We start from the raw sequence: 96,602 nt of genomic DNA, 5'->3' as shown, positions 1-96,602 counted from the left end.
CGCGGCGTCGGCCCGCCGGCGGGCCAGCGCCGCACGGGCCGCCGGACGGCCCGCCTCGATCGCCCCCCCGTCCAGGTGGCGGCATGGCGCGGCGCGACAATGCGGCGGGGTTTTCCCCCTGCCGCGCCGCGCGATTTGCTATCCTTCGGGTCTCGGCATCACACGCTCGTCATATTCCATGCACGCCAATTCCGGCAATGTCTTCATGGTCGTCGCCCCCAGCGGGGCCGGCAAATCCAGCCTGGTCAAGGCCTTGCTGCAGCAAGACCCGTCCATCCTCCTGTCCGTCTCGTGCACCACGCGCGCGCCGCGTCCCGGCGAAGAAGACGGCCGCGAATACCGATTCATCGGCACCGACGAATTCAAGCAGATGCGCGACGAGCAGCGCCTGCTGGAATGGGCCGAGGTGCACGGCAATTTCTATGGCACGCCGCGCGACCGCATCGACGAAGCCACCCGCGAAGGCCGCGACGTGCTGCTGGAGATCGACTGGCAGGGCGCGCGCCAGGTGCGCCAGCGCTTCCCCGCCGCGATTGGCATTTTCGTGCTGCCGCCGTCCATCGAGGAACTCGAAAGCCGGCTGAAGGCGCGCGGCCAGGATGCGCCGCAGGTGATCGCGCGCCGGCTGATGGCCGCCGGCGGCGAAATCGCGCACGCGCCGGAATGCGAATATGTTATTATTAATCAAGAATTTAGCGTAGCCTTGTCGGAACTGACTCAAATCGTCAGCGCCGCGCGGCTGCGTTTTTCGTCTCAGGCCGCCCGGCACGCTGACTTGTTCGCGCAACTCGGCATCCCGGCGGCACACTGAAACGAATCCGCATTCTCCCTTTCCACCATCAGCACCAGGTGTCCTAATGGCTCGCATTACCGTCGAAGACTGTCTGAATCAGATCCCCAACCGTTTCAAGCTCACGCTGGCCGCGACCTACCGCGCCCGCGAGCTGGCGCAAGGCCATGCCCCGCGCCTGGACAGCAAAGACAAGCCCACCGTCACGGCCCTGCGCGAAATCGCGGGCGGCCTCACCGGCGCGGAAATGCTGCGTAAAGTTCCCACCTGATATTTTCCGGGGGGCGGCAAGCATGGCTTTTCCCGGGCTGAAGTACGCTTCATCAGGTCTGCTTGCCGCGCTACGTGCCGGCTCCCGTCTCGGGCGCCGCACGGGCAAGAAAGACAAGAACTCCCCCACGCCAGCCTCCGTCGCCGCCCAAGAGGCGGCGGACGCGACCGCCTCGCCGGTCGCCTCGCTGGCGCCGCTGACCGAAATCATCGGCAGCTATCTCGACAAGAAAGATGTGGAGCGCGTGCGCGAAGCCTACCGCTTCGCCGACCAGGCGCACCTGGGCCAGTTCCGCGCCAGCGGTTCGCCCTACATCTCGCACCCCATCGCCGTCACGGAAATCTGCGCGGGCTGGAAGCTCGACGCGAACGCGTTGTCCGCCGCCCTGCTGCACGACGTGATGGAAGACCAGGGCATCGCCAAGCACGAGCTGGCCGAGAAATTCGGCCCTGAAGTCGCCGAGCTGGTCGATGGCCTGTCCAAGCTGGACCGCCTGGACTTCGCCACCAAGGCCGAGCAGCAGGCCGAGAGTTTCCGCAAGATGCTGCTGGCGATGGCGCGCGACGTGCGCGTCATCCTCATCAAGCTGGCCGACCGCCTGCACAACATGCGCACGCTGGACGCGGTCAACCCTGAAAAGCGCCGCCGCATCGCCCGCGAAACGCTGGACATCTACGCGCCCATCGCTCACCGGCTGGGCCTGAACCTGCTGTTCCGCGAACTGCAGGACCTGTGCTTCGCGGCCATGTACCCGAACCGCTATCAGGTGCTGTACAAGGCCGTGCTGGCCGCGCGCGGCAACCGCCGCGAGGTGATCGGCAAGATCGCCGATTCGGTGCGCGCCGCCCTGCCGGCCGCCGGCATCGAGGCCGAGGTCACCGGCCGCGAGAAGACGCTGTTCGGCATCTACCGCAAGATGGTCGACCAGAAGAAGTCGTTCTCCGACGTGCTGGACATCTACGGTTTCCGCGTCATCGTCCACACGCTGCCGGAGTGCTACCTGGCGCTGGGCACGCTGCACCAGCTGTACCGGCCGGTGCCCGGCAAGTTCAAGGACTACATCGCGATTCCCAAGGTCAACGGCTACCAGTCGCTGCACACGACGCTGGTGGGTCCCTACGGCACGCCGGTGGAATTCCAGTTCCGCACCCGCGACATGCATCACGTGGCCGAGGAAGGCGTGGCCTCGCACTGGCTGTACAAGGGCGCCGACCTGACGCTCAACGACCTGCAGAAACGCACCCACCAGTGGCTGCAATCGCTGCTGGACATCCAGAGCCAGACCGGCGATTCGGGCGAATTCCTCGAACACGTCAAGGTCGATCTGTTCCCGGACGCCGTCTACGTTTTCACCCCGCGCGGCAAGATCATCTCGCTGCCGCGTGGCGCGACGCCGGTGGACTTCGCCTACGCCATCCATACCGACATCGGCAACCAGGCGGTGGCCGCCAAGGTCAACGGCGAGTTCGTGCCGCTGCGCACGGAGCTGAACAGCGGCGACACGGTGGAGATCGTCACCTCCCCCGCTTCGCGCCCGAACGCGCAATGGCTCAACTACGTGCGCACCGGCCGCGCCCGCTCGGAAATCCGCCACTACCTGCGCACCGTCAAGTACGAGGAATCGGTGGCCTTCGGCGAACGCCTGCTGGGCCAGGCCCTGCAGGAGCTGCACATGCCGCTGCCGGCCACCGACGATCCGGCCTGGCAGAAGCTGGCGCGCAGCACCGGCGCCAGCTCGCGCGAGGAAATCCTGGCCGACATCGGCCTGGGCAAGCGCCTGGCGGCCGTGGTGGCGCGCCGCTTCGCGCCCGAGCACCAACTGGTGGCCACCACCGCCGCGGCGGTGGACGAGCTGACCTCGGCCCGCAGCGCCCCGATCCTGATCCAGGGCAACGAAGGCCAGGCGGTGCAACTGGCGCCGTGCTGCGGGCCGCTGCCCGGCGACCCGATCATCGCCGGCATGCGCATGGGCCACGGCCTGGTGGTGCATACCGCCGACTGCCCGGTGGCCATGCGCCAGCGCCTGCGCGAACCGGAACGCTGGATCAACGTCGCGTGGGACGCCCACACCGCCAAGCACCTGGCCACGCGCCTGGACATCGTCACCCGCAACGAGCGCGGCGTGCTGGGCCGGCTGGCCGCGGAAGTCACGGCGGCCGACGCCAACATCATGCATGTGACGATGCACGATGACGCGGTCTCGACGGTGTCGCTGCACCTGACCATCCAGGTCGACAGCCGCAAGCACCTGGCGCAGGTGATCCGCGCCATCCGCCACGTGCCGCAAGTGCAGAAGATCGTGCGCGTGAAGGGCTGAGGGGAAGGCCCCACCCCCGAAGCGCTGCGCGCTTCCCCCTCAAGGGGGCATGTCTACGGACCGGCGGAGCCGGATCCGTGACATCCCGCTTGGGGGCGCTCTCATTGCGGCCTTTGAAGCGTGGAGCGATCCGTGCTCAGGCCACGTGTTGCAGGAAGTCCTTCAGGCGCTGGCTGGGCGGATTGTCCAGCAGCTCAGCCGGCGGCCCGTCATGGGCGATCTTGCCGGCGTCGATGAAGATCAGGCGGCTGCCGACCTTGCGCGCGAACTCCATTTCGTGCGTGACCACCACCATGGTCATGCCCTCCTCGGCCAGATCGCGCATCACCTTCAGCACCTCGTGGCGCAGTTCCGGGTCGAGCGCCGAGGTCGGCTCGTCGAACAGCATCAGCTTGGGCTTGATGGCCAGCGCGCGGGCGATCGCCACGCGCTGCTGCTGGCCGCCGGACAGCTCGGACGGATAGTGGTTCATGCGCTCGCCCAGCCCGACCTTGCGCAGCAGCTGCTCGGCCAGTTCGCGCGCCTCGTCGCGGCCCTGGCCGCGCGTGTGGATCGGCCCGAACATGACGTTCTGCAGCGCGGTCATCTGCGGGAACAGATTGAACTGCTGGAACACCATGCCGGCCTCGCGGCGGATCTCGCGCACCTGGGCGGCGCCGCCATGCACGCTCAGGCCGTCGACCAGCAGGTCGCCGCCGTTGATCGTTTCGAGCACGTTGATGCAGCGCAGGAAGGTGGACTTGCCGGAACCGGACGGCCCCACCACCACGACCACCTCGCCCGCGTCGATATTGAGCGAGATACCGTTCAGGACCGTGGACTCGCCGAACGTCTTGGTGACGTCATGAAATTCAACCATGCTCATAGTATGCGCATCCTCTTTTCCACCAGGTGCAGGATCAGCGCCATCGTGCCCGTCAGGATCAGGTAGACGATGGCGATGGCCGACCAGATCTCGACCGCACGGAAGTTGCTGGCCATGATCTCCTGGCCCTGGCGAGTCAGTTCCGCGACGCCGATCACGATGAACAGCGACGAATCCTTCAGGCTGATGATGCACTGGTTGCCCAGCGGCGGAATCATGCGGCGGAACGCCACCGGCCCGATGATGTGGAACAGGATCTTGTGAAACGGCAGGCCCATCGCCTGCCCGGCTTCCTTCAGGCCCTTGTGCACCGACAGCAGCGAGCCGCGCACGATCTCGGAGATATAGGCGCCCGAGTTGATGATGAGCGTGACGATGGCGGCCCACTCGGCGTCCACCCGGATGTTGGCCAGCAGCGGCAAGGCGAAATAAATGAACATCACCTGCACCACGATCGGCGTGCCGCGGATCACCGCGACGTACACCTGGGCGATGCCCGACAGGATCGGATGCCCGTAGGCCCGGGTCACCCCGGAGAGCGCGCCCAGCAGGAACCCGCCGAACAGGCCCCAAAAGGTGATCTTGATGGTCATCTGCGTGCCCACCCACAGGTTGGGCAGCGCATCCATCACTACATTCCAGTCAAAATCCACGAATTACCCCTCAATGGCGCGCCTCGCGCGCCGCATCCTGGCGGGAATGCCCGGCGCCGCAAGCGGCTCGGGGCCGCCCCGTCCCGGGCCCGGCGTCGCCGGAGCGAAGCGCCGGGGCCCCAGACTGCCGGGCGGCCCCGAAATGCAACATCAATCCGGCGGGAAGGCTCAGGGCTTCTTGCCGAACCACTTTTCGTAGATGGCGTCGTACTGGCCGTTGGACTTGAGCGTGGCCAGGGCCTTGTTGACCTGCGGCACCAGTTCGCTGCCCTTGGGGAAGGCGATGCCGTAGAAGTCGCCGCTCTTGACCGAGCCGACCACCTTGACGCGGCCCTTGCCGGCCGTGTTGGCGTAGTACTGGACGTTGGGCGTGTCGTGCACGGCGGCGTCGACCCGGCCGGTGGCCAGTTCCAGGTAGGCGTTGTCGATGTTGGGGAACAGCTTGAGCTTGGCGTCCGGCACCTGGGCCTTCAGGAAGTCCACGGTGGCCGTGCCGGTCTTGACCGCGACGGTCTTGCCGGCCAGCGACTTGGCGTCCTTGATGTCGGTGTTCTTTTCGCCCACCAGGATGGCCAGGCCGCTTTCGTAGTAGGGATCGGAGAAGTCGATCACCTTCTTGCGGTCATCGCGAATGGTGATGCCGGCCAGCGCCACGTCGATGTTCTTGGTCTGCAGGCCGGGGATGATGCCGTTGAAGTCCATCGGCTGCAGCTTGTACTTGACGTTCAGCTCCTTGGCGATGGCGGCCCACAGGTCGACGTCGAAGCCGGTGTAGGTGTTGCCCTGCTTGAACTCGAACGGCACGAACGCGGTATCGGTGGCCACCACCAATTCCTTGCCTTGGGCGTAGGCGCCGGAGGCGGCGCCGAACATGGCCATGGACAGGCCGACCAAGGCGGCGGCGACTTTACGTTTAATCATGAAACTCTCCTCTTGGGGCTGATAGCGCCCGGGGTTGCAGTTGGAACATGATGCGCGGGCCACGCCGGGATCGCCGGAGCAACTTACGGCGCATGTTAACGCATCCGTCCCCACCGCAGAGAGCTTAGAAAAATTACAATCCGCATGACACCCCGGAGAATCCCCATGCCCTACAAGTATGTACGCATCGCCGGCAACCGGCGCCAGGTGGGCGTGGCGCTGGGCAGGCTGGCCCGCCCGCTGATGGCGACCTACCTGGACCAGAGCGCCACCTGGAAGGCGCTGCGCCCCTGGCGCGGCCATCCTTACGTGACCGAACTGGGCGAGCAGGCGCGCGCCGCGCTGCCGGCGATCTGGGAGGAACTGGAGGGGCTGGCCGAAGGGCTGGGAATGCCGCTGGCGGACGTGTTGCTGTGGAATTGCCGGGGTGACTTGCTGCATAGCAGCGGCAGCGGCGACGGCTGCACCTCGGTGGCGCTGAAGGCGGCCGATGGCACCCGCTGGATCGGCCACAACGAGGACGGCGATCCGTTCCTGTACGGCCGCTGCCATCTGGTGGACGTGGCGCTGGACGACGCGCCGGGCTACCTGAGCTTCTATTACCCGGGATCCCTGCCCGGCCATACCTTCGGGGCCAATCGCGCCGGTCTGGTGCAGACCATCAACAACCTGCGCACGCGCCTGCGCCAGCGCGGCCTGCCGCGCATGCTGCTGGCGCGCGCCGTGCTCGACTGCGCCACGCTGGACGAGGCCGTGGCGCTGCTGCGCGACGCACCACGCGCGGGGGGCTTTCACCATACGCTGGGGTCGGCGGCCGACGCCCGCATCTTCAGCGTCGAGGCGACGCCGGGCGCCGCGTCAGCGCAGGAGATCGGCACCCGGTATGGCCACGCCAACCACATGGTGCATCAGGCCAGCCGGGGGCAATCGCAGATCATCACCGACTCGTCGCGCGAGCGCCAGCGCCGCATCGAGGGCATCGTCGACACCTGGTCCCCCGCCACCATTGGCGCCGACCTGCTGGCGGCGCTGCATGACACCGAGGGCGAACTGCCGATCCTGCGCACCGATCCCAAGGACCCGGACGGCGAAAACACGCTCGCCACCGCGATCTTCGAAATCGGCGATGGCGAGGTGACGCTGCGGGTCTATGACCGCAAGGCCAAGGCGGACATTGTGCTGGATGTGATGAACGACCCGGACGATCCGGCGCCCGAACCCGCCTGAACGGGCTCGGGCGCCGATGACGGGCGGCGCTTAGGCCGCCCCGTAGCCCCCGCCTCCCGGCGTTTCCACCACGAACACGTCGCCCGGATGTAACTGGGCGCTGTCCTGCGGACCAAGCTCCTCGACCGTGCCGTCCAGCCTTTCGACATAGTTGCGGCCCATCGCGCCCGGCTCGCCACCGGCCAGGCCGAACGGCGCATAGCGGCGGTTGTTGGACAGGATCGCGGCGGTCATGTCTTCCAGGAAGCGGATGCGGCGCACGCCGCCGTTGCCGCCCGGATAGCGCCCCGCCCCGCCCGAACCGTGGCGGATCTCGTACGACTCCAGCCGCACCGGGAAGCGGAACTCCAGCACTTCGGGGTCGGTGAGGCGCGAGTTGGTCATGTGCGCCTGCACCACCGAAGTGCCGGGGAAGCCTTCGTCGTGGGGACCGGCGGCGTCGATGCGCACGGGACCGGCGCCGGTGCCGCCCGAGATGGTCTCGTAGTACTGGTGACGCGCGTTGCCGAAGGTGAAGTTGTTCATGGTGCCCTGGCTGGCGGCCAGCACGCCGAGCGCGCCATAGAGCGCGTTGACGATGCACATGGACGTTTCGACGTTGCCCGCCACCACCGAGGCCGGCGGGTTCGGGCGCAGCATCGAGCCTTCCGGCAGGATGATCGACAGCGGCACCAGGCAGCCGTCGTTCAGCGGGATGTCGTCGTTGACCAGGGTGCGGAACACGTACAGCACCGCGGCCACGGCGATGGCGCCCGGGGCGTTGAAGTTGTTGTCCAGCTGGTCCGAGGTGCCGGTGAAGTCGACCACGGCGCTGCGCGCCTGGTTGTCCACCCGCACCGCGACGCGGATGACCGCGCCGTTGTCCAGCGGATACTCGTAGCTGCCGTCCTTGAGCACCGAGATCACGCGGCGCACTGCTTCTTCGGCGTTGTCCTGCACGTGGCCCATGTAGGCCCGCACCACGTCCAGGCCGAAGTGATCGCACATGCGCAGCAGTTCCTGCACGCCCTTTTCGTTGGCGGCGATCTGCGCGTGCATGTCGGCGATGTTCTGGTCCGGATTGCGCGCCGGCCAGCGGCCGGAGCCGAGGATGTCGCGCGCGGCCTGTTCGCGGAACTCGCCGCCCTTGACCAGCTGGAAGTTGGTGAACAGCACGCCTTCGTCTTCGACCGTCTTCGAATCCGGCGGCATCGAGCCCGGCGTGGTGCCGCCGATGTCGGCGTGGTGGCCGCGCGAGCCGACGTAGAACAGGATCTCGCTGCCGTTGCGGTCGAACACCGGCGTGATCACCGTGACGTCCGGCAGGTGGGTGCCGCCGTGGTACGGGTCGTTGACCACGTAGGCGTCGCCCGGCTGCATGCGGCCGGCGTTGGCGTTCATGACGGTGCGCACCGATTCGCCCATGGAGCCCAGGTGCACCGGCATGTGCGGCGCGTTGGCGATCAGGCGGGCCTGGGCGTCGAAGATGGCGCAGGAGAAGTCCAGGCGTTCCTTGATGTTGACCGAGTACGCCGTGTTCTGCAGGCGGTAGCCCATCTGTTCGGCGATCGACATGAACAGGTTGTTGAACACCTCCAGCATTACCGGGTCGGCCTGGGTGCCGACGGCGCGGCGCTCGGGGCGGGCCTCGACGCGACGGATCACGAAGTGGTCCTGTTGCGTCAGCTCGGCCTGCCAGCCGGGCTCGACCACGGTGGTCTGGTTCGGCTCGGAGATGATGGCGGGGCCCGCCACCACGTCGCCGCCGGCCATGTCTTCACGCACGTACAACGGCGTGTCGCGCCAGGCGCCGCCGCTGTACATGCGCACCGCGCGGCGCGGCGCCAGCGCGCCATCGCGGCTGCGCGAGGCGGGCGTCTCGGTGACGCGCTCGCCGCCGCCGGTGGCTTCCACCGAGATGGTCTCCACCACCAGTTCGCGGTTGGGCATGAGGAAGGAATAGCGCTGGCGATAGGCCGCCTCGAAGTCCTTGCGAGCCTGGTCCAGGTCCGAATACGGCACTTCGAGCGCGGTGTCGGTGCCGCGGTACTTCAGGTGCAGGCGGCGCTGCACCTGGATGTCGCTGTCGGCCACATGCTGGCGGCGCAGTTCGCCCACGGCCTGCTCGGCCAGCGCGTCCAGTTCGCCTTGCAGCTCGGCCATCAGCGCGGCGTCAAGCGTTTTTTCGACGGTCTTCTGGCGCATGTCGGTCTGGTCGGCCAGGCCCATGCCGTAGGCCGACAGCACGCCGCCCAGCGGGTGCGCGAACACGGTGGTCATGCCAAGCGCGTCGGCCACCAGGCAGGCGTGCTGGCCGCCGGCGCCGCCGAACACGGTCAGCGCGTATTCGGTGACGTCGTGGCCGCGCTGCACCGAGATGCGCTTGATGGCTTCGGCCATGTTGCCGACGGCGATTTCCAGGAAGCCTTCGGCCAGTTGTTCCGGCGTCATGTCGCGGCCGGTGGCGGCGCGGACCTCGTCGGCCATGGCCTGGAAGCGCTGCACGACGGCGTCGCGGTCCAGCGGCTCGTTGGCGTCGGGGCCGAAGACCTTGGGGAAGAAATCGGGCTGGATCTTGCCGAGCAGCACGTTGCAGTCGGTCACGGCCAGCGGGCCGCCGCGACGGTAGCAGGCGGGGCCAGGGTTGGCGCCGGCCGAATCCGGGCCGACGCGCAGGCGCGCGCCGTCGAAATGCAGGATCGAGCCGCCGCCGGCCGCGACCGTGTGGATGCTCATCATCGGTGCGCGCATGCGCACGCCGGCCACCAGGGTCTCGAACTCGCGCTCGAATTCGCCGGCGTAGTGCGACACATCGGTGGAAGTGCCACCCATGTCGAAGCCGATGATCTTGTCAAAACCCGCTTGTTCGCTGGTGCGCACCATGCCGACGATGCCGCCGGCCGGGCCGGACAGGATGGCGTCCTTGCCGCGGAAGCGGTGCGCGTCGGTCAGGCCGCCGCTCGATTGCATGAACATCAGGCGGATGCCGGGCAGCTCGCTGGCCACCTGGTCGACGTAGCGCTTGAGGATGGGCGACAGGTAGGCATCGACCACCGTGGTATCGCCGCGCGAGACGTACTTGATCAGCGGGCTGACCTCGTGCGAGGCCGATACCTGGGTGAAACCGATCTCGCGCGCGATGCGGGCGGCGCGCTGCTCGTGGCCGGTGGCGTGCCAGGCGTGCATGAAGACGATGGCGACGGTGCGGATGCCGCTGTCGTACGCCGCCTGCATGTCGCGGCGCAGCGCCGCTTCGTCCAGGTCGCGGATCACTTCGCCATCGGCGGCGACGCGCTCGTCGGCCTCGACCACGGCCTCGTAGAGCATTTCCGGCAGCAGCACGTTGCGGTCGAACAGGCGCGGACGGTTCTGGTAGGCAATGCGCAGGCCATCGCGGAAGCCGCGGGTGGTGACCAGCAGCGTGCGTTCGCCCTTGCGTTCGAGCAGCGCGTTGGTGGCGACCGTGGTGCCCATCTTGACGCATTCGACCTGCTCGGCCGGCACCGGCTGGCCGGGCGCGATGCCCAGCAGCTTGCGGATGCCCGCCACCGCCGCGTCGCGGTACTGCTCGGGGTTCTCCGACAGCATCTTCGCGGTGGTGGTGGTGCCGTCGGGACGGCGCGCCACGATGTCGGTGAAGGTGCCCCCACGATCAATCCAGAATTGCCACTTCATATTCATCCTCGGGTACAAGAAGCCGCCACGGCGCTGCCGGCCGCGGCGTGCGGGTGGTGGTACGGGAAGGATCCCGCGTATCGGTTACAGGGAGGTCGCGGCGCGCGCGGCCTGGTCGTACAGGCCGGACAGGGCGCGCAGCGTGTGCGCCAGCTGGCGGCTGAATTCCAGGCCGCCCCCGCCCGGCGCGTCGAGGCCGGCGGTGAGGCATTGTTCGCGGATTTCGCCGTAGCGCTTGATGATGGCCGCGCCCTCGGGCGTGACGCTGTAGAACACTTCCTTGCTGGCGCGCTCGCCCTTGACCACGCCCAGGCGGTCGAGCTTTTTCAGCGCGTAATTGACGATGTGCGTGTCTTCGACATTGAGCGTGAAGCAGATGTCGGCCAGCTTCTTGGGGCGCTGGCGATGGAACACGTGGTGGAACACCATGACGTCGGTGGGCGTCAGGTCAGGCAGGCCCGCCGCCGCCATGCAGCGCACGGTCCAGCGGTCAAAGGCGTGGCTGGCGATCATCAGGCCGAATTCGACTTCGGACAGATCGGGCGCGCTGCCCCCGGCCAGGTGGGCCGACGAGGCGATCAACGTGGAGGTCATAACGGCCGCGCAACAAGTTTATCTGCGCGAAATACTAATAATTTATCTATATTTCATCAATAAAAAATAAATCAGGGACACAAAAAAACCCTCGTTTCGAGGGAATACCCTAGCTCCTGGCCTCCGCCGACAGGACCGTCCGGTCCGCGCCAGGGCGTTCGCGGCAGAGGCCCACCGCGGCGCCTGCCCTCAACAAAAGACTACGGCGCGTCCCAGCCCGCCGGCAGATTCGCGCGGATCAGCGACCCCGCGATGGAGATGCGTGGCGCGATCTCGGGCATCGGGTCGCCCGGGCCGAACCAGCGCGCATCGGCGATCTCGTCCTCCTGCACGCGGATGTCGCCGGACACGTACTCGGCCGTGTAGGCCACCATCAGCGAATGCGGGAACGGCCAGGACTGGCTGCCGAAGTACTTGAGGTTGCCGACCTTCAGGCCGACCTCTTCCAGCACCTCGCGGTGCACCGTCTGTTCGATGCTCTCGCCCGGTTCGACGAAGCCGGCCAGCGCCGTGTAGCGCCCGGCGGCGTTGGCGGTGTGGCGCGCCAGCAGGATGCTGTCGCCCTTGCGGATCAGCACCATCATGGCCGGCGAAATGCGCGGATAGGCCGAGAAACCGCAGGCCGGGCAGCGCTGGCAGAACTCGCCGCTGACGCGCGTGGTGGGCGTGCCGCAGGCGCCGCAGAAACGGTGGGTGCGGGCCCATTCCGCGATCTGGTAGGCGCGCCCCGCGAGCGCCATGCGTTCCTCGTCCAGCACCCCGAACAGGGACCGCAGCTTCTTGAACGCGTAGCCATGCGGCGCTTCGATGCCCGGCTCGACATGCGCGGCGCGGGCCGGCGATTCCGGCGCGGCCCAGACCGGCTGCAAGGCATCGGCCCCAAGCCCGGCGCGCACACAGGCGTCCAGGTCCGGCAACACGCTGGTGGCTTCCTCGACCAGCAACTCGTCACGACGAAAAACGAAATTCACACGATCCTCTGCGGCACGACTGCGATGACGAGATCTTAGAAGAAAAAAGCCCCGCCGCAAGACTTCGTCCGGCCCGTGGGCACACTAGTTCAATCTTCAAGCAATCCGCGCGCGCCAGCCTAGGAATTACCCGTAAACGCGCATTTACAGGCACTTTGTGACCAATTGGCAACATAGAATGGCACGGCTTTTCAGCCTGGCGTCATGCCACGCCGCGCGCTCTTTTCGTAATGCCTAACCGGGCCAAGACGTCCCGCACTCCTCATTCGCAAAGAAGGACCATCATGTTCAAGAAGCTCTCGCTGTTGACCGGCAGCCTCATCGTGGCGTTCAGCGCCGGCGCCCAGGCCCAGACCAAGTGGGACCTGCCCAGCGCCTATCCCGCCAGCAACTTCCACGTCGAAAACCTGACGACCTTCATCAAGGACGTGGACACGCTGTCCGAAGGCAAGCTCAAGATCACGCTGCACAACAACGCCTCGCTGTACAAGGCGCCCGAGATCAAGCGCGCGGTGCAAGGCAACCAGGCCCAGATCGGCGAGATCCTGCTGACCAACTTCGCCAACGAAGATCCGATCTACGAACTGGACGGCCTGCCCTTCCTGGCCACCGGCTACGACGCCTCGTTCAAGCTGTACCAGGCGCAGAAGCCGTTCCTGGAAAAGAAGCTGAACTCGCAAGGCATGACGCTGCTGTACGCGGTGGCCTGGCCGCCCCAGGGCATCTTCGCCAACAAGGACATCAAGCAGATCAGCGACATGAAGGGCCTGAAGTGGCGCGCCTATAGCCCGGTGACGGCCAAGATCGCCGAGCTGGTCGGCGCCCAGCCGGTGACGGTGCAGCAGGCCGAACTGTCGCAGGCCCTGGCCACCGGCGTGATAGACTCGTACATGTCGTCGGCCTCCACCGGCTACGACACCAAGACCTACGAGTACATCAAGAAGTTCTACGACACCCAGGCCTGGCTGCCCAAGAACGCCGTGATCGTCAACAAGAAGGCGTTCGACGCGCTTGATCCGGCCACGCAGGAAGCCTTGAAAAAGGCCGGCGCGCAGGCCGAGGAACGCGGCTGGAAGCTGTCGCAGGAAAAGAACAAGTGGTACCAGGAAGAACTGGCCAAGAACGGCATGGAGACCATCAAGCCGACCGTCGAGCTCAAGGAAGGCCTGTCGGTGATCGGCAAGCGCATGCTGGATGACTGGCTCAAGAAGGCCGGCGCCGACGGCCAGGCCATGATCGACGCCTACCGGAAGCAGTGATACGACCATGCGCCGCTTTCTGGATGGACTTTACGGCGCGGCCGGCCTGCTGGCCGGCCTGTGCACGATCGGCGTGCTGGTGGCGGTGCTGGCCGCCATCATCGCCCGACAACTCGGCCTGAACATTCCCGGCACCGACGCCTACGCCGGGTATTTCATGGCCGCCGCGGGTTTCCTGGCGCTGGCCAGCACCTTCAAGCATGGCGAGCACATTCGCGTGACGCTGCTCCTGAACGCGCTGTCGCCGGCCGCCAGCCGCCGCCTGGATATCTTCGCGCTGGGCATCGGCTGCCTGATGGCTGCCTCTTTCGCCTTCTTCAGCGTCAAGCTGGCCTACGATTCCTGGCAGTTCAACGACATGTCCACGTCCAACGACGCCACGCCGCTGTGGATTCCGCAGCTGAGCATGGCCGTGGGCACGGTCCTGTTCCTGGTCGCCCTGCTCGATGAGCTGGTTCGCCGTTCACGCGGCCTGGCCGCCGCCACCTCGCAGCAAACCCATGAATGAACTTCTCGTCATTACCCTGCTGGTCGTCTCGATCTTCGCGTTCCTGGGATGCGGTGTCTGGGTCGGCCTGACGCTGGCGGGCACCGCCTGGATCGGCATGGAGATCTTCTCCAGCCGCCCCGCCGGCGATGCCATGGCCGTCACCATCTGGGGCGCCTCGTCGAGCTGGACGCTGACCGCCCTGCCCCTGTTCCTGTGGATGGGTGAAATCCTGTTCCGCACGCGCCTGTCGGAGGATCTGTTCAAGGGCCTGGCGCCGTGGCTCAACCGGCTGCCTGGCCGGCTGCTGCACACCAACGTGATCGGCTGCGCCATCTTCGCGGCGGTGTCGGGCTCGTCGGCGGCCACCTGCGCCACGGTCGGCAAGATGACCATCCCCGAGCTGACGCGCCGCGGCTACCCCGAATCGAAGATCCTGGGCACGCTGTCGGGCGCCGGCACGCTGGGGCTGCTGATCCCGCCGTCGATCATCATGATCGTCTATGGGGTGGCGGCGGACGTGTCGATCGCCAAGCTGTTCATCGCCGGCATCGTGCCGGGCATCCTGCTGGCGCTGCTGTTCATGGGCTACATCGCCTGGTGGGCGATCCGCAATCCGGACGAAGTGCCGGCCGCCGATCCCGGCCTGACGTTCATGCAAAAGCTGTCGCGTTCGCGCCACCTGATTCCGGTGATGCTGCTGATCGGCGCGGTGCTCGGCTCGATCTACACCGGCCTGGCCACGGCCACCGAAGCGGCGGCGGTGGGCGTGGTCGGGGCGTTGATCCTGTCGGGACTGCAAGGCTCGCTGAACCGTTCCACCTTCATGCAGTCGCTGCTGGGCGCCACCCGGCTGTACTGCATGATCGCGCTGATCCTGGCCGGCGCGCAGTTCCTGACGCTGGCAATGGGCTACATCGGCCTGCCGCGGGCGCTGGCCGAATGGATCGGCGGGCTGGGTCTGTCGCAGTTCGGGCTGATCATGGCGCTGATGGTGTTCTTCATCGTGCTGGGCTGCTTCCTGGACGGCATTTCCATCGTGGTGCTGACCATGGGCGTGCTGCTGCCGACCGTGCAGGCGGCCGGCATCGACCTGATCTGGTTCGGCATCTTCATCGTTTTCGTTGTGGAAATGGCACAGATCACGCCGCCGGTGGGCTTCAACCTGTTCGTGCTGTCAGGCATGAGCGGGCGCGAATTGCCCTACATCGCGCGCGCCTCGCTGCCGATGTTCTTCCTGATGATCCTGGCGGTGCTGCTGCTGTACCTGATCCCGGGCATCGCCACGTGGCTGCCGCTGCATATGACGCTCTGACCGGCCCAGGCCAATCCGAAACCCCGTTCCTGGAACGGGGTTTTTTTTGGAACAATCCAGGCATTGTTTCAACAATCGCCTTTTTTGCCATTCTGTAAACCCAGGGAAAACGCGAAAAAGATAAACGCACTACACAAGCCGTAACTTTTTTAGAATCCCCGTGGCGTTCCAGTGCGCACCAACATGGCGCATAGGACGCAACCAGGGTCAACGCTCCGGACCCGCGCCAACCCCAGGCGTCGGTGCAGCGGCCCCGCTCCAGGCGAACCGCCAGGCGCATCCAGCCGAGCCAAAAGCCCGGTTCATGCCAAGAACAGAAACATTAGGAGAAGCCTTCGTGAAACGCATCACCCTCTCGCTCGCCGCAGCCGGTCTCGGCCTGGCCGCCGGCGCCGCCTCGGCGGAAACCAGCGTCACCCTCTACGGTATCGCCGACGTCAGCATCCGCTACGTCAACACCAGCGACGGCGCCACCGGCCAGGACGGCAGCCGCATCTCCATGGCCAACGGCGCCATCTCCAACAGCCGCTGGGGCCTGCGCGGCTCGGAAGACCTGGGCGACGGCAACCGCGCCTTCTTCCGCCTGGAGCAAGGCTTCAACGTGCAGAACGGCAAGGCTTCCGACACCAGCAAGACCTTCAACCGCCTGGCCTACGTCGGCCTGGATGGCGGCAAGATCGGCGCGCTGACCCTGGGCCTGCAGAACACGGTGATCCAGGACCTGATGGCCGACTACTTCGACCCGCTGACGGTCGGTAACTACAACGAAAACTCGTGGCTGCCCGCCGCCATGGGCCGCGTGCGCAACAACAACTCGTTCCGCTACTCGAACACGCTGGGCGACCTGAACGTGATCGCGCAGTGGGCCAACGGCGACAAGTGGTCTGACCGCAAGGCCGGTCAGCAGATGGGTGTGAGCCTGCGCTACACCGTCGGTCAACTGGGTCTGGGCGCCGCGTACCAGAACACCTACGAAGGCAACGATTCCGACCTGCGCCAGCGCGTCTGGAACTTCAGCGCCTCGTACCAGTTCGAAAGCGCCAAGATCTTCGCGGGCTACTTCAACGGCCGCGACCAGACCGGCTGGGTCAACGCCGTCATGGGCGGCACCACCACCGCCCAGCTCGACCGCAAGGACAACGGCTACTTCGCCGGCGTGACCTGGCAGGCCACCCCGCGCTGGGCCATCACCGGCGCCGCCTACTACGACCAGAGCAAGAACGTGGTCGAGGACGGCGACAAGGGCAAGCGCTACGCCCTGGTGGCCGTGGCCGAGTACTCGCTGTCCAAGCGCACCCAGGTGTACGGCACCGTGGACTACAACAAGGTCCGCGACGCCGCCACCGGCGAAATCGCCGGCCGCACCAGCCAGGTCGGCGCCGGCGTGGGCATCCGCCACATCTTCTAAGTCCTTCGAGACTGTCGGCCCGCCCCCGGCCGCCTATCAAGAAAAAGCCCGTCGCCTCGCGCGACGGGCTTTTTTTCGCCTGGCGGAAAGCGGCCGACGGGCTACATCCCGAGATACGCCTTGCGCACCTCGTCCGACGCCGCCAGCTCGGCGGCATCACCCGACAGCGCAATGCGCGCGCTCTGCATCACATAGGCGCGCGCCGCCACTTCCAGCGCCTGCGCCATGTTCTGCTCGACCAGCAACACCGACAGGCCGTCATCGCGGTTCAGCGCGGCCAGGGCGTCGAACACCTGCTCGACCAGCAGCGGCGACAGGCCCAGGCTGGGTTCGTCGATCAGCAGCAGCCGTGGCCCGCTCATCAGCGCACGGCCGATGGCCAGCATCTGCCGTTCGCCGCCGGACATGGTGCCCGCCAACTGTTCGCGGCGCTCCTTCAGGCGCGGAAACAGCGTGTAGACCTTGTCCAGCCGCTCCTGGTAGACGCGTTCGTCGCGCACCGTGTAGGCCCCCAGGCGCAGGTTCTGCTCGACCGGCTGGCGCGCAAACACCCGCGCGCCTTCCGGAATCATCGCAATGCCCTGCTTGACCAGCTGGTCCGGCGGCGTTCCGGTGATGTCGCGCCCTTCGAAGACGACGCGACCTTCCCGGGGCTTGACCGAACCGATGATGGCCAGCAGCGTGCTGGACTTGCCGGCGCCGTTGGCGCCCAGCAGCGCGGCGATTTCCCCCTGGCGCACCTCCAGCGACAGGTCGCGCACGGCCTGCACGCCGCCATAGGCCACGCTCAGGTTCTCTACCTTCAACATCACGTCAGGCACGGTGCTTCCTCCCCAGATAGGCTTCGATCACGGCGGGATTGCGCACGATGTCCTGCGGCGCGCCCTCGGCGATCATCTGGCCGAAGTTCAGCACCAGCACCCGTTGCGCCAGCCGCATCACCACCTCCAGCACGTGTTCGACGATGATCAGCGTCACCCCGGCGGCGTGGATGCCGCGCAGGATCTCGGCCAGCGCGATGGCTTCGGCGGGGTTCAGGCCGCCGGCCACTTCATCCAGCAACAGCATGCGCGGCTCGGTCGCCAGCGCGCGCGCCAGCTCCACCCGCTTCTGCCCCGCCACGTTCAGCTCGGCCGCCAGCGTATCGGCCCGATCGGCCAGCCCCACCAGCTCCAGCACCCGCGCCGAGGCGCGGCGCGCGTCGGGCAGGCGCGGATGGCGCAACAGCGCGCCGACCATGGCGTTCTCCAGCACCGTCATCTGGCCGAAGCTGCGCGGGATCTGGTAGGTGCGCACCAGGCCCATGGCCGCGACCTGTTCCGGCCGCCGGCCGATCATGGACTCGCCGGCGAACGCCACCGAGCCCGAGGTCGGCTCGTGATGACCCACCAGGCCGTTGAACAGCGTGCTCTTGCCGGCGCCATTGGGGCCGATGATGGCAACGATCTCGCCCGCGTCGACCGACAGCGAGATATCCTTGTTGGCGACCAGGCCGCCGAAGCGCTTGGTCAGGTTCTTAACGTCGAGCAGAGCCACGGCGCCTCCCCAATGTCACCAGACCGCCTGGCAGGAACAGGGTGACGAGCAGGATCGCCAACCCGAAAATCAGCAAGTCCAGGCCCAGGCCCGAACTGCCCCACAGCACCCGCGTGCCTTCCGACAGCGGCAACAGCACCGCCGCGCCCAGCCACGGACCGATCAGCGTGCCGACGCCGCCCAGGATGGCCACCAGCACCACCTGCACCGACATCGTCAGGCTGAACATCGATTCGGGATCGATGAAGCCCACGTACATGGCGAAAAAGCCGCCCCAGACACCGGTCATGCCGGCCGACATCACGAACGCCAGCATCTTGTAGCGGTCCGCCGGCACCCCCAGGCTGCGCGAGGCCGCTTCGTCGCCGTTGATGGCGCGCCAGTAGAAGCCGGTCTTGGAATGCACCAGGAAGTACGTGGCGCAGAACGTCAGGAACGCCAGCCCCACCGCGATCCAGTAGTACGGCACCTTGCTGCGGAACAGCAGCATCCAGGCGGCGTCGCCGATCGGCGCCTCCAGCCCGACCGCGCCGCCGGCCCAGTCCCAGTTGATCATCAGCAGCAGCCCGATCTGCAGCAGCGCGATGGTGGCCATGGCGAAATAGTGCCCGGACAGGCGCAGCGTCGGCCCGCCCACCAGCCAGGCCAGCGCCGCGCTGATCAGCCCGCCCAGCGGAATGCCAAGCAGCGGCGTCAGTTTCAGATGATGCAGCAGCAGCAAGGTGGTGTAGCCGCCCACGCCCACGAACACCGCGTGGCCGAAAGAGATACGCCCGAGAAAGCCGCCCACCAGGTTCCAGCATGCGCCCAGCGCGCCGAACATGATGGCCAGCAGCAGCACCTGCAGGGTGAACGAGTCGGTCACCACCAGCGGCACCAGCGCCAGCAGCACCGCCGCCGCCAGGGCCACGGCCACCGGCCATTTCGGCACGCCCGATGAGGCGCCGTCGATTTTTCGTGTCGTCGTCATGTCACCACCGCCCGAACAGGCCGCGCGGCCGATACCAGAGAACCAGGATGAAAAGGATGAAGACGCTGACCGTCTTCAGCGCCGGCGCCACGAAATAGCCCGTCATGGCCTCGATGACGCCGATCAGGATGCCGGCGATGAAGGCCCCGGGCAGCGAGCCGAAGCCGCCCATGCAGACCGCCACGAAGGCCAGCAGGCCGAACACCGTGCCCACCGAGGGGAACACATAGAAGAACGTGGTCAGCAGCGCGCCGGCCAGGCCGACCGCGGCGCTGCCCAGCATCCACACCTGGGCGTTGACGCGGTCGGGCGAAATGCCCACCAGCGCCGCCACCTGGCGGTCTTCGGCCACCGCCTGCAAGGCATGGCCCCAGCGCGTGCGGTACACCAGCACGAACAGCGCGGCCACCACCACCAGCGCGATCAGGCCGGTCACCACCTGCGGACGGCCCAGCGAAATGCCGGCCACCGTGACGCTGCCGGACACCAGGGTGTCGGGCAGGCTGCGATAGTCCGGGCTGAACGCGATGAACGCCAGCTGGCGCAGCACCAGGCCCAGGCCGAAAGTGGCCAGGATCACCGCCATGGCGGGGCCTTTTTGCAGGCGCTTGATGATCAGCGCATAAGTGAGGAAACCGACGAAGGCCAGCACGATGGCGACCAGAGGGGCCGACAACGTGGGGTCGATGTGACCCAGGGTATAGAGCCAATAGGCGGCATACATGCCGAGCATCAGGAATTCGCCATGGGCGAAATTGATGACGTCGGTAATGCCCCATATCAGCGCCAGCCCCACCGCCACCGCGGCATAGATCAGGCCATTGAACAGGCCTGCCGAGAGAGCTTCGAACATGGAGTGCTCCTGTGGCGGGCCCCCGCGGCCCGCCACGGCTGATGATTACTTCCAGGAGAACGGCAGCGTGGGCAGCGACTTGTCGGTGCGGTACTTTTCCGGCCATACCGTCTGGTAGGACGAGCCCTTCAGTTCCAGGATCAGGCCGGAACCCTTGGTGTTCTGGCCCTTGTCATCGAACTTCACGCCGGCCCAGGGCATGGCCACTTGCGCCTCGCCCAGATCGGTGGCCGCCAGCGCCTTGCGGATCGCTTCCGGATCGGTGGAGCCGGCGCGGTTGATGGCGTCGGCCAGCACCAGGACGCCCTGCATCGACCGGGCGTTGTTGCCGTTCAGGTCCTTGCCGGTCTTGGCCTTGTACATGTCGTTGATCTTCTTCAGGCCGGCCTTGGCGGCGGCGACGTCGTTGCCCCAGACGTCGCGCGTCAGCACGCCCTGCACCTGCGGACCCACTTCCTGCACGAAGCGCGAGTCGATGAAGCCGGCGTCGTTGGCCAGCAGCACCGGCGGCGCGTACTTGCTTTCGCGCATGGTGCGCACGAACAGCATGGCGTCCGAGGTATAGCTGGCGAAGATCGCCACGTCGGGCTTGGCCGCGGCCAGTTTCTGCACTTCGGCGGTGACCGAGGCCGAGCCGGCGCTGTAGGCGATATTGGCCACCACCTCGCGCTTGTACTGCTTGGCGAACTTCTCGACCGCCTTGTAGGTGTTGACGCCGAAGTCGGTGTTCTCGTAGACCACCGCGATCTTGGCGGTTGGCGTGCCCTTCACGCCGTCCAGGAACTGCATCATGTTCTCGACGAAGGTGTCGTCGTTGGGCGAGGTGCGGAAGAACCACTTGTAGCCGCGCTCGGTCAGGTCCGGGCTGCTGGATTCGCCGTTCAGGTAGGGAATGCCGCGCTGCTCGGCGATGCGGCTGGCGGTCTTGGTGACGGCCGACTGGTAGGCGCCGGTCAGGGCCACCACTTTCTCCTGGTCGATCAGGCGCTGCGCGTCGGCCAGGCCCACTTCGGGCTTGCCCTGCGAATCGCCGAACACCACCTCGATCTTGGCCCCGCCCAGCGCCGGCAGGCCGGCGCCCGCGGCCAGCGGGATCCCTTCGAGTTCAGGATGCGGATTATTGATGATGTCCACCGCCAGTTCCACCGCGGCCTTGATCTCGGCGCCGGTGGACGCCAGCGCGCCGGACAAGGGATAGATCGCGCCGATCTTCACGGTCTTGACCTGCGCCTGTGCCGGCGCGGCGGTCAACAATGCCAGACTCGCGGCGACACCCGCAATGAGCTTCATCTTCATTACCAGACTCCTGGAAAAATCCCACTGTGAAAGCAATGCAAAACGCGGGGCGCACGGCCCCGGGCCCGGTGGATCCGGGCCTGCGGCGATCCGCCACCCGCCAATCGGCCGGCGGGCGGTGGACCTTGAACTTTTGTCGCCTTTTCCCCTTGTCCTTTCATGGATCGTTCTGGAGGCAAAACCAAAGCTGCTGACGCGCCCGCGTCGCGGGCGCTTTGTAAAACGGGTACGGCTACGGCATCGAGACTGGGATTTCTAGCGTTTTTCCGCTGACGGTTGACTGAGATTGCAACGCGAGGATTACAGGATGGCCATCCGGCTGTTGACGAGGTCCGTGACCAGCATGTGTCCGGGCGCGTGCGTGATGCAGAAATCGGGGCGCACCGCGGCCACCACCGATTGCGGCGTCACGCCGCAGGCCCAGAACACGGGCATTTCGCCAGGGCGGATTTCCACCGGATCACCATAATCCGGCTGGTGGATGTCGGCAATCCCGATCAACGCCGGGTCGCCGATGTGCACCGGCGCGCCATGCACCGAGGGAAAACGCGAAGTCACCTGGATGGCGCGGATGGCATCGGCGGCCTTCAGCGGCCGCATCGACACCACCAGCGGACCGCCGAACACGCCGGCGGCATGGGTCGGGATGTTGGTGCGGTACATCGGCACGTTGCAGCCCTGCTCGATGTGGCGGACGGGCAGCCCGTTGTCCAGCATCGCTTCCTCGAACGAAAACGAGCAGCCGATGAGGAACGACACCAGGTCGTCGCGCCACAGGTCGCGCACGTCGGTGGGCTCGGCCACGAGTTCGCCGTTCTGCCAGACGCGATAGCGCGGGATGTCCGTGCGGATGTCGATGTCATGGCCCAATTCGGGCAGCGCCGGGTCGCCCGGCTCCGACATCGCCAGCAGCGGACACGGCTTGGGATTGCGCTGGCAGAAGTGCAGGAAATCGGCCGCCAATGCGCGCGGCAGGATCGCCAGGTTGGCCTGCACATGGCCCGGAGCCAGGTTCGCCGTGGGGCCGGTCAGCTTGCCGCTGCGGGCATCGAGCCGCGCGCGGCGTGCCAGTTCCACGCTGCTGCGGGCCGCCGTATCCAGTGCCATGTCAATTCCCCTTGCTTCAATGTTGGAATGGGGACATTGCACAGGAAGTCGGCCGCAACGTCTAATCACATGTTGCGATAGACCCCGATCAGAATTCCTTATCAGGGTTTTGCCGGATGGCGCAGCGCCTCTTCGCGCGCGATCTGCTGCGCGGCCTCGGCCACGGTGCGCGGCACCTGGCTGTCGGGCCCCTGCATCCAGCAGGCGGTGTAGTGCAGCGGCGGCAGCGGCGGCGCCTTCACGTCGAGCAGCCGCAATTCGCCTTGCGCCAGTTCCTTATGCAGGATGACGGGCGCAATCACCGCCGTGCCGATGCCGTCCAGCGCCATCCGCACGATCACGCTCAAGGCGGAACTGCCGTACATGCGCGGCGCATCGACGCCGGCCTGCTGCAGCACCTGCCGCACCGCGCGGTGCGGATCGGTCGTGGACGAATAGGTGATCACCGGCCACTGCCCCAGCCGCTTCAGGCTGATCGGCTGGCGTCCCACCTTGAGCTTGGGGCTGGCGACCCAGCTGAGCGGGTAATTGCACAGGTACAGGTTTTCGATGCGCGGCTCTTCCATCGGCCCCAGCAGGAACGCCAGGTCGATCTGGCGCGAGGCCAGCTGGGTCTTGAGCATGGTGGTGGTGTCGACCTGGATCTCGACCATCAGCGCCGGATAGGCGTCGTGCAGATACTCCATGAGCGTCGGCAGCCAGGTGTGGACGATGGTCTCGGACACGCCGAGCCGCAGCGTGCCGCTCATCACGCTCTTGGCGCGCGCCGCCTCCTGCATGTCGCGCCGCAGCTGCAGCATGCGCTCGGCGTGCGACAGCAGCTCGCGGCCCTTGCCGGTCAACTTGATGCCGCGCACATCGCGGTCGAACAGGCGGATGCCCAGGTCGGACTCCAGCGACGCGATGCGCTGGGAAATCGCCGGCTGGGTGGCGTTGAGCTTCTCGGCCGCGGCGCGAAAACCGCCCAGCGTGGCCACCCAGAAGAACGTCTCGATATTGCGCAGATCTATCATGGCGCCCGTATCCTGCCCCGTTGCGCGGCATGTCCAGCCGCCATCTTAGCGTCGCGGGGACAAAGCGGATATGGCGGAAAACACCGCCCTGCCCGCTCGCGCGGCGCGCTGCCGGACCCGCCGGCCGGCGCCGCGACGCTGGCGGCGAACCGCCGGCCCGCCCGAGCGCGGCCCGGCGCGCCTTCAGCCGGCGAGCAATTCCTCGACCGCCAGGCCGATCGCCAGCACTCGGCGATCGGCGCCGTTGCTGGCGGCGATCATCAGCCCGACCGGCGCGCTGCCGTCGGCGTGGCACGGCAGCGACAGCGCGCAGCCGTCCAGGAAATTGATCAGGGTGGGATTGCGCAGGATCAGGCCATTGGCGGCGTAATAGGCTTCGTCCGAGGCTTGCAGGTCGGCCACCGCCGGCGCCACGATGGGCGTGGTCGGCATGATCAGCGCATCGTAGCCGGCAATGCGGCGGTCGACCGCCGCCACCCAGGCTTCGCGCGCGTCCAGCAGGTCCAGGTAGTCGGCGGCGCTCATGTCCTTGCCGCGCAGGATGCGCGACACCACGCGCGGGTCGTAGCGCTTGCCGGCGCGCGCGATCAGGTCGCGGTGCCAGGCCCAGGCCTCGGCGGCCGTGAAGCCGCCCTTGGCATTGATGTTGGCCAGCTCGGCGAATTCCGGGATGGCGATCTCGTCGACCAGGGCGCCGGCTTCCTTCAGGCGCGCCACGGCGCGGGCGAAGGTATCGGACACGTGCTTGTCCATGCCGTCCAGCGCCAGCGTCCTGGGCACCGCCAGGCGCAGGCCGCGCAGCGGCAGCGCCTCGGGCACCGGGCCGCCGTCGCCCGACAGGATGGCGTCCAGTTCGGCGCAGCAGCGCACGCTGGCGGCAATGGGGCCGATGGAGTCCAGGTTGGCCGACAGCGGCAGCACGCCTTCCATCGACACGCGCCAGGCGCTGGGCTTGAAGCCGGTCAGGCCGCACAGGGCGGCGGGAATGCGCACCGAGCCGCCGGTGTCCGAACCGATGGCGGCCACCGCCATGCCGTCGGCCACCGACACCGCCGCGCCCGACGAGGAGCCGCCGGGAATGCGGCCCGTGGCGCGGTCCCAGGGGTTCAGCGGCGTGCCGTAATGGGGGTTGATGCCCAGGCCCGAATAGGCGAATTCGGTCATGTTGGTGCGGCCGATGATGACCGCGCCGGCGGCGATCAGGCGCTGCACCACTTCGGCGTTGGCGTCGGCTGCCGGTTCACCCTCGCGCGCCACCGAGCCGGCCATGGTGGTCTCGCCTTCGATGTCGAACAGATCCTTGATGCTGATCGGCAGACCCTCGATGGCCGAGCGCACGATGCCGGCCGCGCGCAGCGTGTCCGAGGCGCGGGCCTGGGCCAGCGCCGACTCGGCGTACAGGCGGGTGAAGGCGCGGGCGCCCTCGCCGGCTGGATCGTTGGCGCGCGCCAGGGCGGCCTCGGTCAGTTCAACGGAAGTGGTGCGGCCGTCGTTCAGGGCGGCGGTCAGGTCATTCAAGGTCGAAAGCATACGGTTCCAGGGGGCCGCGGGGCGGCATGAAAAGTGTTGGACCGGCGCGCCCCGCCGGGGCGCGTCATGGCAGTCAGGGTGCCTGCCGGGCGTCAGGCCACCACCGGCAGGATCTCGACATGATACCGGTGGCGCAGGCTGCGTTGGCGGCGCGGATCGAACAGTTCCATGGAGAATTCGGCCGACGGGCGGATGCCGCCGATGGCGCCGACGGTGCCGCAGGTCATGCCGGCGCCTTCGGGCAGCGTGGCGGCGCCGCCGGTGTAGCCGGCGATCAGGTCCTGCGGCGTGCGCAGCGAGGCCAGCGGGCCTTCCTGGTACAGCACCTCGGCGCCGTTCTCGACGATGTACGAGCGGATCACCAGCTCGTCCCAGTATTCGGCCACGTCGGCCAGGCGCCAGGCCGAGGTCGCCACCGGCTTGACGCATACCTGCTTGGACATGGCCACGCTGACCGTCTCCAGCTTGCGGTCGGTGTGGTCGGACGCGATGCTGACGTACATCTCGCCGTCGGCCGCGAACACGAAGGTCTCGACCTCGCCGGACGAATCGCCGCCCACCGCCTGCACCCGTTCGGCCTGGGTCAACTGGTTGTCGGCGATGCGGTAGTACAGCGGCACGCTGGTGGGACGCGGCACGCCGATGGCGGCCAGTTCCTCGATGTGGTGCTCGATGGCGGCGATGTCGCGCCCGGCCCAGCCGGCCACGATGAGGGTATTGAAATCCACCTCGACCTGGCGGGGGGAATCGGCTTCGATCTGAAATACGGCTTTCATGAAAAGTCCTGCGGAGGTAAACGGGGAAGAATGGGCACGGCCGCGCGGCCGTGCCCGAAGGGATACCGGGGCTAGCCGAACACGCGCGGCAGCCACAGGGCCAGGTCGGGCCACCACGCCAGCAACGCCAGCATCACGAACATGGCCGCCACGAACGGCAGGCTGCCGGTGATCACGGCGCTCATCGAACCGCTCTTGCGCAGGCTCTGCACCACGAACAGGTTCAGCCCCACCGGCGGCGTAATCAGCGCGGCCTCGACCAGGATGATGATGATGATGCCCAGCCAGATCGGGTCGTAGCCCAGCGCGATCATGATGGGCGCGACGATCGGGATGGTCGTGATCATCATCGACAAGGTCTCCATGAAGCAGCCCAGCACCAGGTAGAACACGATCACGATCAGCAGCATCCAGCCCGGCGACAGGCCCAGCCCGGTAATGGACTGGGTCAGCGCGTCGGTCAGGCCGGTGGCGGACATGACGAAGTTCAGGAAGCTGGCAGCCACCACGATCAGCATGATCATGGCGGTCGAGCGCATGGTGCCTTCCATCGCCTCGCGCAGCATGGTCCAGGTCAGGCGGCGGAACCAGGCGGCCAGGATCAGCGCGCCCAGCACGCCCAGCGCGGCGGCCTCGGTGGGCGTGGCCAGGCCGGCGTAGATCGAGCCCACCACCAGCAGGAAGATGCCCATCGGCGGCGCCAGATGCACCAGGCTGGCCAAGCGCTGGCCCCAGGTGGCCTGGATCTTCTTGCCGCCCCAGGACGGCTTGACCACGCAGGCGATCATCACCGTCAGCATGAACAGCGCCGCCATGGCGAAGCCCGGGATGATGCCGGCCAGGTACAGCTTCGGCACGGACGAATTGGTCAGCACGCCATAGATCACCAGGTTGATCGACGGCGGGATCAGGATGCCGAGCGTGCCGCCCGCGGCCAGGCTGCCCAGGAACAGCGGCTCGTTGTAGCCATACTTGCGGATCTGCGGAATCGCCACCGTGCCAACGGTGGCGGCGGTGGCCACGCTGGAGCCGGACGTGGCCGAGAACAGCGTCGAGGCGCCGATGTTGGCGTGCATCAGGCCGCCCGGCAGCCACGACAGCCACAGGCTCATGGCGCCGTACATGCGTTCGGCGAAGCCGGCCCGCAGCAGCACCTCGCCCAGCATGATGAACAGCGGAATGGCGACCAGCAGGAATTCGTTGTTGGTGCTCCAGGAGATCTCGCCGATCGCGCGCGACAGCGGCAGCATCGAGAACATCGGGTCCAGGATCAGGCCCAGCACCCCCAGGGCCGCGCCCACGGGGATCGACAGGCCGATCAGGACCAGCAACAGAGTCAGGGCGGTGGCGATCATGCGGCGGCTCCCTTGACCATGCGCTCGCCGGCGGCGGCTTCCTCGTCGGCTTCTTCCTGCGCGGAACGCACGCCGCAGATTTCCTTGACCAGTTCGATGTCGCCGGTCACCAGGGCGGCCGAGGCGCGCGCCAGCATCAGGGCGACGGTAATGCACATCCAGCCCAGGCCCAGCAGCCACAGGCCTTGGGGAATCCACAACGGCGTGGCCAGCGGCGTGTTGGCGGCGGACTTCTGCGCCCACGACATCTGCACCACTTCATAGGCGTAATGGGTCAGGAACACCATGAAGACGGCCAGCGCCACCATGGAAACCCAATCGAGCACGGCCGACACGCGCACCGGCAGCTTCTGGTAGAGCACGTCCACCCGCACGTTGGCGCGCTGCAGCGTGGCGAAGGCCAGCGCCCAGGAGGTGCTGATGGCGAAGGCGTAGCTGGACAGTTCGTCGGCGCCGCCGGTGGTAAAGCCCAGGAACTTGCGGGCCAGCACGTCAAAGGAAATGAGCAGCACGCTGGCGATGGTCAGCGCGCCGCCCGCCCACACCGCGACGCGCGAGAAGGTCTCGGCGCGACGCAGCAGCCCGCCCAGCAGGCGGAAGTGTTCGGATCGGGTCATTAGGGAACCTCTGGGGCCGGCACGGCGGCCCGGATGATGAATCGCAGGCGCGCCGCCGCCGCAACGGCGGACGGCGCGCGTTCTCGCTTACTTGCTGGCGGTCACGCCCAGCGTCTTGCCGACGGTGGCATTAAAGTCCTTGACGCACTGCGCCGAGCAACGCGCGGCCCACTTGGGCAGCACGGCTTCCTGCGTCACCTTCTTGAGCAGTTCCCGGTCGGCGTCCGAAGGCTGCACCAGCACCATCTTGCCCTTGACCGGGAACGGGCAAGCCGCCGCGCCGGTGTTGCAGTCATAGCCTTCCTGGGTCTGGCGCGCCGCGGCATCCCAGATGTTGTCGACCAGCGTCTTGACGTTGGCCTGCAGGAAGGTGCGCACGTTGGGATCGAGCTTGTCCCAGGCCTTCTGGTTGACGGCGTGGATCTGCTGGTTCCAGTTGATCGGCAGCGCCACCAGGTGGGTCGACACTTCGTACCACTTGGCCGAGTAGCCCGACAGCGAGCCGGTGATGGCGCAATCGACCACCTTGTTCTGCAGCGCCGGCACCACTTCGCCGAACGCCATGGTGACGCTGGAGCCGCCCAGCGCTTCCACGAATTCGGCGGTGGTGCGGCTGCTGGTGCGGACCTTCTTGCCCTTGATGTCGGCCAGGCCCTTGATCTCGGCGTTGCAGAACAGCACCTGCGCCGGATAGGTGGAGATGCCCAGCAGCTTGACGTTGCTGCCCTCGCCGTACAGGCGCGCGTAGACCGGCTCGAAGGCGTTGGTCACCTCGCGCGCCGTCTTCACGTCCGGCGCCAGGCCGGCCAGGTCGATGGCCTCGTTGATCGGGTTGTCGCTGGCGAAGTACGACAGTGTGGCGGTGCCGAACTCGACCACGCCGGTCGACATCAGGCGCAGCAGTTCCGGGCCCTTCAGGCCCATTTCGTTGAAGCCCTTGATGTCCGCGGTGACCTGGCCCTTGGATGCTTCCGGAATGGTCTTGGTCCAGAACGGCTTTTCGTAATCGTTGTAGGCGGTCAGGTTGGACAGGCCGCCCACCACCTTCAAATGGGTCTTGGGCAGGTCTTGCGCCTGGGCGGCGCCGGCCAACAGGCTGGCGGCGATGGCGGCGAGAGCGAGCGACTTCTTCATGGACAAAACTCCTGGCTGGCGGGATGGTCTGGCGCGCGCGGGTCCCCGTTACCTTGAGCGCGCGGGTAGGAATCGGAACGTCAGAGGAGCAAAGGTTTTCCCCCGCGCCTGTGTTTCCAGGCGATCTTCTTGATGTGCCGCCATTGCAGCGTCAGGGGCGCCGAGCGTCCAATCGTATGTTGCGATGTGGGGGTATAAATATTTTTTGGGTCTCGCCGGCAAGCCGCCCGGCGCCGGCCGCAGAGCCAGCAACCATGCGGCCTGGCGCGGGATCGCGGGGTCTGGCGCAGGCGCGCCGCGAGCGCTTCGCCTGACCGCCCGCGCGCGCGGCGCTGGGGAAAACACCTAGGCGCGCGCGCCCCGGCGGATCATGATGCGCGCCGTTGCCGGCGCGGCCCGGGGTCCGTGCGCGGCTTGCTTTCGCGCGGACAGGCCCTAGGACGACGCCACGCCGTCGCCCGCCTGCGCGGCCACTTTTTGCGCCATCTGCGCGATCAGGCGCGCCGCATGGCTGTCGGGTCCCTGCACCCAGGTGGCCGTGAAACTCAATTCGGGCAGCGGGTCGGCATCGACCCGCAGGATGCGCAGTTCGCCGCGCGCCAGTTCCTTGCCCAGGAACACCGGCGCGATCACGCTGGTGCCGATGCAGTCCTGCGTCATCCGCACCACCATCGACATCGAGGCGCTGCCGTACATGCGCGGCGACACCACGCCGGCGCGCGTCAGCATGTCGCGCACCACCCGGTATGGCGCGCTGTTGGACGGATAGGTGACGATGGGCAGGCGGCCGATGCGTTCCAGCGTCAAGGGCTCGGGCCCCAGCTCCAGCAGCGGGCTGGCGACCCAGGCCAGCGGATAGGTGCACAGCGGCAGGTTCTCGACCCGCGCCTCCAGCACCGGCCCCATGAGGAAAGCCAGGTCGATCTGGCGCGACATCAGGTGCGAGCGCAGGACATGAGTGGTGTCCACCTCGATCTCCAGCACCAGCGCCGGATACGCGGCGTGCACCAGCTCGATCAGCGTCGGCAGCCAGGTCTGCACGATGGTCTCGGCCACGCCGATGCGCACCGTGCCCGTCATGACGTTCTGCTCGCGCGCCGCCTCGAACATGTCACGCCGCACCTGCAGCATGCGCTCGGCGTGCGACAGCAGTTCATGACCCTTGGCGGTCAGCTTGACGCCGCGGGCGTCGCGCTCGAACAGGCGCACGCCCAGGTCGGCCTCGAGCGAGGCGATGCGTTGCGAGACCGCGGGCTGCGTGGTGTTGAGCTTGTCGGACGCGGCGCGGAAGCTGCCCAGCGTGGCGACCCAAAAGAATGTTTCTATGTTGCGTAGTTCGATCATGAACCTTTCCCCCTGCCGCGATGAGCGTATCATGTCAGCCGCCCCGTGGCCCCTCCACGGCCCCCTAGCGCACAAGGAGCCTGTCCATGTCCCCGGCCGATACCGGTCGCCCGCGTCCCGCCCCCAGCGGCCCGCTCGTCGGGATCCTGTTGCTGGTGCTGTCGATGTGGACGCTGTCCTGCCTGGACGCCAGCGGCAAATGGGTCATGAACGCGGGGGTGCCGCTGCTGGTGCTGTCGTGGTTCCGCTACGCCGTGCACCTGGTGCTGGTGCTGGCCCTGGTGCTGCCCACGCGCGGCACAGGCATCCTGCGCAGCAAAAAGCCGCGTGAACAGCTCCTGCGCGGCGGCTCGATGTTCCTGGCCACGCTGATGTTCTTCACCACGCTCAGCTACATTCCCCAGGCCGAAGCCACCGCCATCAACTTCCTGGCGCCCTTGCTGGTGCTGTCGCTGGCGCCGTGGATCCTGAAGGAGCCGGCGCGCATGTCGCGCTTTGTCGCCGCCGGCATCGCCTTCGTCGGCGTCATCATCGTCATCCGCCCGGGCGGCGGCCTGCATCCGGTCGGCACCATTTTCGGGCTGCTCACGGCCTGTTGCTTCGCGGCCCAATTCATCGCCACGCGCCGCGTCGCGGGCGACGACCCGTTCACCTCGCTGATCTGGAGCGGCGCGGTCGGCACCGGCTGCCTGACACTGGCCCTGCCCTTCATCCTGCCGCCCGCCCTACCAGTGCTGCGGGCGCTGACGCCGCTGGACTGGACGCTGCTGATCTCCACCGGGGTCACCGGCGGCCTGGGCCACCTGTTCCAGATCGCCGCCTACCGCCGCGCGCCGGCCTCGACCCTGGCGCCCTTCATCTACCTGCAGATCATCAGCGCCACCACGGTCGGCTGGCTGGTGTGGGACCACTTTCCGGATCCCCTGACCTGGCTCGGCATCGCCATCATCTGCGCCAGCGGCGTCGGCATCGGCCTGGTGGAGTGGCGCCGCAGCCGCGCCCAGGCGGCCGCGCCGGCGGGCGCCGGCGCGCGCTGACACGCCCCGGGCGGCCAGCGGCCGCCCCGCCTCCCGTACAATGCCCGGCGCCGCCCGCCTGTGCGGGCGGTCTTCCCCGCATTTCCAGAACGAGGGCTCCATGATCATCAAACCCCGCGTGCGCGGCTTCATCTGCGTGACCACCCATCCCGTCGGCTGCGAAGCCAACGTCAAGAACCAGATCGACTACGTCCGCGCCCAGGGCCCGATCAGCGGTGGCCCCAAGCGCGTGCTGGTGATCGGCGCCTCCACCGGCTACGGCCTGGCGGCCCGCATCAGCGCCGCCTTCGCCTGTGGCGCCCAGACGCTGGGCGTGTTCTTCGAGCGCCCCGGCGAGGCCGCCAAGGCCGGCACCCCGGGCTGGTACAACAGCGCCGCCTTCGACAAGTTCGCCAGCGCCGAGGGCCTGTACGCCAGGAGCATCAACGGCGACGCCTTCTCCGATGCCATCAAGGCCCAGACCATCGCCGCCATCAGGCAGGACCTGGGCCAGGTCGACCAGGTGATCTACAGCCTGGCCGCGCCCCGCCGCACCCATCCGGTCAGCGGCACGGTGTTCAACTCGACCCTCAAGCCGGTCGGCCAGGCGGTCACGCTGCGCGGCCTGGATACCGACAAGGAAGTCATCAAGGAATCGGTGCTGGAACCGGCCACCCAGGAAGAGATCGACGCCACGGTGGCGGTCATGGGCGGCGAGGACTGGCAGATGTGGATCGACGCCCTGCTGGAGGCCGGCGTGCTGGCCGAGGGCGCCACCACCACCGCCTTCACCTACCTGGGCGAGAAGATCACCCACGACATCTACTGGAACGGGTCGATCGGCGCCGCCAAGAAAGACCTGGACCAGAAGGTGCTGGACATCCGCGCCAAGCTGGCCGCGCGCGGCGGCGACGCCCGCGTCTCGGTGCTGAAGGCGGTCGTGACCCAGGCCAGCTCGGCGATCCCGATGATGCCGCTGTACCTGTCGCTGCTGTTCAAGGTCATGAAGGAAAAAGGCACCCACGAGGGCTGCATCGAGCAGGTGTACGGCCTGTACCGCGACAGCCTGTGCGGCGCGGCGCCGATCCTGGACGACGAAGGCCGGTTGCGCGCGGATTACCTGGAACTGGACCCCGCCGTGCAGGCGCAGGTGCAGGCGCTGTGGCACCAGGTGACCGAGTCCAACCTGTATGAACTGACCGATTTCGCCGGCTACAAGCGCGAGTTCCTGCGCCTGTTCGGGTTCGAGATCGATGGGGTGGATTACAACGCCGATGTCGACCCGGACGTGAAGATCCCCGGCCTGATCAGCGCCTGAGGCGAGTTCGGGTCCGCAGGGGGCCGCGTTCGCGCCTCGCTCGCGCCTCTTTCACGCCCCCTCGCGCCTCGTTCGCGCCGCGGTGGCGGCCCGTCAGCCCCGCGCCTGCGCCTTGCCGGCGCTGAACAGGCGCAGCAGCTGGTCCAGCCCGCCCTGGTCGATCGCCACCTTGGCCTCGCGCCGCACCGCCGGCTTGGCGTGATACGCCACCGATAGCCCGGCGGTTCGCAGCATCGGCAGGTCGTTGGCGCCGTCGCCCACCGCGATGGCGCGCTCCGGTCCGACGCCCAGCGCCGCGCACACCTCCAGCAACTTGCGGCGCTTTTCCTCGCCGTCGCACAGGTCGCCCCACGCTTGCGGCAGCAGCCGCCCAGTCAGGCGGCCATCGACGATCTCCAGCACGTTGGCGCGCACGTCGTCCAGCCCCAGGCGCGCGCGCAGCCGGTCGGTGAAGCAGGTGAAGCCGCCCGTCACCAGCAGGCAGAACAGGCCGGCGGCCTTGCAAGCCGCGATCAGCGTTTCCACACCCGGGTTGAGCGCCAGGCGGTGTTCATACACCTCGTCCAGCGCCACCGCCGGCATGCCGGCCAGCAGCGCCACGCGCTGCCGCAGGCTCTGCTTGTAGTCGACGATCTCTCCCTGCATCGCCGCCTCGGTCAGCGCGGCCACCTCGGCCTTTTTCCCCATCAGGTCGGCCATCTCGTCCAGCGTCTCGATGGCGATCAGCGTCGAATCCATGTCGAAGGCGATGACCTTGTAGTCCGACAGTGTCAGCGGCGGCGCGATACCGCGCCAATGCAGGCCGGCGTCGCTCTGGAACTCTTGCATGGGCAATCCTTCTATTGCTCGGGTGGCGGATGGCCGGCCTCGCGGCCCAGCCAGTCGATGAAATGGCGCGCCGCGGCCGCGGCCGGCGCGTCCGGGCGGAACAGCGCATGCACGCCGGCGTTGGGCAGGCGCGGCTGCAGGAACAGCGGCCGCAGCCGGTCGGCGCGCAGGTCGTCCTGCAGCAGGCACCACGGCGCCAGGGCGATGCCCAGGTCGTTCATGGCGGCCTGCATGCACAGGAATTGATGGTCGAACACCGGCCCGGGCAGTTGCGCCGGCACGTCCACCCTGGCCAGCGCGAACCAGCGCGGCCAGTGGTCCATGCCGCCCGCGACCTTCAGCAAGGGGTGCCCCAGACAGTCGGCCGGCGTGGCCAGGCGGTTGCGCTCGATGAAGCGCGGCGACGCCACCGGCACGTGGAAGTCGTCCAGGCAGTGCACGCAGCTCATTTCGGCGTGCGCCACGAAGCCATGGCGGATCAGCACGTCGCCGCCGGCCTCGTCGCCGCGATCCAGGAACGAGCGCCCCTGCGTGGTCAGTTGCACGTCGATGCCCGGATGCAACGCCTGGAACGCCGACAGCCGGGGAATCAGCCATTTCATGGTCAGCGACGGCGTGGCGCTGACGCGCAGCACGCCGCCATGGCCAGGCGAGCGCAGCTTGGCGGTGGCCGCCGCGATGCGCTCCAGGCTGGCCTGGACCTCGGGAAAATACGCCTGCGCGCACGGCAGCAGCGTGACGCCGCGGGCCTCGCGCGCGAACAGCGGCTGGCCGACATAGTCTTCCAGGATGCGGATCTGCTGGCTGACCGCGCTGTGCGTGATGCTCAGTTCGTCGGCCGCCGCCGTGAAACTGCGCAGGCGCGCCGCGGCCTCGAATACCCGCAAGGCTTTCAGCGGCGGCAGGCTCGGGCCCGCCATCTCAGGCGCCGTCCGCCCGCGCGCGCCCCTGGCGCAAGGCTTTGCTGCGTGTTCCCACGATTTCCCTTGTCATCTGTTCTTGCCGGCACGGGGCTTGAACCGCGCCGTTGCTATGAGCCGCATTCTAGGGGATTGCGGCGCCGCCGACCTCTTAGAAAAACTAACGCCAGCCCTTAAAAAACACCGCTGGTGGCGGCGCGGCCGGGTTCCTATGATGCGTCCAATCCCAGGCAGGAACCTTTCATGGCATCGATCACCGTAGACGGCATCATCAAGACATTCGGCGGCCAGCAGGTGCTGCGCGACCTGTCGCTGCACATTCCCGACGGCGCGTTCTACACGCTGCTGGGCCCCAGCGGCTGCGGCAAGACCACCCTGCTGCGCTGCATCGCCGGCTTCTACGCGCCCGACGGCGGCCGCCTGCTGTTCGACCAGGACGACGTGACGCACGTGTCGGCGCACCGCCGCGACATCGGCATGGTGTTCCAGGACTACGCGCTGTTTCCCGACAAGACCGCCTTCGACAACGTCGCCTACGGCCTGCGCGCCCGGGGCGTGGCCCGCGCCGAAATCAAGCGCCGCGTCGACGAGGCGCTGGACAAGGTCGGCCTGGCGGCGCTGGCCGACCGCTACCCGGCGCAGATGAGCGGCGGCCAGCGCCAGCGCGTGGCGCTGGCGCGCGCCCTGGTGATCCGGCCGCGCGTGTTGCTGATGGACGAGCCGCTGTCTAACCTGGACGCCAAGATGCGCCTGCAGATGCGCGACGTCATCCTCGACCTGGTGCGCGAGGCCGGCATCACCACCGTATTCGTCACCCATGACCAGGAGGAAGCCCTGGCCATGTCCGACCGCATCGCCATCATGGACCACGGCCGCATCGCCCAACTGGGCACGCCCGAGGAACTGTACGGCACGCCGGTCAACGCCTATGTGGCCGACTTCATCGGTTCGGCCAACGTGATCCCGGTGCCGGCGCGCGGCGGGCTGCCCGGCGCGCCGGCCGGCCACGTGCGCTACGAGCTGTGCGGCCTGGGTTTTGACGGCACGCTCGGCAGCGCCACGCTGGCCGAGCGCGCGGTGCTGATCGCGCGCCCCGAGGAACTGGCCCTGATGGCGCCGGCGCCCTACGTGCCCAACACGCTGCCCGGCAAGGTGCTGCGGCGCCAATACCTGGGCTTCAAGACCGCCTATCGCATCGCGCTGCAGGACGGCTCGGAGATCCGCGTGGAGCTGCACGCGGGCAACATGGTGGCGCAGTTCCAGCCCGGCGAGGCCGTGCAGGTGCTGATTCCCGCCGACAGCCGCGTCGTCAACGCCTGAGGACCGCCACGCCATGAAAATCAAACGGTGGCCCTGGGGCATCCTGACGGCGATCAGCCTGGCGCTGCTGCTGTTCTTCGTGCTGTATCCGCTGGCGGTGCTGTTCAGCAACAGCGTCACCGGCCAGGACGGCGGTTTCTCGCTGGAGGGGTTCCGCGCCCTGCTGGCCGACTCGCAATACCTGGAGGCCTTCGGCAACACGCTGGTGCTGGGGCTGGTGGTGACCGCCTGCACCATCCTGGTGGGCGTACCGTTCGCCTACATGGTGGCGCGCTACGACTTCCCGCTCAAGAACCTGGTGGCGATCCTGCCGGTGCTGACCATCGTCATTCCCGAGATCATCGTCGGCCAGTCGTGGCTGCTGGTGCTGGGCAACAACGGCATCCTGACCAACCTGCTGGGCGACGCGGGCATCTCGCTGCCGTCGTTCTACGGCTGGACCGGCATGGTGTTCTCGATGACGCTGGTCTACTACACCTACATCTACCTGGGCGTGCTGGCCGCGTTGCGCGGCTTCGACGGCCAGCTGGAGGAAGCCGGCCTGAGCCTGGGCACGCCGCCGCTGCTGACCCAACTGCGGGTGCTGGTGCCGGTGCTGCTGCCGGCGGTGCTGGTGAACGCGCTGGTGGTGTTCACGCTGGTGGTCGGCAACTTCGCGCTGGCGATGCTGCTGGGCAGCCGCGTGCCGCTGCTGTCGGTGATGACCTACAACACCTTCGTCAGCGAAATGGGCGGCAGCCCGACGCTGCAGAGCGCCATGTCGGTGGTGTCGATCGCCATCGTCGCCATCGTGCTGTTCGTGCAGAAGCGCGTGGTCGAGCGCAAGGTCTACACCATGACCCAGGGCCGCGCGCCGGCGGCGCGCCGGGTGCGTTCATGGCAGGCCATCCTGTACACCGGCGGCGTCGGCCTGGTGATCCTGCTGTCGCTGCTGCCGCTGATCGTGGTGTTCATCGCCGCCTTCACCAAGACCAGCGGGCCGGTGATGCACTGGGGCTCCTGGTCGCTGGCCAGCATGCAGCGCGCCCTGCACGGCGCGCCCGAGCCGATCCTGAATTCGCTCAAGTTCGCCTCGCTGGCCACGGTGACGGGCGTGGCCTTCGCGGTGCTGGTGAGTTACCTGACCATCAAGAAGCGCAGCGCCTTCACCCAGGTGCTGGACTACATCGTGGTACTGCCGCTGACCATCTCCGGCACGGTGCTGGGCATCGCGCTGGTGCAGACCTTCAACACCGGCTGGCTGGTGCTGGCCGGCACCTCCGGCATCATGGTGCTGTGCTACGCGGTGCGGCGCCTGCCCTTCGCGGTGCGCAACGCCTCGTCGGTGCTGTTCAACATTCCCGACTCGATCGAGGAAGCCTCGATCAGCCTGGGCGTATCGCCGCTGATGACCTTCTTCAAGGTGATTCTGCCGGCCATGAAGGCCTCGATCATCTCGGCCGCCATCCTGATGTGGCTGACCACGATTTCCGAGCTGTCGGCCTCGATCGTGGCCTACAGCGGCGGCCTCGAAACCATGCCGATCGCCATCTTCCGCCAGGTCGACGGCGGCCGCCTGGGCATGGCCTCGGCCTATGGCGCGGCGCTGGTCACGGTGATCGTGCTGCCCATCATCGTGTCGGTCAAGGCATTCCGCATCAAGCTGTTCTCCGGCAAATAACCCGCATCCACAAAGGCTCACCATGCACCTCAAACACTTCCTGCAAACCGGCCTGCTGGCCGCCACCCTGGCCGCGGGCGCCGCGCAGGCACAGAACGTGGTCCTGTACTCGTCCAACAACACCGAGACCATCGAGACCGCGCTGGACGCCGTCAAGAAGCAGTCGCCCAAGCTGAACGTGCAGCCGGTCACCGGCGGCACCGGCACCATGATGAAGCGTATCGAGGCCGAGGCCCAGAACCCGCGCGGCGACCTGTTCTGGAGCGGCGGCTTCGGCACGCTGGGCGCCTACCGCCAGCACCTGCAGCCCTACCGCCCGGCCGATATCGACAAGATCCCGGCCGAGTTCCGCGGACCGGACGATCTGTGGGTCGGCACCAACGTCCACATCATGGTGCTGATGGTCAACGAACGGCAGTTGAAGGGCCTGGCCGCGCCGGCCACCTGGTCCGACCTGATGCAACCGCAGTGGAAGGGCAAGTTCGCCATCACCGATCCGTCCAAGAGCGGCACCGCCTACATGCTGGTCTACGGCCTGTACAAGCAGTTCGGCCAGGAAGGCCTGGACAAGATCGCCGCCAACGCCGTGGTCACGGCCTCGTCCGGCACCACCTACAAGGGCGTGGCGGCCGGCGAATACGCGGTCGGCATGACGCTGGAATACGCCGCCCAGGAATACGTGGCCGGCGGCCAGAAGGAAATCAAGCTGGTCTACCCGACCGAGGGCAGCTACCTGGCGCCGGAAGGCATGTTCATCATCAAGGGCGCCAAGAACCTGGAGGCCGCCAAGGCGCTGTACGACGGCCTGCTCAGCAAGGAGGCCCAGGAAGCGCAACTGGTGAAGAACTTCCGCCGTCCGACCCGCAGCGACATCGCGGTGGCCAGCCTGACCACCCTGCCCGACTTCAACAGCATCAAGATCTTCCCGGTGAGCCAGGACGCGGCCGCCAAGGAGTACGAAGCCGTCGTCGCCGCGTGGAACCAGGCCGTGGCCAAGGCCAAGTAAGGTCCGCGCCAGAGGTTTGCGCCAAGCGAAAACGCCACCTTCGGGTGGCGTTTTCGTTTCAGGCTTGCGCCGCTGGCGCGGGCCGCAGCGGCCGGTCGCATCCCGACTACGCGGCCATGCGCCCGGCCGCCAGCACCACCTGGCGGCTGCAACGCGCCGCCAGCTGCGGGTCGTGCGTCACCAGCACCAGGGTGGTGCCGTGCTCGCGGTGCAGGTCGAACATCAGGTCGATGACCGTGACGCCGGTGGCGGCATCCAGGCTGCCGGTGGGTTCGTCGGCGAACAGCAGGTCCGGCTGCACCACGAAGGCGCGCGCCAGCGACACGCGCTGCTGCTCGCCGCCGGACAGGGTGCGCGGATAGTGATGCAGGCGCGCCCCCAGCCCGACGCGCTCGAGCATGGCCTGGGCCGCCTCGCGCGCCGGCTGGCCCGCCAGTTCCAGCGGCAGCATCACGTTTTCCAGCGCGGTCAGGTTCGGCAGCAACTGGAATGACTGGAACACAAACCCCACGTGATTGGCCCGCAGGCGCGCGCGGCCGTCCTCGTCCAGGGCGAACAGGTCCTGCCCGGCCAGGCGCACGCTGCCCGCGCTGGGAACATCCAGCCCGGCCAGCAGTCCCAACAGGGTGGACTTGCCCGACCCGGAGCTGCCGGTGATGGCCACGGCGCTGCCCGCCGCCACCGTAAAATCGATGTCTTCCAGGATAGACAGCGTCCCGCCGGCATCAGCCACCCGCTTGCCCAGCCCTTTCACCTCGATCGAATTCTTGCTATCCATGCGCCTGATTCCCCTGATTCGCCGTTCACTACTGATATCCACGCTGGCCACGGCCACCCTGATGGCGCCCGCCCACGCTCAGACCGCCCCGGCGGCCCAGGGTTCCGCGCAACGCACCGTGCTGGTGGTGGGCGACAGCCTGGCCGCCGAATACGGCATCAAGCGCGGCACCGGCTGGGTGCCGCTGCTGTCCGCGCGGCTTTCCGAACAATACCCGAAGTACAAGGTCGTCAACGCCAGCATCAGCGGCGACACCACCAGCGGCGGCGTCGCGCGCCTGCCGGCGCTGCTGCGCCAGCATGAACCGGCGGTGGTGGTGCTGGAGCTGGGCTCGAACGACGCCCTGCGCGGGCTGCCGCTGAACATGACGGAGCAGAACCTGCGCACCATGGCGCAGGCGGCGCGCAAGGCCGAGGCCGAGGTGGTCATCGTCGGCATGCAGATCCCGCCCAACTACGGCCGCGACTACACCCAACGCTTCGCCCAGGTGTTTCCCACCGTCGCCAAAGACGAAAACGCCCGGCTCGTGCCCTTCCTGATGGAAGGTATCGCAACGAACCGGGCGATGTTCCAGGCCGACGGCATCCATCCCAACGAGGATGCCCAGGCCCAACTGCTGGACAATGTCTGGCCGGCGCTGCGACCCTTGCTGCAGTGACTTGACGCGGGCCTGGGCGGCCCGCGATCCGCCTCGCGGAAGATCAGCCCGCCGCCTGCTGCGAGGCGTCGCCGCCGCGGATGGCGTCGGCGGCCGCCGGCAGCACCTGCACCTTGTATTCCTCGCGCAGCATGCGCACCAGCGCTTCGTTCTCGGCCTGGCCCCAGGCGCCCGCCAATTGCTGCGCCAGGCGTTCCTTGTCGGCGGCCTCGACCGTGCCGGCCTCGACCTTTTCCAGGCGCACCAGCGTGTAATCGGCGCCCGACTGCACGCCGGTGTAGGCCGGCAGCTTGGCGGCCGGCAGGCGCATCACGGCGTCCAGCACCGAGCGCGGCAGGTTCTTGGGATCCTGGCGCGACACCACCAGCGGACCACCGAAGCCTTCCGGCGCCGCGGCCGGGTTGGCCTGATCGGCCGCCAGCGCGGCTTCGCCGGCTTTCTTGGCGGCTTCGGCCGAACGCTCGTCCAGCAGCTTGGCGCGGATCGAATCGCTGACCTTCTCCAGCGCCGGCACATGGGCCGGTTCCACGGCGGCCACGCGCACCGCCAGCATGGTGTCGGGCGACAGCTCGATCACGCCGGAGTTCTGCTTTTCACGCAGCACGTCGGGCGAGAACAGCACCTGGCGCACGCGCGGGTTGTCCAGCAACGCCGCGTCCGGGCTGTCCACGGCGGACCCGGGGCCCGCCTGGTCGGCCGGCAACAGGCCTTCGCGCGTCACGCCCGAGGCGGTGCGCAGCTTCAGGCCCACCGCGTCGGCGGCCGGCTGCAGGCTGTCGCGCTGGTCGTAGACCTGCTTGTTCAGCTGGCTGGCCATCTCCGAAAAACGCACGGCGGCCAGTTGCTTGCGCACTTCGGCGGTGATCTGGTCCTTCACCTCGGCCAGCGGCTTGATCGCGGCGGGCTGGATCTCGGTGACCTTGACCACGTGGAAACCCGACGGGCTTTCGACCACGCCCGACACCTGGTCCTTGGACTGGCTGAAGATCGCCTTTTCCAGCGGGCCGGACAGCATGCCCGGCGCCAGCCAGCCCAGGTCGCCGCCATTGGCGGCCGAACCGGCGTCCTGCGAATTCTTGCGGGCCAGCTCGGCGAATTGCGCCGGGTTGGCGGCGGCCTGCGTGGCCAGGGCCTCGGCCTTGGCGCGGGCGGCCTTGCGCGCATCTTCCGAGGCGCCGGCGGGCACTTCGATCATGATGTGGCTGGCGCGGCGGCGCTCGGGCTGGCCGAAGCGGTTCTTGTTCTGTTCGTAATACGAAGCCAGGTCCTCGTCCTTGACCTGCACGCCCTCGGTGGCGGCGGCTTCGTTCAGCACCAGGTACTGCACCTGGACCTGCTCGGGAATCTGCAACTGCTGCTTGTTGGCGTCGTACCAGGCCTGGATGTCGGCCGGGGTGACGGTGACTTGCGAGCGGAAATCGGCGGCGGCGAAGCGGCGCAGTTGCACCGTGCGCTGCTGCGTCAGGGCGGTTTCCAGCGACGCCACCACTTCGGCGGGCGCGCGGGCCGACTGCCCGACGGGTTCCAGCACGCGGGCCACGGCCAGGTCACGGCGCAGGCCGGCCTCGAACGAGGTGGGCGACATGCCCTGCGCCGCCAGCACCTGGCGATAGCGCTCGGGCGAGAAGCGGCCGTTGTCCTGCACTTCCGGAATCGCGGCGATGGTGTTGCGCAGCGTTTCGTCGGACACCGAGAAACGGTTGTCCACGGCCACGTTCGCCAGCAGGCGCTGGTTGATCAGCTGGTTCAGCAGCGCTTCGCGCAACTGCGGCGTGTCGATCACGGCCGGGTCGAACTGCGCGCCCAGGCGCTGGCGGTATTGCTCCAGCTGGTTGCGGTGCGCCTGGTCGAACTCCGCGCGGGAAATCGGCTGGCCGGCGACCGTCGCCAGTTCCGGCTCCTTGCGCATGAAGCTCTCATAGCCCTGGATCCCGACGAGGAAGAAGGACGGCACAATCAGAAGCAGCAGGATGAACTGCATCCAGCGCCGGTGGCTGCGAATAAATTCGAACATGGAATCCCTGTTGCCGCACTCGGGAGGAAACTTCCGCCCGGGGCGCACGAAAACGCATAAAAAAAGGCGAATCTCATTCGCCCTATTCCCATACCGGTCAAACCGGGTCAGCGGGCGGATTTTAGCATTTCTCATTCGTCCCGCAGCGTCTGCTTACATCGGCCCGCCCGTCGCCTGCGGCGAGGGCTTTTCCCCGCATGGAAGCGGGCCCCGGTCAACCGGGGAAACCCCGGTTCCCGCCTTCCGTCCCCGCTCGTATCGTCAAAACCGGATCCGACGCCGCGCCGCCGGCTCCCTCCTTCCCCCCCTTCCATGCAGAGGTGACTTTCGATGCCGTTCCCGCTCCCACGTCCGCTTGTCCTGCGTGCCGCGCTCGCCCTGGCCTTCCTGGGCGGCGCCTCCTGCGCCGCGCTGGCCGCCCCGGTCGCCGCCGTGCACGACGCCGCCGAGCAACAGAAGCAGGCCATGCTCGACACCATGCGCGACCTGGTCAATATCGAATCGGGCAGCCGGGACGTGGAAGGCGTGGAACGCATTGCCGCCCTCATCGGCGAGCGTCTCAAGGCCCTGGGCGGCAAGGTCGAAATCCTGCAGCCCACCGACATCTCCCGCCTGGACGACACCCCCGAGCGCGTCGGTCCCATGGTGCACGCCGAATTCAAGGGCAGCGGGCAGAAAAAGATCATGCTGATCGCGCACATGGACACCGTCTACCGCAACGGCATGCTCAAGGACCAGCCTTTCCGCATCGACGGCGACCGCGCCTATGGCCTGGGCATCGCCGATGACAAGCACGGCGTCGCCATCATCCTGCACACCGTGGCCCTGCTGCAAAAACTGGACTTCAAGGATTACGGCACCCTGACCGTGCTGATCAACGGCGACGAGGAAATCAGCTCGCCGGGCGCCCGCGCCACCATCACCCGCCTGGGCGCCGACCAGGACGCCGTCTTCTCCTTTGAAGGCGGCGGCGCCGAGGGCCGCCTGACCCTGGCCACCAGCGGCATCGGCGCCGCCTACCTGACCGTGCAGGGCAAGACCTCGCACGCCGGCGCCCGTCCCGAGGGCGGCGTCAACGCCCTGACCGAGCTGTCCCACCAGATCCTGCAACTGAAAGACCTGTCCAAACCCGAGGAAGGCCTGAAACTGAACTGGACCGTGGCCCAGGCCGGCACCAACCGCAACGTCATTCCCGGCCAGGCCACCGCCCAGGCCGACGCCCGCGCCCTCAAGGTGTCCGACTTCGACGCCCTTGAACGCACCCTGCAGGAACGCATCCAGAAGAAACTGCTGCCCGAGGCCAAGGTCAGCGTCAAATTCGAAGTGCGCCGCCCACCGCTGGAAGCCACCCCCGCCTCGCGCGCCCTCGCCAACCACGGCGTCGCCATCTACCAGGAACTCGGCCTGCCCATGAAAGTCATCGACCGCGCCAGCGGCGGCGGCACCGACGCCGCCTTCGCCGCCCTCAAGGCCCGCGGCCCCGTCATCGAAGGCATGGGCCTGAGCGGCTTCGGCGCCCACTCCAACGACGCCGAGTACATCCAGATCCCCTCCATCGTCCCCCGCCTCTACCTGGCCGCCCGCATGATCATGGACGTCTCCCAGGACAAGGCCCCGATGAAATAAGCGCCGGGCGCCTGCGGCGGCCCCCGCCCTCCCAACCCGCGGGCGCCGGACAGACGGCCCCAGCAAGCAGTCCCTCCGCCATCAACTCCCCACCTCCCCCAGGAGGATGCGCCCACCGCAAGCAACCACCACGTATGTCCGGCAAGGCCGCGCAGGGCGGCCTGGCCGGACGGGCGCCAGCAAATCTTTCAGCCCCCCAACCCTTCCCACAAAGCCCAAGCACACCGCCCGCCCCAGCGACGCCCCGAACTTTCCCCACCGCGCCAAAAGAACCGAACCCGCGACACAGGCACGAAGCAAGCCCCCCGCACGACAGGAAAGGAACCCCCAGAACAGAGTATCCTTCCACCCTGTCCCAAAGAACCCCAAAAGCATCAAAGAAATGACCGCATCCCTCCCCACCTGGCCCTATTCCCGCCACATCGCCCACCGCGGCGGCGGCCGCCTGGCCCCGGAGAACACCCTCGCCGCCATGCGCGTCGGCGCCGAACACGGCTTCACCATGTTCGAATACGACGTCAAGCTCAGCCGCGACAACGTCCTCGTCCTGATGCATGACGACGACGTCGACCGCACCTCCAACGGCCACGGTCCCGCCGCCGCCAAGACCTTCAGCGAACTGGCGCAACTGGACTTCGGCAGCTGGCACTCCGCCGCCTACGCCGGCGAACCCCTGCCCACCTTCGCCGCCGTGGCCCGCTACACCGTCGCCAACGGCATCGCCAGCAACGTCGAGATCAAGCCCTGCCCCGGCCGCGAGGCCGAGACCGGCGCCGCCGTCGCCCTGGCCGCCCGTGAACTCTGGAAAGGCGCCGCCGTGGCCCCGCTGCTGTCCTCCTTCGCCGAGGAAGCCCTGCAGGCCGCCAAGGACGCCGCGCCCGAACTGCCGCGCGCCCTGCTGGTCGAAAAGGTGCCCACCGACTGGCTCGACCGCCTGGTCAAATACGACTGCGTCGCCCTGAACATCAACCAGAAGGACGCCACGCGCGAACTGATCGACGCCGTGCACGCCGCCGGCTACCGCATTGCCGCCTGGACCGTCAACGACCCCGAGCGCGCCCGCCTGCTGCTGGACTGGGGCATCGACGGCATCTTCACCGACGAACTGGCCGCCATCCGGCCGGCCGCCTGAGGCCCCCGCCCCGTGTTCAGCTATCGCCACGCCTTCCACGCCGGCAACCATGCCGACGTGCTCAAGCACGCCATCCTGGTCCACACCCTGGACTACTTCAACCGCAAGGACGCGCCCTACTGGGTCATCGACACCCACGCCGGCGCCGGCCTCTACAGCCTGGACAGCGACTGGGCCGCCAAGACCTCGGAATTCGCCGACGGCATCGGCCGCCTGTGGGAACGCGACGACCTGCCGCCCCTGCTGGCCGACTACGTCGCCCGCATCCGCGCCTTCAACACCAACGGCCGCCTCAAGCGCTACCCCGGCTCGCCCTGGCTGACGCTGGACGCGCTGCGCCCGTCCGACCGCCTGCGCCTGTTCGAAATGCACCCGACTGAAATCGACACCCTGGTCGGCAACCTCGAACACATGGACCGCACCGCGCAGCGCCAGACCACCATCTACGGCGACGACGGCTTCGAGGGCGTCAAGGCCCTGCTGCCGCCGCCGACGCGCCGCGGCATGGTGCTGATCGACCCGTCCTACGAGGACAAGAACGACTACCGCCGCACGCTGATCACCGTCAAGGAATGCGTCAAGCGCTTCGCCACCGGCACCATCGCCGTCTGGTACCCGCTGGTGCAGCGGCGCGAGGCCAGCGAAATGGCGCGCCACTTCGAGAACCTCAAGGTCAAGAGCTGGCTGCACGCCACGTTGACGGTCAAGAAGGCCACCATCGACGGCTACGGCCTGCACGGCAGCGGCATGTTCCTGATCAACCCGCCGTGGACGCTGCACGAGGCCCTCAAGCAGACCATGCCCTACCTGGCGCGTGAGCTGGGCCAGGACGAACGCGCCGGCTTCACGCTGCAATTCCGCGAGAATCCGTTTCCCGCGCCCAAGAAGCAGTCCGACGACTGATTCCAGGCTGGAACGAAAAAAAGGGCTGCCCCTCGGGGCAGCCCTTTTTGCTTGGCAACCGCGTTCAGGCCGCGGCGTCTTCCGCCTCCACCTGGCGCAGCGCCTCCTGCGCCCGCGCCAGCTTGGCTGCCGCGTCGCGCAGCGCCGTGCGCAGGCCTTCCTCGATGACCGGATGGTAGAACGGCATTTCCAGCATGCGCGCCACGGTCAGCTCCTGCTGCACGGCCCAGGCCAGCAGATGACCGATGTGCTCGGCGCTGGGGCCGACCATCTCCGCGCCCAGGAAGCGGCCGCTGGCGATATCGGCGTACACGTGCAGCAGGCCGCGATTCTTCAGCATCACCCGCGAACGGCCCTGGTCGCCGAAGTCGACCTCGCCCGTCACGAAGGTGCCCGGCGTCAGGCGGGCGTGGCCCTGCCCGGCCAGCGCGATCTGCGGATCCGAGAACACCACCGCCAGCGGCGCGCGGCGCAGGCCCTGGCGCACCTCGGGGTAGCGCGCCGCGTTCTCGCCGGCGATGCGGCCTTCGTCGGCCGCCTCGTGCAGCAAGGGCGCGTCGGCGTTGGCGTCGCCGGCGATGAAGATCGCCGAATCGCCCGCCTGCATGGTGTCGCGGTCGAACAGTGGTACGCCCTGCGCGTTCAGTTGCAGGGAGGTGTTCTCCAGGCCCAGGCCGTCCACGTTGGGGCGGCGGCCGGTGGCCACCAGCGCGTAGTCGAAACGCTCGGTGCGTTCGGTGTTGTCCAGCGCCACGTAGCGCACCTCGACCTCGTCGCCCACTCGCTGGGTTTCCAGCACGCGCGCATCCGGGTCCAGGTAGAACTCCTGCTGGAAGATCTTGCGGGCGCTGTGGCGCACCTGCGGGTCGCTGATGCCGCCCAGGCTGCCGCTGACGCCGAACACGCGCACCTCGACGCCCAGCCGCGCCAGCGCCTGACCCAGTTCCAGCCCGATCACGCCGGGGCCGAACACCGCCACCCGGCGCGGCAGGTCATCCCAGGCGAACACATCGTCGTTGAGCACCAGGCGGTCGCCCAGCCCCCGGAACGGCGGCGGCACCGACGGCCGCGAGCCGGTCGCGATCACCACGCGGGACGCATGGATCTCGGTGTGGTCATCGACCCGCAGCACCGTGTCCGATTCAAAGCGGGCATAGCCGCGGATCTTGTCTTCCGCCGGGATGTTCTCCACGCCCTCCAGCACGAAGCCGACGAAACGGTCGCGCTCGCGCTTGACGCGGTCCATCACCTCTTCGCCGTTGACCGTGACCTCGCCCTCGACGTGCACGCCGAACGGCGCGGTATGCGCCGCCTGATGGGCGGCTTCGGCGGCCGCGATCAGCAGCTTGGACGGCATGCAGCCGACGCGGGCGCAGGTGGTGCCATAAGGACCGCCTTCAATCAGCAGCGCGCGCTTGCCCGCGGCCTTGGCGGCGCGATAAGCGGCCAGGCCGGCGGTGCCGGCGCCCAGGACGGCGATATCGGTGTGCAGAGTCTTCATGAGTGGGATCCCCCGGTGTAGCGTGGAGCAAACATTGTCAAAGGCGGATTCCGCCTTGTTGCGCATCCTCCGGACGAAGCCCGTCCCGCGGCGCCCGTCGGGGCCGCGCGAAGATGCGGAAAAAGGGAAACCGGCGCGCCGGACCGCTCCTTGCGGGAGCGGCCGCGGCAAGGAAAAGGGAACCTGTCCCCTTCCCGCCAGCATCAGGCGAAGTGCGCCTTCAGGTCGTCCAGGCCGCCGATCAGCGAACCGTTGATGAACACCTGCGGAGCGGTGCCCTTGCCCGACACGGCGCCGATCACGCGGCCGCGCACCTTGTTCTCCAGCGGGATCTCGATCGGGGCATAGCCCTTGTCTTCGAGCAGCGCCTTGGCTTCCACGCAGAACGGGCAGCCGGGCTTGGAGAACACCACCACCTGGTCGGGCTTCTTGGCCGTCGGGGCGACGTGGGCCAGCATGGTGTCGGCGTCCGACACTTCAAACGGGTCGCCTTCCTTCTCGGGCTCGATGAACATCTTCTGCACCACGCCGTCCTTGACGAGCATGGAGTAGCGCCAGCTGCGCTTGCCGAAGCCCAGGTCGCTCTTGTCGACCAGCATGCCCATGCCTTCGGTGAATTCACCGTTGCCGTCGGGCAGCAGCGTGATGTTGGACGATTCCTGGTCCTTGGCCCATTCGTTCATGACGAAAGTGTCGTTGACCGACACGCAGACGATGCTGTCGACGCCGGCGGCGGCGAAGGCCGGAGCCAGTTCGTTGTAGCGCGGCAGGTGGGTCGACGAGCAGGTCGGCGTGAAAGCGCCGGGAAGCGAAAAGACCACGACCGTCTTATTCTTGAACAGGTCGTCGGTCGTGACCTTTTTCCAGGTGTTGCCCTCGCGGACGGGGAACGTTACGTTGGGAACACGTTGGCCTTCACGGTTTTGCAGCATGCAATCTCTCCTTGGGGTAGCGGGGTTGTTTAACCACCATGGAAAGAATGATAAACGGCAGCTATCAATTATTCAAATTTAATTAACTTAATTGATTGATAGCTTAAATCAATAATCTAATAACCACCGCCAGGCTTTTTCTATCATACGCCTGGCGGCGGCGCGCCCTCACACGCGCTGCGGCTCGTAGCCGGCGTCACGGATCGCGGCCTCGACCTTGTCGGCCTGGTCGGTGCCGCTGATGGTGACGCGATGCGTGGGCAGGTCCACCGCTACGCTGGCGCCCGGCGCCGCCGCCGTCACCGCGCCGGTGATGGTCTTGACGCAGTGGCCGCAGGTCATGTCGGGGACTTGGAATTCGATGCTCATGGTGTTCTCCGTGGGGATCAGGGGGATTGCCGCACCGCTTCCGGTGCCAGCTCACCCCCAGCTTAGACCTTCCCATTATAGGAAGGTCAAGCGTAGAATAGTCCTTGACCTTCCCATCATGGGAAGGATGAAACTGAGGCCTTCCCACCTCAACCGAGACTGCCATGAGCGTTGCCAACCCTTCCGTCGAGCTCGAACTTGCCATCGAAGGCATGACCTGCGCGTCCTGCGTGAAGCGCGTGGAAAAGGCCCTGACCCGCGTGCCGGGCGTGGCCCAGGCCCAGGTCAACCTGGCCACCGAACGCGCCCTGGTGGCCTATGACCCGGCCGCGGCCCAGCCCGATGCCCTGGTCGAGGCCGTGGTCAAGATGGGCTACGAGGCCCGTCCGATCGCCGCCCAGGACGACCACGCCGAACGCCAGTCCGAAGCGCGCGACGCCGAAGCGCGGCGCCTGCAGCGCGCCTTCATCGCCGCCCTGGTGCTGACGCTGCCGGTGTTCGCGCTGGAAATGGGCTCGCACCTGATACCCGCCATGCACCACTGGGTCATGGCGACCATCGGCCAGCAGAACAGCTGGCTGTTGCAGTTCGTGCTGACCACGGCGGTGCTGGCCTGGCCTGGCCGCCATTTCTTCAGCAAGGGGCTGGCGGCCTTGTGGCGGCGCGCGCCCGAGATGAACTCGCTCGTCGCGTTGGGCGCCGGCGCGGCCTGGGGCTACTCGGTGGTGGCGACCTTCGCGCCCGAGTGGCTGCCGGAGGCGGCCCGCAACGTCTATTATGAAGCGGCCGCGGTGATCGTCACGCTGATCCTGCTGGGGCGCACGCTGGAAGCGCGCGCCAAGGGCAAGACCGGCGCGGCCATCAAGCGCCTCATCGGCCTGCAGCCCCGCACTGCCCGCGTCATGCGCGACGGCCAGCCACAGGACATCGCAATTGAGCAAGTGCGCAAGGGCGACATCGTGATGGTGCGCCCCGGCGAAAAGATCCCGCTGGACGGCGAGATCATCGAGGGCGGCTCGTACGTCGATGAATCGATGCTGACCGGTGAACCGGTGCCCGTGGAAAAGCAGCCGGGCATGCAGGCCACCGGCGGCACGCTCAATACATCCGGCAGCTTCACGCTGCGCGTCACCCACACCGGCGCCGACACCATGCTGGCCCGCATCATCCGCATGGTCGAGGCCGCCCAGGGCGCGCGCCTGCCGATCCAGGCGCTGGTGGATCAGGTCACCGCCTGGTTCGTGCCGGCCGTCATGGGCATGGCGTTGCTGACCTTCCTGGCCTGGTTTTTCCTCGGCCCCACGCCGGCGCTGTCGCACGCGCTGGTCAACGCGGTGGCGGTGCTGATCATCGCCTGCCCCTGCGCCATGGGCCTGGCCACGCCGACCTCAATCATGGTCGGCACCGGCCGCGCCGCCGAGATGGGCGTGCTGTTCCGCCAGGGTGACGCGCTGCAGACGCTGCGCGACGTGCAGGTGGTGGCCTTCGACAAGACCGGCACCCTGACGCTGGGCAAGCCGACCCTGACCGAACTGGAGCCTGCCGCCGGCGTCGATGAACGCGAGGTGCTGCAATGGGTCGCCTCGGTGCAGGCGCGCTCCGAGCATCCGATCGCGCTGGCCATCGTGGCGGCCGCCGCCGGACGCCAGATCGACCTGTTGCCGGCGGAAGGCTTCGCCGCCATCACCGGCGCCGGGGTCGAAGCCAGCGTGGCCGGCAAGCGCGTGCTGGCCGGCGCCGACCGCCTGATGGCCGAGCGCGGCATCGACGTCAGCGCCTTCGGCCAGCGCGCCGAACAATGGGGCAACGAGGGCAAGACGCCGATCTACGTCGCCATCGACGGCCAGGCGGCCGCCATGATGGCCGTGACCGACCCGGTCAAGCCGTCGGCCGTGGACGCCATTGCCGCGCTGCATGCACAGGGCCTGAAGACCGCCATGATCACCGGCGACAACCGCCACACGGCGCAGGCCGTGGCGCGCCAATTGGGCATCGACGAAGTGCGCGCCGAGGTGCTGCCCGACGGCAAGGTCGAGGCCATCGCCGCGCTGCGCGCTGGCGGCCGCAAGCTGGCCTTCGTCGGCGACGGCATCAACGACGCGCCGGCGCTGGCCGCGGCCGACACCGGCATTGCCATCGGCACCGGCACCGACGTCGCCATCGAGGCCGCGTCCGTGGTGCTGATGGCCGACGATCTGCACGGCGTGCCCAACGCCATCGCGCTGAGCCGCGCCACGCTGGCCAACATCCGCCAGAACCTGTTCTGGGCCTTCGCCTACAACGCCGCGCTGATCCCGCTGGCGGCGGGCGCCCTGTATCCAGCCTATGGCCTGTCGCTGTCGCCGATCTTCGCGGCCGGCGCCATGGCGCTGTCCAGCGTGTTCGTGCTGGGCAACGCGCTGCGCCTGAAGACCTTCCGCCCCCCGCGCGCCGCGCACTGACGCGCCGTTCTTCCAGGAGACCGCATATGAATATCGGACAAGCCGCCCAGGAATCCGGCATTTCGGCCAAGATGATCCGTTACTACGAGAGCATCGGCCTGATCGGCCCGGCGCTGCGCAAGGACTCGGGCTACCGGGTCTACAGCGAGCACGACCTGCACACGCTACGCTTCGTGCGGCGCGCGCGCGACCTGGGTTTCTCGGTCGAACAGATGAACGAGCTGCTGGCGCTGTGGCGCGACCGTAGCCGCGCCAGCGCCGACGTCAAGCGCATCGCGCTCGAACATGTGGCCGAACTGGAACGCAAGGCCTGCGCGCTGCGCGACATGGCCGCCACGCTCAAGCACCTGGCGCACAACTGCCACGGGGATGATCGACCCGACTGCCCCATCCTGGAAAACCTGGGGCGCTCCCAGTAAGAAAAAGGGCAAGCCAACCGGCTTGCCCTTCTTGCAGGCGGCCCGGCCGACGCCGGGGCGGGTCACGCCTGGCTTTGCGCCGGCGTCTCGCCCTCGGCCGCGACGCGGGCGTGGTAGGCCTCGGTGGCCGCCTGCTTGGACGCGGCCTTCTCGGCGGCCGCGGCGGCCTTTTCCGCTTCCGCGGCCGCCGCATCGGCCGCCTGCTGCAAGGCGCGCTGGCGGGCGCGCTCCTGCACTTCGCGCACGCCCTCGGCATCCAGCGATTCGAACACCGCGATCGACTCCACGTGCCCGGTGTGCGGGAACATGTTGATGACCCCGGCGCTCTTGAGCAGGTAGCCGCCCTCGTGCACCATGATGGCGGCGTCGCGCGCCAGCGTGGCGGGATTACAGGACACGTAGACGATACGGCGCGGGCGCTCCTCGGCCTTCAGTTGCGACAGCGCCTGCGCCACGGCCTGCGCGCCTTCGCGCGGCGGATCGATCAGCATGCGGTCGAAGAAGCCCAGGCCGCGCAGCCATTCGACGTCCACCTCGAACAGGTTGAGGGTAGCGAAACTGGTGCGCTCGCCCAGCCCGTGGCGCGCGGCGGCCTCGTGGGCGCGGTCGGTCAGCGCCTTGCTGCCCTCCACGCCCACGGCCTCGCGGCCCTGGGTGGCCAGCGGCAGCGTGAAGTTGCCCAGGCCACAGAACAGGTCGGCGACGCGGTCGGTCGGCTGCACTTCCAGCAGCGTGAGCGCGCGCGACACCATGGAACGGTTGATGGCGTGATTGACCTGGGTGAAGTCGGTCGGCCGGTACGGCATGCGCAGGCCGAATTCGGGCATGGTGTAGGTCAGCGCATCGCGGTGCTCGGGCACCAGCGGATGCACCGTGTCCGGGCCCTTGGGCTGCAGCCACCATTGCACGTTGTGCTTGTCGGCGAAGGCGCGCAGCACGGCGATGTCGTTGTCGGTCAGCGGCAGCAGGTGGCGCAGCACCAGCGCGGTCACGCCGTCGCCCAGCGACACTTCCACCTGCGGCAGGCGGTCGGGCGCGGACATCGACGCGATCATGGCGCGCAGCGGCATCAGCAGGTCGCTGACGTGGCGCGGCAGCACATGGCATTCGCGCATGTCGGCCACGTAGCTGCTCTTGCGCTCGTGAAAGCCCACCAGCACCCCGCCCTTCTTGGGCACCACGCGCACCGACAGGCGGGCGCGGTAGCGGTAGCCCCAGGTCGGGCCATGCAGCGGCGCCAGGATGCGGGCCGGACGCAGCTTGCCGACATGCCAGAAGGTGTCTTCGAGCGACCGCTGCTTGATCGCCACCTGCGTGGACGGTTCGAGATGTTGCATGGCACAGCCGCCACAGACGCCGAAATGCGGGCAGCGCGGCGTCACGCGCTGCGACGAGGGGCGCATCACCTGGTCGACCCGCGCGATTTCGTAGGACGGCTTGCGGCGCACGGTGGTCGCCGTGACCCGCTCGCCGGGCAAGGCGCCTTCCACGAACACGACCTTGCCATCGCGGCGGGCGATGCCCCGGGCTTCCAGGTCCAGGGATTCGATACTCAAAACGTCAGACATCTCACGCAGTCCAGAAAATTCACGCAACCCGGCATTGTAAGAGGATTCGGCAGCGCCCCGCCCGCGTCCGAAAAAAAGGGGGACTTGCCGGAGACGGCCCGCCGGGCAGTCTCCATCAAGCCCCCCAAAGCCGGCGCCGGTGAGGGCGCCGCCACGGATGGGAATCAGAACGAACGCGACACCGAGAACACCGCGCCCAGGCGGCCCGACGGATGGCCGTACTTGGTCGGCAGCCAGTTGTCCTTGGTGGCGCCGACGGCGGCCAGGCCCAGCACCCAGCCCTTCAGGTCCTTGGTGACGCCGAGCTTGTAGTCGACGTAATGGCCGATGGAGTCGCCGTCCATGTTGACCTGGTTCTTGAGCTTCTGGTAACCCAGATGGCCCACCAGTCCCCAGCCGTCGCCCAGGTCGAAGTTGGCGGTGCCGTCCAGGTACCAGGTGCCCTTGCTGTCGGGCGTGCTGAAGAAGTCGCTGGGCGTGTACGAATACTTGAGGGTGTAGTTGGCGTAGGTCGCGGCCAGGTACAGGTCGGTGTTGTTGTAGTTGCCGCCCTTGGGCGAGCTGGAGCCGGGATAGTAGTAGTGCAGCACGCCGGCGTCGAGCGTGAAGCCGCCGCCCACGTCGCCCTTCCAGCCGCCGTAGAAGTCCATTTCCAGATTGCCGTCGGTGAAGACGAAGCTGGACACGTTGGAGTTCCAGTTGCCCAGGTAGAAGCCGGAGCTGTGGTTCAGATCGAAGCCCAGCTGGGCGGCCGGCCGGAAGTCGGTCTGCGAATAGCCGCGGAAACGGTAGTCGCTGGCGATCGTGGCATTGCCGCTGAGCGAAAAACCGCCGCCCAGGTCGGTGGGTTCGGCCTGTGCCGTTGCAACGAAACAAGCGGCGAGCGCAACGGGCAAGGCTAGCAACGTCTTCTTCATGGTGCGGTGTCCTGATCGGATTTAACGAGGAGGAGGAAGGGCCTTAGGCACATCCGTCGGACCGGTCTTGCAACGGCAGGTAACCGGCTCACCTTCCCTCAAGCAATGTCCGTGCCAGGTTTCATTTGCGTGTCAGCCCACTGGCGATGCGCTGAACAGGCGCGCCGTGGCGCACCAGTACGGTGCGCGCCGCCACGCGGGCAGGCGGCGACGCCTCAAAATGGGGCTTGCGCGCGGTCAGGGCATGCGGCGCGCAACAAAAAAACCCCGCCCGCGCGAAGCGGGGCGGGGTTGGACTGACACCGCTGCCCTTGCCGGGGCGGCGTGGTCCGGCCGCGGACGGCGCGGCCGTCCGATCGGGCGGTCAGTTGGCGGCGGGCGCGGGCGGCGGCGGGGGCACGGCGCCCGGCGCGTTGCCCGGACCCTTGCCGTGGCGCCCTTCCATGCGGGCGTGGCGTTCCTGCATCTTGGCCTGACGCTCCTTGAGCATCTGGGTCACCTGGGCGCGCTGGGCGTCGTTCAGGCTGTCCCACACGGCCAGCCATTGATCGCGGACCTGCTTGGCCTGCGTGCCGAACTGGTCACGCGACTTGTCGGATTGCTCCAGCAGTGCGCGCGGATCGAGCTTGCCGCTATCCAGTTGCGCCTTGAGCAGATCGTGGCGCTGGCCGCCGGAAGCGCGCATGGCTTCGTGCAGGCTGCGCTGGCCGTCCTGCGCGGTCTTGACCAGGGCCTGCTGCTTGTCATCCAGCTTGAGCTGGTCGAGCTGCGCCTTGGACACGGGGCCCAGGCCCGGGATCCACAGGCCGTCGCGCATGCCCTTGTGGAAACCGCCACCACGGTGGCCTTCGTGCATTGCGGCGGGACCACCGTCGGCGGGCGCCGCCGCCATGACGGGACCGGCCAGCAAGCCGCCGGTGGCGGCGACCATGGCCAGGGCAGCCAGGTTGGAGCGGAGTGCGAATCGGGACATGTAGGTCTCCTGAAAGTGAAGAAAGCGAGGCCATTGTGCGATCCGCCCGGTTTCATCCAGGTTTCGTCCCCGCAAGCTATGTTTCAGTCGATTGCGCCTGCGCCAGGCGTGAAAACGGGGCCCGGCGGGCCCCGTCTGTCGAGCATGCCGCGCCATCCGCGCGCGCCGCTCAGTTGGCGTCCCAGGCCGCCAGGTATTCCTTCCAGTGCGGCGCGTCGCTGGCCGTCAGCGTGTCGCGCACCAGCGCGATCTCGGCCTCGTAGGCCGTGCGGTCGATTTCGCCGCGCAGGAAGCGGAAGCGGCAATACACCAGCCAGGTGTTGACCACGTCCGTTTCGCAATAAGCGCGGACCTCGTCGGCGCGGCCCTGGCTCCAGGCCTCCCACACCTTGCTGCCGTCCATGCCGAGCTTGCCGGGAAAGCCGCACAGCTTGGCCAGTTCGTCCAGCGGCGCGTTGGCGCGGCCGTTGTACTTGGCCAGCAGGTCCATCAGGTCGGTGTGGCGCGAGTGATAACGCGAAATGTAGTTGTTGAACTTGAAATCGCGGTCTTCCTCGCCCATGTCCCAGTAGCGCGGCGCGGGCACGCCCTGGATCAGGCTGCGGTAGTGCAGCACCGGCAGGTCAAAGCCCGAACCGTTCCAGCTGACCAGCTTGGGCGTGTAGCGCTCGATGGTCTTGAAGAAGCCGGCCAGCAGCGCGGCTTCGGGATCGTCGGGCTGGCCCAGCGTCTTGACGCGAAAGCCCTGGTCGTCGCGGAACACGCAGCCCACCACCGCCACCTTGTGCAGGTGCAGCGGCAGGAAATCGTGGCCCACGGCCTCGCGGCGCGCGGTGAGCGCGCGCTCGACCACTTCGGCATCGGGGACGTCGGCGCTCCAGCCGTTGAGCTTGCGCAGGCCTTCCGCGTCGGGAATGGTCTCGAGGTCGAATACCAGCGTGGGCGTCATTTGGCGGGCAGGTACTGCATCGGATCCACGGGAGTGCCCTGGCGGCGGATCTCGAAGTGCAGGCGCGGCGAGGTGGTGTCGCTCTGGCCGATCTCGGCGATCTTGGCGCCGCGCTTGACGTCCTGGCCGGTCTTGACCAGCAGCGTGCGGTTGTGCGCATACGCCGTGATGAAGCCGTTCTGGTGATTGACGATGATCAGGTTGCCCAGGCCGCGCACGCCGTTGCCGCTGTACATGACCTTGCCATCCGCGGCGGCGGTGACCGGGTCGCCCAGCGCGCCGGCGATATCGATGCCCTTGCTGTTGTTGTTGAAGCCCTGCATGATCTGGCCACCGGCCGGCCAGGCCCAGTTGATCACGCCGGCATCGGCCGCGCGCGTGGCGGGCTTGGTTTCAGCCGGCGTGGGCGCGGGGGCCGGCGGCGGCAGCGAAGCCGTGGCGGTGCCCGAGGTATCGGCCGGCTGGTCCAGCGGGCGCGGCTGCGCCTTGTTGCTGGCGATGGGCGCCGGTTGCGCGACGCCGCCCGACGAACCGGACATCTTCAGCACCTGCCCCACCGAAATCTGGTTGGGATCGCTGAGGTTGTTCCAGCGCTTGATGTTCTCGACATCGACGTTGTTGGCGCGCGCGATCTTGTAGAGCGTGTCGCCCGGCTTGACGACATAACTGCCGCCCGGCTGGGCGGCGGCGGACGGCTGGCCGCCGGCCAGGTCGACGACCGGCGCGCGCGTGCCCTTGGATGCGCAGCCGGCCAGGATGGCCAGGCTGAGGACGCCGGCCACAAAAATCGGGCGGCGCAGGCGCGTCATGGACACGCCGAGGTTCATATCGGTCAGTTGCAACTGCCCGTTGAGCATACGTTTCTCCTGTTTGCTCAAGATTGTATTCCGGCACGCAGCGGCACAAAGCGCACGGCCTCTAATTCAGTTCGTTTCCAGCTGGCCGCGCCGGTGCGTTCGATGAGCACCAGGCGCTGGTTGGCGCCCCCTTCGGGAGCGATCAGGCGGCCGCCCGGCGCAAGCTGCTGCAGCAGCGCCTGCGGGATGGTCAGGCCGGCGGCAGCCACAACGATAGCATCGAACGGCGCCACGCCGGGCAGGCCCAGCATGCCATCGCCATAGATCAAGCGGATGCGGGTGGTGAGCCGCAAGGCGCGCAGATGTTCGCGCGCCAGCTCGTACAGGCCGCGGATGCGTTCGATGGAATGCACCTCGCGCACGAACTGGGCCAGCACGGCGGCCTGGTAGCCGCAGCCGGCCCCCACTTCGAGCACGCGGGTGGGCGTGCGGTCTTCGCAGATGGTGGCGATCATGCGCGCCACCACCCACGGCTGCGAAATGGTCTGCGAATGGCCGATGGGCAGGGCCGCATCTTCGTAGGCACGGCTGGCCAGCGCCTCGTCGACGAACAGATGGCGCGGCACCGCGGCCATGGCGTTGAGCACGCGCTCGTCGGTCACGCCCTGGACACGCAGGCGCTGCACCATCGCCTGGCGCAGCCGATCGGAGTTGAGCCCGAGGTTGCCGCCCGCCGACGGCGTGGGCGCCTTGGCCTGGCTTTGCAGCGTGGCGGCCGAGACGCGGGTGTTGCTGTTGGCCGGGGTGACGCCGGGGCTGAGCCGGCCGGAGTCGTACCGCACCGGGCTGGGCCGCCCGGGCACCGCCTGGGAGACGTCCGGCTGGCTTATGCGTCGGCGCATAGCGGCTCCGCCCAGGTCCGGATTTCGTCGAGCTGGCTGTGCTGGGTCAGGTCCAGCCGCAGCGGCGTGACCGACACCATGCCTTGCGCCACCGCGTGGAAGTCGGTGCCGGGCGCGGCGTCGGCCGCCTGCCCCACCGGGCCGATCCAGTAGACCGGATCGCCATAGGGGGTGGTGGTGCGCACCACCGGCTGCGACGGATGGCGCTTGCCCAGGCGCGTGACCTGGAAGCCGTGCATGTCGTCGAAGCGGCGGCTGGGGATGTTGACGTTCAGCAGCACCGGCGCGGCCAGCGGCTGCGCCAGGTGGCGCTCGACCACCAGGCGCGCGGCGCGGGCGGCGGACTCGATGTGTTCCCAGCCCTTCTCGGCCAGCGAGAAGGCGATGGCCGGGATGCCGAACAGGTAGCCTTCGCTGGCGGCCGCCACGGTGCCTGAATAGAGCGTGTCGTCGCCCATGTTGGCGCCGTTGTTGATGCCCGACACCACCAGGTCCGGGCGCGTGTCCATCAGCCCGGTCAGGGCGACGTGGACGCAGTCGGACGGCGTGCCGTTGACAGCGATGAAGCCGTTGGAGGCGGTGCGCACCGACAGCGGACGGTTCAGCGTCAGGGAATTGGAGGCGCCGCTGTGGTTGGTCTCGGGCGCGACGACGGTCAGGTCGCCCAGGCCTTGCAGCGCCTTGACCAGCGCTTCGAGCCCGGGGGCCGAGTAACCATCATCGTTCGAAACCAGAATTCGCATTGTGCATCCGAAAGAAAATAAAACACGGGTGGACCGGCTGGATTGTACCGTCCGCGGAAGGCGCCGGCATGTCCGGCCGTCCCGCCGCTGCGCCAGGGGCCGCCCCCCGGCCCGGGCGACCGGGGTAGAATCCGCAGCCACCGAGACAATTGCACTCATAACAACGGATATCCTTACCCATGGCGATCACCGAACCCTCCCTGGCGTTCTCCGCGGCGCTCATCCTGCTGGCCTACCTGATCGGCTCCGTGCCTTTCGCCGTGGTGGTCAGCAAGCTCATGGGGCTGCAGGACCCCCGCAGCTACGGCTCCAAGAACCCCGGCGCCACCAATGTGCTGCGCACTGGCAACAAGACCGCCGCCGCGCTGACCCTGCTGGGCGACGCCGCCAAGGGCTGGTTCGCGGTCTGGCTGGCGCAGCGCCTGGCGCCCGGCATCGCCCCTGGCCCGCTGGCCGCGGTGGCCGTGGCGGCCTTCCTGGGTCATCTGTACCCGATTTTCCTGGGGTTCAAGGGCGGCAAGGGCGTGGCCACCGCGCTGGGCGTGCTGGTCGCCATCCAGCCGTGGCTGGCGGTCGCCACCGCGGCTACCTGGCTGATCATCGCGGTGTTCTTCCGCTATTCCTCGCTGGCCTCGCTGGTGGCTGCGTTCTTCGCGCCGGTCTACTACGTATTCGGCTCCGGCCTGGCGTGGTACGCCCAGCCGGCCATGGGCATCGCCCTGGCCATCATTGGCGTGCTGCTGTTCTACCGCCACCGCGCCAACATCACGCGCCTGGTGCAAGGCACCGAAAGCCGCATCGGCGGCGGCAAGAAGAAGTGATCCGCGCGCCGGCGCGGGCGGCGCGCCCGGAATAACAAAAGGGGGCCGAGGCCCCCTTTTTCATTGTCCGTCTCAGGCGATATCGGCCAGGTCCCAGCGCGGCCGCACCGTGAAGCCGTGGGCGTCCGGGTCCAGCGTCACCAGCCCCGCCTTGACCCGCTCGGCCGCCGCGAAGGCGATCATGGCGCCGTTGTCCGTGCACAACGACAGCGGCGGGAAATACGCCTGCGCCTTCAAGGGCTTGAGCGCGGCGGCCAGCCTGGCGCGCAGCAGCTGGTTGGCCCCCACCCCGCCCGCCACTACCAGGCGGCGCAGGCCGGTCTGTTTCAAGGCGCGGATCGACTTGGCGGCCAGCACCTCGACGATCGCGGCCTGGGTCGCCGCGGCCAGGTCGGCGCGGGTCTGTTCGTCCAGCCCGCCGTCCTGCTCGGCGGCCTTGACCCGGGTCAGCACGGCGGTCTTCAGGCCGCTGAAGCTGAAATCCAGGTCGCCGCTGTGCAGCATGGGACGCGGCAGGTCGAAACGCGCGGCATCGCCCTGCTCCGCCAGCCGCGCCAGCGCGGGGCCGCCCGGGTAGCCCAGCCCCATCAGCTTGGCGGACTTGTCGAAGGCTTCGCCGGCGGCGTCGTCCAGGGTTTCGCCCAGCAATTCGTAGCGCCCCACCCCGTCCACCCGCATCAATTGCGTATGGCCGCCGGACACCAGCAGGGCCACGAACGGGAAATCAGGCCGCGGGTCGGCCAGCATCGGCGACAGCAGGTGGCCTTCCAGGTGATGAATGGCGATGGCGGGCAGGCGGCGCGACCAGGCGAACGATTGCGCCACGCTGGCGCCCACCAGCAGCGCGCCCGCCAGCCCGGGCCCGGCCGTATACGCCACCGCGCCAATGTCCGACATTTCCAGGCCCGCCTCTTGCAGCACCTGGCGGGTCAGCGGCACCACGCGCCGGATATGGTCGCGCGAGGCGAGTTCGGGCACCACGCCCCCGTATTCCTGGTGCATGGCGATCTGGGTGTGCAGCGCGTGCGCGAGCAGGCCGCGTTCCGTACAGACGGCTGCGACGCCCGTTTCGTCGCAGGAGCTTTCAAAGCCGAGAATAATCATGGCGGCAGAGTTTACAACTGATGCGAAAATACGCCCGTTTACAAAATGACCGGGGGCGCCCAAGCCCCTTCTCACCAACCAAGCCTGCAAGCACCCTGGGGACAAGAATGCTGGAGAAGCTATTCAACCTGCGTGAACACGGCACGACCGCGAGAACCGAGATCGTGGCCGGCCTGACGACATTCCTGACGATGTCGTACATCATCTTCGTGAACCCGGACATCCTGTCGTCCACCGGCATGGACCGCAGCGCCGTGTTCGTCGCCACCTGCCTGGCGGCCGCGCTGGGCTCGCTGGTGATGGCGCTGATCGCCAACTGGCCGATCGGCATGGCGCCGGGCATGGGGCTGAACGCCTTCTTCGCCTTCACCGTGGTCAAGACCATGGGCTACACCTGGGAGCAGGCGCTGGGCGCCGTGTTCATCTCGGGCGTGATCTTCCTGATTCTGACCATCTCGGGTATCCGCGTCTGGCTGGTCAAGGGCATCCCGCACTCGCTGCGCAGCGCCATCGCCGCCGGTATCGGCCTGTTCCTGGCCATTATCGCGCTGTCGAGCGCCGGCATCGTGGTGGCGCATCCGGCCACCAAGGTGACGCTGGGCGACCTGACCACGCCGGGGCCGCTGTTCGCCATCCTGGGCTTTTTCATCATCGCCTCGCTGGACGCGCTGCGCGTGCGCGGCGCCATCCTGATCGGCATCCTGGTGGTCACGGTGCTGTCGATGGCGCTGGGCTACAACGAATTCAAGGGCGTGTTCGCGGCGCCGCCGAGCCTGGCGCCGACGCTGTTCAAGATGGACATCCTGGGCGCGCTGCACACCGGCTTCGTGCACGTCATCCTGGTGTTCGTGCTGGTCGAAGTGTTCGACGCCACCGGCACGCTGGTGGGCGTGGCCAAGCGCGCCGGCCTGATGCCGGAGGGCCGTCCCAACCGCCTGGGCCGCGCGCTGTTCGCCGACAGCACCGCCATCGTCGCCGGCTCGATGCTGGGCACCAGCAGCACCACCGCCTACGTCGAAAGCGCCTCGGGCGTGCAGGCCGGCGGCCGCACCGGTCTGACCGCGCTGGTGGTGGCCCTGCTGTTCCTGGCCGCGCTGTTCATCTCGCCGCTGGCCGGCGCCGTGCCCGCCTACGCCACCGCGCCCGCCCTGCTCTACGTGGCCGGCCTGATGATGCGCGAGCTGATCGACATCGACTGGAACGACGTCTGCGAAGCCACCCCGGCCGCGCTGACCGCGCTGGTGATGCCGTTCACCTATTCCATCGCCAACGGCATCGCCTTCGGCTTCATCAGCTACGTGGTGCTCAAGACCGCGACCGGCCGCGTGCGCGACGTGCATCCGGCCACCTGGCTGGTGGCGATCCTGTTCGTGATCCGCTACGCGTTCTTCCCCGAATAACGCCGGCAAGGCATGCATGCAAAACCGCCGCGCTTCCGGTCCGGAAGGCGGCGGTTTTTTCATTTCACCATGACTCCAGCACCAAACTTCGCTGGACTACGCCAAAGCTCGATACAGCAGGTTTATCAAGGACTTAGGCGAGTTCAACATATGCCGGTGCTTTCCGAAACCTGACCCAACTTCCCGGCTAGTGGCCCCTATGAGGCTCTTGGGAATCGGGTCTTTCCGAGGAGTCATCATGGCTAAGATCAAGCTTACCAAGTCCGCTATCGACGCGGCACAACCCCAGGCGCAGGCCGTCGAACTCAGGGATACCCTGGTGCCGGGCTTCTTGTGCAAGATTACCCCATCGGGCCGCAAGGTGTTCATGCTTCAGTACCGGACGAACGCCGGCGAGCGCCGCAAGCCCGCCTTGGGCCAGTACGGGGAATTGACCGTTGAACAGGCTCGTTCGCTGGCGCAGGAATGGCTCGCCCAAGTGCGCCGGGGCGGTGACCCGGCCGCAGACAAGGCCGCCGCCCGCAAAGCTCCCACGGTCAAGGAGCTTTGCACGAAGTTCATGGAGGACTACTCCAAGCTGCGCAACAAGCCCAGCACGCAGGACGGCTACCAGAGCGTCATCGACCGCAACATCGTCCCGATGATCGGTCGGATGAAGGTTCAGGACGTGAAGCGCCCGGACGTGGCCGGGATGATGAAGAAGATGACGCACAAGCCGGCCGACGCGAACCGCACGTTCAGCGTCATGCGCCGCATGTTCAATCTGGCCGAAGTGTGGGGCTACCGGCCCGACGGCACCAATCCGTGCCGGCATGTCCCGATGTTCCCCAACGGCAAGGCCACCCACCTCATCAGCGACGAGGACATGGGCAAGCTGTTCCGTCATCTTGAGCATCTGGAGGCCGAGGGACTGGAGAGCTACGTCATCCCGCTGGCGATCCGGCTGCAATTCGAGTTCGCCGGCCGTCGCGGCGAAATCGTCACGCTCCAATGGGATTGGGTGGACTTCGAGAACCGGCGCGTCGTCTGGCCCGACAGCAAGACCGGCGGCATGTCCAAGCCCATGAGCGAGGAAGCCTACCGGCTGCTTTCGACAGCACCGCGCCGGGACGATTGCCCGTATGTGCTGCCATCCCCGAACCATCCCGGCCAGCACCTGACCACGGGCGAGTATTACAACGGCTGGAGCCGTGCGCTCAAGGCAGCAGGCGCGGCGCATGTAGGCACGCACGGCATTCGCCACCGCTCGGCGACCGACATTGCCAACTCGGGCATCCCGGTCAAGGTCGGCATGGCGCTGACCGCGCACAAGACCGTGGCCATGTTCATGCGCTACGTCCACACCGAGGATGACCCGGTGCGCAAGGCGGCCGAACTGGTGGCGAACCGGCGCAAGACGATCACCGGCGCCAAGCGGCTCCCTGCGGAGGCAGCGGCATGACCAGGCGCAAGGCATCCATTGCGTCACCCGCAGCGCCAAAGGCGCTGCTGGGCGACATTCGGGCACTGATCGAGGCGTCGCGCCAGCGCGCCGCCTCGGCGGTCAATGCGGAACTGACCTTGCTGTTTTGGCACATCGGCCAGCGCATCCATACGGAGGTGCTGGCCGGGCAGCGGGCCGGGTACGGCGAGGAAATTCTGCCGACCCTGGCCGAGCAGCTTGTCCGCGACTACGGGCGCAGCTTCGCCGACAAGAACCTGCGCCGGATGGTGCAGTTCGCGGCGACCTACCCGGACGAGCCAATTGTCGTGACGCTGTCACGACAATTGAGCTGGTCGCATTTCCTGGCGCTGCTGCCGCTGAAAGACCCGCTCCAGCGAGACTACTACGTGCAGATGGCCAGGGCCGAACGCTGGAGCGTGCGGACGCTGCGCGAGCGCATCGACTCGATGCTCTACGAGCGCACGGCGCTGTCCCAAAAGCCGGAAGAAACCATCGCGCAGGAGCTGGCGACCCTGCGCGATGCGCAGCGCATGACCCCGGCGCTGGTGATGCGCGACCCGTACATCCTCGACTTCCTGGGCCTGCGGGATAGCTGGCAGGAAAGCGACCTTGAGGCGGCCATCATCCGCGAAATGGAAGCCTTTCTGCTGGAGCTGGGCGCGGGCTTCTGCTTCGTCGCCAGGCAGAAGCGCATCCAGATTGACGACGAGGATTTTCACCTTGACCTGCTGTTTTACAACCGCAAGCTGCGGCGGCTAGTGGCCGTCGAATTGAAGATCGGCGAGTTCAAGGCGGCGTACAAAGGGCAGATGGAGCTTTACTTGCGCTGGCTGGACAAGCACGAGAGGGAGCCGGAGGAAGCCCCACCGTTGGGAATCATTCTTTGCACCGGCAAGAAGCGCGAACAGATCGAATTGCTGGAGCTGGATAAATCGGGCATCCACGTTGCCGAGTACCTGACCAGCTTGCCGCCCCGTGCGGTGCTGGGCGAGAAGTTGCAGCAGGCGACCGAGCGGGCGCGGTTGCAGATCGAGCAGCGCAAGCAGGACACCGAGTAGGCCAAGCAGCATTCGTGCGTCCCGGCGTGCCGCCGTCGGGTTCGCGGGCTGCGCCCCGCGCTTCGTGCCGAATCGCGGCCATCCGGCTTTGACCCCTGACGCCTTCGGCCCTGGCGGGCCTGCGCGCTCCGCTTGCACAAAGGCGAGTGTGTGCATTGGGCGGGTGTGGGCGGTCTTGCTGTTCCCTTCACCGTATCACGGCGTTTTCGCCGTCAAGGGCTGCGCGTGCTTGCACGCTTGCGGCCTGGCAGCCGTCCTCGACCCCTGACTGCTTGCGCTGCGCCGTGCTCTCCACGGTTCCGGGCAATTCCGCCCGAGCAACCGGAGCACGATCATGTCGCAACTGTCCTTTTCCTCGTTCGATTCCTCGCTGATGGTGCGTGACGCACAGGGCCGCTACCTGCTGGCGACTGCCGAGCAGATTCTGGAGGCCGCGCGCCAGGCCATCGAGCGCAAGATGCAACGCGGTACGTCGTTCACGTCGCCGGCGGCGGTCAAGGAGTATCTGCGTGCCAAGCTGGCCGGCTTCGAGCATGAGGTGTTCGCGGTGCTGTTCATGGACACGCAGCATCGGCTGATCGAATACGCCGAGATGTTCCGAGGCACCATCGACGGCGCATCGGTGTATCCGCGCGAGCTGGTCAAGGAGGCGCTGCGGCTCAATGCGGCGGTGGTCATCGTGTCGCACAACCACCCGAGCGGCAATCCCGAGCCGAGCGGGGCCGACCGAGCACTGACCCAGCGGCTCAAGGAGGCGCTGGGGCTGGTGGACGTGCGCGTGCTGGATCACGTCATCGTCGCGGGCACCGACACCACCTCGTTTGCCGAACGCGGCCTGATCTGACGAAGGGGCTTCGGCCCCTTTTTGCTGCGCCCGGCGCGGGCCGAGCGAAAACGCTGCCTCGAAAATCCGAGACAGCGTTTCGGAAATTCATGGCCTGCATGGAGGTATGAGGCGGTCTTGCTGTTCCCTTCATCGTGCCACGGCGTTCTCGCTGTCAAGGGCTGCGCGCCGATAGCGCTTGCGTCCTGGCGGCCGTCTGCGACCCCTGACTGCTTGCGCTGCGCCGTGCCCCGGAAGGGTCGGGCAATTCCGCCCGGCATCCTTTCAGGAGTTCACCATGAACCACGCACTCATCACCGACGAGCAGCGCATCGTGCTGCTGGCCAACGGCCGCGCATCGCTGGAGAACCAGCATTTCGATCCGGCCCCCGTGGTCAAGCTGTTCACGCCGGATGCCGGCGCGACCTGGCTGCTGACCGAGATTGATCCCGATGACCACGACCACGCCTTTGGTCTTTGCGACCTGGGCCTGGGAATGCCGGAAATCGGCTGGGTCAGCTTGAACGAATTGGCGACCGTGCGCGGCGGGCTGGGCCTGCCGATCGAACGCGACCTGTCTTTCCGCGCCGAGAAGAGGTTGAGCGCCTATGCACGCGAAGCGCGGCTGGCCGGGCGTGTCGTTGTCTGACCCGGCCCCTTGGAGCGCCGCAAGGCGCTCCATGTGCTTTCTCGACCATCACAGGAGATCCATGCCATGAGCAGCCATCACGACTACATCATCGAAATCACCGCGAAGCACGACGAGCGCAAGCCGTTCGCGCCGGAGAACGGTCAGCCGCTGCGCTTCAAGATCGGCGACGCGGTGATCTACACCAACGACTTCGGCGCGCAGTTCCATCGCCGCGTCACCGGGTTCTATCGGCCTGCCGGGCCTTGCGGGCTGTACGCACTCGGCAAACGCTACCTGCTGGACTCGACCTCCCCGTGGATGCCGGTTGCGGAATCCAGCCTGCGCCCTGACGGCGCGGCTTGACGCCTTCGCGCCCCTTCCGGGGCGCTGCGCGCTTCGCTTGCACTCCAGGGGAAGGCCATACGGCAATCCCCGCCGCGCTGCGCTTGGCGCCCCTCGATACCGCCGCCCCGGCTGCGCCGGCGCGGCAACCCCTGCGCACCAGCGGCATTTCATCCTGGGCATCCAGCCCATGCTGTCCATCGTTGATTGCATGGGCGTCCCCGGCCAAGAAACATGGCCGGTCGCGCTGTGGTGCTGCGCATCGAGCCTCGCTACGCGAGTCTCGCCCCTGACGGGCTTCCATCGTTCCCTCGCTCCGCTCGGCTGACGCCTTCGGCCCGGATTCCTAGATCCGGGCCTGCGCGCTTCGCTTGCGTGCGGTTCGGCACACAGGGACGGCCGTTGCCTTGTCCAGCCGTCTCCCCTGACTTCATCACCTTACCCGCGACCGTAGCACCCGGCCGTGTGCCGTCAAGGCGCGCAGGGCCGTGTCCTCGGCTGCGCCTGCGGGCCGCACCAACCCTGCGCTTGTCTCCTTGACGGCTCCCGTCCGCGCGCTCCTTGGCCGCCGGGCGATGAACTCAGGAAAGACGGTGGCAACAGGGCCAACCGGGTTCCTCGTGCCAACCGCACAGAACAGCCGAAAGGCTGGGCTTCCGAATCTTGGAATCCGGTGTGCGGCTTGAACAGCAAACCCTTTTCGTCAGGAGAAAGACCATGCAACTCGCATCCCGTTTCGCTTCCCGTTCCCCCTCGCTGCGCAGCGATTACCCGCTGACCGGTGACCAGATTCATCGCGTAGCGCCGTCCATCTTCGCGGACGCGCCGCATGAAAGCCGTTCGCAGCGGTACGCCTATATCCCCACTGCCGCCGTGCTGGCCGAGCTTCGCAAAGAAGGCTTCCAGCCCTTCATGGTGACGCAAACCCGCGTGCGCGACGAAGGCAAACGCGAACACACCAAACACATGCTGCGCCTGCGCCACGCCAGCCAGATCAACGGCGCGGAAGCCAATGAAATCGTGCTGCTGAACTCGCACGATGGCACCAGCAGCTATCAGATGCTGGCCGGCATGTTCCGGTTCGTTTGCAGCAATGGCCTTGTGTGCGGCGACACCGTGGCCGATGTGCGCGTGCCCCACAAAGGCGACGTTTCCGGGCATGTCATCGAAGGTGCTTACGAAGTCTTGCGCGGCTTCGACCGGGTGAAGGATTCCCGCGATGCCATGCGCGCTATCACGCTGGACGAAGGCGAAGCCGAAGTGTTCGCCCGTTCCGCGCTGGCCTTGAAGTACGACCCCACCGACAACAAGCCCGCGCCCATCACCGAATCGCAAATCCTGATGCCGCGCCGGTTCGATGACCGCCGCCCGGACTTGTGGAGCGTGTTCAACCGCACCCAAGAAAACCTGACCAAAGGCGGATTGCATGGCCGCAGCGCCAACGGACGCCGCCAGCAGACCCGCCCGGTGCAGGGCATTGATTCCGATGTGCGCCTCAATCGCGCTCTCTGGATGCTGGCCGATGGCCTGCGCCAGTTGAAAGCCTGATTCCCCACGCGGCAGGGGCAGGCAGCAGCCCTTGCCGCTTCTCTCGCTGCTGCATCCCTACCGCTAGGAGTTATCACCATGAACGCCGTTACCAAAACCGAAATCCACGCCCTCGAAACCGCCGCGCCGCTGGAAGTGGCCGACCCGACCAAGAACCTGATTTTGGTTCCGCTGTTGCAGTTGTTGCCGCGCCGTTCCAAGCGCAACGTCCGCACGACCCCGCGCCAGTCCATCCCCGAACTGGCCGCGAGCATCGCCCGTGTCGGCCTGCTCCAAAACCTCATCGTCATTCTGTCCGCCGATGGCGAGCAATACGAAGTGGTGGCGGGCGACCGCCGACTGACCGCGTTGAAGCTGCTGGCGAAGAAGAAGCGCATCGCCGCCGATTACGAAGTGCCGTGCCTGCTGGTGGCCGATGCGTCCGCCCGTACCGTGAGCCTCGCCGAGAACGTGCAGCGCGAAGCCATGCACCCCGCCGACCAGTTCGCGGCCTTCGCCGCGCTGGTCAAGGAAGGCCGACCCATCGAAGACATTGCCGCCGACTTCGGCGTGTCCCCGCTGGTAGTGCAGCGCCGCTTGAAGTTGGCGAACGTGTCGCCGCGCCTGATGACGGATTACCGCGCCAGTGGTGTGACGCTGGAACAGTTGATGGCCTTGACCATCACCGACGACCACGCCGCGCAGGAAGCCGCGTTCTACGCTGCGCCGGAATGGCAGCGCGGGGCATCCGCACTGCGCGACCGCCTGACCGAGCGTGAAATCACCGCCACGCATCCGCTGGTGCGCTTCGTCGGGCTGGACGCCTACACGGCGGCAGGCGGTGGCATCCGCCGCGACCTGTTCGCCGAAGGCGATGCCGGAACCTACCTGACCGATGCCGCGCTGCTGGAAACGCTGGTGCGCGGCAAGCTGGACGCGCAGGCCGAGGACGTGCGCGCCGAGGGATGGGCATGGGTGGAAGCCGTACCACACATGAGCCACGCCGACCGGCAGGCGTTCCAGAGTGCCCCGCGCCAGCGCCGCGAACCGAGCGCCCGCGAAGCCCGCCGCATCGCTTCGCTGCAAACCCGCCTCAACAAGATCGACGCCGAACTGGAAGACGCCTACGACGCCGAGGACGAGGACAAGACCGAGGCGCTGGAACCGCGCCGCGAACAGGTGGCCGGGGAATTGCAGGCCGTGGAGGATGCCTTGCAGGGCTACGCCCCGGACGTGCGCGCCGTGGCCGGTGCCGTCGTCACCCTCGACCGCGAAGGCGAGGCCGTGATTCATCGCGGCCTGCTGCGCGAGGCCGAGGCCAAGGCGCTGCGCACGCTGGAAAAGCTGCGGCAGGGTTTCAGCGCGGGCGACAGTGCGAACGACGAGGAAGGCGACGACACCGACGAAGCGTCCAAGACCGCGAGCCTGTCCGACCGGCTGGCGCAGCGGTTGAGCGCCCACCGCACGGCGGCGCTGCAAACCGAAGTGGCGCGGCACCCACACGTCGCGCTGGCCGCGCTGGTGCATGGCATGGTGCAGGCCGTCTTGCAGGGCAGCCACTACGGCCACGACCTGCCGCTCGGCGTGACCCTGAAAGTGCAGGACCGGCTGGAAGGCATGGCCCCGGACATGCCGGAATCGCCCGTCGCCGTGGCGCTGCGCACCTTGCAGGAAGTCGCGGGCGAAGCGTTGCCGGAGGACAGCGCCGAACTGTTCGCGGCGCTGCTGGAAAAGTCGCAGGACGAACTGGTGCGGCTGCTTGCGGTATGCGTGGCCGCAACGGTGGACGTGGTGACGCCCCGCGCTTCGCAGCACCAGCCCGGCGTGGAACTGGCGCAGGCCGTGGGGCTGGACATGGCCGCATGGTGGAAGCCGACCGCCGAAGGCTACTTCAAGCACGTTTCCAAAGCCGTGATTCTGGAAGCCGTGACCGAGTACGCCCCGGCGCACGTCACCCGGTTGGCGAAACTCAAGAAGGGCGACATTGCCAGCGAAGCCGAACGGCTGGCGGACGGCACCGGCTGGATGCCTGCGGTGTTCAAGGCCGAGGGCGCGGACGACACCACGGCGCAGGACGAGCCGCAGGCCGTGGCCGATGACGCGCCGGAAGCCCTCGAAGCCGACGACGAGGTGCAGGCGCTGGCCGCATGACCCTCACCACTACCGAGCGCCCCGGTTTTCGGCCGGGGCGCTTCGGCAAGCCCGGAGCCTTTCCCATGAATCGCCAGAACCCGACCGCCCGCCCGCGCATGGCAGCGGTCTATGCCCCCGGCATAGTGCGAGCCCGCCGCTGGCATGGCGATGGCGACGTGCGCGGCTACCGTCCGCCGCAGGGCTGGACGGCCTGCGCCGATCTGACCGACATTCACCCCATCACCGGCAGCGCCTTGTCGCGTTCGGTGTGGTGGATCATCGAAACCAAGGAATAACCGCAGCGGCCCCGGCGCGATGCGCCGGGGCCGTTCTCAAAATCCGGGCGCGGCGGTGGCCGCGCCCGGTTTCAATGTCCACAGCAAGACCGCCCCGTCGCCGCCTTTGACCAGGCGGCGACGGGCGGGCGTGCAAGTGTCTTGCACGCGGCACGGCAATCGGCGCCCGCTGGCGCGGGCAGGATCTTGATGGCGCCCCGCCGCAATGGGCGGGGCTTGTGGGGCTACGCCCCGGCTTGCTGCGGCAGGTTGTGCGAAAGCGTGCCGTCCTCGACGCTGGCGGTTCGCCTGTACGTCACGAAGGACGGTTCACCGACACGCCGCCCGGCCTTGCCTTATGGAGCTTCCACGCCACCCCTCAAGCACGTTGCCGCCAGCGGCGGCAAGGGGCATTCTCGCCTTGTCATTGGGGTTGGCCTTGCCCGCGTCAGGGCGCAAGCCGGTGCAGCCGTCATGCGGGGATGCCGAGGTCGGCCATGTCTCCTTTGGGGAGCAGGCGGCCCCTGCGTCCTTGGCTTGTCGTGAATCCTGGCGAGGGCACGGCTGCGCCTTGGGCTTCATGGCGGCAACCTTCCAGCGAAAACAATTTCCCCTGCGCTGCGCGCATTCCTCGCGGGACAAATTCTTTTCGCTTCCAGGTGCTCCACGGTGTTGCGCCCGCTGCGCGGTGCCGCCAGCCCATCCCCCGCCGGCCGGTTCACAACAAGGACGCGATGGGCGCGACCTTGTTCAACCCGAAAGGAGAAACATCATGGCTAACATCGGCACCTTCACCGCAGAGAAAGACGGCTTCACCGGCACGCTCCGCACCCTGACGCTCAACGTCAAGGTCAAGCTGGTTCCCAACGACAAGGGCGACAGCGAGAACGCCCCCGACTTCCGCGTGCAGGCGGCAGGCCACGACATCGGCGCGGCGTGGAAGAAGACCAGCGAGGCCGGACGGTCTTACGTGTCCGTGACCCTCGACGATCCTTCGTTCCCGGCAACGGTCTATGCCCGCCTGATCGAGAACGAGGACGGCACGCACGACCTGATCTGGTCGCGCAGCAAGCCCAAGGCGGCCTGACGGTCGCCCACCGCGCCCCGCCCATTGCGGCGGGGCGCCGTGCTGCTGGCGCAGCACGTCACGCACGCGCCTACGGCGCGTCGCTTTCCTTCGAGATGGCCTCAAGCTCTTGGCGCACCAGCGCCAGAAGCTGCTCGGCCTTGCGCGGGTTGTCGCCGGCGTAGGCCAGCGTCAGCAACGTCAGCGGGTGCACTTCCATGACCTCACACAGCTCGGTCAGCTTGTGCATGGTCGGGCTTTTCAGATCGCGCTCCAGCGAACTCATGTAGGTGCGGCTGGACACGTCCGAAAAGGCTTCCTGGCTCAAGCCGCGCGCCTTCCTGACCGTCCGTATTGCCGTCGCCAATGAGTGTTTCGCTGTCACCAACTTGGTTTCCCCGTAAAAACCAAGATGACAGCCCATTGAACCCAATAGGGCTACAATCTAAAGTGTTCATTTGGCGATGTTGATTTCCGTATTCGTGCCTTTACGGAAATCCGCATCGGCGGATTCCGACAGAACCGGGGAATCGCATCCGTGTCTTTCCGGCTTCCTACAATCCCGCTTACGCGCATGCGTTCTTCTACGGATGCGATGGTTTGCACATCCGTGCTTGCGCACGAAAGCACGGAAACGGTTTGGCGGTTCCGTGCTTCGACGCAGAAGCGCATCCGCGCATCCTCGGTTTCGTGGAGGTTCCGGCCATGACCCTGCCGCTTCTCACCGCCGACGAACGCGCCCGGCTGCTGGCCCACGGCGCGGCACGCGCTGCCGGCCAAGGCATCGACCCGATGCCCGTGGTGCGACTGTTCACGCCGGACGCGCACGCGACCTGGCTGCTGGTGTCGCTCGATCCCGCCGATGGCGACACGGCCTACGGCCTGATCGACCTCGGCATCGGGATGCCTGCGCTGGGAACGGTCAAGCTCTCCGACCTGGCCGGCATCGTCGGGCCGCGCAAACTGCCGGTGCGGCGGGATCGGTATTTCCAGGCGGTGCGCCCGCTGTCGGAGTATGTCCGGCTGGCCCAGGAGAACGGTTCGATCACGGACTGATGAACGCCAGCGCAGTCCGGCCAGCCGGGCGCATTGAGACTATTTCAGTCTTACTCAAGACCGGACAGGTCTGGATCGGCATTGATGCACCGAAGCGGTGCCAGCCTGATGCAAACAGTCATGATCTTTGGCAAGGACTGCGGCACGGTATCCGATGCCGCGCACCATTTCCGGGTTGTGCGGCCGTCGCATTCAGACGATTTCCGCAACACGCCGGAGCCAAACGGTCTTGACACCGACAGTTACAGCTTAACCCGATCTTGATGACGACCTGGTGGCGATTCGATAGCTCCCGCACGGCGGAATCCGTGGCGACGCCCGAGCACAGGGAGGTTTTGCCATGACTGATCGCAGCGCCGAACCCTGGTATCCGACAGCGGCCTATCTCTACGTCCTGCACCTCGACGGCCCCGCGCTGGCCTGGGAATACCTGCGCCGGAATCCCGGCTACCGCCGCGACTGGCTGCACCGTCGCCGCTGGCCGGACGCGGCGCAGGCGTGGGGCCTGCGCCTGCTGGAAGACCCGGCGCTGGATGCGCGCGACGCGCATCCAGCCTGGTTCCCCGATCACGATGCCGTGGTGCAGCTCTACCCGGATGACGACCCGCCACCCGAAGCCCATGCCTTCGAGTTCTGGCGCGTTCCTGGCCGCAAGCAACTGATCCACGACGGCAAGCGCCTGGTGCTGGTGTCGCACTGGCCCGGCTGCTGCCTGCGGCTCGCACTCGGGCCGGGCCTGGAGGACGGCATGGCCTACCTCTACGCCACTCGGGCCTGCGCCACGCCGTGCGCGCGCTATCGCACGCTCGCGGCCGGGCTGGACGCCCTGGCCGTGGCCACGGTCGTCGCGCCTGCGGCGGCGGCCCGTTCCCGGCCCACGCCGGCCGCGCTGCTGGAACTGCATACGCTCCAGGCGCTCGACGCGACCCTGGCGGGCGCGTCCCTGCGCGAAATGGCCGAAGGTCTCTTCGGTGCCGATGCCGTCGCCGCCGACTGGCACACCGACAGCGCCTTGCGCGCCCGCGTGCGCAGGCTGGTGCGCCGTGGCGAGGCGCTGATGCGCGGCGGCTATCGCCGCCTGGCACAGCTTCCGCCGCTGCGGTTGCAGTAGGGGGGGACGTTTCGCGTCCCCCGCAGATCGTCCCTTCGCGGGGTGCCGCGCTTTCTTGAAAGTGCCTCTATCCGGCCGCGTGGTGTGGCCGGGCTTGATGGAGGTTCATCCCATGCGACCTGCTTCCTTGCGGCCTGCCGCCGCTGCTGTCGCTGCGCCTGCGCAGCCCCAACGCTACCTGACCAACGACGAAGCCGCCGAGTACCTGCGCCTCAGTCCCCGCACGCTGGAGAAACAGCGCGTGGTCGGCGGCGGCCCGAAGTTCCGCAAGTTCGGCCGGCGCGTTATGTACGCCGTGAGCGACCTCGATGCCTGGGCCGACCAGCGCAGCTACGAGGCAACGTCCGACCCGGAATATGCCGGACGCCATGCGGGCGACTACCGTGATGGCCGCTGATCGTTGGCGCGTGGGTGGCCGTCGCCATGTCCAGCCCGCCAGGGCAAGCCTTGCCGCAGCGCGAACAGCTCGACCTGTTCCGCGCGCTGCCGGGCGACATGGCACCCCGCGACAGCCAGGACTTAATGGCCTTTCCATTCTTCTCGCTGGCGAAGTCGCGGCGCACGGCGCCGATCGACTTCCGCGCCGGCGGCATCACCATCCGCGTGGAAGGCACGGCCGAGCATGGCATCGCCACGATATGGGATGCCGACGTGTTGATATGGGCCGCCTCGCAGATCGTGGAGGCGCGCGACGCGGGCATCCGCCCCTCGCGCTGGATACGCGCCACGCCCTACGAGATCCTGCGCTTCATCGGGCGCAGCACGTCGCTCAACGACTACCAGCGCCTGAAAGCGGCGCTCGACCGGCTGCAATCGACCAGCATTGCCACGTCCATCCGCGAGACGACCGGCCGGCGGCTGCACCGTTTCTCGTGGATCAACGAATGGCGCGAGCTGGCCGACGCCAGCGGCACGCCGCTGGGCATCGAACTGATCCTGCCGGACTGGTTCTATGCCGGCGTGCTCGATGCCGCGCTGGTGCTGACCATCGACCCGGCCTATTTCCGCTTGAAGGGCGGCATCGAACGGTGGCTGTACCGCCTGGTGCGCAAGCACGGCGGGCGGCAGGAACACGGCTGGCAATTCGACTTCAAGCACCTGCACCGCAAGTCGGGCAGCGCGGCGCGCTTCTCGGACTTCGCCTACGACCTGCGCGCCCTCGTGGCGCGGCAGTCGCTGCCCGGCTACGTCCTGGGCATCGAGCGAATGCCGGACGACGGGCAAGAACTGCTGACCTTCCGGCCCGTGCTGCATACGGCACGGGGATAACTGCGGGAAAAGGTGTGGACGGCCTCGTGCTATCAGGAGTACCGGGTATCGTGCTATCGGGAGTACGCCTATCGTGCTATCAGGAGTACGAAAACGCCGGAAAGCCAATAACGGCGCGGGTTTGCGCCCCCTCTAACTTCCCTAACAAGAAATACATAACTTTTAGTAGAAGCGCGCCGTTTCGGTGGACAACCACCCAACGGCACGGCGAACAGCGTTTTGCACGACAGGCAAAGCCCGGCTTTCCAGCAGGGAGGGCCGCGCCATGATCCTCGCTCTGCTCAACCAGAAAGGCGGTGTCGGCAAGACGACGCTCGCCACCCACATCGCGGGCGAACTGGCGCTGCGCGGCCAGCATGTCGTCCTGCTCGATGCCGACCCGCAGGGTTCCTCGCTGGACTGGACGCAGCGCCGCAGCCAGCAAGGCTTGCCACGGCTGTTCAGCGCCGTGGGCCTGGCCCGCGAAACGCTGCATCAGGAAGCGCCAGAACTCGCTAGGCGGGCCGATCACGTCATCATTGACGGCCCGCCGCGCATCGCCGCCTTGGCGCGCTCCGCGCTGCTGGCGGCCGAGCGCGTACTGATCCCGGTGCAGCCCAGCCCCTACGACCTTTGGGCCAGCTCGGAAATGGTTTCGCTGATCCGCGAGGCACAGGTATTCCGGCCTGCGCTGCGCGCGGCCTTCGTCATCAACCGGCGCGTCAGCACCACCATCATCGGCCGCGAAGCGCGGCAATCGCTGGCTGAACAGCCGCTGCCCGCGCTGCGCTCGGAAGTGCATCAGCGCATCGTGTTCGCCGACAGCGTGGCCGCTGGCCGGCTCGCACGCGAGACAGCGCCCGACAGCGCCGCCGCACGCGAAATCACCGCCCTGGTGGACGAACTGCTGCGGTGGCCGACATGACAGCAAAGCAGCCACCACGCGGTAAGCGCGTCGGCATCGGCGCACGTCCGCCCGCGAATCCGCACGCCGAGGCGTGGATTCGCCAGGGCGACGCCGATGCGCTGGGCAAAGGCGACCTCTACACCGCGCGCCTGACCCTCGACATCACACCCGCCATGCGGGCGCGCATCAAGGTGTCGGCCTTCACGCAGGGCGTGACCGTGGCCGACCTGCTGCGCGGTCTGCTGGAGCGAGAGTTTCCAGAACACCGCAGGGAGAACACACCATGACCGCATCCGCTTCGCCCGCTGCTGGCGCGGCCACGGCTGCACCGTCGCTGCATCCCGCGGCACTCGCCGGCCAGGCCGGCAACGTCCCGCTGACGCGCGTTTCGCTGGCCTACATCGAGGCCCGCTTCAAGCTCTACCTGCGCTTCGGCGAACCCGCGCGCACGCTCCAGCTCGACCGCTGGCGGCGCTGCGCGGTGTTCCTACCGGGCGCGATGCTCTGCCGCATCCGCTGGCAGGCGAATGACTACGGCACGATTCGCTGGCAGCTCATGGTGATGCAGGCTTGCACACCGCTGGACGCGGCGCAGCGCATCCCCGGCGTGCAGCCGGGCGCGCGCCTGCTGCTGCACGCCGAAGGCGATGCCAACGTGCGCGTCGTGCTGGAGCGCATCGACGCCATCGAGACGCTGGGCATCGCCGCCATCGACGTGTCGCCCGCGTACTGGCGCACGCTGGGCAACCGTCTTGCAGCGCGTTCGCCGCTGCCCGAATACGCCGCCGAGCGGCACGCTGCTTGGATGGCCGGGAAGGTGCTGCTATGACTGCCCCGACCACCACGGCCAGCACACCCGCCGGTGCGCCACGTCCTCGCTCGCACCCGCGTTCACGTTTGCGCGCTCGCATCGTCGTGGCGACACTGGCCGCCATCGGCTTCGCTGCGCTGGCCTGGGCGTCTCTCGTGTCGCCGCTGCCGCGCCTGACCTACAACCCGTCCGACAGCGTGGCGGTCGGCTGGTATCGCATCGACCCGCTCGACCCGCGCACCGCCTCGCTGCCACGTCCCTTGTCCGTGGATAGCATCGTGCTGGTGCCGCTGCCGGCCACGGCTGCCACACTCGCTGCGCAGCGCGGCTACCTGCCGACGCGCGTGCCGCTGCTCAAACGTGTGGGCGCGGTCGCGCCGCAACACGTCTGCATCGTCGCCGGTCAGGTACGCATCGACGGCGTGCCTTCGGCCGCCGCGCTGCCCGCCGACCGGATGGGCCGGGCGCTGCCATCCTGGCCGCAATGCCGGCAGCTTCGCCCTGGCGAACTGTTCCTGCTCAGTGTGACCAATCCGGCGTCCTTCGACAGTCGGTATTTCGGCCCAGTCAGCGCATCCACCGTGATCGGTGTCGCGCATCCGGTCTGGCTGGAGAAACGCCCATGATGGCCGCCGATTCGCTGCGCTTCGGCGTGCCATCGGGCATGTCGATCCGCTGGCTGCTGCCGTGTCGCCGCGCCTGCCGTGCCGGTGCATTCGCATCGCACGTCGCGCTGCATCCGGCGCAGCCGTCCAACGTGCAGGCGTCTTGCCTCGAACGCGCCCGGCCTACGGCCATCGCCGCGTTCGCCGGCGCGCTGGCTGCTCACGCAGCAGCGCCGCCGGGCCGCCGGTGCCTGGAGCGTCAGCGGAAGGCAACGGCGGAAGGCAAGACAAAAGGACGCGGCACCGGGCCGCGTCGAAAGCCAGTCTGCACGTGGGGTTGGCGCGGCACGGTGCAGCTTCGCCGCCGTGCCGCGTATGGCGCGAGGCCCGCGCCAATGCAGGCATGTCCGCGTGCTTCGCACGACAGGACACGCCAGAGCTTGCAAAGAGTGCAGCCATGAGCGACCGCCGCGACGACGATTTCCGCGTGCGCCCCAGCGCCCCGCAGAATCGGGGCAAGGGCCAAGGGCAGAGCTTCGTTTCCAAGGTGCTCAAGCAGGCGGGCAAGGCCAGTAGCGGCAAGTCCACGGTGCGCCGTCCGGCGTCGGCGCGTGGCACCGCCCAACGCCCCGGCTCGCGCCTGGGCCGCGGCCATACGGCGGCGCGCTTCGCGGGCGCGAAGCTGACGCCCATGTCCCGGCGCGTGACCATCAAAACCTTGCTGGTCAATCACCAACGGGCCAGCCCGCAGTCGCTCGCCAAGCACCTGCGCTACATCGAGCGCGACGGCGCGGGCCGCGATGGCGAACCGGGCCGGGCCTACGGGCCACAAGCCGACGAAGCCGACTTGGACGCCTTCAAGGAACGCTGCGCCGACGACCGCCACCATTTCCGCTTCATCGTTTCGCCCGAAGACGGCGCGGAACTGGACGACCTGCGCACCTATACCCGGCATCTGGTGAACCGCATGGAAGCCGACCTGGGTACGCGGCTGGATTGGGTGGCCGTGGATCACTGGAACACTGACAACCCGCACACCCACCTGATCGTGCGCGGGCGCGACGACACCGGCAAAGACCTCATCATCGCGGGCGACTACATCGTCCACGGCTTCCGTCATCGGGCCGCCGAACTGGCGACCGAGTGGCTGGGGCCACGCACCGAACTGGAGATTCAGCAGACCTTGCAGCGCGAGGTGGAGCAAGAGCGGTGGACGAGCCTGGATCGCACGTTGAAGCGCGAGGCCGGCGACGATGGCCTGGTGCATGTCGAACGGCTCAACGAACCTCGCTTGCAGCGCCAACGCCTGCTGCTGATCGGCCGCCTGCAACGCTTGCAGCGCCTGGGCCTGGCCGACGAGACGCAGCAGGGCACCTGGGCCGTCCATGCGGATGCGGAAAAGACCCTGCGCGCCCTGGGCGAGCGTGGCGACATCATCCGCACCATGCAGCGGGCCATGCGCGGCGAGCCGCGCGAGCTGGCGGTGTTCGAGCCGGGGGACGACGGCCGAACCATCCTTGGGCGCGTGGCCGCGAAAGGACCGGCCGACGAGCTGCGCGACCGAGGCTATCTGGTCATCGACGGCGTGGACGGCAAGGCCCATTACGTCGCGCTCAACGCCCGCGACGAGCTGGCGAACTACCCGGCCGGGGCTGTGGTGGAGGTGAAGGGATCGGCCGACGTGCGCGCGGCCGACAGGAACATCGCCGCGCTGGCGAGCGATGGCCTGTACCGCACCGACCACCACCTGGCGGTGGCGCAGGGGCAGGCCGTACCGGGCCGCGACCCGCAGGAGGTCGTGGCCGCCCACGTCCGCAGGCTGGAAGCCCTGCGCCGGGCCGGCATCGTGGAGCGCGTGGCTGAAGGGCTATGGAAGGTGCCGGGCGACCTGCCCGAGCAGGGCCGCCAGTACGACGCGCAACGCCTAGGCGGCGTGGCCGTGGAGCTGAAGTCGCACCTGCCCATCGAGCGGCAAGCCCGCGTCATCGGGGCCACCTGGCTCGACCAGCAGTTGATCGGCGGCGGCTCGGGCCTGGGCGACCTGGGCTTTGGCGCAGAGGCCAAGCAGGCGATGCAGCAGCGCGCCGACTTCCTCACCGAACAGGGGCTGGCCGAGCGGCGCGGACAGCGCGTGATCCTGGCGCGCAACCTGCTGGGCACGCTGCGCAACCGGGAACTGGCGCAGGCCGCGAAGGACATTGCTGCCGATACCGGCCTGGAACATCGCCCGGTGGCCGACGGCCAGCGTGTTGCCGGCATCTATCGCCGCAGCGTCATGCTCGCCAGCGGGCGCTACGCGATGCTCGATGACGGCATGGGCTTCTCGCTGGTGCCGTGGCGGCCGGTGATCGAGCGGCGGCTGGGCCAGCAGCTTGCCGCCACGGTGCGCAGCGGCGGCGTGTCCTGGGAGGTAGGACGACAACGCGGGCCATCAATTTGATGCTGGTCTGCTGGCCGTTTGCCCATCCAAAACTGCTACCGGGTCAGTCGCCGCAAAGCAATCGTGCCAACCGCCATCAAGGCAGCAGCGAGGGCAAAGCCCAGCACAGGCGACACCGCCGTCCAGAGCAAGCCGACCGTGGCACTGGATAGGAACTTCGCGCCGCCGTTGACCGTCCCCAGCGCGCCATAGCTCAACGCCAGCTTGTCAGGCTCCACCATCTCAGCGGTGACGGTGGATTCGAGTGCTTCCTGAACCGCGACATACAACCCTGCAATGAAAAATAGACCTGCGAGCAGTGTCACGTTGTCCGTCCCGAACCAGAACGCGAGTGCTGTCAGCGCGGCCGTCAGGGTGCCGAGTACATAGCCTGCCATCAACACGTGCGCATGGCCGATGCGGTCGGCCAGGTGGCCGATCGGGTAGGACACGATGACCTGGACGACATTGCGCCAGACATAGAGCAGGCCGGCAACCTGCGCGGCCTTGACCACGCCCAGCTTCGGGGTCAGCAGCGTGGTGGCGGCCAGAATCAGCAGGCTGTGCGAGAAGTCGCCGACGCCGAAGATGCCCACCGCGCCGAGATACCGCTTGAACCGCGCGGGCAGACCGCGCAATGTGCTGAAAAACTTCAACGCCGGATTGGGTGAGTGTTGCGGGTCTTGCACCAGCGTCAAGAAGGCCAGCACAGCCAGCGCGCCAGGGATCACGGACAACCACAGCACAAGGCGGAACGGCCCTGCCGTGCTGTCCCAATGCAACCCTTGCGCCCAACCCAGCAACGCCACGCCCAGCAGCGGGCCGACCACGGCGCCCACTGTGTCGGCGGCCCGATGGAAGCCAAAAGCGCGCCCGCGTGCCTGCGGCAATACCGCCTGGATCACGATGGCATCGCGCAGCGGCCCGCGCAGCCCTTTGCCGAACCATGACACGATGCGGCCAAGCAGGAGCAAGGGCCAGCCGGCCGCCAGGGCAATTAGCGCCTGGCCCACGGGCGTCAAGCCATAGCCGGCCAGAACCAGCAGCTTGCGGTGGCCGAGCTTGTCGGCGATGTAGCCCGAAACCATCTTGGTGAAGGCCGCGACTGCATCGGCGATCCCTTCGATGATGCCCAGCGCCGCCGCCGGGATGCCCAGCACGGCCAGGAAGCCCGGCAGGATGACGGTCGTGGTTTCGTAGCAGAAGTCACCCAGGGCGCTCGTGATGCCCGCGCCGGCGACAGTTCGATTGAGCCAGCCTTTCGCCGGCTCTTCCGTAGGGGCCGACAGGGCGGCCTCGGTAGGTTCGCTCATTTCGTTATTCCTTTCCGGCCGTGGCTTGAGGTGCAGCCGTTCGGCCAATGTGGGGAGGTACATGGCAGCACCATCGGTTCACGGCGTCAGATCGAACGTGGCGAGTACCGGGTAGTGATCGGACGCGGCATCGGTGAGCGCGTTGCGGATGACCTGGTAGCTGCGCGCCCTGGCGGCCAGCGCCTGCGAGGCCAGCAGGTAGTCGCAGCGCATCGTGGCGAACTCCACGTCGCGGTAGGCCGCCGTGGGCACGGTTGGCGTGACGGCGGCATCCAGGCGATGGCCAAGATCGACCCACCCCGCCGCTTCCAGGTGCGCCAAGACGCTGCGATCCAACCCGCGCAGGTCGTCGGCCAGGTAGCGGGCGCGGTGATGCGGCGCGAGCGCCGGCCAGTCTTCCGGCTCGGGGTCGTGCGGCGAGGCGGAATTGAAATCTCCGGTCACGAGCGTGAGCTTGTCCGGGGCCGCCTGCACGGCCAGGTAGGCCGCCTCGCGCCTGCGCACGACGGGGCCATTCGGGCACAGGTGTGCGCTGATGAAGGTGATCGGATCGCTACGGCCGGGCACCGTCACCCTGAGGGTCGCCAGCGCGTGGTGGAAGTGCGCGCCGTCCGCCTCGAAAGCCAGCGGCCGCAGCGGCTCGCGGATGAAGATGGCGACGTTCTGGCCGGTGCGCGGTGCGACGGCCAGGAAGCCGCGCATGCCGATCCGGTCTTCCGTGGCGTACAGCCAAGCCGCGCCATTGGCATCGAAGCCCTTGGCCTCCTGCATCAAGAACACATCGGGCCGTACCTGGTCGATGAGTTCAATTTGCGCCTGGGCGCGGGTGTCGTTCGCGCCATCGCGGCCGGCGAACAGGGTGTTGTAGGTCAGGACAGTCAGTTGCATGGGGACTCCTTGGGTCAGCGGTTTTCGTCGTGGGCCTCGAAGACGCGCTGTGCATAGGCGTCGAGCAACGCCTCGCAGTTCTGCAAACGCTGCTGCGCCTCGGCCGCACGGGTTGCGCCGTAGAAGTCGAGCTTGCGGATCTTCTCCAGCCAGGTCTGGAGCTTCTTGAGGTCAACGTCGTTTTCTTCCAGTTCGGCATAGGTGAAGTGGTTGGCGGCCGTCTCCTTGGCGATCTCGGCGTCGAAGTCGTCGCACTTGTCGATGAACTCGGCGTATTCCTCGTCGCGGTCGGCTTTGAATCGGGCCACCACCTTGTCTTCCTGGGCCTTGTCCAAGGCGACGGTTTCCAGCAGCACCGAGTCGCCGGCCATCTCGTTGATCTCGTTTTCGATGATCTTGAGCCGGCGGGTGTGGTCGTCGGTCTTGGGCAGCAGGCAGACGCCGTTTTGCAAGTAGATGGCCCCCATGCCCTTGAGCTTGCGCCACAAGCCAATGCGCTTCTTCGCAGGTTCAGGAGGCACCTTGTAGGTGAGTAAGAGCCAGTTCTGTGTCTTCATGCGAACAAGTGTACTGCAACGACCGTAACATTTCAATCGTTCCATAAAGTCTTGTCAGATGTGCAACTAGCGTATTTGCTGTGATACGGCTAGACCGCGATGTGAAATTTGTGCATAATGCGCGCAGGGAGATGGCGTTCCTCCTACCCCAACCGCAGCCGTTCTAAGCTGCTGATGACGCCTACAGACACCTGACCTCGGTCGGGGCTGTAGGCGCTCGCGTTCACACCCCTTTTGCCCTTGGTCAGCCCGATGAAATTCGAGCGAATGACCAATGCGCAGATACCTCCGCCGTCCAGAACAAATCGAGCTGTTGCCTTATCTGGGCAAATGGCTCGTCATTGCCAGCGTTGTTGCCGCCCTGGCGGGCAGTGCCTCGGCCTTCTTTCTCCTGTCGCTGGATCGAGCCACCGAGTGGCGTGAAGCCCACCGCTGGATCATTTGGCTGCTGCCCTTGGCCGGCCTCGGCGTCGGGCTGATCTATCACCTGCTGGGCAAGGAGGTGGACGGCGGCAACAACCTCATCATTGACGAGATTCACGATCCCAAGAAGGTCGTGCCGCTGCGCATGGCACCGCTTGTCCTGGGCGGCACGGTCATTTCTCACCTGTTCGGCGCATCCGTCGGCCGCGAAGGGACGGCCGTGCAGATGAGCGGCGCGCTCGCCGATCAGCTCACCCATGTTTTCCGCTTGAAGCACGAGGATCGGCGCATCGTGCTGATGACGGGCGTGAGCGCCGGCTTTGCCGCCGTGTTCGGTACGCCGTTGGCCGGGGCCGTGTTCGGCCTGGAAGTGCTGGCGATTGGTCGCATGCGGTATGACGCGCTGTTTCCGTGCGTGGTCGCCGCCATCGTGGCAGATCAGGTGTGCCTTGCCTTTGGCGTTCACCATACGCACTACTCCATCCCCGAAATCGTGCCCATCGGCGCATGGAGCGTGCTGGCGGTTGTGTTGGCCGGCATCCTGTTCGGACTGGTAGGCGCAGTGTTCGCCACGGCCGCCCACAAGCTCGGTGCGCTGGTGAAGCGGCGAATCGCCTACGCACCCCTGCGCCCCTTCGTAGGCGGCGTGGTGATCGCCACCGCCGTGTGGGCGCTCGATGCCTACAACTACATCGGCCTGGGCATTCCCGACATCGTGCGCTCGTTCCAGGAGCCGATGCGGCCGTGGGATTTCCTCGGCAAGCTGGTGTTCACCGTTCTGTCGCTCGGGACTGGCTTCAAGGGCGGCGAAGTCACGCCGCTGTTCTACATCGGGGCCACGCTGGGCAATGCCCTGGCACCGCTGCTGCACTTGCCATTCCCCATGTTGGCGGGCATCGGCTTCGTGGCCGTGTTCGCAGGTGCGGCCAACACGCCGATCGCCACGACGCTGATGGCGATGGAGTTGTTCGGGGCAGATATCGGCCCGCTGGCTGCGATTGGGTGCATTACGGCCTACCTGTTCTCGGGGCACACCGGCATCTACCACGCCCAGCGCGTGGGCCACAGCAAGCACAGCAAACACCGCAACGCCGTGCCCGAGGAACTGCGCATCGCTGACCTGGCGCACTTTCGCAAGCAAAAGACCGAGCCTGCCAAGGATGAATCGACGCCAAAGAGCAAGGCCGAAACACCCGTCATCCATAAGGAAAACGTCTGATGACCTCGAAAGCCAGCCAGCAGCACATCGCCGCCTTGCGGCTCTACTTTCCAATTTCCACCAAGGCCAAGGCGACGCGCTTCTGGCACCACCTCAGCGCGCCGGCGCTCGCGCACCACCTGTTGACGGTCGCCAAGAAGGCCAACATCGTGCAAGCCATGCTGCACCAGGTCAGTTCCGGCTACCTGCCCGGCGAACGGCTGTCGCATCACCATCCCGAGCTGACCGGCATGCGGCACCCGCAATGCCTGGAACTGCTGGACACCGAGCAGCGCTTGCGCGACTTCATGCACGAGCACGCCGAAGAGCTGCGCAAGGTGCATGCGGTTCTGTTCTTGTGCGAGTTGCCGCTGAGTCATAACCGGCTTGCGCATCCCACACACGCCTCACACGCAGGCAAGGCCGGTTAACGATGGCCGGCCTCTACGGAATCATCGCCATCAGCATCGGATCGGTTATCGGTGCTTTGACGCGCTACGGCTTGAGTCTGAGCATGAATGCGCTCGTGCCGGCCATTCCGATGGGCACCCTGGCCTCCAACCTCATCGCGGCCTACATCGTGGGCGCTGCTATCGCCTTCTTCGCCGCGATGCCGAACCTGTCGCCGGCATGGCGGCTGTTCGTCATCACGGGCCTGGCCGGCGGGCTGTCCACCTTCTCCACGTTCTCGGCCGAGCTGCTGACGCTGCTGCGCGATGGCCGCCTGGGCTGGTCGGCCGGCATGCTGGCTTTGCATGTGTGCGGCTCGCTCGCCATGACGGCGCTCGGCATGGTCACGATCTCTCTTGTTCGCCACCACTGATCTAAGGAGCTGCAATGAAAGGCTATCAACTCACGTTTTTTACGGAGCAAGACCGGCGGCACGGCCACACGCCCATCGGCGAGTGGCTGCTGAAACTTGCCAAGGACAACGGCGCTGCCGGCGGCACGCTGGTAGGCGGGGGGGATGGATTCGATCATCTCGGCCGCTTCCATTCCGCGCATTTTTTCGAGCTGGCCGACCAGCCGCTGGCGATCACTGTCTCGGTCGATGACGCAGCGTGCCAGCGGCTGATGGACGCGCTGGCGCAGGAAGAAATCAACCTGACCTACGTGAAGGTGCCTATCGAGTACGGGCGCGTGGGCAAGGCTGTGAAGTGAACCGGCACGCCCTTCCGGAAGTATCCCCCCAACCACAAGGAGACTCACCATGTTGACCGTTCGCAACCTTCGTCCTGAACCCACCGTGCATGACTGGTGCCGGGAGAACGCACGCTTATTCGCCGCATTGGCGGTGTGGGCGGTGGCGCTGTTGTGGCTCGCGGGCCAAGGGCCGCGCTTGGTCGAATCCGCGTGGTACAGCGTCAGCTTCGTTGAGGGTGGTTTTATCTACGACCGCACGCCTGACGAGGCGTCCTGCCAGGCCCGTGTCGTGGACGGTTCCACTGCGTGCCTCACGGGTGCAGAGCTGGGGGCAAGACAGTCCAGCAACTGAGCCAGGTGTTCAGCGCGACGGCGGGAACCCGATGGGGTGTGGCGTCGCATTTCTTCTGCCTTCTTTCCTATCGGAGTGGTATATGGCGTCGGCCATCCAGACAGTACATGCCCGCGAAATCCTGGACTCACGCGGCAATCCCACCATCGAGGTCGATGTGCGGCTGATCGGCGGGGCGACCGGCCGCGCGGCCGTGCCATCGGGTGCTTCGACGGGAATCCATGAGGCCGTCGAGTTGCGCGACGGTGACCCGCAGCGTTTTGCTGGCAAAGGTGTATGCAGGGCTGTCGGCCACGTCAATAAGGCCATTGCGGCCGTTTTGCATGGCCTGGACGCTCAAGATCAAGCAGGCATCGACCGTGCATTGATCGAGTTCGACGGCACGCCGAACAAAGGCAGGCTCGGGGCCAATGCCATCCTGGGTGTGAGTCTGGCCGTGGCGCGGGCGGCCGCCCAAGCTGGCGGATTGCCGCTGTTTCGATACCTTGGCGGACCGCAGGCTTGCCGCATGCCGGTTCCGATGTTCAACGTCCTCAACGGCGGCGTGCATGCGAACTGGCAGGGCACGGATTTCCAAGAGTTCATGATCGCTCCCATTGGAGCATCCAGCTTCACCGAGGGCCTGCGCTGGGGCGCGGAAATCTATCACTGCCTGCGCACGACCCTGAAAGAGCGCGGCCATTCCACGGCGGTCGGCGATGAAGGCGGTTTTGCGCCGGCCTTGAAGCGCAACAGCGACGCGGTGGAACTGATTCTTGTGGCGATTCAAAGCGCGGGTTACGCGCCTGGTGAGGATGTGGTGATCGCGCTCGATCCCGCGTCGAGTGGCTTCTATGAGAACGGCCTTTACCACCTTCGCAGCGAGGGACGCAGCATCACCGCCGCTCAAATGGTGGAGCTGTATGCGGACTGGATCGCAAGGTATCCCATTGCTGTGCTGGAAGACGGTCTTGCGGAGGACGATTGGGATGGATGGAAGCTGCTGAACCAAGCTCTCGGAAGCAAGATCGAGCTGGTTGGTGATGACCTGTTCGTGACCAACGTCGCACGTATCGAGCGCGGCATTCGTGACGACGTGGCGAACGCAGTCCTCATCAAGCCCAACCAGGTCGGCACGCTCACCGAAACCCGCGCCGCTGTCGATGCGGCTTATCTGGCCGGCTGGGGCGCAATGGTGTCGCACCGCAGCGGTGAAACCGTGGACAGCTTCATCGCCGATCTCACTGTCGCGCTGGGAACCGGGCATCTGAAAACCGGCGCGCCTTGTCGTGGCGAGCGCGTTGAAAAGTACAACCAGCTCATGCGCATCGAGGAAGAGCTAGGAGCTGCGGCCGTCTATGCAGGGAGCGGAGCGTTCGTCCGCTGACCAATTTTCAACCACCTGGAGTACATCTGATGACAACAACCATCGTCCTGACACGGCACGGCCATGTAGATTGGATCGCACCTGAACGCTTTCGTGGCCGCGCTGAGATTCCGCTGTCAGCTCTTGGAGAACGCCAAGCCGAGGCGCTAGGCCAGCGCGTCGCCCAGGGCTGGAAGCCCCACGCGATCTACACCAGTCCGCTATCGCGCTGTGTGCGCACCGGAGACGCCATTGCCCGCGCCACTGGTGCCCATGCCGAGCAACTTTCCAATTTGGCCGATACCCACTACGGGCAATGGCAGGGCCTAACGCACGACGAGGTACGAGCACGCTGGCCCGAAGAGCTACAGGTATGGTTTGACTCTCCCGACATGGCGGCCATCCCAGGCGGCGAAACATTGGCTGCTGTCTTGGCTCGTGGCGTCGAGGTACTGCAACACGTACTTCATCACCATCAAAATCAGACTGTTGTTCTTGTCGGCCACGACAGCATCAACCGGGTGATTCTTCTGCACAGCCTCGGATTGCCGTTGTTGCGCTACTGGCGCATCAAACAGGAGCCATGCTGCTTAAACGAACTCTCTGTTGAAGGCCAAACCTTCACTATTCACCGTATTAACGAAAGCCACCACCTAATGATGGTGAACGGATGAAGCGTCCGACGCGCCGGTAACGGGAGGCAACAGAAATGGAGATTCGACACCTGCGTTGCTTCCTGGCCGTCGCGGAAGAACTTCACTTCGCCCGCGCTGCCGAACGATTGCACATTGACCAGTCTCCGCTGTCCCGCACCATCAAGGAATTGGAGGAGGAACTTGGCGCTCACCTCTTCATCCGCACTACCCGCAGCACGCAACTAACTCGCGCTGGTCGGCTGTTCTTGGAGCATGTGCCACGCATCTTCGCTGCGTTGGATCAAGCGCGCGACAGCGTAAAGTCTGCTGCCAACGGCTTTCATGGGCAGTTGCGAATTGCCTTGTCAGATGGAGTCACGCCTTCGCGCTTACCTGCCTTGTTGGCACGGTGCCGAGAAGAAGACCCCGAAGTAGAGATACGGCTATTTGAGGTGCCCTTGTCCCAACAGATCAAAGGTCTGCACAGCGATTTGTACGACGCGGGCTTTTCGATGGCAGATGACGTGGGGGACGGCATCTTGGTCGCTCCCGCTTGGGAAGACGAAGTAATGGTGGCAGTCCCAGCGCGTCATCCCGTGCTCGCCTACAGGCGAGTTCCGCTGGAGGAAGTATTGCGCTATCCGCTAGTGCTGGGCGATCCGGCGGCGTGTGAAGGGCACGCACGTCAAATAGATCGCATACTTCGCAAGCAAAAGCTGGAGCCGATGATCGTTCAGCATGTCACGTCTTACGACCTTATGATGACCTTCGTTTCTGCTGGAATCGCATTGGGCCTGGCAGGCGCTGCCCACATCACAGCCAGCAGAGACCCGGGTGTCATCGCGCGACCGCTGGCGGGTAAGCAGCCCTTGCTTACGACCTATCTGTTACGGCGCGACAAGGAGCCTTCGGAGATGCTGACTCGGTTCGTGGAACGAGTAGGCTGCATTGATGAAGCGGATGCGACCGACGATTCATAACCGTCCATGAAAGGATTGGAGCTATGAACAAACTACTGCTGCTGCTAACCGCTACGTTGACTGCGTGCGGCCCGTCCCAGCCCTCAGAAAGCGTGGACTTCCTCGTAGCTCATCCTGATCGCATTAAGGAAATCCAGCGGCAATGCAAGGAGGATCGCGCCAACGTCGGCGACGAACTATGCGTGCGCGCGGCCGAGGCCGCTAAACGGCGCTTCTTCGGCAACCGTCCGGAGCAAAAGACCCAATAAATCCCTTGCAGTCGCGCCACTACGACGAAGTCCTGACTGTTACCTCTATACGCCGCAACGCTCTCGCGTTAGCGGCGTTTTTATTTTCTCCGCTCCAGTAAGAAATCTTGTCTTTTCGGCCTGAATTGCCGCCATAACGGCCTTTGACCGGCCTGCGCAGACGCCTTGATCCTCGTCGTTGCGGCACTCCCTCGTGCCGTGATCGGAGGCAGGCAATGCAAGGGACGAACGTGCTGTTCGGCCAGATCGCCGTGGTATTCGGCATCGTGGTCGCCGGTGTGTGGAGCGCCACACAGTGGACAGCCGCCGCCCTGGGTTATCAGCTACGCCTTGGCTTGCCCTGGTTCGATTTCTTCGGCACGCCGGTCTATCACCCGTGGCGGTTGTTCGAGTGGTGGTTCTTCTTCGATGGCTACGCACCGCGCATCTTCGACATTGGGGGAGCCATCGCGGGCGGCAGCGGCTTGGTGGCCGTGCTCGTTGCCATCGGCATGTCGATATGGCGCTCGCGGCAATCGCGCCTCGTCACGACCTATGGCTCGGCCCGCTGGGCGAACGCGGAGGACATTCGCAAAGCGGGCCTCACGCAGCCAGCCGGCGTGTTCCTCGGCCAGCATGATCGCCAATACCTGCGCCACGAAGGCCCGGAACACGTCCTGACCTTCGCGCCGACGCGCAGCGGCAAGGGCGTCGGCCTGGTGGTGCCGACGCTGCTTTCCTGGCCCTCGTCTGCCGTCGTCCACGACATCAAGGGCGAGAACTGGCAGATCACCGCAGGCTGGCGATCACGCTTCTCGCACTGCCTGCTGTTCAACCCCACGGATGCGAAGTCAGCGGCCTACAACCCGCTGCTGGAGGTGCGGCGCGGCGCACATGAAGTGCGCGACGTGCAGAACATCGCGGACATTCTGGTCGATCCCGAAGGCGCGCTTGAACGCCGCAACCATTGGGAGAAGACTTCGCATGCGCTGCTGGTCGGGGCCATCCTGCATGTGCTGTACGCCGGCGAGGACAAGACGCTGCGAGGCGTCGCCAACTTCCTCAGCGACCCGGCCAGCCCCTTCGAGCTGACCTTGCACCGGATGATGACCACGCCGCACCTCGGCAATGGCCCGCATCCGGTAGTCGCATCCGCCGCGCGCGAAGTGCTCAACAAGTCGGACAACGAGCGCTCCGGCGTGTTGAGCACCGCCATGTCGTTCCTCGGCCTGTACCGCGATCCCACGGTGGCCGAAGTCACGTCGCGTTGTGATTGGCGCATCGCCGATTTGATCGCGGCCGAGCATCCGGTGTCGCTGTACCTGGTGGTTCCGCCTTCGGACATATCGCGCACCAAGCCGCTCATCCGCCTGATCCTCAACCAGATCGGGCGACGCTTGACCGAATCGCTCGACGGCTCCGACGGCATCGAGCGCCGCCACAAGCTGCTGCTGATGCTCGATGAGTTTCCGGCCCTGGGCCGGCTCGACTTCTTCGAGACGGCGCTGGCCTTCATGGCGGGCTACGGCATCCGCAGCTTCCTCATCGCGCAGTCGCTCAACCAGATCGACAAGGCGTATGGGCAGAACCATTCCATCCTCGACAACTGCCATGTCAGGGTGACGTTCGCCACCAACGACGAACGCACCGCCAAGCGCATCTCCGAGACGCTGGGCACCGCGACCGAGCTGCGCGCGCAACGCAACTACGCGGGCCATCGGCTCGCGCCGTGGCTGGGCCACCTGATGGTGTCGCGCCAGGAAACGGCGCGTCCGCTGCTGACGCCGGGCGAAGTCATGCAGCTTCCACCGGACGATGCTGTGGTGATGGTGTCCAGCGTCGCCCCGATCCGGGCGAAGAAGCTGCGCTACTACGCCGACGCCAATTTCAAGCGGCGCGTGCTGCCGCCGCCGGCGCTTGTCGCTGGCAGCTATGCGGATGCACCGCCATCGCGCCCGGACGACTGGAGCGGGCTGGCGATTCCGCCGATGCCCGCCGCACCGGCTACGGCATCCGCCAATGGCCTGGGGAACCTGGCTGCTGCCGACGACGGCGGCCCACGCCGTCAGCCCGAACTTTCCGAAGCCGTCGCCTATGACCCCGAGTTGGCCGTGCCTGCTGCCGACCTCGGGCTGCTCGATGACGACGACGACCTGCCGCTTCCCCTTCCTCGCCAGCTCGACCCGGCCATGCAGCGCACGGCCCGGCTGGCTTCCCTCGACCCCAGCGACGGAATCGAGCTATGAGCCACTACCGCCTGAACCTCTTTATCCAGCCCGAGCACGCCCAGCGGCTCGATGAACTGGCCGCCAAGAAAGGCGTGTCCAAGTCCAGCATCGTCGCTGCCGCCTTGGCGTCCTGGCTGTCGCCGGACGCAGCCGACCAGCGCGAGGCGGCTATCGCCAAGCGCCTTGATCGCCTGTCGCGCCAGGCCGAGCGCATGGAGCGCGACCAGAGCATTGCCATCGAAACGCTGGCGCTGTTCATCCGCTACTACCTGACCGTCAGCACGCCGGTTCCCGAAGCGCACCAAGAGGCGGCCCGCGCGCAGGGCAAGGCGCGCTTCGAGCAGTTCGTGGAGCAGCTTGGCCGCCACCTGCTGCGCGGGCGCAGCCTGGTGCGCGACGTGGTGGAGGAACTGCACCCCGACCCGATGCGGATGGAGGATGCAGCGGCAGCAGCCGAAGCGCAGGAGCGTGCGTCATGAGCGCCGTTCCGCAATCCATGAGCGCCACATCGCTCGACCGGCGCATCCAGATGCTGCGCACGGCAATGGGGCCGCTGATCGCCACCGCGCTCGAAGACCCCGACGTGGTGGAAATCATGCTCAACCCCGACCGCACCCTTTGGGTGGATCGCTTGTCGTCGGGCCGCGCACCGATGGGCGTGGAGCTGCCCGAAGCCGATGGCGAGCGAATCATCCGCCTGGTCGCGGCCCACGTCGGCGCGGAGGTGCATCGCGGCCAGCCGCTGCTATCGGCCGAGCTGCCCGAAACCGGCGAACGCTTCGAGGGCATCTTGCCGCCCGCCGCGCCGGGGCCGGCCTTCGCGCTGCGCAAGCGCGCCATCGGCGTGATCCCGCTGGAGCGGTACGTCATCGACCGGATGATGACTGCCGCCCAAGCAGGTTTTCTCGTTCGCGCGGTGCGCGAGCGCAAGAACATCCTGATCGCCGGAGCCACCAGCAGCGGCAAGACCACGCTCGCCAATGCCTTGCTCGCTGAAATCGCCGCCACCGGCGACCGCGTGCTGGTGCTCGAAGACACGGTGGAGCTGCAATGCGCGGCCCGCGACCACGTTCCGCTGCGCACGCGCGCGGGCGTAGTGTCTATGACCGAGCTGGTGCGCTCGTCCATGCGCCTGCGACCGGATCGCGTCGTCGTCGGCGAGGTGCGCGGCCCCGAGGCGCTGGATCTCATCAAGGTGTGGGGCACGGGCCACCCCGGCGGTATCGCCACGATCCACGCGGGTTCCGCGCTGGGCGCGCTGCTGCGCATGGAGCAACTGATTCTCGAAGTGGCGGTGAACCCGCCCCGTGCGCTGATCGCCGAGGCCGTGGACGTGGTGATCCACATTGCCGGGCGCGGGCACAAGCGCCGCATCGAGAGCATCGCTCGCGTCGTCGGCTTCGACGGCGTGGGCTACCAACTGGCGGACGCGCTGGACACGCCGTTTCCCGAGCTGCCATCGCAGTCCGACCTTTCTTCCCCGTCCCTCAACCACTCTGGAGAACTGCCATGACGCAGATGCACATTCCTGCTTTCCATGTTTCCATAAATCCGCCCTCGCGGCTGCCGAGGCTGGCCCGGCTGCACAGCCTGGCTCGTCCTGCCGCGCAAGGGCTGCTGCTGTCCGCGCTACTGCTGTTCCTGGCCGGCACCGCGCAGGCCGCCGGTTCCTCGATGCCGTGGGAAGGCCCCTTGCAGTCGATCTTGGAGTCGATCCAAGGGCCGGTGGCGCGCATCGTCGCGGTCATCATCATCATCGCCACGGGCCTCGCGCTCGCGTTCGGCGACACGTCGGGCGGCTTCCGCAAGCTGATCCAGATCGTGTTCGGCTTGAGCATCGCTTTCGCCGCGTCCTCGTTCTTCCTGTCGTTCTTCAGCTTCTCCGGCGGGGCTGTCGTATGAGCGCCCCGGATAGCTTCGCGGCAGGGTTCGAGGTGCCTTTGCACCGCTCGCTCACCGAGCCGATCTTGCTGGGTGGCGCACCGCGCACCGTGGCGATCGCCAACGGCACGCTGGCCGCCGCTGTCGGGCTGGGCCTGCAACTCTGGATTCCCGGTGCCGTGCTCTGGATCGTCGGCCACGCGCTGGCGGTTTGGGGTGCGCGCGTCGATCCGCAGTTCATGCAGGTCTTTGCCCGACACATCAAGCACCGCCCGCTGCTGGACGTGTGAGGGGACGCCGCCATGCTGAACCTCGCCGAATACCGCCAGCGCCCGGCCTTGCTTGCCGACTGGCTGCCCTGGGCCGGCCTGGTCGCGCCGGGTGTCGTCTTGAACAAGGACGGCAGTTTCCAGCGCACGGCGCGGTTTCGCGGGCCTGACCTCGACAGCGCCACGCAAGGCGAACTGATCGCCACCTCGGCGCGCTTGAACAACGCGCTGCGCCGGCTGGGTTCGGGCTGGGCGCTGTTCATCGAGGCCGAGCGCCGCGCTGCCGCCGACTATCCGCACTCGGAGTTCCCCGAACCGCTTTCGTGGCTGGTGGACGAAGAACGCCGCGCAGCGTTCGAGGAATCGGGCAACCATTTCGAGAGCGGCTATCACCTGACGCTGGTGTACCTGCCGCCCGAGGAATCGCGCGCGCGTGCGGCGGGGATGCTGTACGAGAACCGGCCCACCGAAGGCGTGGACTGGCGCGAGCGCCTAGCCGCCTTCGTGGCGGAGACGGATCGCATCTTCGATTTGCTCGATGGCGTGATGCCGGAAATCGCATGGCTGGACGACGCGCAGACGTTGACCTACCTGCACGCCACCGTATCGACGCGGCGCTACCGGCTGGCGGTGCCCGAGGTGCCGTTCCACATCGACGCGCTGCTGACCGACTCGCCGCTGGTCGGCGGCCTGGCGCCCATGCTGGGCGATCAGCACCTGCGCGTGGTGTCGGTGCGGGGCTTCCCGACCTCGACCTGGCCGGGGATTCTGGACGACCTCAACCGCCTGGGCTTTGCCTATCACTGGTCAACCCGGTTCCTCTGCCTCGACAAAGCCGAGGCGGAAAAGGAGCTGGGCCGCCTGCGCCGACAGTGGTTTGCGAAACGGAAAAACGTCATCGCGCTGCTGCGCGAAACCATCTTCCAGCAGGAAAGTCCGCTGGTCGATACCGACGCCAGCAACAAGTCGGCCGACGCGGACGCCGCCATGCAGGAGCTGGGCAGCGATCAGGTCGCCTTCGGCTACCTGACCGCCACGGTGACGGTGCTCGATGACGACCCGGCCGTGGCCGACGAAAAGCTGCGCATGGTGGAGCGTGTGATTCAAGGACGGGGCTTCGTGACCATCCCCGAGACCTTGAACGCGGTCGATGCGTGGCTGTCGTCCATCCCCGGTAACGCCTATGCCAACGTGCGCCAGCCCATCGTCTCGACGCTGAACCTGGCGCACATGATGCCGCTGTCGGCGGTATGGGCCGGGCCGGAGAAGAACGCCCACCTCGACGGCCCGCCGCTGATCGTCACCCGCACTGATGGCGCGACGCCGTTCCGGCTGGTCACGCACATCGGCGACGTGGGCCACACGCTGGTCGCCGGCCCGACCGGCATGGGCAAATCGGTCTTACTCGCCACGCTGGCGATGCAGTTTCGCCGCTATCGCGGCTCGCGCATCTTCGCGTTCGACATGGGCCGCTCCATGCGCGCCACGATCCTCGGGCTGGGCGGCGAGCACTACGACCTGGGCACGGATGGCGAAATCGCCTTCCAGCCGCTTGCCCGTATCGACCGCGAAGGCTACCGCACCTGGGCGGCCGAATGGATCGAAGGCCGCTTGCTGCACGAAGGCGTGGCGGTCGGCCCCGACGAGAAGGCCGCCATCTGGTCGGCACTCGGCAGCCTCGCCGGTGCGCCGGTGGAGCAGCGCACGATGACGGGCTTGTCGGTGCTGCTGCAATCGAACGCGCTGCGCCAGGCGCTTGCGCCGTATGTGCTCGGCGGCGCGCACGGCAAGCTGCTGGACGCCGACCACGACCGGCTGGGCAGCGCCGACGTGCAGGGCTTCGAGATGGAGGAGCTGATGCACAGCAAGGCCGCCGTCATGGCCGTGCTGCATTACCTCTTTGCACGCTTCGATGAACGCTTCGACGGTGCGCCCACGCTGCTGATCCTCGATGAAGCGTGGCTGTTCTTGGATGACCCGGTGTTTGCCGCGCGCATCCGCCAGTGGCTCAAGACGCTGCGCAAGAAGAACGTCAGCGTCATCTTCGCCACGCAGTCGCTCGCGGACATCAAGGATTCGAGCATCGCGCCCGCGATCGTCGAAAGCTGCGCGAGCCGCATCTTCCTGCCGAACCCGCAGGCGACCGAGCCGCAGATCAAGACGATCTATCAGGGCTTCGGCCTCAACAACCGCCAGATCGAAATCGTCGCCACCGCGCAGCCCAAGCGCGACTACTACTACCAATCCCGCCTCGGCAACCGCCTGTTCGACCTCGACCTGGGGGCGGCTGCGCTCGCGTTCGTAGGCGCTTCCACGCCGCAAGACCAGCGCGACATAGACCGCGTGCGGCTGGATGCCGGGGTGCCCGGCTTCGCCGGCGCTTGGCTACGCCATCGCGGCCTCGATTGGGCGGCTGACCTACTGCCCTCGTTCCCCGGCCTCACGCCGGGTTCCCTCCGTACCGCTGACCACCCACAGGAGAACCAGCCATGAAAAAGCGACTCATCGCCGCTGCCGTCGCGGCCATGCTTTGCACCGTTTCCACCGTACACGCGCAATGGGTCGTGATTGATCCCACGAACCTTGTGCAAAACACGCTGACCGCGATCCGCACGCTGGAGCAGATCAACAACCAGATCCAGCAGCTCCAGAACGAAGCGCAGATGCTGATGAACCAGGCGCGCAACCTCGCCAGCCTGCCGTCCAGCGTGGTCGGCCAGTTGCGCACCAACCTAGCGACGACCGAGCGGCTGATCGCCCAGGCGAAGGGCTTGGCCTACGACGTGACGAATCTGGATCAGGAGTTTGCACGCCTGTACCCCGAGCAGTACGCCGCCACCGTCAGCGGCGACCAGATGTACCGTGACACGCAGGAGCGTTGGAAGAACACGCTCAACGGCTTGCAGACCACCATGCAGATGCAGGCGCAGGTGTCGCAGAACCTGGGCGTTGACGAAGGCGTGCTGGCCGACCTCGTGGGCAAGAGCCAATCGGCCGAAGGCGCGTTGCAGGCGATGCAGGCCATGAACCAGTTGCTCGCCTTGCAGGCCAAGCAGTCGATCCAGTCGCAGCGGCTCCAGATCACGCAAGACCGAGCCACCGCATTGGAGCTGGCGCGGCAGGCCGCAGCCACAGAGCGCGGGCGCGAAGTAACGCGGCGCTTCCTGGGCAGCGGCACGCCGTACACGCCGCAGTCCGTCGATTTCTACAACCACTGACGGAGGCGGCCGTGAAAAACGCGACCGTCATGCTCGCCTTCGCTGCGCTCCTGCTGTCCGGCTGCGACCAGCCGCCTTCGGCGGCTGCGCTGGCCGCCGACCCGTCCCGGCTGCACGCGCTGCGCGCGCAATGCCGCGCGGGCGAGCACGGCGGCGCGTTCTGCGCACAGGTGGCCCGAGCCGACCTGCGCCGCTTTCTCTCCGGCAAGGCCGGCCCCGGCGAGTACCAGACGCTCACCGACCTGCCGCCGATTCCACCCAGCTTCGATGAACCCGCCGATGACAACGGGCCTGGGAAGGAGAACTCGCCATGAACGACGTGACCATCATCGACCGCTTCCTCGATACGTTCTCGCGCTACATCGACTCGGGCTTTGGCCTGCTGCATGGCGAGGTGGCGTTTCTGACCGCCACGCTGATCGTCATCGACATGACGATCGCCGGGCTGTTCTGGGCGATGAGCCATGCCACCGGCCAGGGCGAAGACGTGATCGCCAAGTTAATCCGCAAGGTGCTCTACGTCGGTGCCTTCGCCTACATCATCGGCAACTTCAACTGGCTGGCCGGCATCGTGTTCCGCTCGTTCGCGGGCCTGGGCCTGACGGCCAGCGGCTCGACCTTGAGCATGGAGAACTTCCTGCATCCGGGAAGGCTGGCCAAGATCGGCATCGACGCCGGGGCGCCGATCCTCGACCAAATCGGCGACATGGCGGGCTTTCCCGAGGTGTTCGTGAACATCACGCCCATCGTCGTGATGTTCCTCGCGTGGTTGATCGTCCTGCTGTGCTTTTTCGTGTTGGCGATCCAGCTTTTCATCACGCTGATCGAGTTCAAATTGACGACGCTCGCGGGCTTCGTGCTGGTGCCGTTCGCCCTCTGGAGCAAGACCGCGTTCCTTGCAGAAAAGGTACTGGGCAACGTGGTGTCGTCGGGCATCAAGGTGCTGGTGCTGGCCGTCATCGTGGGCATCGGCTCGGGCTTGTTCGCGGAGTTTCAGGTGCAACCGGCCGAGCCATCCATCGACCATTCGGTCGTCGTCATGCTGGCCTCGCTGACCCTGCTGGCGCTGGGCATCTTCGGGCCAGGCATTGCGACCGGGCTGGTATCGGGCGGCCCGCAACTCGGCGCGGGCGCGATGGCCGGCGCCGCGCTGGGCGCGGCCGGCACCGCCGTTGCCGTGGGCGCTGCGGCCACGGGCGTCGGTGGCGCTG

At 67.1% G+C, this 96,602-nt stretch carries 96 protein-coding genes and 1 riboswitch; of the genes, 58 read left to right on the top strand and 38 right to left on the bottom strand.

Going from position 1 to position 96,602, the window contains the following annotated elements; translation table 11 throughout:
• Positions 1–178 precede the first annotated feature (178 nt).
• Genes gmk through HV742_RS24060 form a run of 3 tightly spaced genes read left to right on the top strand, consistent with a single transcriptional unit; the run spans position 179 to position 3,378 of the window.
• Positions 179–811 carry a guanylate kinase gene (gmk, locus tag HV742_RS24070; protein ID WP_080977408.1) on the top strand — a complete coding sequence of 211 codons (633 nt, stop codon included), beginning with the start codon at positions 179–181 and terminating at the stop codon, positions 809–811.
• A 46-nt stretch (positions 812–857) separates the two neighbouring features.
• On the top strand, positions 858–1,061 hold the full coding sequence (gene rpoZ, locus HV742_RS24065) for a DNA-directed RNA polymerase subunit omega (protein ID WP_006394760.1): 204 nt from the start codon (positions 858–860) through the stop codon (positions 1,059–1,061).
• 22 nt (positions 1,062–1,083) lie between these two features.
• A complete protein-coding gene (locus HV742_RS24060) occupies positions 1,084–3,378 on the top strand; it encodes a RelA/SpoT family protein (RefSeq protein ID WP_006394759.1) in 2,295 nt (764 codons plus the stop codon).
• A 136-nt stretch (positions 3,379–3,514) separates the two neighbouring features.
• Here the strand turns inward: HV742_RS24060 and glnQ are convergent, their stop codons facing one another.
• The 3 genes from glnQ to glnH form a co-directional block, all read right to left on the bottom strand.
• Positions 3,515–4,243: a glutamine ABC transporter ATP-binding protein GlnQ gene (glnQ, locus tag HV742_RS24055; RefSeq protein WP_049073501.1), complete on the bottom strand. Its 729-nt coding sequence runs from the start codon at positions 4,241–4,243 to the stop codon at positions 3,515–3,517.
• Complete coding sequence (gene glnP, locus HV742_RS24050) at positions 4,240–4,896, bottom strand: glutamine ABC transporter permease GlnP (RefSeq protein WP_035360348.1); 657 nt, start codon at positions 4,894–4,896, stop codon at positions 4,240–4,242. Before glnP ends, glnQ begins: the two co-directional genes overlap by 4 nt.
• 168 nt (positions 4,897–5,064) lie before the next feature.
• On the bottom strand, positions 5,065–5,817 hold the full coding sequence (gene glnH, locus HV742_RS24045) for a glutamine ABC transporter substrate-binding protein GlnH (protein ID WP_006388205.1): 753 nt from the start codon (positions 5,815–5,817) through the stop codon (positions 5,065–5,067).
• Positions 5,818–5,982: 165 nt separating this feature from the next.
• Between glnH and HV742_RS24040 the strand changes: the two genes are divergently transcribed.
• Positions 5,983–7,044, top strand: coding sequence for a C45 family autoproteolytic acyltransferase/hydrolase (locus tag HV742_RS24040; RefSeq protein ID WP_175146570.1), 1,062 nt, complete (start codon positions 5,983–5,985; stop codon positions 7,042–7,044).
• Between the two features lie 30 nt (positions 7,045–7,074).
• Here the strand turns inward: HV742_RS24040 and HV742_RS24035 are convergent, their stop codons facing one another.
• From HV742_RS24035 to nudC, 3 genes are all read right to left on the bottom strand, one after another.
• The gene (locus HV742_RS24035; RefSeq protein WP_175146569.1) at positions 7,075–10,698 is read right to left on the bottom strand and encodes a hydantoinase B/oxoprolinase family protein; all 3,624 of its coding nucleotides are present in this window, start codon (positions 10,696–10,698) and stop codon (positions 7,075–7,077) included.
• An 84-nt stretch (positions 10,699–10,782) separates the two neighbouring features.
• A complete protein-coding gene (locus tag HV742_RS24030; protein WP_006388202.1) occupies positions 10,783–11,292 on the bottom strand; it encodes a winged helix DNA-binding protein in 510 nt (169 codons plus the stop codon).
• 200 nt (positions 11,293–11,492) lie between these two features.
• On the bottom strand, positions 11,493–12,263 hold the full coding sequence (nudC, locus tag HV742_RS24025) for an NAD(+) diphosphatase (RefSeq protein ID WP_063581699.1): 771 nt from the start codon (positions 12,261–12,263) through the stop codon (positions 11,493–11,495).
• A gap of 284 nt (positions 12,264–12,547) precedes the next feature.
• On the opposite strand from nudC, the gene HV742_RS24020 reads away from it, so the two are divergent.
• The 4 genes from HV742_RS24020 (at position 12,548) to HV742_RS24005 (ending at position 16,732) form a co-directional block, all read left to right on the top strand.
• Positions 12,548–13,522 (top strand): TRAP transporter substrate-binding protein, encoded by a 975-nt coding sequence (locus HV742_RS24020; RefSeq protein ID WP_049073497.1) that lies wholly within the window; start codon positions 12,548–12,550, stop codon positions 13,520–13,522.
• A gap of 7 nt (positions 13,523–13,529) precedes the next feature.
• The gene (locus HV742_RS24015) at positions 13,530–14,030 is read left to right on the top strand and encodes a TRAP transporter small permease (protein ID WP_049073496.1); all 501 of its coding nucleotides are present in this window, start codon (positions 13,530–13,532) and stop codon (positions 14,028–14,030) included.
• Positions 14,023–15,324 (top strand): TRAP transporter large permease, encoded by a 1,302-nt coding sequence (locus HV742_RS24010; protein WP_049073495.1) that lies wholly within the window; start codon positions 14,023–14,025, stop codon positions 15,322–15,324. Before HV742_RS24015 ends, HV742_RS24010 begins: the two co-directional genes overlap by 8 nt.
• A gap of 337 nt (positions 15,325–15,661) precedes the next feature.
• Complete coding sequence (locus HV742_RS24005; protein ID WP_054502652.1) at positions 15,662–16,732, top strand: porin; 1,071 nt, start codon at positions 15,662–15,664, stop codon at positions 16,730–16,732.
• A gap of 101 nt (positions 16,733–16,833) precedes the next feature.
• Here HV742_RS24005 and HV742_RS24000 read toward each other — a convergent pair whose 3' ends face one another.
• The 13 genes from HV742_RS24000 to HV742_RS23940 all read right to left on the bottom strand — a co-directional run bounded on the left by HV742_RS24000 (position 16,834) and on the right by HV742_RS23940 (position 30,263).
• Positions 16,834–17,541: an ABC transporter ATP-binding protein gene (locus HV742_RS24000; RefSeq protein WP_175146572.1), complete on the bottom strand. Its 708-nt coding sequence runs from the start codon at positions 17,539–17,541 to the stop codon at positions 16,834–16,836.
• A gap of 4 nt (positions 17,542–17,545) precedes the next feature.
• Entirely contained in the window at positions 17,546–18,268 is a 723-nt protein-coding gene (locus tag HV742_RS23995; protein ID WP_049073492.1) for an ABC transporter ATP-binding protein, read from the bottom strand.
• Complete coding sequence (locus tag HV742_RS23990; protein ID WP_049073491.1) at positions 18,249–19,238, bottom strand: branched-chain amino acid ABC transporter permease; 990 nt, start codon at positions 19,236–19,238, stop codon at positions 18,249–18,251. The genes HV742_RS23995 and HV742_RS23990 overlap by 20 nt, the downstream gene beginning before the upstream one ends.
• A 1-nt stretch (position 19,239) precedes the next feature.
• Positions 19,240–20,091 (bottom strand): branched-chain amino acid ABC transporter permease, encoded by an 852-nt coding sequence (locus HV742_RS23985; protein ID WP_049073490.1) that lies wholly within the window; start codon positions 20,089–20,091, stop codon positions 19,240–19,242.
• Positions 20,092–20,136: 45 nt separating this feature from the next.
• Positions 20,137–21,387 carry an ABC transporter substrate-binding protein gene (locus HV742_RS23980; protein WP_059270717.1) on the bottom strand — a complete coding sequence of 417 codons (1,251 nt, stop codon included), beginning with the start codon at positions 21,385–21,387 and terminating at the stop codon, positions 20,137–20,139.
• A 300-nt stretch (positions 21,388–21,687) separates the two neighbouring features.
• Positions 21,688–22,494 carry a putative hydro-lyase gene (locus HV742_RS23975; protein WP_054416686.1) on the bottom strand — a complete coding sequence of 269 codons (807 nt, stop codon included), beginning with the start codon at positions 22,492–22,494 and terminating at the stop codon, positions 21,688–21,690.
• 101 nt (positions 22,495–22,595) lie between these two features.
• Entirely contained in the window at positions 22,596–23,507 is a 912-nt protein-coding gene (locus tag HV742_RS23970; RefSeq protein ID WP_006388190.1) for a LysR family transcriptional regulator, read from the bottom strand.
• Between the two features lie 183 nt (positions 23,508–23,690).
• Positions 23,691–25,037 (bottom strand): amidase, encoded by a 1,347-nt coding sequence (locus HV742_RS23965; RefSeq protein ID WP_175146568.1) that lies wholly within the window; start codon positions 25,035–25,037, stop codon positions 23,691–23,693.
• Positions 25,038–25,129: 92 nt separating this feature from the next.
• A complete protein-coding gene (locus tag HV742_RS23960) occupies positions 25,130–25,813 on the bottom strand; it encodes a DUF2848 domain-containing protein (protein WP_175146567.1) in 684 nt (227 codons plus the stop codon).
• Between the two features lie 71 nt (positions 25,814–25,884).
• The gene (locus tag HV742_RS23955; protein WP_049073484.1) at positions 25,885–27,168 is read right to left on the bottom strand and encodes a TRAP transporter large permease; all 1,284 of its coding nucleotides are present in this window, start codon (positions 27,166–27,168) and stop codon (positions 25,885–25,887) included.
• Complete coding sequence (locus tag HV742_RS23950; protein ID WP_175146566.1) at positions 27,165–27,785, bottom strand: TRAP transporter small permease subunit; 621 nt, start codon at positions 27,783–27,785, stop codon at positions 27,165–27,167. Before HV742_RS23950 ends, HV742_RS23955 begins: the two co-directional genes overlap by 4 nt.
• A gap of 87 nt (positions 27,786–27,872) precedes the next feature.
• Positions 27,873–28,919 carry a TRAP transporter substrate-binding protein gene (locus tag HV742_RS23945; protein ID WP_054416692.1) on the bottom strand — a complete coding sequence of 349 codons (1,047 nt, stop codon included), beginning with the start codon at positions 28,917–28,919 and terminating at the stop codon, positions 27,873–27,875.
• A gap of 435 nt (positions 28,920–29,354) precedes the next feature.
• Positions 29,355–30,263 (bottom strand): LysR family transcriptional regulator, encoded by a 909-nt coding sequence (locus HV742_RS23940; RefSeq protein ID WP_038503432.1) that lies wholly within the window; start codon positions 30,261–30,263, stop codon positions 29,355–29,357.
• Positions 30,264–30,349: 86 nt separating this feature from the next.
• Between HV742_RS23940 and HV742_RS23935 the strand changes: the two genes are divergently transcribed.
• Positions 30,350–31,300 carry a DMT family transporter gene (locus HV742_RS23935; protein WP_175146565.1) on the top strand — a complete coding sequence of 317 codons (951 nt, stop codon included), beginning with the start codon at positions 30,350–30,352 and terminating at the stop codon, positions 31,298–31,300.
• A gap of 100 nt (positions 31,301–31,400) precedes the next feature.
• Entirely contained in the window at positions 31,401–32,597 is a 1,197-nt protein-coding gene (gene fabV / locus HV742_RS23930; RefSeq protein WP_175146564.1) for an enoyl-ACP reductase FabV, read from the top strand.
• Positions 32,598–32,690: 93 nt separating this feature from the next.
• On the opposite strand, the gene serB is transcribed toward fabV, so the two are convergent.
• Positions 32,691–33,425, bottom strand: coding sequence for a phosphoserine phosphatase SerB (gene serB, locus HV742_RS23925; RefSeq protein WP_175146563.1), 735 nt, complete (start codon positions 33,423–33,425; stop codon positions 32,691–32,693).
• A gap of 11 nt (positions 33,426–33,436) precedes the next feature.
• Positions 33,437–34,345, bottom strand: coding sequence for a LysR substrate-binding domain-containing protein (locus HV742_RS23920; protein WP_054502662.1), 909 nt, complete (start codon positions 34,343–34,345; stop codon positions 33,437–33,439).
• A 243-nt stretch (positions 34,346–34,588) separates the two neighbouring features.
• Here HV742_RS23920 and HV742_RS23915 point away from each other — a divergent pair, with 243 nt between their 5' ends.
• Genes HV742_RS23915 through HV742_RS23905 form a run of 3 tightly spaced genes read left to right on the top strand, consistent with a single transcriptional unit; the run spans position 34,589 to position 38,331 of the window.
• Positions 34,589–35,665 (top strand): ABC transporter ATP-binding protein, encoded by a 1,077-nt coding sequence (locus tag HV742_RS23915; protein WP_059270736.1) that lies wholly within the window; start codon positions 34,589–34,591, stop codon positions 35,663–35,665.
• Between the two features lie 13 nt (positions 35,666–35,678).
• Positions 35,679–37,325 (top strand): ABC transporter permease, encoded by a 1,647-nt coding sequence (locus HV742_RS23910; protein ID WP_175146562.1) that lies wholly within the window; start codon positions 35,679–35,681, stop codon positions 37,323–37,325.
• 22 nt (positions 37,326–37,347) lie between these two features.
• Positions 37,348–38,331, top strand: coding sequence for an ABC transporter substrate-binding protein (locus tag HV742_RS23905; protein ID WP_063581690.1), 984 nt, complete (start codon positions 37,348–37,350; stop codon positions 38,329–38,331).
• Positions 38,332–38,437: 106 nt separating this feature from the next.
• Here the strand turns inward: HV742_RS23905 and HV742_RS23900 are convergent, their stop codons facing one another.
• Positions 38,438–39,109, bottom strand: a complete 672-nt coding sequence (locus tag HV742_RS23900; RefSeq protein WP_059270739.1) for an ABC transporter ATP-binding protein — start codon at positions 39,107–39,109, stop codon at positions 38,438–38,440.
• Here HV742_RS23900 and HV742_RS23895 point away from each other — a divergent pair.
• Entirely contained in the window at positions 39,108–39,767 is a 660-nt protein-coding gene (locus HV742_RS23895) for an arylesterase (RefSeq protein ID WP_059270741.1), read from the top strand. The genes HV742_RS23900 and HV742_RS23895 overlap by 2 nt on opposite strands.
• 43 nt (positions 39,768–39,810) lie before the next feature.
• On the opposite strand, the gene HV742_RS23890 is transcribed toward HV742_RS23895, so the two are convergent.
• Complete coding sequence (locus tag HV742_RS23890) at positions 39,811–41,781, bottom strand: SurA N-terminal domain-containing protein (RefSeq protein WP_049073473.1); 1,971 nt, start codon at positions 41,779–41,781, stop codon at positions 39,811–39,813.
• Positions 41,782–42,111: 330 nt separating this feature from the next.
• Between HV742_RS23890 and HV742_RS23885 the strand changes: the two genes are divergently transcribed.
• The 3 genes from HV742_RS23885 (at position 42,112) to HV742_RS23875 (ending at position 45,442) form a co-directional block, all read left to right on the top strand.
• The gene (locus HV742_RS23885; protein ID WP_175146561.1) at positions 42,112–43,407 is read left to right on the top strand and encodes a M20/M25/M40 family metallo-hydrolase; all 1,296 of its coding nucleotides are present in this window, start codon (positions 42,112–42,114) and stop codon (positions 43,405–43,407) included.
• A gap of 382 nt (positions 43,408–43,789) precedes the next feature.
• Positions 43,790–44,539 carry a glycerophosphodiester phosphodiesterase gene (ugpQ, locus tag HV742_RS23880; protein WP_059270745.1) on the top strand — a complete coding sequence of 250 codons (750 nt, stop codon included), beginning with the start codon at positions 43,790–43,792 and terminating at the stop codon, positions 44,537–44,539.
• Positions 44,540–44,551: 12 nt separating this feature from the next.
• On the top strand, positions 44,552–45,442 hold the full coding sequence (locus HV742_RS23875) for a 23S rRNA (adenine(2030)-N(6))-methyltransferase RlmJ (RefSeq protein WP_059270747.1): 891 nt from the start codon (positions 44,552–44,554) through the stop codon (positions 45,440–45,442).
• A 64-nt stretch (positions 45,443–45,506) separates the two neighbouring features.
• Here the strand turns inward: HV742_RS23875 and HV742_RS23870 are convergent, their stop codons facing one another.
• The 3 genes from HV742_RS23870 to HV742_RS23860 all read right to left on the bottom strand — a co-directional run bounded on the left by HV742_RS23870 (position 45,507) and on the right by HV742_RS23860 (position 48,244).
• On the bottom strand, positions 45,507–46,943 hold the full coding sequence (locus HV742_RS23870; protein WP_059270749.1) for a dihydrolipoyl dehydrogenase: 1,437 nt from the start codon (positions 46,941–46,943) through the stop codon (positions 45,507–45,509).
• Between the two features lie 203 nt (positions 46,944–47,146).
• On the bottom strand, positions 47,147–47,875 hold the full coding sequence (locus HV742_RS23865) for a glutathione peroxidase (RefSeq protein ID WP_049073470.1): 729 nt from the start codon (positions 47,873–47,875) through the stop codon (positions 47,147–47,149).
• A gap of 168 nt (positions 47,876–48,043) precedes the next feature.
• Positions 48,044–48,244 carry a heavy-metal-associated domain-containing protein gene (locus tag HV742_RS23860; protein ID WP_049073469.1) on the bottom strand — a complete coding sequence of 67 codons (201 nt, stop codon included), beginning with the start codon at positions 48,242–48,244 and terminating at the stop codon, positions 48,044–48,046.
• Between the two features lie 164 nt (positions 48,245–48,408).
• On the opposite strand from HV742_RS23860, the gene HV742_RS23855 reads away from it, so the two are divergent.
• Both HV742_RS23855 and cueR read left to right on the top strand, forming a co-directional pair.
• Positions 48,409–50,685, top strand: coding sequence for a heavy metal translocating P-type ATPase (locus tag HV742_RS23855; RefSeq protein WP_175146560.1), 2,277 nt, complete (start codon positions 48,409–48,411; stop codon positions 50,683–50,685).
• A 26-nt stretch (positions 50,686–50,711) separates the two neighbouring features.
• Positions 50,712–51,104, top strand: a complete 393-nt coding sequence (gene cueR, locus HV742_RS23850; RefSeq protein ID WP_020927477.1) for a Cu(I)-responsive transcriptional regulator — start codon at positions 50,712–50,714, stop codon at positions 51,102–51,104.
• Between the two features lie 62 nt (positions 51,105–51,166).
• Here cueR and rlmD read toward each other — a convergent pair whose 3' ends face one another.
• The 7 genes from rlmD to surE all read right to left on the bottom strand — a co-directional run bounded on the left by rlmD (position 51,167) and on the right by surE (position 57,953).
• Complete coding sequence (rlmD, locus tag HV742_RS23845) at positions 51,167–52,672, bottom strand: 23S rRNA (uracil(1939)-C(5))-methyltransferase RlmD (RefSeq protein WP_063583809.1); 1,506 nt, start codon at positions 52,670–52,672, stop codon at positions 51,167–51,169.
• Positions 52,673–52,836: 164 nt separating this feature from the next.
• Positions 52,837–53,589, bottom strand: a complete 753-nt coding sequence (locus tag HV742_RS23840) for a TorF family putative porin (protein ID WP_049073466.1) — start codon at positions 53,587–53,589, stop codon at positions 52,837–52,839.
• 364 nt (positions 53,590–53,953) lie between these two features.
• Entirely contained in the window at positions 53,954–54,562 is a 609-nt protein-coding gene (locus HV742_RS23835; protein WP_049073465.1) for a hypothetical protein, read from the bottom strand.
• 169 nt (positions 54,563–54,731) lie between these two features.
• Positions 54,732–55,511: a 3'-5' exonuclease gene (locus HV742_RS23830; RefSeq protein ID WP_175146559.1), complete on the bottom strand. Its 780-nt coding sequence runs from the start codon at positions 55,509–55,511 to the stop codon at positions 54,732–54,734.
• A complete protein-coding gene (locus HV742_RS23825; RefSeq protein ID WP_049073463.1) occupies positions 55,508–56,368 on the bottom strand; it encodes a peptidoglycan DD-metalloendopeptidase family protein in 861 nt (286 codons plus the stop codon). The genes HV742_RS23830 and HV742_RS23825 overlap by 4 nt, the downstream gene beginning before the upstream one ends.
• Before the next feature lie 17 nt (positions 56,369–56,385).
• Positions 56,386–57,210, bottom strand: a complete 825-nt coding sequence (locus tag HV742_RS23820) for a protein-L-isoaspartate(D-aspartate) O-methyltransferase (protein ID WP_049073462.1) — start codon at positions 57,208–57,210, stop codon at positions 56,386–56,388.
• Positions 57,195–57,953 (bottom strand): 5'/3'-nucleotidase SurE, encoded by a 759-nt coding sequence (gene surE / locus HV742_RS23815; RefSeq protein ID WP_049073461.1) that lies wholly within the window; start codon positions 57,951–57,953, stop codon positions 57,195–57,197. Before surE ends, HV742_RS23820 begins: the two co-directional genes overlap by 16 nt.
• 179 nt (positions 57,954–58,132) lie before the next feature.
• Here surE and plsY point away from each other — a divergent pair, with 179 nt between their 5' ends.
• Positions 58,133–58,774 carry a glycerol-3-phosphate 1-O-acyltransferase PlsY gene (gene plsY, locus HV742_RS23810; protein ID WP_049073460.1) on the top strand — a complete coding sequence of 214 codons (642 nt, stop codon included), beginning with the start codon at positions 58,133–58,135 and terminating at the stop codon, positions 58,772–58,774.
• Positions 58,775–58,846: 72 nt separating this feature from the next.
• On the opposite strand, the gene tsaD is transcribed toward plsY, so the two are convergent.
• Complete coding sequence (gene tsaD, locus HV742_RS23805; protein WP_054417515.1) at positions 58,847–59,878, bottom strand: tRNA (adenosine(37)-N6)-threonylcarbamoyltransferase complex transferase subunit TsaD; 1,032 nt, start codon at positions 59,876–59,878, stop codon at positions 58,847–58,849.
• A 107-nt stretch (positions 59,879–59,985) separates the two neighbouring features.
• On the opposite strand from tsaD, the gene HV742_RS23800 reads away from it, so the two are divergent.
• The 10 genes from HV742_RS23800 to HV742_RS23755 all read left to right on the top strand — a co-directional run bounded on the left by HV742_RS23800 (position 59,986) and on the right by HV742_RS23755 (position 70,598).
• Positions 59,986–61,278, top strand: a complete 1,293-nt coding sequence (locus HV742_RS23800) for an NCS2 family permease (protein ID WP_049073458.1) — start codon at positions 59,986–59,988, stop codon at positions 61,276–61,278.
• Positions 61,279–61,516: 238 nt separating this feature from the next.
• Positions 61,517–62,719, top strand: a complete 1,203-nt coding sequence (locus HV742_RS23795; RefSeq protein WP_175146558.1) for a tyrosine-type recombinase/integrase — start codon at positions 61,517–61,519, stop codon at positions 62,717–62,719.
• Positions 62,716–63,780 (top strand): PDDEXK nuclease domain-containing protein, encoded by a 1,065-nt coding sequence (locus HV742_RS23790; RefSeq protein WP_175146557.1) that lies wholly within the window; start codon positions 62,716–62,718, stop codon positions 63,778–63,780. The genes HV742_RS23795 and HV742_RS23790 overlap by 4 nt, the downstream gene beginning before the upstream one ends.
• A 334-nt stretch (positions 63,781–64,114) precedes the next feature.
• The gene (gene radC / locus HV742_RS23785; protein WP_175146556.1) at positions 64,115–64,624 is read left to right on the top strand and encodes a RadC family protein; all 510 of its coding nucleotides are present in this window, start codon (positions 64,115–64,117) and stop codon (positions 64,622–64,624) included.
• A 277-nt stretch (positions 64,625–64,901) separates the two neighbouring features.
• The gene (locus HV742_RS23780; RefSeq protein WP_175146555.1) at positions 64,902–65,252 is read left to right on the top strand and encodes a DUF2958 domain-containing protein; all 351 of its coding nucleotides are present in this window, start codon (positions 64,902–64,904) and stop codon (positions 65,250–65,252) included.
• Positions 65,253–65,318: 66 nt separating this feature from the next.
• The gene (locus tag HV742_RS23775; protein WP_175146554.1) at positions 65,319–65,597 is read left to right on the top strand and encodes a hypothetical protein; all 279 of its coding nucleotides are present in this window, start codon (positions 65,319–65,321) and stop codon (positions 65,595–65,597) included.
• Positions 65,598–66,293: 696 nt separating this feature from the next.
• Entirely contained in the window at positions 66,294–67,124 is an 831-nt protein-coding gene (locus tag HV742_RS23770; RefSeq protein ID WP_175146553.1) for a DUF932 domain-containing protein, read from the top strand.
• A 78-nt stretch (positions 67,125–67,202) separates the two neighbouring features.
• On the top strand, positions 67,203–69,254 hold the full coding sequence (locus tag HV742_RS23765; RefSeq protein ID WP_175146552.1) for a ParB/RepB/Spo0J family partition protein: 2,052 nt from the start codon (positions 67,203–67,205) through the stop codon (positions 69,252–69,254).
• Between the two features lie 65 nt (positions 69,255–69,319).
• A complete protein-coding gene (locus tag HV742_RS23760) occupies positions 69,320–69,532 on the top strand; it encodes a hypothetical protein (protein ID WP_175146571.1) in 213 nt (70 codons plus the stop codon).
• Between the two features lie 751 nt (positions 69,533–70,283).
• Entirely contained in the window at positions 70,284–70,598 is a 315-nt protein-coding gene (locus tag HV742_RS23755) for a DUF736 domain-containing protein (RefSeq protein ID WP_175146551.1), read from the top strand.
• A 70-nt stretch (positions 70,599–70,668) separates the two neighbouring features.
• Here the strand turns inward: HV742_RS23755 and HV742_RS23750 are convergent, their stop codons facing one another.
• On the bottom strand, positions 70,669–70,962 hold the full coding sequence (locus HV742_RS23750; RefSeq protein WP_175146550.1) for a helix-turn-helix domain-containing protein: 294 nt from the start codon (positions 70,960–70,962) through the stop codon (positions 70,669–70,671).
• Positions 70,963–71,282: 320 nt separating this feature from the next.
• On the opposite strand from HV742_RS23750, the gene HV742_RS23745 reads away from it, so the two are divergent.
• The 10 genes from HV742_RS23745 to HV742_RS23700 all read left to right on the top strand — a co-directional run bounded on the left by HV742_RS23745 (position 71,283) and on the right by HV742_RS23700 (position 78,755).
• The gene (locus HV742_RS23745; protein ID WP_060092169.1) at positions 71,283–71,633 is read left to right on the top strand and encodes a DUF2958 domain-containing protein; all 351 of its coding nucleotides are present in this window, start codon (positions 71,283–71,285) and stop codon (positions 71,631–71,633) included.
• Positions 71,634–71,973: 340 nt separating this feature from the next.
• Positions 71,974–72,744 (top strand): DUF2285 domain-containing protein, encoded by a 771-nt coding sequence (locus HV742_RS23740; protein ID WP_175146549.1) that lies wholly within the window; start codon positions 71,974–71,976, stop codon positions 72,742–72,744.
• 112 nt (positions 72,745–72,856) lie between these two features.
• The gene (locus HV742_RS23735; RefSeq protein WP_175146548.1) at positions 72,857–73,141 is read left to right on the top strand and encodes a helix-turn-helix transcriptional regulator; all 285 of its coding nucleotides are present in this window, start codon (positions 72,857–72,859) and stop codon (positions 73,139–73,141) included.
• 26 nt (positions 73,142–73,167) lie between these two features.
• Entirely contained in the window at positions 73,168–74,013 is an 846-nt protein-coding gene (locus tag HV742_RS23730; protein ID WP_175146547.1) for a replication initiator protein A, read from the top strand.
• Positions 74,014–74,278: 265 nt separating this feature from the next.
• Positions 74,279–74,917 (top strand): ParA family partition ATPase, encoded by a 639-nt coding sequence (gene parA / locus HV742_RS23725; protein ID WP_175146546.1) that lies wholly within the window; start codon positions 74,279–74,281, stop codon positions 74,915–74,917.
• On the top strand, positions 74,914–75,186 hold the full coding sequence (locus HV742_RS23720) for a chromosome partitioning protein ParB (protein WP_175146545.1): 273 nt from the start codon (positions 74,914–74,916) through the stop codon (positions 75,184–75,186). Before parA ends, HV742_RS23720 begins: the two co-directional genes overlap by 4 nt.
• Positions 75,183–75,728 carry a DUF2840 domain-containing protein gene (locus HV742_RS23715; RefSeq protein ID WP_175146544.1) on the top strand — a complete coding sequence of 182 codons (546 nt, stop codon included), beginning with the start codon at positions 75,183–75,185 and terminating at the stop codon, positions 75,726–75,728. The genes HV742_RS23720 and HV742_RS23715 overlap by 4 nt, the downstream gene beginning before the upstream one ends.
• Positions 75,725–76,336, top strand: coding sequence for a S26 family signal peptidase (locus HV742_RS23710; RefSeq protein WP_175146543.1), 612 nt, complete (start codon positions 75,725–75,727; stop codon positions 76,334–76,336). Before HV742_RS23715 ends, HV742_RS23710 begins: the two co-directional genes overlap by 4 nt.
• Positions 76,333–76,776 carry a hypothetical protein gene (locus tag HV742_RS23705; protein ID WP_175146542.1) on the top strand — a complete coding sequence of 148 codons (444 nt, stop codon included), beginning with the start codon at positions 76,333–76,335 and terminating at the stop codon, positions 76,774–76,776. The genes HV742_RS23710 and HV742_RS23705 overlap by 4 nt, the downstream gene beginning before the upstream one ends.
• Positions 76,773–78,755 (top strand): relaxase/mobilization nuclease domain-containing protein, encoded by a 1,983-nt coding sequence (locus HV742_RS23700; protein ID WP_175146541.1) that lies wholly within the window; start codon positions 76,773–76,775, stop codon positions 78,753–78,755. Before HV742_RS23705 ends, HV742_RS23700 begins: the two co-directional genes overlap by 4 nt.
• 35 nt (positions 78,756–78,790) lie before the next feature.
• Here the strand turns inward: HV742_RS23700 and HV742_RS23695 are convergent, their stop codons facing one another.
• The 3 genes from HV742_RS23695 to HV742_RS23685 all read right to left on the bottom strand — a co-directional run bounded on the left by HV742_RS23695 (position 78,791) and on the right by HV742_RS23685 (position 81,492).
• Entirely contained in the window at positions 78,791–80,047 is a 1,257-nt protein-coding gene (locus HV742_RS23695; protein WP_175146540.1) for an MFS transporter, read from the bottom strand.
• 78 nt (positions 80,048–80,125) lie between these two features.
• A complete protein-coding gene (locus HV742_RS23690; RefSeq protein WP_175146539.1) occupies positions 80,126–80,935 on the bottom strand; it encodes an endonuclease/exonuclease/phosphatase family protein in 810 nt (269 codons plus the stop codon).
• A gap of 14 nt (positions 80,936–80,949) precedes the next feature.
• Complete coding sequence (locus tag HV742_RS23685) at positions 80,950–81,492, bottom strand: Chromate resistance protein ChrB (RefSeq protein WP_175146538.1); 543 nt, start codon at positions 81,490–81,492, stop codon at positions 80,950–80,952.
• Between the two features lie 118 nt (positions 81,493–81,610).
• Positions 81,611–81,683, top strand: a riboswitch (Fluoride riboswitch).
• A gap of 83 nt (positions 81,684–81,766) precedes the next feature.
• Here HV742_RS23685 and HV742_RS23680 point away from each other — a divergent pair.
• From HV742_RS23680 to trbL, 18 genes are all read left to right on the top strand, one after another.
• Positions 81,767–83,134 (top strand): voltage-gated chloride channel family protein, encoded by a 1,368-nt coding sequence (locus HV742_RS23680; RefSeq protein WP_175146537.1) that lies wholly within the window; start codon positions 81,767–81,769, stop codon positions 83,132–83,134.
• A complete protein-coding gene (locus tag HV742_RS23675; RefSeq protein WP_175146536.1) occupies positions 83,134–83,544 on the top strand; it encodes a hypothetical protein in 411 nt (136 codons plus the stop codon). The genes HV742_RS23680 and HV742_RS23675 overlap by 1 nt, the downstream gene beginning before the upstream one ends.
• A 2-nt stretch (positions 83,545–83,546) precedes the next feature.
• Positions 83,547–83,936 carry a fluoride efflux transporter CrcB gene (gene crcB, locus HV742_RS23670; protein WP_175146535.1) on the top strand — a complete coding sequence of 130 codons (390 nt, stop codon included), beginning with the start codon at positions 83,547–83,549 and terminating at the stop codon, positions 83,934–83,936.
• Between the two features lie 14 nt (positions 83,937–83,950).
• Positions 83,951–84,274, top strand: a complete 324-nt coding sequence (locus HV742_RS23665; protein WP_175146534.1) for a DUF190 domain-containing protein — start codon at positions 83,951–83,953, stop codon at positions 84,272–84,274.
• Positions 84,275–84,323: 49 nt separating this feature from the next.
• Positions 84,324–84,608 carry a hypothetical protein gene (locus HV742_RS23660; RefSeq protein ID WP_175146533.1) on the top strand — a complete coding sequence of 95 codons (285 nt, stop codon included), beginning with the start codon at positions 84,324–84,326 and terminating at the stop codon, positions 84,606–84,608.
• Between the two features lie 82 nt (positions 84,609–84,690).
• Positions 84,691–85,974 (top strand): phosphopyruvate hydratase, encoded by a 1,284-nt coding sequence (eno, locus tag HV742_RS23655; RefSeq protein WP_175146532.1) that lies wholly within the window; start codon positions 84,691–84,693, stop codon positions 85,972–85,974.
• 29 nt (positions 85,975–86,003) lie between these two features.
• On the top strand, positions 86,004–86,627 hold the full coding sequence (locus HV742_RS23650) for a histidine phosphatase family protein (RefSeq protein ID WP_175146531.1): 624 nt from the start codon (positions 86,004–86,006) through the stop codon (positions 86,625–86,627).
• A 35-nt stretch (positions 86,628–86,662) separates the two neighbouring features.
• Positions 86,663–87,568, top strand: coding sequence for a LysR family transcriptional regulator (locus HV742_RS23645; protein WP_175146530.1), 906 nt, complete (start codon positions 86,663–86,665; stop codon positions 87,566–87,568).
• Positions 87,569–87,582: 14 nt separating this feature from the next.
• Positions 87,583–87,816, top strand: a complete 234-nt coding sequence (locus tag HV742_RS23640) for an EexN family lipoprotein (RefSeq protein ID WP_496350041.1) — start codon at positions 87,583–87,585, stop codon at positions 87,814–87,816.
• Positions 87,817–88,031: 215 nt separating this feature from the next.
• On the top strand, positions 88,032–90,041 hold the full coding sequence (locus HV742_RS23635; protein WP_175146528.1) for a conjugal transfer protein TraG: 2,010 nt from the start codon (positions 88,032–88,034) through the stop codon (positions 90,039–90,041).
• On the top strand, positions 90,038–90,502 hold the full coding sequence (locus HV742_RS23630; RefSeq protein ID WP_175146527.1) for a CopG family transcriptional regulator: 465 nt from the start codon (positions 90,038–90,040) through the stop codon (positions 90,500–90,502). The genes HV742_RS23635 and HV742_RS23630 overlap by 4 nt, the downstream gene beginning before the upstream one ends.
• Positions 90,499–91,536 carry a P-type conjugative transfer ATPase TrbB gene (trbB, locus tag HV742_RS23625; protein ID WP_175146526.1) on the top strand — a complete coding sequence of 346 codons (1,038 nt, stop codon included), beginning with the start codon at positions 90,499–90,501 and terminating at the stop codon, positions 91,534–91,536. The genes HV742_RS23630 and trbB overlap by 4 nt, the downstream gene beginning before the upstream one ends.
• The gene (locus tag HV742_RS23620; protein ID WP_175146525.1) at positions 91,533–91,925 is read left to right on the top strand and encodes a TrbC/VirB2 family type IV secretion system protein; all 393 of its coding nucleotides are present in this window, start codon (positions 91,533–91,535) and stop codon (positions 91,923–91,925) included. Before trbB ends, HV742_RS23620 begins: the two co-directional genes overlap by 4 nt.
• On the top strand, positions 91,922–92,194 hold the full coding sequence (locus HV742_RS23615; protein ID WP_175146524.1) for a VirB3 family type IV secretion system protein: 273 nt from the start codon (positions 91,922–91,924) through the stop codon (positions 92,192–92,194). Before HV742_RS23620 ends, HV742_RS23615 begins: the two co-directional genes overlap by 4 nt.
• A gap of 12 nt (positions 92,195–92,206) precedes the next feature.
• Positions 92,207–94,666 (top strand): conjugal transfer protein TrbE, encoded by a 2,460-nt coding sequence (trbE, locus tag HV742_RS23610; RefSeq protein WP_175146523.1) that lies wholly within the window; start codon positions 92,207–92,209, stop codon positions 94,664–94,666.
• Positions 94,663–95,391 carry a P-type conjugative transfer protein TrbJ gene (trbJ, locus tag HV742_RS23605; RefSeq protein WP_175146522.1) on the top strand — a complete coding sequence of 243 codons (729 nt, stop codon included), beginning with the start codon at positions 94,663–94,665 and terminating at the stop codon, positions 95,389–95,391. The genes trbE and trbJ overlap by 4 nt, the downstream gene beginning before the upstream one ends.
• Before the next feature lie 29 nt (positions 95,392–95,420).
• Positions 95,421–95,705, top strand: a complete 285-nt coding sequence (locus tag HV742_RS23600) for an EexN family lipoprotein (RefSeq protein WP_437340599.1) — start codon at positions 95,421–95,423, stop codon at positions 95,703–95,705.
• A partial coding sequence (trbL, locus tag HV742_RS23595; protein WP_175146520.1) for a P-type conjugative transfer protein TrbL occupies positions 95,702–96,602 on the top strand: 901 nt, incomplete at its 3' end. The genes HV742_RS23600 and trbL, both read left to right, overlap by 4 nt.

Origin of the sequence: Achromobacter ruhlandii (genome assembly GCF_902859695.1) — a bacterium.
Lineage (GTDB): Bacteria > Pseudomonadota > Gammaproteobacteria > Burkholderiales > Burkholderiaceae_B > Achromobacter > Achromobacter ruhlandii.
The sequence above is the reverse complement of the archived record's forward strand: the minus strand, read 5'-3'. Positions and strand labels throughout refer to the sequence as shown.

Coding starts and splice junctions, on each gene's coding strand:
- HV742_RS23910 (WP_175146562.1), top strand. CDS start 35,679: ATGAAAATCAAACGGTGGCCCTGGGGCATCCTGACGGCGATCAGCCTG.
- HV742_RS23915 (WP_059270736.1), top strand. CDS start 34,589: ATGGCATCGATCACCGTAGACGGCATCATCAAGACATTCGGCGGCCAG.
- HV742_RS24015 (WP_049073496.1), top strand. CDS start 13,530: ATGCGCCGCTTTCTGGATGGACTTTACGGCGCGGCCGGCCTGCTGGCC.
- crcB (WP_175146535.1), top strand. CDS start 83,547: ATGGCCGGCCTCTACGGAATCATCGCCATCAGCATCGGATCGGTTATC.
- HV742_RS23700 (WP_175146541.1), top strand. CDS start 76,773: ATGAGCGACCGCCGCGACGACGATTTCCGCGTGCGCCCCAGCGCCCCG.
- parA (WP_175146546.1), top strand. CDS start 74,279: ATGATCCTCGCTCTGCTCAACCAGAAAGGCGGTGTCGGCAAGACGACG.
- HV742_RS23990 (WP_049073491.1), bottom strand. CDS start 19,238: ATGACGACGACACGAAAAATCGACGGCGCCTCATCGGGCGTGCCGAAA.
- HV742_RS23775 (WP_175146554.1), top strand. CDS start 65,319: ATGAGCAGCCATCACGACTACATCATCGAAATCACCGCGAAGCACGAC.
- HV742_RS23940 (WP_038503432.1), bottom strand. CDS start 30,263: ATGATCGAACTACGCAACATAGAAACATTCTTTTGGGTCGCCACGCTG.
- HV742_RS23730 (WP_175146547.1), top strand. CDS start 73,168: ATGTCCAGCCCGCCAGGGCAAGCCTTGCCGCAGCGCGAACAGCTCGAC.
- HV742_RS24030 (WP_006388202.1), bottom strand. CDS start 11,292: ATGACCTCCACGTTGATCGCCTCGTCGGCCCACCTGGCCGGGGGCAGC.
- HV742_RS23715 (WP_175146544.1), top strand. CDS start 75,183: ATGACCGCATCCGCTTCGCCCGCTGCTGGCGCGGCCACGGCTGCACCG.
- cueR (WP_020927477.1), top strand. CDS start 50,712: ATGAATATCGGACAAGCCGCCCAGGAATCCGGCATTTCGGCCAAGATG.
- trbE (WP_175146523.1), top strand. CDS start 92,207: ATGCTGAACCTCGCCGAATACCGCCAGCGCCCGGCCTTGCTTGCCGAC.
- HV742_RS23660 (WP_175146533.1), top strand. CDS start 84,324: ATGTTGACCGTTCGCAACCTTCGTCCTGAACCCACCGTGCATGACTGG.
- tsaD (WP_054417515.1), bottom strand. CDS start 59,878: ATGATTATTCTCGGCTTTGAAAGCTCCTGCGACGAAACGGGCGTCGCA.
- rpoZ (WP_006394760.1), top strand. CDS start 858: ATGGCTCGCATTACCGTCGAAGACTGTCTGAATCAGATCCCCAACCGT.
- HV742_RS23895 (WP_059270741.1), top strand. CDS start 39,108: ATGCGCCTGATTCCCCTGATTCGCCGTTCACTACTGATATCCACGCTG.
- HV742_RS23635 (WP_175146528.1), top strand. CDS start 88,032: ATGCAAGGGACGAACGTGCTGTTCGGCCAGATCGCCGTGGTATTCGGC.
- HV742_RS23935 (WP_175146565.1), top strand. CDS start 30,350: ATGTCCCCGGCCGATACCGGTCGCCCGCGTCCCGCCCCCAGCGGCCCG.
- HV742_RS23905 (WP_063581690.1), top strand. CDS start 37,348: ATGCACCTCAAACACTTCCTGCAAACCGGCCTGCTGGCCGCCACCCTG.
- trbB (WP_175146526.1), top strand. CDS start 90,499: ATGAGCGCCGTTCCGCAATCCATGAGCGCCACATCGCTCGACCGGCGC.
- eno (WP_175146532.1), top strand. CDS start 84,691: ATGGCGTCGGCCATCCAGACAGTACATGCCCGCGAAATCCTGGACTCA.
- HV742_RS23790 (WP_175146557.1), top strand. CDS start 62,716: ATGACCAGGCGCAAGGCATCCATTGCGTCACCCGCAGCGCCAAAGGCG.
- HV742_RS23870 (WP_059270749.1), bottom strand. CDS start 46,943: ATGAAGACTCTGCACACCGATATCGCCGTCCTGGGCGCCGGCACCGCC.
- HV742_RS23865 (WP_049073470.1), bottom strand. CDS start 47,875: ATGCTGCAAAACCGTGAAGGCCAACGTGTTCCCAACGTAACGTTCCCC.
- HV742_RS23770 (WP_175146553.1), top strand. CDS start 66,294: ATGCAACTCGCATCCCGTTTCGCTTCCCGTTCCCCCTCGCTGCGCAGC.
- HV742_RS23945 (WP_054416692.1), bottom strand. CDS start 28,919: ATGAAGAAGTCGCTCGCTCTCGCCGCCATCGCCGCCAGCCTGTTGGCC.
- HV742_RS24060 (WP_006394759.1), top strand. CDS start 1,084: ATGGCTTTTCCCGGGCTGAAGTACGCTTCATCAGGTCTGCTTGCCGCG.
- HV742_RS24000 (WP_175146572.1), bottom strand. CDS start 17,541: ATGTTGAAGGTAGAGAACCTGAGCGTGGCCTATGGCGGCGTGCAGGCC.
- HV742_RS23855 (WP_175146560.1), top strand. CDS start 48,409: ATGAGCGTTGCCAACCCTTCCGTCGAGCTCGAACTTGCCATCGAAGGC.
- HV742_RS23830 (WP_175146559.1), bottom strand. CDS start 55,511: ATGACGCCCACGCTGGTATTCGACCTCGAGACCATTCCCGACGCGGAA.
- surE (WP_049073461.1), bottom strand. CDS start 57,953: ATGCGAATTCTGGTTTCGAACGATGATGGTTACTCGGCCCCCGGGCTC.
- HV742_RS23780 (WP_175146555.1), top strand. CDS start 64,902: ATGAACCACGCACTCATCACCGACGAGCAGCGCATCGTGCTGCTGGCC.
- HV742_RS23920 (WP_054502662.1), bottom strand. CDS start 34,345: ATGGCGGGCCCGAGCCTGCCGCCGCTGAAAGCCTTGCGGGTATTCGAG.
- HV742_RS23705 (WP_175146542.1), top strand. CDS start 76,333: ATGATGGCCGCCGATTCGCTGCGCTTCGGCGTGCCATCGGGCATGTCG.
- HV742_RS23795 (WP_175146558.1), top strand. CDS start 61,517: ATGGCTAAGATCAAGCTTACCAAGTCCGCTATCGACGCGGCACAACCC.
- HV742_RS23860 (WP_049073469.1), bottom strand. CDS start 48,244: ATGAGCATCGAATTCCAAGTCCCCGACATGACCTGCGGCCACTGCGTC.
- HV742_RS23600 (WP_437340599.1), top strand. CDS start 95,421: ATGCTCGCCTTCGCTGCGCTCCTGCTGTCCGGCTGCGACCAGCCGCCT.
- plsY (WP_049073460.1), top strand. CDS start 58,133: ATGGCGATCACCGAACCCTCCCTGGCGTTCTCCGCGGCGCTCATCCTG.
- HV742_RS23620 (WP_175146525.1), top strand. CDS start 91,533: ATGACGCAGATGCACATTCCTGCTTTCCATGTTTCCATAAATCCGCCC.
- HV742_RS23900 (WP_059270739.1), bottom strand. CDS start 39,109: ATGGATAGCAAGAATTCGATCGAGGTGAAAGGGCTGGGCAAGCGGGTG.
- HV742_RS24035 (WP_175146569.1), bottom strand. CDS start 10,698: ATGAAGTGGCAATTCTGGATTGATCGTGGGGGCACCTTCACCGACATC.
- HV742_RS23690 (WP_175146539.1), bottom strand. CDS start 80,935: ATGCAACTGACTGTCCTGACCTACAACACCCTGTTCGCCGGCCGCGAT.
- ugpQ (WP_059270745.1), top strand. CDS start 43,790: ATGACCGCATCCCTCCCCACCTGGCCCTATTCCCGCCACATCGCCCAC.
- HV742_RS23630 (WP_175146527.1), top strand. CDS start 90,038: ATGAGCCACTACCGCCTGAACCTCTTTATCCAGCCCGAGCACGCCCAG.
- HV742_RS23980 (WP_059270717.1), bottom strand. CDS start 21,387: ATGAAGATGAAGCTCATTGCGGGTGTCGCCGCGAGTCTGGCATTGTTG.
- trbJ (WP_175146522.1), top strand. CDS start 94,663: ATGAAAAAGCGACTCATCGCCGCTGCCGTCGCGGCCATGCTTTGCACC.
- HV742_RS23720 (WP_175146545.1), top strand. CDS start 74,914: ATGACAGCAAAGCAGCCACCACGCGGTAAGCGCGTCGGCATCGGCGCA.
- HV742_RS23840 (WP_049073466.1), bottom strand. CDS start 53,589: ATGAAGAAGACGTTGCTAGCCTTGCCCGTTGCGCTCGCCGCTTGTTTC.
- gmk (WP_080977408.1), top strand. CDS start 179: ATGCACGCCAATTCCGGCAATGTCTTCATGGTCGTCGCCCCCAGCGGG.
- HV742_RS23675 (WP_175146536.1), top strand. CDS start 83,134: ATGACCTCGAAAGCCAGCCAGCAGCACATCGCCGCCTTGCGGCTCTAC.
- HV742_RS23685 (WP_175146538.1), bottom strand. CDS start 81,492: ATGAAGACACAGAACTGGCTCTTACTCACCTACAAGGTGCCTCCTGAA.
- HV742_RS23760 (WP_175146571.1), top strand. CDS start 69,320: ATGAATCGCCAGAACCCGACCGCCCGCCCGCGCATGGCAGCGGTCTAT.
- glnQ (WP_049073501.1), bottom strand. CDS start 4,243: ATGAGCATGGTTGAATTTCATGACGTCACCAAGACGTTCGGCGAGTCC.
- rlmD (WP_063583809.1), bottom strand. CDS start 52,672: ATGTCTGACGTTTTGAGTATCGAATCCCTGGACCTGGAAGCCCGGGGC.
- HV742_RS23820 (WP_049073462.1), bottom strand. CDS start 57,210: ATGCGCCGACGCATAAGCCAGCCGGACGTCTCCCAGGCGGTGCCCGGG.
- HV742_RS23710 (WP_175146543.1), top strand. CDS start 75,725: ATGACTGCCCCGACCACCACGGCCAGCACACCCGCCGGTGCGCCACGT.
- HV742_RS24010 (WP_049073495.1), top strand. CDS start 14,023: ATGAATGAACTTCTCGTCATTACCCTGCTGGTCGTCTCGATCTTCGCG.
- HV742_RS23985 (WP_049073490.1), bottom strand. CDS start 20,091: ATGTTCGAAGCTCTCTCGGCAGGCCTGTTCAATGGCCTGATCTATGCC.
- HV742_RS23890 (WP_049073473.1), bottom strand. CDS start 41,781: ATGTTCGAATTTATTCGCAGCCACCGGCGCTGGATGCAGTTCATCCTG.
- HV742_RS23960 (WP_175146567.1), bottom strand. CDS start 25,813: ATGAAAGCCGTATTTCAGATCGAAGCCGATTCCCCCCGCCAGGTCGAG.
- HV742_RS23835 (WP_049073465.1), bottom strand. CDS start 54,562: ATGTCCCGATTCGCACTCCGCTCCAACCTGGCTGCCCTGGCCATGGTC.
- HV742_RS24020 (WP_049073497.1), top strand. CDS start 12,548: ATGTTCAAGAAGCTCTCGCTGTTGACCGGCAGCCTCATCGTGGCGTTC.
- HV742_RS23680 (WP_175146537.1), top strand. CDS start 81,767: ATGCGCAGATACCTCCGCCGTCCAGAACAAATCGAGCTGTTGCCTTAT.
- HV742_RS23665 (WP_175146534.1), top strand. CDS start 83,951: ATGAAAGGCTATCAACTCACGTTTTTTACGGAGCAAGACCGGCGGCAC.
- HV742_RS23825 (WP_049073463.1), bottom strand. CDS start 56,368: ATGCTCAACGGGCAGTTGCAACTGACCGATATGAACCTCGGCGTGTCC.
- HV742_RS23615 (WP_175146524.1), top strand. CDS start 91,922: ATGAGCGCCCCGGATAGCTTCGCGGCAGGGTTCGAGGTGCCTTTGCAC.
- HV742_RS23970 (WP_006388190.1), bottom strand. CDS start 23,507: ATGATAGATCTGCGCAATATCGAGACGTTCTTCTGGGTGGCCACGCTG.
- glnH (WP_006388205.1), bottom strand. CDS start 5,817: ATGATTAAACGTAAAGTCGCCGCCGCCTTGGTCGGCCTGTCCATGGCC.
- HV742_RS23800 (WP_049073458.1), top strand. CDS start 59,986: ATGCTGGAGAAGCTATTCAACCTGCGTGAACACGGCACGACCGCGAGA.
- HV742_RS23735 (WP_175146548.1), top strand. CDS start 72,857: ATGCGACCTGCTTCCTTGCGGCCTGCCGCCGCTGCTGTCGCTGCGCCT.
- HV742_RS23765 (WP_175146552.1), top strand. CDS start 67,203: ATGAACGCCGTTACCAAAACCGAAATCCACGCCCTCGAAACCGCCGCG.
- HV742_RS23885 (WP_175146561.1), top strand. CDS start 42,112: ATGCCGTTCCCGCTCCCACGTCCGCTTGTCCTGCGTGCCGCGCTCGCC.
- HV742_RS23740 (WP_175146549.1), top strand. CDS start 71,974: ATGACTGATCGCAGCGCCGAACCCTGGTATCCGACAGCGGCCTATCTC.
- radC (WP_175146556.1), top strand. CDS start 64,115: ATGTCGCAACTGTCCTTTTCCTCGTTCGATTCCTCGCTGATGGTGCGT.
- fabV (WP_175146564.1), top strand. CDS start 31,401: ATGATCATCAAACCCCGCGTGCGCGGCTTCATCTGCGTGACCACCCAT.
- HV742_RS23965 (WP_175146568.1), bottom strand. CDS start 25,037: ATGCTTTCGACCTTGAATGACCTGACCGCCGCCCTGAACGACGGCCGC.
- HV742_RS23650 (WP_175146531.1), top strand. CDS start 86,004: ATGACAACAACCATCGTCCTGACACGGCACGGCCATGTAGATTGGATC.
- serB (WP_175146563.1), bottom strand. CDS start 33,425: ATGCAAGAGTTCCAGAGCGACGCCGGCCTGCATTGGCGCGGTATCGCG.
- HV742_RS23975 (WP_054416686.1), bottom strand. CDS start 22,494: ATGGCACTGGATACGGCGGCCCGCAGCAGCGTGGAACTGGCACGCCGC.
- HV742_RS23955 (WP_049073484.1), bottom strand. CDS start 27,168: ATGATCGCCACCGCCCTGACTCTGTTGCTGGTCCTGATCGGCCTGTCG.
- HV742_RS23745 (WP_060092169.1), top strand. CDS start 71,283: ATGACCCTGCCGCTTCTCACCGCCGACGAACGCGCCCGGCTGCTGGCC.
- HV742_RS23695 (WP_175146540.1), bottom strand. CDS start 80,047: ATGAGCGAACCTACCGAGGCCGCCCTGTCGGCCCCTACGGAAGAGCCG.
- HV742_RS24040 (WP_175146570.1), top strand. CDS start 5,983: ATGCCCTACAAGTATGTACGCATCGCCGGCAACCGGCGCCAGGTGGGC.
- HV742_RS23950 (WP_175146566.1), bottom strand. CDS start 27,785: ATGACCCGATCCGAACACTTCCGCCTGCTGGGCGGGCTGCTGCGTCGC.
- HV742_RS23755 (WP_175146551.1), top strand. CDS start 70,284: ATGGCTAACATCGGCACCTTCACCGCAGAGAAAGACGGCTTCACCGGC.
- HV742_RS23645 (WP_175146530.1), top strand. CDS start 86,663: ATGGAGATTCGACACCTGCGTTGCTTCCTGGCCGTCGCGGAAGAACTT.